The organism is Pseudomonas sp. TWP3-1, assembly GCF_049896625.1.
Lineage (GTDB): Bacteria > Pseudomonadota > Gammaproteobacteria > Pseudomonadales > Pseudomonadaceae > Aquipseudomonas.
Genome location: NZ_JAFCUQ010000015.1, coordinates 1 through 113903, shown reverse-complemented (window position 1 = coordinate 113903; position 113903 = coordinate 1). Strand labels below are relative to the sequence as shown.

Annotated in this window: 105 protein-coding genes, 2 tRNA genes, 1 other RNA gene, 3 pseudogenes and 1 riboswitch (1 of these 112 running past the window's edge); of the genes and pseudogenes, 51 read left to right on the top strand and 60 right to left on the bottom strand. The window is 59.7% G+C overall.

Going from position 1 to position 113903, the window contains the following annotated elements; translation table 11 throughout:
* From murC to rsmI, 13 genes are all read right to left on the bottom strand, one after another.
* Positions 1–948: the 5' portion of a UDP-N-acetylmuramate--L-alanine ligase gene (gene murC / locus ACP7BN_RS20140; protein WP_426205815.1), read on the bottom strand. Its footprint begins 492 nt before the window's first position; the window shows 948 of its 1440 coding nt (coding positions 1–948); the start codon lies at positions 946–948; the stop codon falls past the left edge of the window.
* A gap of 13 nt (positions 949–961) precedes the next feature.
* Positions 962–2032 (bottom strand): undecaprenyldiphospho-muramoylpentapeptide beta-N-acetylglucosaminyltransferase, encoded by a 1071-nt coding sequence (murG, locus tag ACP7BN_RS20135; RefSeq protein WP_426205777.1) that lies wholly within the window; start codon positions 2030–2032, stop codon positions 962–964.
* Positions 2022–3239, bottom strand: a complete 1218-nt coding sequence (gene ftsW / locus ACP7BN_RS20130; protein ID WP_426205776.1) for a putative lipid II flippase FtsW — start codon at positions 3237–3239, stop codon at positions 2022–2024. Before ftsW ends, murG begins: the two co-directional genes overlap by 11 nt.
* A complete protein-coding gene (gene murD, locus ACP7BN_RS20125) occupies positions 3236–4582 on the bottom strand; it encodes a UDP-N-acetylmuramoyl-L-alanine--D-glutamate ligase (RefSeq protein ID WP_426205775.1) in 1347 nt (448 codons plus the stop codon). The genes ftsW and murD overlap by 4 nt, the downstream gene beginning before the upstream one ends.
* Before the next feature lie 5 nt (positions 4583–4587).
* On the bottom strand, positions 4588–5670 hold the full coding sequence (gene mraY / locus ACP7BN_RS20120) for a phospho-N-acetylmuramoyl-pentapeptide-transferase (RefSeq protein WP_420650849.1): 1083 nt from the start codon (positions 5668–5670) through the stop codon (positions 4588–4590).
* Positions 5670–7037: a UDP-N-acetylmuramoyl-tripeptide--D-alanyl-D-alanine ligase gene (locus ACP7BN_RS20115; protein ID WP_426205774.1), complete on the bottom strand. Its 1368-nt coding sequence runs from the start codon at positions 7035–7037 to the stop codon at positions 5670–5672. Before ACP7BN_RS20115 ends, mraY begins: the two co-directional genes overlap by 1 nt.
* A complete protein-coding gene (locus ACP7BN_RS20110) occupies positions 7030–8493 on the bottom strand; it encodes a UDP-N-acetylmuramoyl-L-alanyl-D-glutamate--2,6-diaminopimelate ligase (RefSeq protein WP_426205773.1) in 1464 nt (487 codons plus the stop codon). The genes ACP7BN_RS20115 and ACP7BN_RS20110 overlap by 8 nt, the downstream gene beginning before the upstream one ends.
* Positions 8493–10232: a peptidoglycan D,D-transpeptidase FtsI family protein gene (locus tag ACP7BN_RS20105; protein ID WP_426205814.1), complete on the bottom strand. Its 1740-nt coding sequence runs from the start codon at positions 10230–10232 to the stop codon at positions 8493–8495. The genes ACP7BN_RS20110 and ACP7BN_RS20105 overlap by 1 nt, the downstream gene beginning before the upstream one ends.
* Positions 10232–10525 (bottom strand): cell division protein FtsL, encoded by a 294-nt coding sequence (ftsL, locus tag ACP7BN_RS20100; protein ID WP_420650846.1) that lies wholly within the window; start codon positions 10523–10525, stop codon positions 10232–10234. The genes ACP7BN_RS20105 and ftsL overlap by 1 nt, the downstream gene beginning before the upstream one ends.
* Entirely contained in the window at positions 10522–11469 is a 948-nt protein-coding gene (gene rsmH, locus ACP7BN_RS20095; RefSeq protein ID WP_426205772.1) for a 16S rRNA (cytosine(1402)-N(4))-methyltransferase RsmH, read from the bottom strand. The genes ftsL and rsmH overlap by 4 nt, the downstream gene beginning before the upstream one ends.
* Complete coding sequence (mraZ, locus tag ACP7BN_RS20090) at positions 11466–11921, bottom strand: division/cell wall cluster transcriptional repressor MraZ (protein WP_426205771.1); 456 nt, start codon at positions 11919–11921, stop codon at positions 11466–11468. Before mraZ ends, rsmH begins: the two co-directional genes overlap by 4 nt.
* Before the next feature lie 404 nt (positions 11922–12325).
* An RNA gene (rnpB, locus tag ACP7BN_RS20085) (RNase P RNA component class A) lies at positions 12326–12679 on the bottom strand.
* Positions 12680–12752: 73 nt separating this feature from the next.
* Positions 12753–13658, bottom strand: coding sequence for a 16S rRNA (cytidine(1402)-2'-O)-methyltransferase (gene rsmI / locus ACP7BN_RS20080; RefSeq protein WP_426205770.1), 906 nt, complete (start codon positions 13656–13658; stop codon positions 12753–12755).
* Positions 13659–13835: 177 nt separating this feature from the next.
* On the opposite strand from rsmI, the gene ACP7BN_RS20075 reads away from it, so the two are divergent.
* The 4 genes from ACP7BN_RS20075 (at position 13836) to ACP7BN_RS20060 (ending at position 17280) form a co-directional block, all read left to right on the top strand.
* Positions 13836–15647, top strand: coding sequence for a penicillin-binding protein activator (locus tag ACP7BN_RS20075; protein ID WP_426205769.1), 1812 nt, complete (start codon positions 13836–13838; stop codon positions 15645–15647).
* Positions 15647–16009: a YraN family protein gene (locus ACP7BN_RS20070; protein WP_420650842.1), complete on the top strand. Its 363-nt coding sequence runs from the start codon at positions 15647–15649 to the stop codon at positions 16007–16009. Before ACP7BN_RS20075 ends, ACP7BN_RS20070 begins: the two co-directional genes overlap by 1 nt.
* Before the next feature lie 102 nt (positions 16010–16111).
* Complete coding sequence (locus tag ACP7BN_RS20065; RefSeq protein WP_007928463.1) at positions 16112–16705, top strand: phosphoheptose isomerase; 594 nt, start codon at positions 16112–16114, stop codon at positions 16703–16705.
* Positions 16702–17280: a BON domain-containing protein gene (locus ACP7BN_RS20060; protein ID WP_420650841.1), complete on the top strand. Its 579-nt coding sequence runs from the start codon at positions 16702–16704 to the stop codon at positions 17278–17280. Before ACP7BN_RS20065 ends, ACP7BN_RS20060 begins: the two co-directional genes overlap by 4 nt.
* Before the next feature lie 51 nt (positions 17281–17331).
* On the opposite strand, the gene ACP7BN_RS20055 is transcribed toward ACP7BN_RS20060, so the two are convergent.
* From ACP7BN_RS20055 to rplM, 7 genes are all read right to left on the bottom strand, one after another.
* The gene (locus tag ACP7BN_RS20055; RefSeq protein ID WP_420650840.1) at positions 17332–17745 is read right to left on the bottom strand and encodes a ClpXP protease specificity-enhancing factor; all 414 of its coding nucleotides are present in this window, start codon (positions 17743–17745) and stop codon (positions 17332–17334) included.
* Between the two features lie 16 nt (positions 17746–17761).
* Positions 17762–18379 (bottom strand): glutathione S-transferase N-terminal domain-containing protein, encoded by a 618-nt coding sequence (locus tag ACP7BN_RS20050; RefSeq protein WP_007905304.1) that lies wholly within the window; start codon positions 18377–18379, stop codon positions 17762–17764.
* Positions 18380–18526: 147 nt separating this feature from the next.
* Positions 18527–19309 carry a cytochrome c1 gene (locus tag ACP7BN_RS20045; protein WP_420650839.1) on the bottom strand — a complete coding sequence of 261 codons (783 nt, stop codon included), beginning with the start codon at positions 19307–19309 and terminating at the stop codon, positions 18527–18529.
* Positions 19309–20520: a cytochrome b gene (locus ACP7BN_RS20040; protein ID WP_420650838.1), complete on the bottom strand. Its 1212-nt coding sequence runs from the start codon at positions 20518–20520 to the stop codon at positions 19309–19311. Before ACP7BN_RS20040 ends, ACP7BN_RS20045 begins: the two co-directional genes overlap by 1 nt.
* Positions 20520–21113, bottom strand: coding sequence for a ubiquinol-cytochrome c reductase iron-sulfur subunit (petA, locus tag ACP7BN_RS20035; RefSeq protein WP_420650837.1), 594 nt, complete (start codon positions 21111–21113; stop codon positions 20520–20522). The genes ACP7BN_RS20040 and petA overlap by 1 nt, the downstream gene beginning before the upstream one ends.
* Before the next feature lie 269 nt (positions 21114–21382).
* Positions 21383–21775, bottom strand: coding sequence for a 30S ribosomal protein S9 (gene rpsI, locus ACP7BN_RS20030; protein ID WP_420650836.1), 393 nt, complete (start codon positions 21773–21775; stop codon positions 21383–21385).
* 14 nt (positions 21776–21789) lie between these two features.
* Positions 21790–22218 (bottom strand): 50S ribosomal protein L13, encoded by a 429-nt coding sequence (rplM, locus tag ACP7BN_RS20025; protein WP_420650835.1) that lies wholly within the window; start codon positions 22216–22218, stop codon positions 21790–21792.
* Positions 22219–22463: 245 nt separating this feature from the next.
* Between rplM and ACP7BN_RS20020 the strand changes: the two genes are divergently transcribed.
* Positions 22464–23504, top strand: a complete 1041-nt coding sequence (locus tag ACP7BN_RS20020; protein WP_426205768.1) for an NADP(H)-dependent aldo-keto reductase — start codon at positions 22464–22466, stop codon at positions 23502–23504.
* 103 nt (positions 23505–23607) lie between these two features.
* Here ACP7BN_RS20020 and ACP7BN_RS20015 read toward each other — a convergent pair whose 3' ends face one another.
* Positions 23608–24744, bottom strand: coding sequence for an acyl-CoA dehydrogenase family protein (locus ACP7BN_RS20015; protein WP_426205767.1), 1137 nt, complete (start codon positions 24742–24744; stop codon positions 23608–23610).
* 250 nt (positions 24745–24994) lie between these two features.
* On the opposite strand from ACP7BN_RS20015, the gene ACP7BN_RS20010 reads away from it, so the two are divergent.
* Complete coding sequence (locus tag ACP7BN_RS20010; RefSeq protein ID WP_420650890.1) at positions 24995–25891, top strand: GlxA family transcriptional regulator; 897 nt, start codon at positions 24995–24997, stop codon at positions 25889–25891.
* A 179-nt stretch (positions 25892–26070) separates the two neighbouring features.
* Here the strand turns inward: ACP7BN_RS20010 and zapE are convergent, their stop codons facing one another.
* The 3 genes from zapE to ACP7BN_RS19995 all read right to left on the bottom strand — a co-directional run bounded on the left by zapE (position 26071) and on the right by ACP7BN_RS19995 (position 29265).
* On the bottom strand, positions 26071–27165 hold the full coding sequence (gene zapE / locus ACP7BN_RS20005) for a cell division protein ZapE (RefSeq protein ID WP_426205766.1): 1095 nt from the start codon (positions 27163–27165) through the stop codon (positions 26071–26073).
* A gap of 90 nt (positions 27166–27255) precedes the next feature.
* Complete coding sequence (locus ACP7BN_RS20000; protein WP_426205765.1) at positions 27256–28611, bottom strand: tryptophan--tRNA ligase; 1356 nt, start codon at positions 28609–28611, stop codon at positions 27256–27258.
* Between the two features lie 24 nt (positions 28612–28635).
* The gene (locus ACP7BN_RS19995) at positions 28636–29265 is read right to left on the bottom strand and encodes an alpha/beta hydrolase (protein WP_426205813.1); all 630 of its coding nucleotides are present in this window, start codon (positions 29263–29265) and stop codon (positions 28636–28638) included.
* Between the two features lie 144 nt (positions 29266–29409).
* Between ACP7BN_RS19995 and ACP7BN_RS19990 the strand changes: the two genes are divergently transcribed.
* Positions 29410–29844 (top strand): YhcB family protein, encoded by a 435-nt coding sequence (locus ACP7BN_RS19990; protein ID WP_420650830.1) that lies wholly within the window; start codon positions 29410–29412, stop codon positions 29842–29844.
* A 246-nt stretch (positions 29845–30090) separates the two neighbouring features.
* On the opposite strand, the gene ACP7BN_RS19985 is transcribed toward ACP7BN_RS19990, so the two are convergent.
* Positions 30091–30825 (bottom strand): OmpA family protein, encoded by a 735-nt coding sequence (locus ACP7BN_RS19985; protein ID WP_420650829.1) that lies wholly within the window; start codon positions 30823–30825, stop codon positions 30091–30093.
* Between the two features lie 111 nt (positions 30826–30936).
* Positions 30937–31581, bottom strand: a complete 645-nt coding sequence (locus ACP7BN_RS19980; protein ID WP_426205764.1) for an MBL fold metallo-hydrolase — start codon at positions 31579–31581, stop codon at positions 30937–30939.
* A 200-nt stretch (positions 31582–31781) separates the two neighbouring features.
* Here ACP7BN_RS19980 and ACP7BN_RS19975 point away from each other — a divergent pair, with 200 nt between their 5' ends.
* Complete coding sequence (locus ACP7BN_RS19975; protein WP_426205763.1) at positions 31782–37127, top strand: matrixin family metalloprotease; 5346 nt, start codon at positions 31782–31784, stop codon at positions 37125–37127.
* Between the two features lie 86 nt (positions 37128–37213).
* Here ACP7BN_RS19975 and ACP7BN_RS19970 read toward each other — a convergent pair whose 3' ends face one another.
* From ACP7BN_RS19970 to ACP7BN_RS19950, 5 genes are all read right to left on the bottom strand, one after another.
* On the bottom strand, positions 37214–39946 hold the full coding sequence (locus ACP7BN_RS19970) for a LuxR C-terminal-related transcriptional regulator (RefSeq protein WP_426205762.1): 2733 nt from the start codon (positions 39944–39946) through the stop codon (positions 37214–37216).
* A 186-nt stretch (positions 39947–40132) separates the two neighbouring features.
* Entirely contained in the window at positions 40133–41497 is a 1365-nt protein-coding gene (locus ACP7BN_RS19965; protein ID WP_420650760.1) for a DUF1329 domain-containing protein, read from the bottom strand.
* Between the two features lie 28 nt (positions 41498–41525).
* Entirely contained in the window at positions 41526–43415 is a 1890-nt protein-coding gene (locus ACP7BN_RS19960) for a DUF1302 domain-containing protein (RefSeq protein ID WP_420650761.1), read from the bottom strand.
* A 336-nt stretch (positions 43416–43751) separates the two neighbouring features.
* Positions 43752–45434 carry a fatty acid--CoA ligase gene (locus tag ACP7BN_RS19955; protein WP_426205761.1) on the bottom strand — a complete coding sequence of 561 codons (1683 nt, stop codon included), beginning with the start codon at positions 45432–45434 and terminating at the stop codon, positions 43752–43754.
* Between the two features lie 155 nt (positions 45435–45589).
* A complete protein-coding gene (locus ACP7BN_RS19950) occupies positions 45590–46219 on the bottom strand; it encodes a LysE family translocator (RefSeq protein WP_420650764.1) in 630 nt (209 codons plus the stop codon).
* Positions 46220–46310: 91 nt separating this feature from the next.
* On the opposite strand from ACP7BN_RS19950, the gene ACP7BN_RS19945 reads away from it, so the two are divergent.
* The 3 genes from ACP7BN_RS19945 to ACP7BN_RS19935 all read left to right on the top strand — a co-directional run bounded on the left by ACP7BN_RS19945 (position 46311) and on the right by ACP7BN_RS19935 (position 49146).
* Positions 46311–47276, top strand: coding sequence for a 2-hydroxyacid dehydrogenase (locus tag ACP7BN_RS19945; RefSeq protein ID WP_426205760.1), 966 nt, complete (start codon positions 46311–46313; stop codon positions 47274–47276).
* Between the two features lie 33 nt (positions 47277–47309).
* A complete protein-coding gene (locus ACP7BN_RS19940; protein ID WP_426205759.1) occupies positions 47310–48308 on the top strand; it encodes a methyltransferase in 999 nt (332 codons plus the stop codon).
* Positions 48309–48347: 39 nt separating this feature from the next.
* A riboswitch (yybP-ykoY riboswitch) is annotated at positions 48348–48472 on the top strand.
* A gap of 89 nt (positions 48473–48561) precedes the next feature.
* A complete protein-coding gene (locus ACP7BN_RS19935; RefSeq protein WP_420650767.1) occupies positions 48562–49146 on the top strand; it encodes a TMEM165/GDT1 family protein in 585 nt (194 codons plus the stop codon).
* A gap of 71 nt (positions 49147–49217) precedes the next feature.
* On the opposite strand, the gene ACP7BN_RS19930 is transcribed toward ACP7BN_RS19935, so the two are convergent.
* Positions 49218–50036, bottom strand: a complete 819-nt coding sequence (locus ACP7BN_RS19930) for a M48 family metallopeptidase (protein ID WP_420650768.1) — start codon at positions 50034–50036, stop codon at positions 49218–49220.
* A 191-nt stretch (positions 50037–50227) separates the two neighbouring features.
* On the opposite strand from ACP7BN_RS19930, the pseudogene ACP7BN_RS19925 reads away from it, so the two are divergent.
* Positions 50228–51574 (top strand): annotated as a pseudogene (locus ACP7BN_RS19925) (HAMP domain-containing protein); the annotation flags it as partial.
* 12 nt (positions 51575–51586) lie between these two features.
* Positions 51587–52429: a methyl-accepting chemotaxis protein gene (locus ACP7BN_RS19920; protein WP_426205812.1), complete on the top strand. Its 843-nt coding sequence runs from the start codon at positions 51587–51589 to the stop codon at positions 52427–52429.
* A 218-nt stretch (positions 52430–52647) separates the two neighbouring features.
* On the opposite strand, the gene ACP7BN_RS19915 is transcribed toward ACP7BN_RS19920, so the two are convergent.
* Genes ACP7BN_RS19915 through ACP7BN_RS19905 form a run of 3 tightly spaced genes read right to left on the bottom strand, consistent with a single transcriptional unit; the run spans position 52648 to position 53760 of the window.
* Positions 52648–53271 (bottom strand): SOS response-associated peptidase, encoded by a 624-nt coding sequence (locus ACP7BN_RS19915; protein ID WP_426205758.1) that lies wholly within the window; start codon positions 53269–53271, stop codon positions 52648–52650.
* Between the two features lie 36 nt (positions 53272–53307).
* Entirely contained in the window at positions 53308–53568 is a 261-nt protein-coding gene (locus tag ACP7BN_RS19910) for a putative signal transducing protein (protein ID WP_114885463.1), read from the bottom strand.
* 9 nt (positions 53569–53577) lie between these two features.
* Positions 53578–53760: a CPXCG motif-containing cysteine-rich protein gene (locus ACP7BN_RS19905; protein ID WP_420650770.1), complete on the bottom strand. Its 183-nt coding sequence runs from the start codon at positions 53758–53760 to the stop codon at positions 53578–53580.
* 142 nt (positions 53761–53902) lie between these two features.
* On the opposite strand from ACP7BN_RS19905, the gene ACP7BN_RS19900 reads away from it, so the two are divergent.
* Entirely contained in the window at positions 53903–55066 is a 1164-nt protein-coding gene (locus ACP7BN_RS19900) for a 1-acyl-sn-glycerol-3-phosphate acyltransferase (protein WP_426205757.1), read from the top strand.
* Between the two features lie 59 nt (positions 55067–55125).
* Here ACP7BN_RS19900 and ACP7BN_RS19895 read toward each other — a convergent pair whose 3' ends face one another.
* A complete protein-coding gene (locus ACP7BN_RS19895) occupies positions 55126–55404 on the bottom strand; it encodes a hypothetical protein (protein WP_426205756.1) in 279 nt (92 codons plus the stop codon).
* Between the two features lie 192 nt (positions 55405–55596).
* Between ACP7BN_RS19895 and ACP7BN_RS19890 the strand changes: the two genes are divergently transcribed.
* On the top strand, positions 55597–55803 hold the full coding sequence (locus ACP7BN_RS19890) for a hypothetical protein (protein WP_039766399.1): 207 nt from the start codon (positions 55597–55599) through the stop codon (positions 55801–55803).
* A 277-nt stretch (positions 55804–56080) separates the two neighbouring features.
* Here ACP7BN_RS19890 and ACP7BN_RS19885 read toward each other — a convergent pair whose 3' ends face one another.
* Positions 56081–56665, bottom strand: coding sequence for a YajG family lipoprotein (locus ACP7BN_RS19885; protein WP_420650773.1), 585 nt, complete (start codon positions 56663–56665; stop codon positions 56081–56083).
* 205 nt (positions 56666–56870) lie between these two features.
* Between ACP7BN_RS19885 and ACP7BN_RS19880 the strand changes: the two genes are divergently transcribed.
* Both ACP7BN_RS19880 and mqo read left to right on the top strand, forming a co-directional pair.
* Positions 56871–57104, top strand: a complete 234-nt coding sequence (locus tag ACP7BN_RS19880; RefSeq protein WP_420650774.1) for a hypothetical protein — start codon at positions 56871–56873, stop codon at positions 57102–57104.
* A gap of 705 nt (positions 57105–57809) precedes the next feature.
* Positions 57810–59318: a malate dehydrogenase (quinone) gene (gene mqo, locus ACP7BN_RS19875; protein ID WP_426205755.1), complete on the top strand. Its 1509-nt coding sequence runs from the start codon at positions 57810–57812 to the stop codon at positions 59316–59318.
* 225 nt (positions 59319–59543) lie between these two features.
* Here the strand turns inward: mqo and ACP7BN_RS19870 are convergent, their stop codons facing one another.
* Positions 59544–59831 carry a PA4642 family protein gene (locus tag ACP7BN_RS19870; RefSeq protein ID WP_426205754.1) on the bottom strand — a complete coding sequence of 96 codons (288 nt, stop codon included), beginning with the start codon at positions 59829–59831 and terminating at the stop codon, positions 59544–59546.
* Between the two features lie 113 nt (positions 59832–59944).
* Complete coding sequence (locus tag ACP7BN_RS19865) at positions 59945–60502, bottom strand: hypoxanthine-guanine phosphoribosyltransferase (protein ID WP_426205753.1); 558 nt, start codon at positions 60500–60502, stop codon at positions 59945–59947.
* Between the two features lie 177 nt (positions 60503–60679).
* Here ACP7BN_RS19865 and upp point away from each other — a divergent pair, with 177 nt between their 5' ends.
* Together upp and ACP7BN_RS19855 are read left to right on the top strand one after the other, a co-directional pair.
* Positions 60680–61318, top strand: coding sequence for a uracil phosphoribosyltransferase (upp, locus tag ACP7BN_RS19860; protein ID WP_420650778.1), 639 nt, complete (start codon positions 60680–60682; stop codon positions 61316–61318).
* A gap of 2 nt (positions 61319–61320) precedes the next feature.
* Positions 61321–62595, top strand: coding sequence for a uracil-xanthine permease family protein (locus tag ACP7BN_RS19855; RefSeq protein ID WP_426205752.1), 1275 nt, complete (start codon positions 61321–61323; stop codon positions 62593–62595).
* A 180-nt stretch (positions 62596–62775) separates the two neighbouring features.
* Here ACP7BN_RS19855 and hemH read toward each other — a convergent pair whose 3' ends face one another.
* Complete coding sequence (gene hemH, locus ACP7BN_RS19850; protein ID WP_426205751.1) at positions 62776–63801, bottom strand: ferrochelatase; 1026 nt, start codon at positions 63799–63801, stop codon at positions 62776–62778.
* Positions 63802–63814: 13 nt separating this feature from the next.
* Positions 63815–64717, bottom strand: a complete 903-nt coding sequence (locus ACP7BN_RS19845; RefSeq protein WP_426205750.1) for a TIGR01777 family oxidoreductase — start codon at positions 64715–64717, stop codon at positions 63815–63817.
* Positions 64718–64916: 199 nt separating this feature from the next.
* Between ACP7BN_RS19845 and ACP7BN_RS19840 the strand changes: the two genes are divergently transcribed.
* The 12 genes from ACP7BN_RS19840 (at position 64917) to ACP7BN_RS19785 (ending at position 74957) form a co-directional block, all read left to right on the top strand.
* A complete protein-coding gene (locus ACP7BN_RS19840; protein WP_426205749.1) occupies positions 64917–65903 on the top strand; it encodes an NAD(P)/FAD-dependent oxidoreductase in 987 nt (328 codons plus the stop codon).
* Positions 65900–66115 (top strand): TIGR02450 family Trp-rich protein, encoded by a 216-nt coding sequence (locus ACP7BN_RS19835; protein ID WP_426205748.1) that lies wholly within the window; start codon positions 65900–65902, stop codon positions 66113–66115. Before ACP7BN_RS19840 ends, ACP7BN_RS19835 begins: the two co-directional genes overlap by 4 nt.
* Positions 66116–66227: 112 nt before the next feature.
* Entirely contained in the window at positions 66228–67187 is a 960-nt protein-coding gene (locus tag ACP7BN_RS19830; RefSeq protein WP_426205747.1) for a YbgA family protein, read from the top strand.
* Positions 67187–68128 carry a MerR family transcriptional regulator gene (locus ACP7BN_RS19825; protein ID WP_426205746.1) on the top strand — a complete coding sequence of 314 codons (942 nt, stop codon included), beginning with the start codon at positions 67187–67189 and terminating at the stop codon, positions 68126–68128. The genes ACP7BN_RS19830 and ACP7BN_RS19825 overlap by 1 nt, the downstream gene beginning before the upstream one ends.
* Before the next feature lie 20 nt (positions 68129–68148).
* Positions 68149–69594: a deoxyribodipyrimidine photo-lyase gene (gene phrB / locus ACP7BN_RS19820; protein WP_426205745.1), complete on the top strand. Its 1446-nt coding sequence runs from the start codon at positions 68149–68151 to the stop codon at positions 69592–69594.
* Complete coding sequence (locus tag ACP7BN_RS19815) at positions 69587–70009, top strand: nuclear transport factor 2 family protein (protein ID WP_426205744.1); 423 nt, start codon at positions 69587–69589, stop codon at positions 70007–70009. The genes phrB and ACP7BN_RS19815 overlap by 8 nt, the downstream gene beginning before the upstream one ends.
* Complete coding sequence (locus ACP7BN_RS19810; protein WP_426205743.1) at positions 70006–70788, top strand: SDR family NAD(P)-dependent oxidoreductase; 783 nt, start codon at positions 70006–70008, stop codon at positions 70786–70788. Before ACP7BN_RS19815 ends, ACP7BN_RS19810 begins: the two co-directional genes overlap by 4 nt.
* A complete protein-coding gene (locus tag ACP7BN_RS19805) occupies positions 70785–72032 on the top strand; it encodes an NAD(P)/FAD-dependent oxidoreductase (protein WP_426205742.1) in 1248 nt (415 codons plus the stop codon). Before ACP7BN_RS19810 ends, ACP7BN_RS19805 begins: the two co-directional genes overlap by 4 nt.
* Complete coding sequence (locus tag ACP7BN_RS19800) at positions 72029–72844, top strand: DUF1365 domain-containing protein (protein ID WP_426205741.1); 816 nt, start codon at positions 72029–72031, stop codon at positions 72842–72844. The genes ACP7BN_RS19805 and ACP7BN_RS19800 overlap by 4 nt, the downstream gene beginning before the upstream one ends.
* Positions 72831–74102, top strand: a complete 1272-nt coding sequence (locus ACP7BN_RS19795; RefSeq protein WP_426205740.1) for a class I SAM-dependent methyltransferase — start codon at positions 72831–72833, stop codon at positions 74100–74102. The genes ACP7BN_RS19800 and ACP7BN_RS19795 overlap by 14 nt, the downstream gene beginning before the upstream one ends.
* On the top strand, positions 74095–74598 hold the full coding sequence (locus ACP7BN_RS19790) for a DUF2878 domain-containing protein (RefSeq protein ID WP_426205739.1): 504 nt from the start codon (positions 74095–74097) through the stop codon (positions 74596–74598). Before ACP7BN_RS19795 ends, ACP7BN_RS19790 begins: the two co-directional genes overlap by 8 nt.
* Positions 74599–74651: 53 nt before the next feature.
* Positions 74652–74957 carry a YkgJ family cysteine cluster protein gene (locus tag ACP7BN_RS19785; protein WP_420650793.1) on the top strand — a complete coding sequence of 102 codons (306 nt, stop codon included), beginning with the start codon at positions 74652–74654 and terminating at the stop codon, positions 74955–74957.
* A 134-nt stretch (positions 74958–75091) separates the two neighbouring features.
* Here ACP7BN_RS19785 and ACP7BN_RS19780 read toward each other — a convergent pair whose 3' ends face one another.
* The 6 genes from ACP7BN_RS19780 to hemA all read right to left on the bottom strand — a co-directional run bounded on the left by ACP7BN_RS19780 (position 75092) and on the right by hemA (position 80449).
* On the bottom strand, positions 75092–75610 hold the full coding sequence (locus ACP7BN_RS19780; protein ID WP_426205738.1) for an acyloxyacyl hydrolase: 519 nt from the start codon (positions 75608–75610) through the stop codon (positions 75092–75094).
* Between the two features lie 109 nt (positions 75611–75719).
* A complete protein-coding gene (murI, locus tag ACP7BN_RS19775; protein WP_426205737.1) occupies positions 75720–76511 on the bottom strand; it encodes a glutamate racemase in 792 nt (263 codons plus the stop codon).
* Positions 76504–77259: a molybdopterin-synthase adenylyltransferase MoeB gene (locus ACP7BN_RS19770; protein WP_426205736.1), complete on the bottom strand. Its 756-nt coding sequence runs from the start codon at positions 77257–77259 to the stop codon at positions 76504–76506. The genes murI and ACP7BN_RS19770 overlap by 8 nt, the downstream gene beginning before the upstream one ends.
* Positions 77253–78083 (bottom strand): peptide chain release factor N(5)-glutamine methyltransferase, encoded by an 831-nt coding sequence (prmC, locus tag ACP7BN_RS19765; RefSeq protein ID WP_426205735.1) that lies wholly within the window; start codon positions 78081–78083, stop codon positions 77253–77255. Before prmC ends, ACP7BN_RS19770 begins: the two co-directional genes overlap by 7 nt.
* Entirely contained in the window at positions 78084–79166 is a 1083-nt protein-coding gene (prfA, locus tag ACP7BN_RS19760; RefSeq protein WP_426205734.1) for a peptide chain release factor 1, read from the bottom strand. It lies immediately after the preceding gene.
* Positions 79163–80449, bottom strand: coding sequence for a glutamyl-tRNA reductase (hemA, locus tag ACP7BN_RS19755; protein WP_420650799.1), 1287 nt, complete (start codon positions 80447–80449; stop codon positions 79163–79165). Before hemA ends, prfA begins: the two co-directional genes overlap by 4 nt.
* Before the next feature lie 182 nt (positions 80450–80631).
* Between hemA and ACP7BN_RS19750 the strand changes: the two genes are divergently transcribed.
* The 8 genes from ACP7BN_RS19750 (at position 80632) to ychF (ending at position 87548) form a co-directional block, all read left to right on the top strand.
* Positions 80632–82356 carry a tetratricopeptide repeat protein gene (locus tag ACP7BN_RS19750; protein WP_420650800.1) on the top strand — a complete coding sequence of 575 codons (1725 nt, stop codon included), beginning with the start codon at positions 80632–80634 and terminating at the stop codon, positions 82354–82356.
* A gap of 3 nt (positions 82357–82359) precedes the next feature.
* Positions 82360–82977, top strand: a complete 618-nt coding sequence (gene lolB, locus ACP7BN_RS19745) for a lipoprotein insertase outer membrane protein LolB (protein WP_420650801.1) — start codon at positions 82360–82362, stop codon at positions 82975–82977.
* A 3-nt stretch (positions 82978–82980) separates the two neighbouring features.
* Entirely contained in the window at positions 82981–83832 is an 852-nt protein-coding gene (ispE, locus tag ACP7BN_RS19740; RefSeq protein ID WP_426205733.1) for a 4-(cytidine 5'-diphospho)-2-C-methyl-D-erythritol kinase, read from the top strand.
* Positions 83833–83869: 37 nt separating this feature from the next.
* A tRNA-Gln gene (locus tag ACP7BN_RS19735) sits at positions 83870–83944 on the top strand.
* A gap of 45 nt (positions 83945–83989) precedes the next feature.
* On the top strand, positions 83990–84931 hold the full coding sequence (locus ACP7BN_RS19730; protein ID WP_003171603.1) for a ribose-phosphate pyrophosphokinase: 942 nt from the start codon (positions 83990–83992) through the stop codon (positions 84929–84931).
* Between the two features lie 142 nt (positions 84932–85073).
* Positions 85074–85673: a 50S ribosomal protein L25/general stress protein Ctc gene (locus ACP7BN_RS19725; RefSeq protein WP_426205732.1), complete on the top strand. Its 600-nt coding sequence runs from the start codon at positions 85074–85076 to the stop codon at positions 85671–85673.
* A 166-nt stretch (positions 85674–85839) separates the two neighbouring features.
* Entirely contained in the window at positions 85840–86424 is a 585-nt protein-coding gene (pth, locus tag ACP7BN_RS19720; protein WP_420650804.1) for an aminoacyl-tRNA hydrolase, read from the top strand.
* Positions 86425–86447: 23 nt separating this feature from the next.
* Complete coding sequence (gene ychF / locus ACP7BN_RS19715; RefSeq protein ID WP_420650805.1) at positions 86448–87548, top strand: redox-regulated ATPase YchF; 1101 nt, start codon at positions 86448–86450, stop codon at positions 87546–87548.
* Positions 87549–87611: 63 nt separating this feature from the next.
* Here ychF and ACP7BN_RS19710 read toward each other — a convergent pair whose 3' ends face one another.
* The gene (locus tag ACP7BN_RS19710) at positions 87612–88829 is read right to left on the bottom strand and encodes an MFS transporter (protein WP_426205731.1); all 1218 of its coding nucleotides are present in this window, start codon (positions 88827–88829) and stop codon (positions 87612–87614) included.
* A 333-nt stretch (positions 88830–89162) separates the two neighbouring features.
* On the opposite strand from ACP7BN_RS19710, the gene ACP7BN_RS19705 reads away from it, so the two are divergent.
* The 5 genes from ACP7BN_RS19705 to ACP7BN_RS19685 all read left to right on the top strand — a co-directional run bounded on the left by ACP7BN_RS19705 (position 89163) and on the right by ACP7BN_RS19685 (position 94325).
* Positions 89163–91220, top strand: a complete 2058-nt coding sequence (locus ACP7BN_RS19705) for a methyl-accepting chemotaxis protein (protein WP_426205730.1) — start codon at positions 89163–89165, stop codon at positions 91218–91220.
* Positions 91221–91335: 115 nt separating this feature from the next.
* Positions 91336–91412: transfer RNA gene (locus ACP7BN_RS19700), tRNA-Met, on the top strand.
* Positions 91413–91557: 145 nt separating this feature from the next.
* A complete protein-coding gene (ggt, locus tag ACP7BN_RS19695) occupies positions 91558–93390 on the top strand; it encodes a gamma-glutamyltransferase (RefSeq protein WP_426205729.1) in 1833 nt (610 codons plus the stop codon).
* 257 nt (positions 93391–93647) lie between these two features.
* Positions 93648–93950 carry a type II toxin-antitoxin system HigB family toxin gene (locus ACP7BN_RS19690; protein WP_426205728.1) on the top strand — a complete coding sequence of 101 codons (303 nt, stop codon included), beginning with the start codon at positions 93648–93650 and terminating at the stop codon, positions 93948–93950.
* 3 nt (positions 93951–93953) lie between these two features.
* Positions 93954–94325 carry a helix-turn-helix domain-containing protein gene (locus tag ACP7BN_RS19685; RefSeq protein WP_426205727.1) on the top strand — a complete coding sequence of 124 codons (372 nt, stop codon included), beginning with the start codon at positions 93954–93956 and terminating at the stop codon, positions 94323–94325.
* 85 nt (positions 94326–94410) lie between these two features.
* Here ACP7BN_RS19685 and ACP7BN_RS19680 read toward each other — a convergent pair whose 3' ends face one another.
* The 6 genes and pseudogenes from ACP7BN_RS19680 to ACP7BN_RS19655 all read right to left on the bottom strand — a co-directional run bounded on the left by ACP7BN_RS19680 (position 94411) and on the right by ACP7BN_RS19655 (position 98728).
* Positions 94411–94632 carry a helix-turn-helix domain-containing protein gene (locus ACP7BN_RS19680; protein ID WP_426205726.1) on the bottom strand — a complete coding sequence of 74 codons (222 nt, stop codon included), beginning with the start codon at positions 94630–94632 and terminating at the stop codon, positions 94411–94413.
* Positions 94633–94639: 7 nt separating this feature from the next.
* Positions 94640–95200 carry a DUF2975 domain-containing protein gene (locus ACP7BN_RS19675; RefSeq protein WP_426205725.1) on the bottom strand — a complete coding sequence of 187 codons (561 nt, stop codon included), beginning with the start codon at positions 95198–95200 and terminating at the stop codon, positions 94640–94642.
* 92 nt (positions 95201–95292) lie between these two features.
* Positions 95293–95892: a flavin reductase family protein gene (locus ACP7BN_RS19670; RefSeq protein ID WP_426205724.1), complete on the bottom strand. Its 600-nt coding sequence runs from the start codon at positions 95890–95892 to the stop codon at positions 95293–95295.
* Between the two features lie 87 nt (positions 95893–95979).
* Positions 95980–96411: pseudogene (locus ACP7BN_RS19665) on the bottom strand (methyl-accepting chemotaxis protein); the annotation flags it as partial.
* A gap of 156 nt (positions 96412–96567) precedes the next feature.
* Positions 96568–97206: pseudogene (locus ACP7BN_RS19660) on the bottom strand (PAS domain-containing protein); the annotation flags it as partial.
* A gap of 208 nt (positions 97207–97414) precedes the next feature.
* Positions 97415–98728 (bottom strand): MFS transporter, encoded by a 1314-nt coding sequence (locus ACP7BN_RS19655; protein WP_426205723.1) that lies wholly within the window; start codon positions 98726–98728, stop codon positions 97415–97417.
* Between the two features lie 201 nt (positions 98729–98929).
* On the opposite strand from ACP7BN_RS19655, the gene ACP7BN_RS19650 reads away from it, so the two are divergent.
* The 3 genes from ACP7BN_RS19650 (at position 98930) to ACP7BN_RS19640 (ending at position 102370) form a co-directional block, all read left to right on the top strand.
* Positions 98930–100348 (top strand): short-chain fatty acid transporter, encoded by a 1419-nt coding sequence (locus ACP7BN_RS19650; protein WP_420650813.1) that lies wholly within the window; start codon positions 98930–98932, stop codon positions 100346–100348.
* 143 nt (positions 100349–100491) lie between these two features.
* Positions 100492–101664, top strand: a complete 1173-nt coding sequence (locus ACP7BN_RS19645) for a hypothetical protein (RefSeq protein WP_426205722.1) — start codon at positions 100492–100494, stop codon at positions 101662–101664.
* 181 nt (positions 101665–101845) lie between these two features.
* Complete coding sequence (locus ACP7BN_RS19640) at positions 101846–102370, top strand: lysine methyltransferase (RefSeq protein ID WP_426205721.1); 525 nt, start codon at positions 101846–101848, stop codon at positions 102368–102370.
* 9 nt (positions 102371–102379) lie between these two features.
* Here the strand turns inward: ACP7BN_RS19640 and can are convergent, their stop codons facing one another.
* The gene (can, locus tag ACP7BN_RS19635; RefSeq protein ID WP_420650816.1) at positions 102380–103024 is read right to left on the bottom strand and encodes a carbonate dehydratase; all 645 of its coding nucleotides are present in this window, start codon (positions 103022–103024) and stop codon (positions 102380–102382) included.
* Between the two features lie 141 nt (positions 103025–103165).
* Here can and ACP7BN_RS19630 point away from each other — a divergent pair, with 141 nt between their 5' ends.
* Positions 103166–103573 carry a serine kinase/phosphatase gene (locus ACP7BN_RS19630; RefSeq protein WP_426205720.1) on the top strand — a complete coding sequence of 136 codons (408 nt, stop codon included), beginning with the start codon at positions 103166–103168 and terminating at the stop codon, positions 103571–103573.
* Positions 103574–103695: 122 nt separating this feature from the next.
* Here ACP7BN_RS19630 and rimI read toward each other — a convergent pair whose 3' ends face one another.
* Entirely contained in the window at positions 103696–104148 is a 453-nt protein-coding gene (gene rimI, locus ACP7BN_RS19625) for a ribosomal protein S18-alanine N-acetyltransferase (protein WP_150592603.1), read from the bottom strand.
* Positions 104141–104884 carry an energy transducer TonB gene (locus ACP7BN_RS19620; RefSeq protein WP_426205811.1) on the bottom strand — a complete coding sequence of 248 codons (744 nt, stop codon included), beginning with the start codon at positions 104882–104884 and terminating at the stop codon, positions 104141–104143. Before ACP7BN_RS19620 ends, rimI begins: the two co-directional genes overlap by 8 nt.
* A 219-nt stretch (positions 104885–105103) precedes the next feature.
* On the opposite strand from ACP7BN_RS19620, the gene mksB reads away from it, so the two are divergent.
* From mksB to mksF, 3 genes are read left to right on the top strand one after another with little or no spacing between them, the layout of a single operon-like run.
* Positions 105104–106381: an Mks condensin complex protein MksB gene (gene mksB / locus ACP7BN_RS19615; protein WP_420650818.1), complete on the top strand. Its 1278-nt coding sequence runs from the start codon at positions 105104–105106 to the stop codon at positions 106379–106381.
* Positions 106371–107072: an Mks condensin complex protein MksE gene (gene mksE, locus ACP7BN_RS19610; protein WP_426205719.1), complete on the top strand. Its 702-nt coding sequence runs from the start codon at positions 106371–106373 to the stop codon at positions 107070–107072. The genes mksB and mksE overlap by 11 nt, the downstream gene beginning before the upstream one ends.
* Positions 107069–109909, top strand: a complete 2841-nt coding sequence (gene mksF, locus ACP7BN_RS19605; protein WP_426205718.1) for an Mks condensin complex protein MksF — start codon at positions 107069–107071, stop codon at positions 109907–109909. Before mksE ends, mksF begins: the two co-directional genes overlap by 4 nt.
* Before the next feature lie 208 nt (positions 109910–110117).
* Here the strand turns inward: mksF and ACP7BN_RS19600 are convergent, their stop codons facing one another.
* From ACP7BN_RS19600 to ACP7BN_RS19590, 3 genes are read right to left on the bottom strand one after another with little or no spacing between them, the layout of a single operon-like run.
* On the bottom strand, positions 110118–112421 hold the full coding sequence (locus ACP7BN_RS19600) for an intermembrane transport protein PqiB (RefSeq protein ID WP_426205717.1): 2304 nt from the start codon (positions 112419–112421) through the stop codon (positions 110118–110120).
* Positions 112414–113037, bottom strand: a complete 624-nt coding sequence (locus ACP7BN_RS19595) for a paraquat-inducible protein A (RefSeq protein WP_420650822.1) — start codon at positions 113035–113037, stop codon at positions 112414–112416. The genes ACP7BN_RS19600 and ACP7BN_RS19595 overlap by 8 nt, the downstream gene beginning before the upstream one ends.
* Positions 113024–113683 carry a paraquat-inducible protein A gene (locus ACP7BN_RS19590; protein ID WP_420650823.1) on the bottom strand — a complete coding sequence of 220 codons (660 nt, stop codon included), beginning with the start codon at positions 113681–113683 and terminating at the stop codon, positions 113024–113026. The genes ACP7BN_RS19595 and ACP7BN_RS19590 overlap by 14 nt, the downstream gene beginning before the upstream one ends.
* Positions 113684–113903: the final 220 nt, after the last annotated feature.

Below are 113903 nucleotides of genomic sequence, written 5' to 3'. Positions count from 1 at the left end.
TCGGCCAACACCCTGGAAACCGGACAGGCCTTGCACGATGGCTTCGTCGCTGACGCCCTCATCGGTGGCGATGCAGATGGTCGCCAGCGAGTTGAGTACGTTGTGGTTGCCCGGCATGTTCACCGAAACATCCAGCGGCTCGCGGTCAGGACGCAGCACGGTGAAAAAAGTCTGCATGCCCTGCTGGCGCACATTGATTGCGCGCACGTCGGCGTCTTCGCTGAAACCGTAAGTCACGGTCGGACGTTTGACCAACGGCAGGATTTCCCGCACCACAGGATCGTCCAGGCACACCACCGCCAGACCGTAGAACGGCAGGTTGTGCAGGAACTCGACGAAGGTTTTCTTCAGTTTGTTGAAGTCGCCGTCGTAGGTCGCCATGTGGTCGGCGTCGATGTTGGTGACCACGGCCACCAGCGGTTGCAGATGCAGGAAACTCGCATCGCTTTCGTCGGCTTCGGCGATCAGGTAACGGCTGGTGCCGAGCTGGGCATTGGTGCCCGCTGCATTCAGGCGACCACCGATCACGAACGTCGGATCCAGACCACCGGCAGCGAACACCGAAGCGATCAGGCTGGTGGTGGTGGTTTTGCCATGCGTACCGGCGACGGCGATGCCGTGGCGGTAGCGCATCAGTTCAGCCAGCATTTCGGCACGCGGCACCACCGGGATACGGCGTTCCAGCGCGTTCGCCACTTCCGGGTTGGACGTGTTGACGGCGCTCGACACCACCAGCACGTCAGCGGTCGCAGCGTTCTCGGCGCGGTGGCCGATGAAGATCTGTGCGCCGAAAGATTCCAGACGCTCGGTGACTGGCGACGCCTTCAGGTCCGAACCAGAGACCTGGTAGCCCAGGTTCAACAGCACTTCGGCGATGCCGCACATGCCCACGCCGCCGATGCCGACGAAGTGGATGCGACGGATGCGGCGCATTTCCGGTTGCGGCATGGCTTTCTGATTCTCAACCACGGGCCACCTCCAGACAGGTATCGACCACACTGCGGGTGGCTTCGGGTTTCGCCAGACGGCGGGCCGCTTGGGCCATTTCTTCAAGTCGTTGCGGTTGCATCAAGACCTCTGTCAGGCGCGCGGCAAGATCCGCTGCACCAGTCGTTCTTTGCGGCATCAGGAAGGCTGCGCCTTCACGGGCCAAATAATCGGCGTTGCGGGTCTGGTGATCGTCGATCGCGTGGGGCAAAGGCACCAGCATCGAGGGCAGACCGGCGGCGGCCAGTTCACTGATGGTCAATGCGCCTGCACGGCACACCACCAGGTCAGCCCAGCCATACGCCTGGGCCATGTCTTTGATGAACGGCTGCACCTGCGCTTCAACGCCGGCGGCGCGGTAGCGCTCTGCAGTCACTTCATCGTGGTTTCTGCCAGCCTGATGGAAAACTTCCGGACGCAAATCGGCAGCGACTTGCGCCAGCGCTTCAGGCAGCAATTTGTTCAACGGCTCTGCGCCCAGGCTTCCGCCGAGGATCAGCAAACGCGCTTTGCGCCCGGCGAGGGCCGGACGCGGTGTGTCGAGGAACAGCTCGCTGCGCACCGGATTCCCGGTGGTACGGCGGCTGTCCGACAGGGTAAAGGTGTCGGGGAACGCTTCACACACTCGGGCGGCGAACGGCACCAGCAACCGATTGGCGGTGCCGGCCACAGCGTTCTGCTCGTGCACGATCACCGGCACGCCGGCCAGTTTCGCGGCGAGGCCACCGGGGCCGGTCACATAACCGCCGAAGCCGACCACACACACCGGACGCAGACGGCGAATGATCGCCCGCGCCTGCCACACTGATTTCAGAAGCATCAACGGCGCCTTGAGCAGCGACAGCTTGCCCTTGCCGCGCAGACCGCTGGCGTTGATCCGGTGCAACTCAAGCCCTGCGGCCGGCACCAGATCGTTTTCGATGCCGCGCGGCGTGCCGAGCCAGTGCACGGTGTAACCGCGCGCCTGAAACTCGCGGGCACAGGCCAGCGCCGGGAACACGTGGCCGCCGGTTCCGCCGGCCATGATCAATACGTTAGCGCCCATGATTCGGCTCCTCTGCGAAGTCGCTCTCATGGAATTCCATTTCTTCACTGCCCAGGTGGGTTCGACTCTCCCACTCGATGCGCAGCAACAAGCCGAGGCAGGCACAGCAAATCACCAACGAGCTGCCGCCGTAACTGAGGAACGGCAGGGTCAGGCCCTTGGTCGGCAGCAGGCCGACGTTCACACCGATATTGATCAGGAACTGGCCGATCCACAGGAACGACAGGCCGTAGGCAACATAAGCGGCGAAGAATTGCTTGGCCTTCTCGGCCCACAAGCCGATGTACATGCCGCGAATACACACGAACACGAACAGCGCGACGGTGCACAGCGAACCAACGGCGCCGAGTTCTTCGGCAAGTACCGAGAACACGAAGTCAGTGTGCGCTTCCGGCAGATAAAACTGTTTTTGCACGCTGTTGCCCAGACCTACGCCGAGCCATTCGCCGCGACCGAATGCGATCAGGGCTTGCGACAACTGATAGCCGGCGCCGAACTGGTCAGCCCACGGGTCGGCGAAGTTGGTCAGACGCGCCATTCGATAGGGCTGCATCTGAATCAGCAACACCACAGCACCGACGGCCAGCACCACCATCAGCGAGAAGCGGAACAGTCCGACCCCGCCAAGAAACAGCATCGCCGCCGCAGCACCCATCATTACAACGGTGGCACCGAAGTCCGGCTCCATCAGCAACAGGCCGGCCATCGGCAGCAGCACGATGAATGGCTTGAAGAAGCCCATCCAACTCTCGCGCACTTCTTTCTGACGGCGTACCAGATAACCGGCGAGGTAGATCACCACGAATACTTTCGCGATCTCCGACGGCTGCACGTTGAAGAAGCTGAAACCGATCCAGCGCATCGAGCCGTTAACCTCACGGCCGATCCCCGGGATGATCACCATGATCAGCAGACCGAACGCGCCGAGCAGCATCAACCAGCCGAGGCGCTGCCAGGTCGCGATCGGAATCATCATGGTGACGATGCACGCGCCCAGGCCCAGCACCACATAAATAAGGTGGCGAATCATGTAATACAGCGGACTGCCCGACTGCGCGGCGGCCACTTCAGTGGATGCCGAGGCGATCATGATCAAGCCGAGGCCGAGCAGTGCCAGGCAACCGGCAAGCATCGGAAAATCGAGGTCGATGCCGCGTCCGGTAATCAGCGGCGACGGGTACGGCTTGATGATGTTTCTCAGGTTCATGCCAATTCCTCCACGGCGCGGACGAACTGGTGACCACGGTCTTCATAATTCTTGAACATGTCGAAACTGGCGCAGGCCGGCGACAGCAGCACTACATCACCCGGTTGGGCAGCAGCGCGGCATTGCTCGACAGCTTCGACCAGCGAGCCGACACGAATCAGTTGCACGTCATCACCGATGGCTGCGCCGATCTTGTCGGAGTCGCGGCCCATCAGGATCACGGCGCGGCAGTTGGCCGTCACCGGATCGCGCAGATCGTTGAATTCGGCACCCTTGCCGTCGCCACCGGCGATCAGCACGACTTTGCCGTCGATGTCCGCGCCGAGGCCTTCGATGGCCGCCAGTGCGGCGCCAACGTTGGTGGCTTTGGAGTCGTTGTAGTAGCCAACGCCGTCCAGATCACGCACCCACTGGCAACGGTGTTCGAGTCCGGCAAAACTGCGCAGCGCGCTGAGCATCGCATCGAACGGCAGACCGACCGCATGACCAAGCGCCAGCGCCGCGAGGGCGTTGGACTGGTTGTGCGCGCCGCGCACTTTCAGTTCACGCACCGGCATCAGGTTCTGGAATTCGAAGGCCAGATATTTCTCGCCGTCTTCTTCACGAATACCAAATGCCTTGAAATCAGGTTTGCTCAGGCCGAAGGTCCAGCATGGCTGGCCCTCGCCAATCAGTGGACGGCTGAGTGCGTCCTGACGGTTGACCACAAACTGCTTCGCCCCACGGAAGATCCGGTGCTTGGCCAGGTGATAAGCCGGCAGACCGCTGTAGCGATCCATATGGTCTTCACTGATGTTCAGCACGGTCGCCACTTCGGCGTTGAGCTGATCGGTGGTTTCCAGTTGGAAACTCGACAGTTCCATCACATACAACTCAACGTCGTCGCTGAGCAGATCCAGCGCCGGCGTCCCGAGATTGCCACCGACCGCCACGCGCTTGCCGGCCGCAGCCGCCATCTCGCCGACCAGTGTGGTGACGGTGCTTTTCGCATTGGAACCGGTGATCGCGATAATCGGCGCTTTCGCGTTACGCGCGAACAACTCGATGTCGCCGGACATTTTCACGCCACGCGCCGCAGCGGCTTGCAGGGCCGGGGTCGCCAGCGCCAGTCCGGGGCTCACGTAGAGCTCGTCGGCCCGGCACAGAAACTCAACGTCCAGCTCGCCACAACGCACTTCCACGTGCGGATAGTCACGCTTGAGCGTGGCCAGTTCCGGTGGATTGTCCCGCGTGTCTGCCACGGCAAACGACGTGCCCCGGTTCGCCAGGAAGCGAACCAGGGACATGCCGCTCTTGCCGAGGCCGACAACGATGCGGAAGTGGTCAGAAGCGATCAGAGACACTCGTTCTACCTCAGCTTCAGGGTGGCAAGGCCAACCAGCACGAGAATCACGGTGATGATCCAGAAACGGACAATCACGCGCGGCTCGGGCCAGCCCTTGAGTTCAAAGTGGTGGTGAATCGGCGCCATGCGGAATACGCGGCGACCGGTCAGCTTGAAGGATGCAACCTGGATGACCACCGAAAGGGTTTCCATCACGAACACGCCGCCCATGATGAACAGGACGATTTCCTGCCGCACGATCACGGCGATGGTGCCCAGCGCTGCGCCGAGTGCCAGCGCGCCGACGTCACCCATGAATACTTGTGCCGGATAGGTGTTGAACCACAGGAAGCCGAGCCCGGCACCGATCAGCGCACCGCAGAACACGATCAGCTCGCCCGCGCCCGGTACGTACGGGATCAACAGGTATTCAGCGAATTTCACGTTACCCGACAGGTAGCAGAAAATGCCCAGACCACCGCCGACCATCACGGTTGGCATGATCGCCAGGCCGTCGAGGCCGTCAGTCAGGTTGACTGCGTTGCTCGAGCCAACAATCACAAAGTAGGTCAGCACGATGAAGCCGAAGCCCAGCGGAATGCTGTAGTCCTTGAGCATCGGCAGAATCAGGGTGGTCTCCACCGGCGTGGAAGCGGTCATATACAGGAAGATCGCTGCGCCGAGGCCGAACACCGATTGCCAGAAATACTTCCAGCGGCTCGGCAGGCCACGCGAGTTCTTCTCGATGACTTTGCGGTAATCGTCGACCCAACCGATGGCGCCGAACAGCAAGGTCACCAGCAGCACGGTCCACACATAGCGGTTGCTCAGGTCAGCCCACAGCAGCGTGCTGACGCCGATCGAAGACAGAATCAGCGCGCCGCCCATGGTCGGGGTGCCCGACTTGGACAGGTGCGATTGCGGACCGTCGTTACGCACCGATTGACCGATCTGACGGTTCTGCAGGGTGCGGATCATCCACGGGCCGTAGCACAGCGACAAAACCAGCGCGGTCAGCACACCGAGAATCCCGCGCAGGGTCAGGTACTGAAAGACCGCGAAGCCTTTGTAGAACTGTTGCAGATACTCCGCTAGCAGCAGCAGCATTAATGTTTCTCCAGACTTGACCCGCACAGAGCCGCAACGATGTTTTCCATCGCTGCACTGCGCGAACCCTTGATCAAAATGGTGGTGTTTGTGTCCTGCTCGACGGCGAGGGCCTGAATCAGTTCGGCTTGTGTGCCGAAATGCTGCGCCTGCTCACCGAACGCGTTGACGGCGTGAAGCATGTTTGGCCCGACCGCGTACAGCGCGGATACCTTGCCCCGGGCGTATTCGCCCACGTCGCGGTGCCCCTGCTCCGCCCAGTCGCCCAACTCGCCGATATCTCCGAGCACCAGGACGGTGCGGCCGGAAAAGCCGGCGAGTATATCAACGGCCGCGCACATGGAGGTGGGGTTTGCGTTGTAAGTGTCATCAATTACGCGCATGCCGTTTTTGGCCAGTTGCGCGACGGTGCGACCCTTGACCGGTTGTACCGCGCCAAGCCCGGTGGCAATGCCGAACAGTGACACGCCCAAAGCGTGGGCCGCAGCAGCGGCAGCCAAGGCATTGGCAACGTTATGCGTGCCGAGCAGGTTCAGTTGCACCCGTTCCACACCTTCAGGACTGTGCAGATTGAACGCCGGGCAACCGCGTGCATCGGTGGCCAGATCGCTGGCGTAGAAGTCTGCTTGAGTGTTGCTCAAGGCGAAGGTCAGCACTTTGCGACCCGCGGCGCGGGTCTTCCAGATGCCGAACGCCTTGTCATCAAGATTGAGCACGGCGACGCCATCAGCGGCCAGGCCTTCGATGATTTCGCCTTTGGCTTCGACGATTTTCTCCGGCCCGCCGAACTCGCCGACATGGGCGGTCCCTGCGTTGTTGAGGATCGCCACGTGCGGCTGGGTCAGCCCTACGGTGTAAGCAATTTCGCCCAAGCGCGAAGCGCCCAGTTCGATGACTGCCGCGCTGTGTTCAGCGGCAAGTTCGAGCAAGGTCAGCGGTACGCCGAGGTCGTTATTCAGATTGCCGCGGGTCGCATGCACCGAGCCACGGGTGCGCAGAATGCTCGCGAGCATTTCCTTGACCGTGGTTTTGCCGCTGGAACCGGTAACTGCCGCCACTGGCTGAGCAAATGCCGAGCGGTTCAGGGCACCCAACTGGCCGAGGGCCTGACGGGTATCCTTGACCAACAATTGCGGCAAAGTGCTGTCGGCGACTTCACGCTCGACCAGTGCTGCAACCGCGCCTTTAGCGGCGACGTCATTCAAATAGTCGTGACCGTCGAAGCGCGGGCCGGTCAGGGCGATAAACAGTTGGCCAGGCTTGATCGCCCGGCTGTCGATGCTCACGCCGTCGAAACTTGCGTCGCCAGCGATCAGGCGTGCGTCGAGGGCGTTGGTCAGCTCGCTGAGCTTGAGTGCTTTAAGCATGGCTCACCTCCCACGCGGTCAGGGCGTGATCCGCCTCGACCAGATCAGAGAAGGCATGACGCTCGCCGTTGATTTCCTGATAGTCCTCGTGACCTTTACCGGCCAGAACAATCACGTCATCGGCGGTTGCGCCAGCAATCAGTTGTGCAATCGCCTGGCCACGGCCGGCGACGAAGGTGACTTTATCCACAGCGGTGAAACCGGCGCGGATGTCATCGAAAATCACTGCCGGATCTTCAGTGCGCGGGTTGTCATCGGTGACCAGCACACGGTCAGCCAGACGCTCGACCACTTCGGCCATCAGCGGACGCTTGCCGCGATCACGGTCGCCGCCGCAGCCGAACAGGCACAGCAACTGGCCTTTGACGTGCGGGCGCAGCGCGGTCAGCACTTTTTCCAGCGCATCCGGGGTATGCGCGTAATCGACCACCACCAGCGGCTGAGTACCACCGCCGAGACGCTGCATGCGTCCGGCCGGGCCTTCGAGCTTGGGCAGCACTTTGAGAATTTCGTCCAGCGCGTAATCCAGACCGAGCAAAGCGCCGACCGCAGCCAGTACGTTGCTCAGGTTGAAACGGCCAAGCAGCGTGCTGCGCAGGTGATGTTCGCCCTGCGGCGTGACCAGCGTGGCGCGCACGCCGTGGTCATCGAACTGCGCTTCGCGGCAATACAGGTAAGCGCTCTTGTCGAGCAGGCTGTAAGTAATCAGGCGCGACTCGCGTTTTTCGGCAGCCAGTTGCTGGCCGAAGTCGTCGTCGAGGTTGACCACGCGGCACTTCAGGTCATTCCAGGCGAACAGCTTGGCCTTGGCCTCGCCGTAAACCTGCATGCTGCCGTGGTAATCCAGATGATCACGCGACAGGTTGGTCATCACCGCCACGTCGAATGCCAGCGCAGTAACACGCCCCTGATCCAGACCGTGGGAGGAAACTTCCATGGCCACGGCTTTGGCGCCGGCCTTTTTCAGGTCGCCGAGCGTCGCTTGCACGGCAATCGGATTCGGTGTGGTATGCAGGCCGCTTTGCAGCGCGCCGTAGAAACCGGTGCCGAGGGTGCCGACAATCCCGCAATGCTGACCGAGCAGATCCAGCGCCTGCGCGACGAGTTGGGTGACGCTGGTCTTGCCGTTGGTGCCGGTCACGCCGACCAGATTCAGATGATGGCTTGGCTCACCGTAGAAGCGTCCGGCGATGTCCGACAGCTGCGCCGCCAGACCTTTGACCGGAATCAGAGGCACGTCGGTGATTGGCAGTACGGTGGCGCCTTCGACTTCATAAGCCACGGCTGCGGCGCCGCGTTGCAAGGCATCGGCGATGTGCGCACGGCCATCAAATTTGCCGCCGGGCACCGCGAGGAACAAATCACCCGCGCGTACGTTACGGCTGTCCAGCGCCAGTTCACGGATCAACAGATCGTGGCCGGCGTGGGGGAAAATCTTGTTCAGACTAAGAGACATCAGCCGCGCCCTCCATTGGCTTTCAGCGGAACGACCGGGTTGGCATTGGCCTGTTGTGTGGTCGGCAGGTTGTCCGGGGTGACGTTCATCAGGCGCAGGGTGCCGGACATCACACGGCTGAACACCGGCGCGGAAACCAGACCACCGAAGTAACCGGCCTTGCTCGGTTCATCGATCACTACAACGATTGCATAGCGCGGATCGCTCATCGGACCGAAACCGGCGAACAGCGAACGGTACGAGTTTTCGGCGTAACCCTTGGTGCCGACCGAGGTTTTACGTGCAGTACCGGACTTGCCGGCCACGTGATACGCCGGCACCTGCGCACGGAACACGCCGCGCGGCGCCTCGATCACTTGGGTCAGCATGCCTTGCATGGTTTTCGCCACGGTTTCGGGGAGCACTTGCGTGGTCTGCGGCATTTTGTCGGTTTTGATCAGGGTCAGCGGCGCGAGGCGACCGTTGTTGGCCAGCGCCGAGAACGCATGCACCAACTGGATCGCGGTCACGGAAATACCGTAGCCGTAAGACAGCGTCGCCGTTTCAGCTTTACGCCACTCGCGGTAGTTCGGCAGGTTGCCCACACGCTCGCCCGGGAAACCGAGACCGGTGTCCTGGCCAAGACCGACTTTCTGCGCGAGACGGAAAATCGTTTCGCCGCCGATATCGAACGCGACCTTGCTCATGCCGACGTTACTGGAATTGATCAGGATGCCGGTCAGATCAAGCACCGGGCCTTCGGATTTGGAAACGTCTTTGATGGTGTATTTGCCGATCTGCAAAGTCCCCGGATACACCTCGACGGTGTCACTCGGTTTCCAGCGGCCGGTTTCGATGGCGGCGCTCATCGAGATGGCTTTCATGGTCGAGCCAGGCTCGAACACGTCGATCATCGCGCGGTTACGCATCATCGCCGGCTGCAGGTTGCGGCGGTTGTTCGGGTTATAAGTCGGCTGATTGACCATGGCCAGAATCTCGCCGGTCTTCACGTCCATGATCACCAGGCTGCCAGCCTTGGCGCCGTTCTCGATGATCGCGTTACGCAGCTCGCGGTTGGCCAGATATTGCAGACGCAGGTCAATCGACAACGCCAAGGGCTTGCCGGCCTTGGCGTTTTTGGTGACCTGGACATCCTTGATCAGGCGTCCGCGCCGATCCTTGATGACTTGGCGTTTGCCGGGAACACCGGCCAGCCATTCGTCGTAGGCCAGTTCGACCCCTTCGCGACCGTGATCATCAATGTCGGTAAAGCCGACCATGTGCGCGGTGACTTCACCGGCCGGGTAGAAGCGGCGGAACTCTTCGATGCCGTACACGCCCGGCACTTTCAGATCGAGCACCGACTGGCCCTGCTCGGGGGTCAGCCCGCGCACCAGATAAATGAATTCTTTGTTGGCCTGAGCTTCGAGGCGTTCGGTCAGGGCTTTCGGATCCTGACCGAGGGCGGCAGCCAGTGCTGGCCACTTTTCCTTGGCGGTCTGCATTTCCTTGGCGTTGGCCCACAGGGTGGTCACCGGAGTACTGACGGCCAAAGGCTCGCCATTACGGTCGGTGATCAGGCCACGGTGTGCCGGAATCGGAATGTGCCGCAGACTGCGCGCGTCGCCCTGACCTTTGAGGAAGTCACGGTCGACCACTTGCAGGTCGATGATGCGCCAGCAAATTGCAGCCACCATCACGCCGAGCAGCGCGACCATCAACCGGAACCGCCACGGAAAGAGCGCGCCTTCGAGTTTCATCATGGCGCCACCATCTTCACGTCAGCCGCGCCAGGGATGTGCATTTTCAGCTGTTCGCTGGCCAGCACTTCGATCCGGCTGTGGGCGGTCCAGGTGCTCTGCTCGAGAATCAGCCGGCCCCACTCGGCCTGCGCCTTGTCGCGCACGCTGAGTTCGTTGTACAGATTGTTCAGCAACTGGCGGTTCCAGTGCGCGCTGTAAGACACGGCGATGGCCGATACGAGCACGCCGACAAACAGCAGCAGCATGAAAAAGCTGCCGCCCGGCAGGGGCTTGGCGAAAAGCTTGCTCACCGCAACTTCTCCGCCACGCGCATGACGGCGCTACGCGAACGTGGGTTGGCTTTGAGTTCGGCGTCGGAGGCCGTCTGCGCTTTGCCATGGACTTTGATTTTCGGTTCGAACGCTACGTGGCGAACCGGCAGGTTGCGCGGCAGGTTATCGGCTTCGCCTTTCACCAGTTTGCGCATGAACAGTTTGACGATGCGGTCTTCCAGCGAGTGGAAGCTGATCACGACCAGACGACCGCCGACTTCCAGCGCTTCCAGAGCGGCTTCGAGACCGGCCTCCAGATCGCCCAATTCGTTGTTGACGTGAATGCGCAGCCCCTGGAATGCACGGGTGGCCGGGTTCTTGCCCTTTTCCCACGCCGGGTTGGCGACTTTCAGCACTTCAGCCAGATCGGCGGTGCGCTCGAACGGCTTGATGTCGCGGCGCTCGGCAACGGCGCGCGCCATGCGACCGGAGAAACGTTCTTCGCCGTATTCCTTGAACACTCGAGCGATTTCTTCGGCCGGCGCGGTGTTGACGAACTCGGCCGCGCTGATGCCGCGCGACGGGTCCATGCGCATGTCCAGCGGGCCGTCGTTGAGGAAACTGAAGCCGCGTTCGGCATCATCGAGCTGCGGCGAAGACACGCCGAGGTCGAGCAGAATGCCGCTGACCTTGCCGTCCATACCGCGCTCGGCGACTTCCGAACCGAGCTCGGCAAAGCTGCGCTGCACAACGACAAAGCGGCCGTCTTCGGCCGCTAGCGTTTGCCCGGTGGCAATCGCTTGTGGATCTTTATCAAATCCAAGAAGCCGACCGTCAGGACCGAGCTTGCTGAGGATCAACCGACTGTGCCCGCCGCGCCCGAACGTACCGTCCAGATAGCATCCATCAGGACGTACGACGAGAGCCTCGACGGCTTCGTCAAGCAGTACGGTGATGTGGTTAAAGCCGCTATCAATAGTCACAGGATCAAATCACGCAGTTCGTCAGGCATGGCGCCCGGTTGTTGAATAGCAGCCAGGTCAGCGGCAGAAACCGCATTCCAGGCATCCTCGTCCCACAATTGGAACTTGTTCAGTTGGCCCACCAGCATCGCGCGCTTATCAAGCCTGGCGTATTCGCGCAGACGCGGCGGAACCAGAAAACGACCACTGCCATCGAGTTCGAGGTCGACGGCATTACCAATCAGCAAACGTTGCAGGCGACGGTTCTCTTCGCGAAGCGAAGGAAGCGCGCGCAGCTTGGTTTCAATAATTTCCCACTCATCGAGCGGGTAGACACTCAGGCATGGATCAACGGCATCAATGGTCACGATCAACTGGCCGGAACTACGCGAAACGAGCTCGTCACGGTACCGGCTCGGCATAGCGAGACGGCCCTTTGCATCGAGACTGATAGCGTTAGCTCCGCGAAACACGTCAGCGTTTCTCCAATTTTTATCGTTTTGAGCTCAAAAAACCCACTTCATGCCACTTTCCGCCACTTGCGCACACTATAGGAATGCGCCCACCACACCGTCAAGGCGCGCATTAAAGGAAAACCCTTACAGAACGGAGATTTAGCAGCATAAAAGGAGGTGTAACGGGAATCTGACGTCGACTTGAGGGCAATAACTTGATGCAGCACGGAAGGCTGCGCTCGAAAGTTAATGTAATTTGTTAAGAGTAAGATTTTTTCGGTATTACAAACGCGCTTCTGCTGTTGATTGAAGCGCAGTGGGAAATGGCTATTACTGCGGGGTGCCGCTGCCGAACTTTCCGAGCAGGGCTGCTGATAATTAACAGCCCTGTCACTTCAATTTCAAGCAGGGAAAAGAAAAAGGTGGAGAGTCGATCTGTAAGCCGGGTTCTGTCTTGAACAGTCATTCGTCTACGATGGCCATCACTGGACATCTTTAGCAACCTACCCGGTCCCAGCGCGGGCCACGCCTTGGGACCCTATTTGGTCTTGCTCCAAGTGGGGTTTACCTAGCCACGAACTGTTGCCAGACGTGCGGTGCGCTCTTACCGCACCTTTTCACCCTTACCGGCGCCGAAGCGCTTAGGCGGTTATTTTCTGTGGCACTTTCCGTAGGCTCACGCCTCCCAGGCATTACCTGGCACTTCGCCCTATGGAGCCCGGACTTTCCTCCCCCCCCTAATTTTCATAGAGGGCAGCGACTGTCCGATCGACTCTCCGCCGCAAAGGTTAACGGCAGAGCGGCCGAAGAACAAGCGCTAAAAGCCCCAAGAGCGTTATGGGCGACGGCTTACACGCCTTTTTGCTGATCCAGCGCCACTTGATACAGAACGTTTTTGCGCTCACCGGTGATTTGCGCTGCCAAAGCCGCTGCGCGCTTGAGCGGCATCTCTTCGAGCAGAAGATTGAGCACACGCATCGCCTCGCTGCTGACCGCGTCTTCCGATTCCGGCGCTGTCCAGCCCGCAACCACGACTACGCACTCGCCGCGCTGCTGATTGCTGTCCGATTCGACGAATGCGCGCAACTCAGCCATCGGCAAACCCTTGAGGGTTTCGAAGGTTTTGGTGATTTCCCGCGCGAGCAATGCCGGGCGATCAGGACCGAATACTGTCTCCATGTCCTGCAGACATTCGAGGATGCGGTGCGGCGCTTCGTAGAAAATCAACGTGCGCGGCTCTTCCTTGATCGCTTCCAGACGCGCCTTTCGGCCGACAGCCTTGGCTGGCAAAAAACCTTCAAAGATAAAACGATCCGACGGCAGACCGGCAGCCGACAACGCGGCGATCAACGCACAGGCACCGGGCACCGGCACCACATTGACGCCGGCGGCGCGCGCCTGACGCACCAGGTGATAACCCGGATCGGAAATCAGCGGCGTGCCCGCATCGGAGATCAAGGCTATGTTGTCGCCAGCGAGCAGTCGCGTGATAAACCGGCTGCCTTCATCGCGCTCGTTGTGCTCATGACAAGCCGCCAACGGCGTGGAAATACCGAAATGCTGCATCAGCCGCTGGGAGTGACGCGTGTCCTCGGCGGCAATCAGCGCCACTTCACGGAGGATTTTCAACGCGCGGGCGCTGATGTCGTCCAGGTTGCCGATGGGCGTCGCCACCACAAATAGCGAGCCAGCAGCGGAATTCAAAGCACCTGGAGCAGTCAAAGCGCACACCTCATGATCGGTAAAAGCCGCCATTGTAGCGTGTCACGCGACTGGCGACGCACTCGGTGCAGACACGGTTTGTCGCACTGTTATGCCGGGCGATTGTGGTTTCACCAGCTAAATTGACTGATTCACGCCAGCAACGTCGCGCCCCGGCCAGTGCTTGGGTACAATTCCACGCTAATTTGATCGAGTATCAGGAACACTTACATGATCGCTTGCCTGCGGCTGTTTACTGCCCTCTGCCTCGCTGCCTTGCTGGCGGCTTGCGCCAGCAATTCTTCTTCCAGCCTTGGCGAACTTCCACGGACCCCGGATGCCAGCATCGAGCAACTGCTCGAGCAGGCCGCTCAAAGCAAAACCCCGGAAAAAGCTGCGTTGCTGCGCCTGAGCGCTGCTGACCTGGCCTATCGTCAGGGCAACGCCGGCCAGTCCGCGCAGATCCTGCAACAAGTGCCGATGGAGCAACTCAAGCCCGGCCAGCAGGTCTTCGCTGCCACCTTGTCTGCTGAGCTGGCGATGACCCGCAACCAGCCGAAAGCGGCGCTGACGGCTTTGAGCCATCCAAGCCTGCAACGTCTCGGCGAGCTGTCCGAAGAGCAACAAGTGCGCACCGGCACCGTTCACGCCCGCGCCCTTGAAGCAGACGGCCAGACTCTGGCTGCCGCCCGCGAGCGCATCTTCATCGCGCCGATGCTGCAGGGTGAAGCCGCCAGCAAAAACCACGAAGCGATCTGGACCCTGATCGCCTCTCTGCCGACCGAGCAACTGCAACCGACTACCACCGACGACCTCGGCGGCTGGATGAGCCTGGCTCTGGCAGTGAAAACCGCCGGCACTCTGGAACAGCAGCAAGCCGCGATCGACACCTGGCGCGCGCAGAACCCGAAACACCCGGCCGCGATCAACCTGCCGCTGCCGCTGACCAAACTCAAGGAACTGGCGAGCCAGCCACTGAGCAAGATCGCCCTGCTGCTGCCGCAAGACGGCCCGCTCGCTGCGGTCGGCAAAGCGTTGCGCGAAGGCTTCATGGCTGCTCACTATCAAGCGCAACAGGCCGGTCAAAACCCGCCAGCCATCCAGTTCTATGACAGCTCGAAACTGAGCAACCTCGACGAGTTCTATCGCAAGGCTCAGGCCGATGGCGTGCAACTGGTTGTCGGCCCGCTGGAAAAACCACTGGTCAAACAACTGAGCACTCGTCCGCAACTGCCGATCACCACCCTCGCGCTGAACTACAGCGAAGGCGAACAAGGTCCAGCGCAGTTGTTCCAGTTCGGTCTGGCCGCTGAAGACGAAGCTCGTGAAGTATCCCGCCGCGCCCGCGCCGACGGCCTGCATCGCGCCGCAATCATGGTGCCGAAAGGCGAATGGGGCGACCGCGTGTTGCGTGCGTTCAGCCAGGACTGGCAAGCCAACGGCGGCAGCATCGTCGCCACCGAGCGCGTCGATCAGCCGGTACAACTGGCCCAGCAGATCGCTGACATGTTCCAGCTGCGTCAGAGCGAAGGTCGCGCCAAGAGCCTGCAGAATGCTGCTGGCACCAACGTAGCCGCACAGCCCTCGCGCCGTCAGGACATCGAGTTCATCTTCCTCGCCGCCACCCCGCAACAGGCGCAGCAGATCAAGCCGACCCTGAACTTCCAGTACGCTGGTGACGTTCCGGTTTACGCGACTTCGCACGTGTTCAGCGCCAGCGGTGACGTCAACCAGTACAACGACATGAACGGCGTGCGCTTCTGCGAAACGCCTTGGTTGCTGGATGCCAACGATCCGTTGCGCAAACAAGTGGCCGCGCAATGGCCGCAAGCCTCAGGCAGCCTCGGTCGTCTGTACGCGATGGGTGTTGATGCCTATCGTCTGGCGCCGCGCCTCGGTCAACTCAAGGCCTTGCCGGACAGCCGTATCGAAGGTCAATCGGGCAGCCTCGGCATGACCCAGACCCAGCGCGTGGTTCGCCAGTTGCCATGGGCGCAGTTCGTCAGCGGTCAGATTCAGCGCCTGCCGGACACCCCGCGCTGATGCCCGACGCGGCACACCTGCAAAGCGGCAAGGATGCCGAGCGCCTAGCGCTCGAGCATCTGCAACAGCACGGTCTGCGCCTGTTGGCGCAGAACTGGTTATGCAAACGCGGCGAGCTTGATCTGGTCATGCTTGATGGCGATACAGTAGTATTCGTCGAAGTCCGTTACCGAAAGAACACTCAATGGGGTGGCGCGCTCGACAGCATCGATGGGCGCAAGCGGCAGAAAGTGATTTTCGCCGCGCAGTTTTTTCTTCAGCGTGAGTCGCGCTGGGCCAATTCCCCCTGCCGTTTCGACGTGGTGGCCATCGACAGCCATCATGATCAACTGAACTGGTTGCAGAATGCGTTCGACAGTTGAGCGCCTGCGCCGACCCGGACATTGTCACCCAACAATTTTGCTCTTTGCTTTGCGGGCTGCACATTCACGTGCCGGACAGCCGCGCTAATTAAGGTCACACAGATGGACATGCAATCCCGAATTCGCCAGCTTTTTCAGGCCAGTATCGACACCAAGCAACAGGCGATGGACGTACTTGCACCGCACATCGAGCAAGCCAGCCAGGTGATGGTCAACGCGTTGCTCAACGAGGGCAAAATGCTTTCGTGCGGCAACGGCGGCTCGGCCGGCGATGCACAGCACTTTTCTTCGGAACTGCTCAACCGCTTCGAGCGCGAGCGCCCGAGCCTGCCGGCCATCGCACTGACCACCGATAGCTCGACGATCACCTCGATCGCCAACGACTACAGCTACAACGAAGTGTTCTCCAAGCAGATCCGCGCCCTCGGCCAGCCAGGCGACGTTTTGCTGGCGATTTCGACCAGCGGCAATTCGGCGAACATTATTCAAGCGATCCAGGCCGCACATGATCGCGAAATGATTGTCGTAGCATTGACCGGCCGCGATGGCGGAGGCATGGCATCACTGCTGCTGCCCGAGGACGTCGAGATTCGCGTACCGGCCAACGTCACCGCACGTATTCAGGAAGTCCACTTGCTGGCGATCCATTGCCTTTGTGATCTGATCGACAGCCAACTGTTCGGGAGTGAAGAATGACCCCTAATCGCCTAGGCCTACTGGCCCTGACCCTGTGCCTCGGCATCAGCGGCTGCACCTCGGTGGTCAACGCCAGCCGTGAAGCGCCGATTGAAGATGACCGTGGCACGCGCACCTTCGGCAGCAAGATCGATGACTCGCTGATCGAAACCAAAGTCGGCGTCAACATCGCCAAGGCCGATCCGGCACTGGACAACGATTCGCACGTTGTCGTCACCAGCTTCAACGGCGTGGTGCTGCTGGCCGGCCAAACCCCGCGCGCAGACCTCAAGGCCAAAGCCGAACAGGCAGCCGCCAGCGTGCAGCGCGTGAAGAAAGTACACAACGAACTGCAAGTCATCGCGCCTTCCGGGTTCGTCGCCCGCCAGAACGATTCGTGGCTGACCACCAAGATCAAAACCCAGATGCTCACCGACGCCAGCATCCCTGGCTCGCGAATCAAGGTCATCACCGAGAACGGCATCGTTTACCTGCTGGGCCTGCTGACCAAACAGGAAGCCGCTCAGGCGACCAACCTGGTGCAAGGCGTGAGCGGCGTACAGAAGATCGTGAAGCTGTTCGAATACATCGACTGATCACGTTTTCTGCGCAATAAAAAAGGCGACCCTCTCGGGTCGCCTTTTTTATTACTTCACCACTTTCAGACTTGGCCGGCCGCTAGGTCGCGGCGGCTCGCTGCCCGGTGGTGGAACATCGTCATCCGGCTCGATCTCTTCCTCGTCATCCATCGGCGATTCCAGATCAAACACCATGCCCTGACCATTCTCCCGGGCATAGATACCCAGAATAGCGGCTATAGGCACGTACAGGCTGTGCGGGACACCACCGAAGCGACCTTCGAAGGTCACCACGTCGTTGTCCATGTGCAAATGCCGTACAGCGCTTGGCGAGACGTTCAGGACAATCTGCCCGTCACTGGCGAAACCCTGCGGAACCTGCACCGCCGGGTATTCGGAATTGACCAGCATGTGCGGGGTGCAATCGTTATCCACAATCCACTCGTAGAGCGCGCGGACCAGATAGGGTCGACTGGAGTTCATAGCGGCTCCTTAAGCCTTAGCGCATGTCGCGTTCGACACCAGACAGACTCGCCTGGAATGCCTCACGCGCAAACGAGCGCTCCATGTAATCAAGCAACGGCTTGGCCGGCCGTGGCAGTTCAATACCCAGAATCGGCAAACGCCAGAGTATTGGCAATAGGCAGCAATCCACCAGACTTTGTTCCTCACTGAGGAAAAACGGCTTGTCGGCGAACAACGGCGACACGCCAGTCAGGCTTTCACGCAATTCCTTGCGCGCCACGACGCGCGCGGCTTCCTTGGTGCGTGAATCCAGAATCAGATCCACCAGACCACACCAGTCACGCTGAATACGATGAATCAGCAGACGACTGTTGGCCCGCGCCACCGGATACACCGGGAGCAATGGCGGATGCGGGTAACGCTCATCCAGATATTCCATCACCACGGTCGACTCCCACAACGCCAGGTCACGATCGACCAGCGTGGGCAGACTGCCGTAAGGGTTCACCTCAATCAGTTTAGGCGGCTGACGACCAGCCTCCACGTAAATGATCTCGGCGCTGACACCCTTCTCTGCAAGTACGATGCGCACTCGGTGGGAATAGTGGTCGGCGGGGTCGGAGTAACAGGCCAACCGATTGGTCACGCCCATGGCGATCCTCCTCGCTTGTTGAAATTATCGGAGCCGGAAAAACGCGCGCGCCCAGAGGGCGTCTCCCGCAACATCTGGCAGACCAGACGTTGCGTTTACAGAGACGCCCTTGGGCGCGCGCGATTAACAGCAATTGCTTGAAGCGTATCAGTGCACGTCTTTCCAGTATTCACGCTTGAGCAGGTAGGCGAACACAAAGAAGAACGCCAGGTACAACAAGACGTAAGTGCCGATGCGCTGATGTTGCAGCTTAACCGGGTTAGCCGAGTAAGCCAGGAAGGTTACCAGATTCTTGACCTTCTCATCGAACTGCTCTTCGTTAAGAGCACCGGACTTCGGCACGATGGTCAACTGATCGCACGCTTCATGAGTCAGCGGCGTACCGGTCAGCGGATCATATTGCTTCTTGCCGTCCTCGACGATCTGCACCTGCTTGCAGCCAACCACCTGACGACCTTGCAGGCCGACCAGCACGTTAGGCATGCCGACGTTCGGGAAGACCTTGTTGTTCACGCCCCACGGGCGCGCAGGATCTTCGTAGAACGACTTCAGGTAACCGTAGAGCCAATCCGTGCCACGCACGCGAGCCACTAGCGTCAGATCTGGCGGCGCGGCGCCGAACCAGGTCTTGGCATCGGCTGGCTGCATGCCGATGTTCATGTGGTCGCCAATCTTGGCACCGGTGAATACCAGTTTCTCCAGCATCAACTCGTGCGGAACGCCGAGGTCATCGGCTACACGCTCATAGCGCTGGAATTTGGCGCTGTGGCACCCCATGCAATAGTTTGCAAAGGTACGCGCGCCATCCTGCAGAGCAGCTTTATCGGAGACGTCGATGTCGACTTTTTCCAGTTCCGGTCCACCGTGTTCAGCGGCGAACGACAGCGCAGGCAAAGCAGCAAGAATCAGTGCAAAAAATAACTTTTTCATCAGCCAGTCACCCTTTCCGGAACCTTTTTGGTCTTCTCGAGCCTGGTGTAGAACGGCATCAGAATGAAGTAGGCGAAGTACAGGAAGGTGCAGACCTGCGACAGCAAAGTACGACCTGGCGTTGGCGCCAGAACACCCAACACCCCGAGAATCACGAACGATACGCAGAACACCAGCAGCCAGACTTTGCTCATCCAGCCTTTGTAGCGCATCGACTTGACCGGACTACGGTCGAGCCAAGGCAGGACGAACAGCACCGCAATTGCCGCACCCATGGCAATAACGCCCATGAGCTTGTCAGGGATCGCCCGCAGAATTGCGTAGTACGGCGTGAAGTACCAGACCGGCGCAATGTGCTCCGGTGTCTTGAACGGGTTGGCTGGCTCGAAGTTCGGTTTTTCGAGGAAGTAACCGCCCATTTCCGGGAAGAAGAACACGATGAAGCAGAAGATGAACAGGAACACTACAACGCCGACGATATCTTTCACCGTGTAGTACGGGTGGAAGGCAATGCCGTCCAGCGGGATACCGTTTTCGTCTTTGTGTTTCTTGATGTCGACGCCGTCCGGGTTGTTCGAGCCGACTTCGTGCAGCGCCAGAATGTGCAGCACCACCAGACCGAGAATCACGATCGGCAGCGCCACAACGTGCAAGGCGAAGAAGCGATTCAGGGTGATCCCGGAAATCAGGTAGTCACCACGAATCCACTGAGTCAGGTCGTTGCCGATCACCGGAATCGCGCCGAACAGCGAGATGATCACCTGCGCGCCCCAGTAGGACATCTGGCCCCACGGCAGCAGATAACCCATGAAAGCCTCGGCCATCAACGCCAGGTAGATCAGCATGCCGAACACCCAAACCAGCTCACGCGGCTTCTGGTATGAACCGTAGAGCAAGCCACGGAACATGTGCAGATAGACCACGATGAAGAACGCCGAAGCGCCAGTGGAGTGCAGCAGACGCAGGATCGAGCCGTACTCGACGTCGCGCATGATGTATTCGACAGAAGCAAATGCCTCTTCCGCCGAAGGGGTGTAGCTCATCGTCAGCCAGACACCGGTAACGATCTGGTTGACCAGAACCAGCAGCGCGAGCGAACCGAAGAAATAGAAGAAGTTGAAGTTTTTCGGAGCGTAATATTTGCTGAGATGGTCTTCCCACATTTTGGTCGCAGGGAAGCGCGCATCAACCCAATCCATGAACTTGCTCATCACGCTTTCTCCGTATCGACGCCAATGACAATGATGTCGTCGGTCTCATAGGAATGCGGGGGTACTGGCAGGTTCAAAGGCGCAGGTTGCGACTTGTAGACGCGGCCAGCCAGATCGTAGTGGGAACCGTGGCAAGGGCAGAAATAGCCGCCGACCCAGTCCTTGCCCAGATCCGCGGGTGCCACTTCGGGACGGAAGGTTGGTGAGCAACCCAAGTGGGTGCAGATACCGATCAGCAGGAGGATCTCCGGCTTGATCGAACGCACTTCCGGATCGACATAAGTAGGTTGCGCGGAGTTTTTGGAGGTCGGATCGGAGAGCTGGCCCTCGATCTTTTTCAGATTCCCCAGGATTTCCTCGGTACGGCGGACAATGAACACCGGCTGGCCACGCCATTCAGCAATCATCTGCTGTCCTGGCTCGACTTTGCTGACATTCACTTTCACCGGTGCACCGGCGGCTTTCGCCTTGGCACTGGGAAACCATGACCCCACGAACGGGACCGCAGCCCCCACCGCTCCTGCAGCACCCACCACGGATGTGGCTGCTACCAAGAAGCGACGCCGGCCTGCATTCACGCCGTCATTGCTCATTCAGTCCTCTCCCATCAGCTTTGTGGCCTGTTAAATCAGGCATCTACTAAATATGAATCTATGTACTTATAAAAATTTTGCCGAATGGTAATGAAAAGCCCCAATTCTGACAAGGGAATTACCCGGAGGCTTGGGCCTCAGGCCTTGCAGTATAGGGGGTCTACGAATGAGGCAAGTTGTCACAGCGCAATTGTTTGATAAATCGCAGGCATAAAAAAACGCCCGGATCCGTGAGGATGCCGGGCGTTCTTTTTGAACGCGGAAGCGAATTAACGCTTCGAGTACTGCGGACGCTTACGCGCTTTACGCAGACCAACTTTCTTACGTTCAACTTCACGGGCGTCGCGAGTAACGAAGCCAGCTTTGCGCAGAGCGCCACGCAGGGTTTCGTCGTAGTCCATCAGTGCGCGAGTGATACCGTGGCGGATTGCGCCAGCTTGACCACTTACACCACCACCGAGCACGGTGACGTAGATGTCGAACTTCTCGACAGTCTCAGTCAGTTCCAGCGGCTGACGAACTACCATGCGGGCAGTTTCGCGGCCGAAGAAGTTTTCCAGGGTGCGGTTGTTGATGGAAATGTTACCAGTACCCGGACGCAGGAAAACGCGTGCGGTTGCGGTCTTGCGACGGCCAGTGCCGTAATTTTGAGTCGCCGACATAATGTACTATTCCGTTAAAACTTCAGTTCTTGGGGCTGCTGAGCAGTATGTGGGTGTACAGCGCCCGCATAGACTTTCAGCTTACGGTACATGTCGCGACCCAGTGGGTTTTTAGGCAGCATGCCTTTAACCGCGGTCTCGATCACGCGCTCAGGGGCCTTGGCGATCAGTTTTTCGAAGTTGATCGACTTGATACCGCCCGGGAAACCGGAGTGGGAGTAGTAGATTTTGTCAGTGGTTTTAGCACCGGTAACACGAATCTGCTCAGCATTGATTACGACGATGTAGTCGCCGGTGTCAACGTGAGGAGTGTACTCGACCTTGTGCTTGCCACGCAGACGGCTGGCGATTTCAGTGGCCAGACGACCCAGGGTCTGACCAGCAGCGTCGACGACAAACCAGTCGCGCTGTACTGTTTCCGGTTTAGCAGTAAAAGTTTTCATTCTTTATAGCCTCAGGGGCCGCCCTGTAAATTAGACGGCGGATCTTACTGAATAGTGCGTACTTTGACAAGTCAAAGGCAGCCGGATACAGACGCTTTCGGGGGCTCGGGTCGGCGCGTCCGTTCAACGGCAAGATTCTTCGGCGGCGGCGCATCACTTCCACTGCAGAAAGAGGTCGGCAATTATGCAGATTGCGAAAAATATTTCAACCTGCTTTTATGATTGTTTTGCCCAAGGAGCACCCGATGGACTATCGCCAGCTAGGCCGTACCGACCTGAACGTGAGTGCAATCTGCCTCGGCACCATGACCTGGGGCGAGCAAAACACTGAAGCTGAAGCCTTCGCCCAGATCGAACGAGCCAAGGAAGCCGGGATCAATTTCATCGACACCGCCGAGATGTACCCGGTGCCGCCGAAAGCCGAAACCTATGCCACCACCGAGCGCTACATCGGCAATTACTTCAAGAGTCGCGGCGACCGCGCGGACTGGATTCTGGCGAGCAAGATCGCCGGCCCGGGCAACACCATCGACTACATCCGCGACAAGAATTTGCGCCACAACCGCCAGCACATCACCCAGGCAGTGGACGCCAGCCTCGCGCGCCTGCAGACCGACTACATCGACCTGTATCAGCTGCATTGGCCGGAACGCAGCACCAACTTCTTCGGCCAGCTCGGCTATAAGCACCAGACCGAAGCCAACCTGACGCCGCTCGAAGACACCCTCGAAGCACTCGACGAGCAAGTGCGCGCCGGCAAGATTCGCCATATCGGCCTGTCGAACGAAACACCGTGGGGCACCATGCGGTTTCTTGCGTTGGCCGAAGCCCGTGGCTGGCCGCGCGCGGTGTCGATCCAGAACCCGTACAACCTGCTCAACCGCAGTTTCGAGATAGGTCTGGCGGAAATCGCCATCCGTGAACAGTGCGGTCTGCTCGCCTATTCGCCACTGGCGTTCGGGTTCCTGTCGGGCAAGTACGAGGGTGGCGCACGCCCACCGAAGGGCCGCCTGAGTCTCTACAGCCGCTTCAGCCGCTACTTCAATGCGCAATCGGAGGCGGCGTGCAGCCGTTATGTGGCATTGGCACGCGAACACGATCTGGATCCGGCGCAGATGGCCTTGGCCTTTGTAAATCAGCAGCCGTTCGTCACCAGCAACATCATTGGTGCGACGACGCTGGAACAACTGGATAGCAACATCGCCAGCTATGAGCTGAAACTTTCCGACGAAGTGCTGGCGGGGATTGAGGCGATTCACAAGGATCATCCGAATCCGGCCCCTTGATTGATCGTCAAAACCAATCGCGGGCAAGCCACGCTCCCACAGGTTCAGCGATACCTGTGGGAGCGTGGCTTGCCCGCGATGCCGCCACTTCAGTCACTGCAAGTCACAACGACCTGGCAATAATTTCCTTCATGATTTCATTGGTGCCGGCATAGATCCGCTGCACTCGCGCATCCGCCCACGCCCGGGCCACCGGGTATTCCCACATGAATCCGTAACCGCCATGCAACTGCACGCATTCGTCGAGCACCTTGCATTGCAGGTCGGTGCCCCAGTATTTGGCCATCGCCGCCGTCGGTACGTCGAGTTTGCCTTGCAGATGCAATTCCAGGCAGCGGTCGACGAATACCCGGCCGATCTGAATCTCGGTAGCCATTTCCGCCAGTTTGAAACGAGTGTTCTGGAAGTCGGCAATCGCCTTGCCGAACGCCTTGCGATCACGCGTGTAATCCAGCGTCCACTGCAACGCGGCTTCCGCCGAAGCCAGCCCCCCGATCGCCACTGTAAGACGCTCCTGAGGCAATTCCTGCATCAGATAAGCGAACCCTGCCCCGGCCTGACCCAGCAGGTTTTCTTTCGGCACGCGCACGTCCTGGAAGAACAATTCCGACGTGTCCTGGGCCTTCATTCCGACCTTCTCCAGGCGCTTGCCCTTGTCGAAGCCCGGCGTATTCGCCTCGACCAGAAACAGGCTGGTGCCCTTGGCCCCGGCCTTCGGATCGGTCTTGGCCACGACGATTACCAGATCCGCCAGAAAACCATTGGTGATGAAGGTCTTCGAGCCGTTGATCACGTACTCGTCACCGTCCAGCACCGCCGTAGTCTTCACGCCCTGCAGGTCCGAACCGGCGCCCGGCTCGGTCATGGCAATGGCGGTGACCATCTCGCCAGAGACCAGTTTCGGCAGGTATTTATGCTTCAGCGCTTCACTGCCGTAATGCAGGATGTATGGCGCGACGATGTCCGAGTGCAGCGAGAAACCGATACCGGTCAGACCCAGTCGCCCGACCTCTTCGATCACCACGGTGCTGTAGAGAAAATCCGCCCCCAGCCCGCCGTATTCTTCCGGCAGGTGCGAGCAAAGCATCCCCGCCTCCCCCGCCTTGTTCCACAGTTGGCGGTCGATGTAGCCCTGTTTTTCCCACTGTGCATGAAACGGCACGGCCTCTTTTTCGAGGAATGTTCGTACGCTGTCGCGGAACAATTCGTGCTCGGAGCTGAACAGGGTTCTGGGAATCATGCGTCACCTTTAGTTCTTGTTGGAGGGATCAGACCTTCAGAGACTATGCCTCGCATCCGATACAGGACACTGGACACATCCGACAAAAAATAAGACGATCCAGCCGTCTGATGACCACTTTCCCTTATAAAAACAAAACAAAAGTTGAATTATGTCTAAGCAAGTCTCCACGCCCTTGCGGCGCGTCAGCATCCTGGCGATCGACCGGGTTTTCGCTTCCACCCTCATGCAAGCCAAGGACTTCTTCCATCTGGCCAGCCTGCGCTACGGCAAACAACTGGGCCTGGGCCTGAATCCGGCGTTCGAAACGCGCCTGGTCAGTCCCGATGGCAAACCGGTGAACAGCTTCAGTAACGTGGTCATGCCGGTGGACGGCGGTCTGGAAAATGCCGATATCATCATCCTCCCGGCGTTCTGGGACGATTTCGACACGCTGTGCCAGCGCTACCCACAGATCCTGCCGTGGCTGCGCGAGCAACACGCGCGCGGTGCAGTGCTTTGCGCCGAGGCCACCGGGGTGTTCTGGCTGGCCGAGGCCGGGTTGCTCAACGGCAAGGAAGCAACCACCTACTGGCGCTTCTTCACCGCCTTCGCCGAGCGGTTCCCGCAGGTTTATCTCAATCAGGACAAGCACCTGACCGATGCCGACAACCTGTATTGCGCCGGCGGCACCACCTCGTCCTGCGATCTTTATATCTATCTGATCGAGCGCTTCTGCGGCGCTAACATCGCGCAAGCCGTGGCCCGCGACATCCTCTACGAGGTGCAGCGCAACTACGCGCCGGGGCGCATTGGTTTCGGCGGGCAGAAGCTGCATCAGGACGTGATCATCCTGCAGATTCAGCATTGGCTCGAAGAGCATTTCGCCGACAAATTCCGCTTCGAAGACGTCGCCCGCGAGCACGGCATGAGCATCCGCAACTTCATGCGCCGCTTCCAGACCGCGACGGGCGACAAGCCGCTGCACTACCTGCAACGGCTGCGCATCGAGACCGCCAAGGGCCTGCTGTCCGGCAGCCGCAAGAGCATCAAGACCATCAGTTACGAAGTCGGTTACGACGACGCGAGTTTCTTTGCACGGCTGTTCCGTCAGCACACTGAACTGTCGCCGAATCAGTATCGGCAGCAGTTTCAGCAAGCAGCCTAATCCCAAGCAACACACCAGCCCCTGTGGGAGCTGGCTTGCCAGCGATAGCGATGTTTCAGAGAAATGCATTCTGTCTGACACGACGCCATCGCGGGCAAGCCCGCTCCCACAGGGTTCGAGGTGAATTCGAAAATAAAAAAGGGCCTGCAATTGCAGGCCCTTTTTGTTTTCCGATGTGCTTAAGGCTTGTGCGCCCGCGACAGGAATTCGTGCGATTGCATCTCGAGCAGTCGACTAAGCGTGCGCTGGAACTCGAAGTTCAAACGCCCGCCGGTGTACAGATCCTTCAGCTCGACTTCAGCAGAAATGATCAGTTTGACGTTGCGGTCGTAGAACTCGTCGACCATGTTGATGAAGCGTCGCGCGATGTCGTCGGTGGTGACGCTCATCTGCTCGACGCCGCTGAGCAACACGGCGTGGAAGATCTTGCCCAGTTCGATGTAATCGTTCTGGCTGCGCGGGCCGTCGCACAGTTCGCGGAAGTCGAACCAGGCCACGTCATCACAAGTACGCAATGCACGGATTTCGCGGTTTTCGATCATCAGCACATCGTTCTCGACCGCTGCCGTGCATTCCGGTGTCAGCGCACGGAAGCTCTTGCGCAGACTTTCGTGCGCAGCTTCGTCGAGCGGGAAGTGGAACAGCTCCGCTTGCTCGAGGTGACGCAGACGGTAATCGACGCCGCTGTCGACATTGACGATCTCGGTGTTCTGCTTGATCAGCGCGATGGCCGGCAGGAAGCGCGCACGTTGCAGGCCGTCCTTGTACAAGCCGTCCGGCACGATGTTCGAGGTCGCGACCAGGGTCACGCCGTTCTTGAACAACTCTTCCATCAGCGTGCCGAGGATCATCGCGTCGGTGATGTCGGAGACGAAGAATTCATCGAAGCAGATCACCCGCGACTCGTCGGAGAAGCGCTTGGCGATGATGGTCAGCGGGTTCTTTTCGCCGCCGAGGGTCTTCATCTCTTCGTGCACGCGCTTCATGAAGCGGTGGAAGTGCGTGCGGGTCTTCTCCTTGAACGGCAGCGCTTCGAAGAAGGTGTCGACCAGGTAAGTCTTGCCACGGCCAACGCCGCCCCAGAAGTACAGACCCTTGACCGGCGCCTGGTTCTTTTTGCCAAACAGCTTGCCCAGCAAGCCCGGCTTGTTCTGGTCGGCCGCGACCAGATCGTCGTACAGGCGCTGCAAATGACGCACGGCAGTTTCCTGCGCCGCGTCATGGAAGAAGTCCGGGCGTTTCAGATCAGCTTGATATCGTTCTAGGGGCGTCATAATTCGTTAGCAAGGCAACAAAAACGGGCCGTCACTGTAGCGACGGCCCGTGGGAATGGCAATCGGCCCTTGGTCGGGCCGCGCCGCTGATTATTCCTGAACCGGTGTCAGAGCGATCCGCAAGGCCTCGACGGCCGCATCCCGCGCAGCAGCGTCGACGAACGTCGGGCTGTCGCCGACACACGCGCCTTCGAGCCAGACGCTGAAGCTCAGGTCTTCGCTGCGCACATCCAGCGCTTGGCCGGATTGCAGTTGCTTGGTCACCTGGCCGGCAGTCTTGCCGTCAGCGAAGTTGCGCGACAACAGCAATTGCTCGCCATCCGCCGCCAGCAGACGGAAACGGAAGCTGCCGTCGTCCTCACGGAAACTGACGAAGCGTGCGGCTTTCGCGGCTTTCTTCTTGGTGGTCGCGGCGACCTGCACCTGATTGACGAACGAACGCAGACCAACCGCTTCGCGCAGTTCGTTGAGGAACGGCGTTGCCACCGCACGGGCCTTCTTGGCGCCGATCTGCAGCATGTCCTCCAGATCTGCCGGGCGCTCGATCAGTTGGTGGTAACGCTCGCGCGCCTCACCCAGATCGTTGTCGAGCAGCTGGAACAATCGACTCTTGGCCTCGCCCCAACCCAGACCACCGAGCAATTCGCTGCGGAATTCGTCGGCCTGCGCTGGCGTAGCGAATGCCTGGAACAGCGTGAACAAGTGCGAGTTGTCCGGGTCCTTGGCTTCGCCCGGCGCGCGCGAGTCGGTGACGATCCGCGAGATCGCGTCCTTCATCTCTTTGGCGCTGGAGAACAACGGGATGGTGTTGTCGTAGCTCTTGGACATCTTGCGCCCGTCCAGACCCGGCAGCGTGGCGACGCTTTCCTCGATCAGCGCTTCAGGCATGGTGAAGAATTCTTTGCCTTGGCCGAACAGGTGGTTGAAACGTTGACCAATGTCACGGGCCATTTCCACGTGCTGAATCTGATCGCGACCGACCGGCACCTTGTGCGCGTTGAACATCAGAATGTCCGCCGCCATCAGCACCGGGTAGCTGTAGAGGCCCATGGTGATGCCGGCATCCGGGTCTTCACCGGTCTCGACGTTTTTGTCCACCGAAGCCTTGTAAGCGTGGGCGCGGTTGAGCAGGCCTTTGGCGGCAACACAGGTCAGCAGCCAGGTCAGCTCGGGGATTTCCGGGATGTCCGACTGGCGATAGAAGGTCACACGATCGACGTCGAGACCACCGGCCAGCCAGGTCGCGGCGATTTCCAGACGCGAGCGCTGAATGCGCAGCGGGTCATCGCATTTGATCAGGGCGTGATAGTCGGCCAGGAAATAGAACGAGTCGGCGTTGCTGTCGCGGCTGGCGAGGATCGCCGGGCGGATGGCGCCGGCGTAGTTGCCCAAGTGCGGCGTGCCGGTGGTGGTGATGCCGGTGAGGATGCGGGTACGGTTCGTCATGGGTAATCGCTTGTCAGACTGCAATCAATTCGAGAGACGCGGCAGGATCAGATCCTTGAGATCAGTCAACTTGCCATGAAAAAAGTGTCCGCATTCTGCCACTTTCAGCAGCTCATGGGGGCGCTGGAGTTGCTCGGACCAGTCGTAGACCAGTTGCGGATCGATCACTTCGTCGGTTTCCGGCTGGATCACGGTCAACTCGCCGATCTGTGGCAGTTGATCCTGATCGCCCAGACGCATGACCGCTGGCGCAACCATGAACAGATGCTGGATCTGCTCGCCCTGAGCTTCAAGACGGCCGCCGAGACTTGCTGCAACAAATCCGCCGAAGGAGAATCCGAACAGCGTCAGCGGCAGATACGGGTGTTTTTCCCGCAGCCACACAGCTGCAGCTTGAGCGTCGTCGACTTCACCGGTGCCCATATCGTGGGAGCCTGCGCTGGCGCCGACGCCACGGTAATTGAAGCGCAGGGTGATCAGGCCGGCGTCGCGCGCGGTGCGCTGCAGGGTCGAGACGACTTTATTAAGCATGGTGCCGCCCTGCACCGGGTTCGGGTGGCAGATCAGCGCAATGCCGCGCGGCTGCTCGTTGTCCAGATACAAAGCTTCCAGTTGGCCGACTGGGCCATCAATCACTACAGGGGTTTCACGCATCAGCAAGGAAGGAACTCCGTGACCTCGAATCGGGTCGACTCGTCTAGCAAATTGTCTGTGCCAATCTATTGCGAGTGAATCGCGGTATACAGCGCAGGTTCGAGCCGTTAACGTAAAGCAAAGCCGTTTATAGAGGAAGGACTCGTGGAACACTCGCTCTTAGTTTGGTTGTTACCGACTCTTGCCCTGGTTGTGGGTGTCGCCATTGGTTTCCTGATCGCACGCGTTGCGCCGAACGCCGCGCCCAGCCGCACACAGCGGCAACTGGACGATATTCAGGAACGTTTCGACAATTATCAGAATGAGGTGGTGACCCACTTCAACAGCACCGCGACACTGGTCAAGAAACTGACCCAGAGCTATCAGGAAGTGCAGGACCATCTCGCCGAGGGCGCCAATCGTCTGGCCCTCGACGAGCAGACCCGCCAGCGCCTGCTCGCTTCGCTGCACTCCGATGCCGTACAGGCACCGCGTGAACGCCTGACGCCCCCCCGCGATCAGGAGCCGCCACGCGATTACGCGCCAAAGACGCCGAACGCGCCGGGCATGCTCGATGAGCATTACGGCCTGAAGAAGTAATCCAGCGCCAACAAAAAGCCCCCGGACAATCACTTGTCCGGGGGCTTTTTTGTATCTGATGATTTGTATCACCAGTGATGGCGTCATCGCTGGCAAGCCAGCTCCCACAGGTATCAGTGGTGTACACAAAATCAGTGTTCCACAAATCACCCTCTGGGAGCTGGCTTGCCAGCAATGAGGCCATACCAAGCCACACAAAAAAATGCCCGATCACAGGACCGGGCATCTCTTCATTCAGGCAATCGCTTACGGATACTGCTGAACCGTGCCCGGCTGTTGCTGCTGGCCACCGTACTGCTGGCCCGGGATCGCTTTCAGATTGACCTCAACGCGGCGGTTCTGCGCGCGGCCATTGACGTCGCCGTTGCTGGCGATCGGATTATCCGGGCCGGCGCCACGGGCGCTCAGGTTGGCACCGCTGACACCTTGCGAAGTCAGGTAAGTGGCCACGCTCTGCGCACGACGCTGGGACAGGTCCATGTTGTGCTGACGGCTGCCGGTGCTGTCGGTGTAGCCGACGATCTCGATCTGGTTCTGGCTGAATTCCTTCAGCGAACCGGCGAGGTTGTTCAGCGGCTGGTAGAAGCTCGAAGCGATGTTCGCCGAATCGGTGGCGAAGGTGATGTTACCCGGCATGATCAGTTTGATCTGATCGCCCTGGCGCTGCACTTCAACCCCGGTGTTGGCCATGCTGGCGCGCAGTTTCTTTTCTTGCTGGTCAGCGTAATAACCGTAACCGGCCGCCGAAGCACCTACGACCGCAGCGCCGATCAAGGCGCCCTTGCCACGATTGTCGTGACCGATAGCGGCGCCGGCGAGCGCACCGGCCAGAGCACCGAGGCCACCGTACTTGGCAGTTTTGCTCATGCCTTGCGAGCCGCCGTCAGCCTGGCCCTGATTGTCATATGGGTTAGGCGAGGCGCAGCCGGACAGTACGGCCACGGCAGTAGCGACAATAATCAAACGACGCGTGGTGAACATGGAGAGCTCCTACATTGCATTCTTGGGTGCAACGGCCATTGGCAAAGACCTGTGCGGGCGTTGGATCATTCCCGCGCGTAATAATTCCGCCGCACGCGCATGACAAAATATTCAGGCTCGTACAAACGGGTTCTCGCGCATCTCATCGCCCAGACGCGTATCCGGACCGTGCCCGGTAACCACTGTCGCGTCTTCGTCCAGCGTATACAGCCGTTGCTTGATCGAGCGCACGATGGTCGCCTGATCGCCACCCCACAAATCCGTGCGCCCTACTCCGCGCCGGAACAGCGTGTCACCGGCAATCAACAGCTTAGCTTCGGAAAACCAAAAGCTCATGGAACCTGGTGTATGACCGGGCGTGTGCAGCGCAACGCCGCAACCACAGGCCAGCTCTTCATCATCGGACAGCCAGCGATCCGGTGGCGGCACCGGCACGTAGGGCACGCCGAACATCTGGCATTGCATCTCGAGGTTGTCCCACAGGAATTGATCTTCCTTGTGCAGATGCAGGGTCGCGCCAGTTTTTTCTTTCATCTGCCCGGAGGCGAGGAAATGATCGAGATGCGCGTGGGTGTGGATGATGCTGACGACTTTCAGGCCCAGCGCATCGAGGCGGGCCATGATCAGGTCGGGATTGCCGCCCGGATCGACGACGATGGCTTTCTTCGTGACGGGGTCGCCGATGATGGTGCAGTTGCACTGCAAAGGGCCGACGGGGAAGGTTTCGCGGATGAGCGCGGGAATGGGAGCAGTCATGATTGATCCTGGAAGATCGGTTTGGTGATGGCTTCAGGATTGTACTGCACACGCCGATATAGAACGCCAGGTCAGTTAATTGACGCCATTAATCAGAAAATAGTGGCCTAATGATGTCAAACATATAAGTTCTGGTGCAAAATCATACTTTTGTAGCGGTCGCATCAGGAAAGGCCGCAGCGCACTCAGGAAAAATCAGCATGCCGACGCCAAGTACCTATTCACCCAGCCTTCCATCCTCAATGACAGGTGTTGCCATTGTCGACAGCCTGCTTTCCGGCACCTATTGGCTGGGATCTGACTGGAATCCGCTGGGGCCGACCAACCTCAGCTATAGCTTCATGGCGCCGGTCACTTCGTATTTCGTAACCAAGTACAGCCCCGACAATGAGTACAACGCACTCTATGAGCTGACTGCCGGGCAAAAGCTCGCGGTGACCAGTGCACTGAGCGCCTGGAGTGCTGTCGCCAACCTCAATTTCACGCTGACCAGCGACACCATGGCCAATGTGGGGGATATGCGTTTTGGCGCCTATCGATTGATGGACAACCAAACGGCTGCCTGGGCCTACTTCCCCGCCAATAATCCCTCTGGCGGTGATGTGTGGATTGGTCCGCAAACCAATGACCCGAGCCCGGCCAAGGGCACCTATGACTACATGACATTCGTGCATGAAATCGGTCATGCCTTGGGTCTCAAGCACCCCTTCGACACCAGTTCGACCAACAAGACCCTGTTGACTCCGACGCTGGACGATGTCCACTACACCGTGATGAGTTACAACAGCAATTATTCCTATCAGCCGACTACCCCGATGGTACTCGACATCCTTGCGATTCAGAGTCTGTATGGCGCCAATACGCTGTGGCAGGCAGGTGACACCGTTTACAAATGGGCCACCGACCAGTCGATCTTCGAGACTATCTGGGATGCGGGCGGCAACGACACCATTGACGGCAGCAATCAGCTTGCCGCCGTCGGCATCAATTTGAATGAAGGTGCTTACAGTCAGATCGGCAAGACGTTCGTCGACCTCACTAATCAGACTGCCATCAATGACGGGCTGGCGATCGCATACGGCGCCAAGATTGAAAATGCCACCGGCTCTGCCTTCAATGACACGCTGGTCGGCAACGCGCTGAATAACACCCTCAATGGCATGGCCGGTGCCGACACCATGATCGGTGGCGACGGTGTCGACACTTACTACGTCGACAACGTCGGCGACGTAGTGATCGAAACCGATGCCTCGCTGACTGCACTCGACCGAGTGTTCTCGTCCATCGATTACACCCTCGGCGCCAACGTCGAGAACCTGATTCTCACCGGTTCCGCCAACCTCAACGGCACTGGCAGCGCGGTGAATAACCGGATGACCGGTAACGATGGCGCCAACATCCTGGATGGCGGCCTCGGCGCGGACACCCTGATCGGTGGCTTGGGCAACGACACCTATGTCGTTGACAACCTTGGCGACACCACCACCGAAACCAGCACCTTGGCGAGCGAAATCGACACCGTACGCTCCTCGGTGGACTGGACGCTGGGCGCCAACCTGGAAAATCTGGTATTGACCGCCAGCGCAATCAACGGCACCGGCAACGCCTTGGCCAACACCCTGACCGGCAACGCGGCGGCCAATACCCTGGATGGCGGTCTGGGTGCCGACACCATGATCGGTGGCGACGGCGTCGACACCTACTACGTCGACAACGTCGGTGACGTGGTGATCGAAACCGACGCCTCGCTGACTGCGCTCGACCGGGTGTTCTCGTCCATCGATTACACCCTCGGCGCCAACGTCGAGAACCTGATTCTCACCGGTAGCGCCAACCTCAATGGCACCGGCAGCGCCGTCAACAATCGGATGACCGGTAACAGCGGCGCCAACACTCTGGACGGCGGCCTTGGTGCCGACACCATGATCGGTGGCGACGGTGTCGACACTTACTACGTCGACAACGTCGGCGACGTAGTGATCGAAACCGATGCCTCGCTGACTGCACTCGACCGAGTGTTCTCGTCCATCGACTACACCCTCGGCGCCAACGTCGAGAACCTGATTCTCACCGGTTCCGCCAACCTCAACGGCACTGGCAGCGCGGTGAATAACCGGATGACCGGTAACGACGGCGCCAACATCCTGGATGGCGGCCTCGGCACGGACACCCTGATCGGTGGCCTGGGCAACGACACCTACATCGTCGACAACATTGGCGATACCACCACCGAAACCAGCACCTTGGCGAGCGAAATCGACACCGTACGCTCCTCGGTGGACTGGACGCTGGGCGCCAATCTGGAAAATCTGGTATTGACCGGCAGCGCAATCAACGGCACCGGCAACGCCTTGGCCAACACCCTGACCGGCAACGCGGCGGCCAACACCCTGGATGGCGGTCTGGGTGCCGACACCATGATCGGTGGCGACGGCGTCGACACCTACTACGTCGACAACGTCGGCGACGTGGTGATCGAAACCGACGCCTCGCTGACTGCGCTCGACCGGGTGTTCTCGTCCATCGATTACACCCTCGGCGCCAACGTCGAGAACCTGATCCTCACCGGTACCGCCAACCTCAACGGCACTGGCAGCGCGGTGAGTAACCGGATGACCGGTAACGATGGAGCCAACATACTTGATGGCGGCCTTGGTGCGGACACCCTGATCGGCGGCTTGGGCAACGACACCTATGTCGTTGACAACCTTGGCGACACCATCACCGAAGCCAGCACGCTGGCGAGCGAGATTGACACAGTACGTTCATCCGTAAACTGGACGTTGGGCGCCAATCTGGAAAACCTGTTTCTCACCGGCAGCGACAACCTGGATGCCGTTGGCAACACCCTGAACAACACGCTGGTCGGCAACAGCGGCAACAATGTCCTGAACGGTGGTGCCGGCGACGACACCATGGACGGCGGACTCGGTACCGACACCATGATCGGTGGCGACGGTGTCGACACTTACTACGTCGACAACGTCGGCGACGTCGTGATCGAAACCGATGCCTCGCTGACTGCACTCGACCGAGTGTTCTCGTCCATCGACTACACCCTTGTCGCCAACGTCGAGAACTTGATCCTCACCGGTTCCGCCAACCTCAACGGCACTGGCAGCGCGGTGAATAACCGGATGACCGGTAACGACGGCGCCAACATCCTGGATGGCGGCCTCGGCGCGGACACCCTGATCGGTGGCTTGGGCAACGACACCTATGTCGTTGACAACCTTGGCGACACCACCACCGAAACCAGCACCTTGGCGAGCGAAATCGACACCGTACGCTCCTCGGTGGACTGGACGCTGGGCGCCAACCTGGAAAATCTGGTATTGACCGGCAGCGCAATCAACGGCAACGGCAACGCCTTGGCCAACACCCTGACCGGCAACGCGGCGGCCAACACCCTGGATGGCGGTCTGGGTGCCGACACCATGATCGGTGGCGACGGCGTCGACACCTACTACGTCGACAACGTCGGTGACGTGGTGATCGAAACCGACGCCTCGCTGACTGCGCTCGACCGGGTGTTCTCGTCCATCGATTACACCCTCGGCGCCAACGTCGAGAACCTGATTCTCACCGGTAGCGCCAACCTCAATGGCACCGGCAGCGCCGTCAACAATCGGATGACCGGTAACAGTGGCGCCAACACTCTGGACGGCGGCCTTGGTGCCGACACCATGATCGGTGGCGACGGTGTCGACACTTACTACGTCGACAACGTCGGTGATGTGGTGATCGAAACCGATGCCTCGCTGACCGCACTCGACCGGGTGTTCTCGTCCATCGACTACACCCTCGGCGCCAACGTCGAGAACCTGATTCTCACCGGTTCCGCCAACCTCAACGGCACTGGCAGCGCGGTGAATAACCGTATGACCGGTAACGACGGCGCCAACATCCTGGATGGCGGCCTCGGCACGGACACCCTGATCGGTGGCCTGGGCAACGACACCTACATCGTCGACAACCTTGGCGATACCACCACCGAAACCAGCACCTTGGCGAGCGAAATCGACACCGTACGCTCCTCGGTGGACTGGACGCTGGGCGCCAATCTGGAAAATCTGGTATTGACCGCCAGCGCAATCAACGGCACCGGCAACGCCTTGGCCAACACCCTGACCGGCAACGCGGCGGCCAATACCCTGGATGGCGGTCTGGGTGCCGACACCATGATCGGTGGCGACGGCGTCGACACCTACTACGTCGACAACGTCGGTGACGTGGTGATCGAAACCGACGCCTCGCTGACTGCGCTCGACCGGGTGTTCTCGTCCATCGATTACACCCTCGGCGCCAACGTCGAGAACCTGATTCTCACCGGTAGCGCCAACCTCAACGGCACTGGCAGCGCGGTGAGTAACCGGATGACCGGTAACAGTGGCAACAATATTCTTGATGGTGGCCTTGGCATCGACACCATGATCGGTGGTGCCGGTGATGACATCTACGTTGTGGATAACTATCAGGATGTGGTGACCGAACAGCTCGGTGAAGGCCATGACCTGGTCCGAACCAGCGTCAGTTACACGCTCTCGGCCAATGTCGAGGACCTGACGATGCTCGGCACCGACTATGGAACCTTGACCGGCAATGCCTTGGACAACGTGATCAGGGGCAACTCCGGCACCAACTACATTGATGGCGGGCTAGGTGCCGATACCATGATCGGCGGCGATAGCTCCGACATTTACTACGTCGAAAACGTTGGCGATGTGGTCATCGAACTCGCCAACGAAGGCGTGGACACCGTCAATATCAGCATCGACTACACACTGACGGACAACGTCGAAGACGGCCAGATGATGGGCAATGCCAACCTGAATCTGACCGGTAACGACCTGAATAACAACTTGCACGGCAATAACGGAAACAACATCCTGTCGGGTGGACTCGGCGCCGATATCATGATCGGTGAGGGCGGCGACGATATCTTCATCGTGGATAACGTTAATGACTCCGTGTTTGAATCGCCTTTCGATGGTGGCCACGATCTCATCCGGACCACGGTGGATTACAGGCTCGCGGAGAACGTCGAAGACGGTACGATGCTCGGTAATGCCGACCTGACGCTGTGGGGCAATAACCTCGATAACGTCCTGACGGGGAACTCCGGCAATAACATTCTCTGGGGCTATGACGGTACCGACAAACTATACGGCGGTGAAGGTAACGACACACTGTACGGCGGGTTGGGCAATACCACGCTGAACGGTGGTACAGGCGCCGACGCCTTTGCCTTCAGCAATCTGTTCGTGGCCAATGCTGCAATGGGTGGAGCACCCTCCCATAACGTCATTGCCGATTTCAACGCACTGGAAGGGGACAAGATCGATTTCTCCGGTTTCGACATTGATCCCATGGCCCTGGGCATCCAACACATGACGTTCATTGGCGCAAATGCGTTCACCGGAACCGGGCAACTGCGCTTCGCGGATCATGTGCTGTCGGGCAACTTGAGCGAAAGCTTAGGGGGTTACTTCGAAGTGCAACTGGTAGGTGTCAGCGCTCTCAGCACTAACGACGTATTGGTTTGAACCTTCGCTCTTCAAGCGCGATTGGAATAGGCAAATGAAAAACACCCCGTCACTGCGGGGTGTTTTTTTGTTAGCGCTTTTTCATCCTAGGCTAACAACCCCAACTCTTTGGCCCGTGCCACTGCCTGCGTCCGCCGCTCGACCGCCAGTTTGCTGTTGATATGGCTGGCGTGGGTTTTCACGGTGTGCAGTGAGATGAACAGCTGGGTGCTGATCTCCTGATTCGAGCAACCTTTGGCGATCAGACGCAGAACCGCCAGTTCACGGCTGCTGAGCTGCTCAGCGGCACCTGACTCCACGACTGGAGGGACCGGTGCATGCGGAAAATGCTCGAGCAACTGTTTCCCAGCCAACGTCGGCGACATCATCAGTTGCCCGCGAAGCCAACCCGCATGGTCCCTCAGCAGACTGTCGAACGGCTGCAGCACACCCCCGGCAGCCGCATCCAATGCCTGACTCAAGACCTTGCGTGCTTCCGACTCACGTCCACCACCCAGCAACAATGCAACTTTTTGCGTCAGCGCCATGACGCTGAGCAATTGCCGTCCGGTCTGGTGACCGTTTTCCAGCAACACGTTCAAACGCCCTTCGGCACGCATCGGTTGTCCCTGAATCACATCCAGCAGTGCTTGTTGCAACTCCACGTGCAAAGGCAATTGGGGATGAAACTCCGGCGGTGCCGCTGCGCGTTCGCCGGTATAGGTCTGGCCCAGTCGGGTCAGCCACGCCTCGGCCAGGTCGAGCCGGCGCTGAGCCAGCCAGAGTTCGCATTTGACCAGAGTGATCATCGCCAGATAGTAGATCGGGGGCACGTCCCAGATGTGCATAAGGCGTTCGGCTTCGGCAAGCTCAGCAAATGCCTTGGCGAATTCTCCTGCGCTGCCTTCCAGTCGGGCGATGACGCAGTGGCCGATCAAAACGCTAATGTCGCGACAAGCCCGCGCTTCAATGAGCCCTGCCTGCAATTTTGTACGCGCGGCCTGCGACTGCAAGCGCATCGCCAGCAGAAAGCCTTCGTATAACGTCAGACGGGCGCGCACCGCGTACAGCCGCTGCGTCGACAGTCCGCGCAGACGAGCCAGACCTTCATGCACTTCGTCGAGCGCTCGCAGAATTTCTCCACGCGCCTGCAACACGCGGGCACGATCGTAATGGGCCAACGCTTCGAACAACGGATTGCCGACCCGCTGCGCCAGCTCCAATGATTCGCGGTTCAAACCGCGCGCGCGCCACAGGTCACCGTCGGCGATCGCCAGATTGGACAAGGTCGAAAGGCACATCAGCCGTTGCCCGTAACGCTTGGCCGGCAGGCTTTCCAGCGCTTCGTTGCAATAAGCCAGAGTCAATTCACGCTGCCCACGGCCACGGGCGATGATCCCGCTCAGCGCCAGCCATTGCGCGAGCATCGACTTCTGCGCAGTGGCCGACGGTGCCGGCAGGAAGCGACTCAGATGACTGGCCAGCTCTTCGGCGGCGTCAAGCTGGCAAGCCAGCCCCAAAGCCCAGCTGTACAGCACGATCAGCCGTGGCGTGCTGATCAGCAGGCTGTCGGGCAAGTCCATTTTCCAGCGCAGTAGCATGCCGACGTTTTGCTCTGCCAGCAGTTGTTCTTCAGAAAGGTTCTGCACCAGATTCGCCGCCACATCGAGATGGCCGGCGCGTAACGCCTGTTCCACTGCCTCATCCAGCAGACCCTGTGCGTTGAACCAGCGACAGGCGCGCAGGTGCAGGGTCGCGGTCGGCACCATCGCTTGCGCCACGGGCCGACTGCGCAACAGATCGGAAAACAGGTGGTGATAGCGATACCAGTGGCCATGCTCGTCCAGCGGCACCAGGAACACCTGATGCGCCAAGAGAAATCTGAGGATTTCGGCACTGTCATGGGCTTCGCGAACGGCGTCGCATAGCTCGCTGCAAAAGCGATCCTGGGGAGCCGTCTCGAACAGAAATGCTTGAACTTCGGGAGGCAGGCAATCGATGACTTCTTCCAGCAGATAGTCGCGGATCAGCCCTTCTCCACCGTTCAAGGCTTGCGGTAAAGGCGCCTGATTGCCGGCCTCGGACACCGCCAGCAGCCAGAACCGCAACCCGGCCACCCAGCCTTCGCTGCGTTGAATCAGGTTTTCCAGCGCTTCGCCGCGCAGGGAACTGCTATGGCGATCAAGCAGGGTCATGGCTTCGTCGTGGGTAAGACGCAGGTCCTGCTCGTGCAGTTCGAGTAATTGTCGCGAGAGGCGCAGGCGCGCCAGATGCCAGTCGGGCCGCTGGCGGCTGGTGACCATGACCAGCAAGCCGTCAGGCAGATGATTGAGGAAAAATTGCAGGCAGCGGTCGAGCACCGGCCCTTGTGCAAGGTGGTAATCATCCAGAACAAGAAGTATCGGCGTCTTGGGATCGAGGTGCTGAGCGAGTTCATCAAGCAAGCCATCGAGCCATTCTTCGAAAGCGAACGGCTGATGCCGCTGACGCATCTTGAGCAGCCCCAGCGCCCGGCTGCCGATCGGCGGAAAATAGTCCTGCAAGCCTTCGAGCAGACGCTCAAGAAAGCGCCCCGGATCATTGTCGCGAACACTCAGGCCGAGCCACAGACTTTGCCAGTGCGCTGGCAGGCTCTGACAGAACTCCACCGCCAGCGAACTCTTGCCGAATCCGGCCGGGGCGCTGACCAATAGCAGACGACCACCGAGACCAGCACTCAGGCGTTCGCACAGACGCGGGCGCAACACGTGACCATCAGGTAACGGCGGGCGAAAAAAACGCCCGTCGAGTGCCGCGACGGCAACGCTTGCAGGACCCGCAAGTGGGGACAGATCAGTCATGGCCGGCTCTTGTTGTAGGGCGGTTGGCGGCGTAGCAGATGTCCGCAGACTAGCCTTAAACGAAGCGGTTATGAAGGTGGTTGCTACAAATGGCTACAAAAAGGCTACAGGAAAAGTGACAGGCAAAAAAACGCCCCGAACCAGTCGGGGCGTTTTCACGAGGATGCGGCCTCGCGTTGCTACAGCTTAGCGAACACCATCCTGACGCAGCGCGGCCGGCGTGAAGTCGCTGGTGGTGGCGGTGAAACCGAAGTCATACGCCTGCTTCTCTTCGTTCTTCATGCCCAGCGCCAGGTAGCGGCCGGACTGCAGGTCGTAGAGGGTTTCCAGGGCATACCACGGCACTTGCTTGTCGTAGTAGTTCTCGGCATGTGCCTCGGCCACACGCCACAGTTGGCCACGACCATCGTAGTGGTCGATCACCGCAGCCTGCCAGGTATCTTCATCGATGAAGAAGTCACGCTTGGCGTAGATGTGCCGCTGACCTTCCTTCAAGGTTGCAGTCACGTGCCAGACACGACGCAGTTCATAACGCGCCAGATCCTGGTTGATGTGACCGGCCTTGATGATGTCGGCGTACTTGAGCTTCGGATCGTCGAGTTTGTAGCTGTCGGAGGCGATGTACATCTCCTGTTTGCCAATGAGCTTCCAGTCGTAACGATCCGGTGCACCGTTGAACATGTCGAGGTTGTCGGAAGTGCGCAGACCGTCCGCCGCAGTACCCGGCCCGTCATAGGACACTTGTGGTGCGCGACGCACACGACGCTGACCGGCGTTGTAGACCCACGCCGAACGCGGTTCTTTCACCTGATCGAGGGTTTCGTGTACCAGCAACACACCACCGGCCAGACGTGCCGGCGCGGTCACTTTCTGCTTGAAGTAGAACAGGATGTTGCCCGGATTCGCCGGATCGTAGTCCTTCATCTTGTCGCGGAACACGAACTGATCCTGGAAATACACCAGACTGTACGAGCCATTCGGTTGCGGCGTGGCCTGAGTTACCAGACGGGTTACGCTGCCGCCGCGATAGCGGGTGATGTGGTTCCAGATGACTTCGACGCCGGTTTTCGGAATCGGGAACGGCACCGCGGTCTCGAAGTTTTCCAGGCCGTTGCCGCCTTGCACCAGGTTCGTGGTGGTGGCGTTTTTCTTGATGGACGCAAACACTTCATCTGGAACCGTCGCGCCGCGATGAGACGGGTAGACCGGCATCTTGAAGGTTTCCGGATAACGCTTGAACATCGCGTACTGACCCGGTGCGAGCTTGTCCTTGTACTTGTCTACATCCTTTGCAGTGATGGTAAACAGTGGTTGTTCGCTGGCGTACGGGTTCGACAGGAAGCCCTTGCTGTCGACGCTACCGGCATTCTTCGGCAGCGGCTTCCAGGCCGGGATCGAGTTGTCGGCGTTGCCGGCCATCTCGGCGCCCATCGGGGTCAGGCTCTTGCCCAGCTTGTCCGCTTCAGCGGCAGGCACTGCTGCCATGACACTTGTTGCCAGCAGCGAAAGGCCCAGAACACCGGCGTGGAACAGACTCTTTGTTATTTTCATAAGTTCGTTCGTCCTGAAAATGCAGTGCTTAGAAGTTCACGCCGAAGCTGAGCGCAACGAAGTCGCGGTCGTCCACGGTGGTGTACTTGCCGTCAAAGAAGTTGGTGTAGGCCAGGCTCGCGGTGTAGGTGTTCTGGTATTCGGCATCGACACCCAGGCTGACCGCTTTGCGACCTTCCTCGAAGTTGCCGCCAGGGCCCGGCGAGTAGCCGCTTACGTCATGGGACCAGGCCACGTTCGGCTTGAGGTTGACGCCGGCGAACACGTCGTTGTATTCCCAGATCGCACGACCGCGATAGCCCCACGAGGTCGCCGTGGTGAAACCTTCATCATCGCAATTGCGGCTGCGGTTGTTCTGCGGCGAACCTGCGCCTGCCCCGTTGATGGTGCTGGCGTTGAGGATGTTGGCGCAGGTGTTGGCACCACCGGTAGCCGGCAATTCGCCCGGGCCGTAGACCGGATCACGGCCGTAGCGGATGTTGGAGCTGCTTTCCAGACCGCCGACGTGAGTCACGCCCACTTCACCGACCAGGGTCAGACGGCTGGCGCCCATGACTTGATCGAAGAAGTGCGTCAGGGTGGTCTGGAACTGGGTGATTTCCTTGCGACGATAGCCGTGCAGGTCCTGACCCGGAACACCGGTCAACAGCGAAGCATTGGTCAACGCGCCACCCAGCGGACGCACACCTGCGAACAGGATGTCGGTGGAATTCAACTGCACCGGGGCGTTCGGCCGGTAGCTGAGTTCACCGCTCCATGCCGTACCGGTAGGCAGGGTAGTGGAGAAGCTCAGGCCATAGAGGCGGATGTCTTCAGGGTATTCGACGAAGTACTTCGAGTTACCGGCGACCAGCAACGGTGCAAGGGCAGCGAACGGCCCGGGCAGGCTGGCTGCGGTGTTGTAGACCGACTGTGGCGCACCGGTGGCACTGAAGATCGGCGCACGGCTGTGGTAGTTCATGAAGTACGCACCGAACTCGGTATCAAGCGGTTCGAACATGTACTTGAGGGACGCACCCCACTGGCCGCCGTCGCGGGCATCACGGTCGGCGCCGCGCTGGACCAGAACACCTTCCTCGTTGACGTTGACGCCGTTGGCTGCCAATGGTCCCAGGGCCACAGCGGGAATGGTCGAACGCTTGTTCAGCACGCGCAGGTTGTTTTCGCAGCCGTCGGCAATGATGTCCGGCTGGGAGAAGAACGTGCCGCAGTTGTCGACAACGGTCTGATCCCATTCGAGCTGGTAAAAAGCTTCGGCCGAGAGATTTTCGGTCAGGCTCTGCGACACATAGAACATGTTGACCGGGATCAGGCCTTCCTTGATCTCGGCGCCCGGACGACGGAATGCGGAGACATCGATCGGGTTGATCGAGTTGATGCCGCCGCCGATGAAGGTACTTTCACCCCAGCTCACTACTTGCTTGCCCAGACGCACGGAACCGGGCTGATCGGCAATCGAGTAGTTGTGGTAGACGAATGCATCGAGGATCTGCCCGCCGGAAGACTTGGCGCCTTCCTTGCGGTTGTTGTCGCTGATGTCCTTGAACTGGCGGCTCTCGTCCTTGAGTTCGAAGTCATACCAGTATTTGCCACGGACGAATACACCGGTGTCGCCGTATTTCAATTCAAGGTCATGGATACCCTTGAAGATCTTCGAGAAGGTTTCGCCGCTCTTGAAGTTGGCGTGACCGTCGTCGGAGGTCTGCGACAGGCCATGGCCGCCGTTGTTGACGCCGATGAGGTTCTTGTTCGGACTCTGGGTAGACCAACTGGCACCGATCGACAGGGAGGAGTCGAACTGGCCTTCGATTTCACCGACGTTGAAACTGACGCCGAATGCGGGCCCGGCGAGCGAAGAAGCAAGACTGACCGCCAGAGGCAGTTTCGCCCGGCGCCAGAACTGGTTTACTGAGGTCATCGACGCTACTCCATGTGCATTATTGTTATGGCAGTTAGTACTTTTAAAAACGCTTGAAGGACCGAAAGCCAAGGGCTGCCCGAAATCACTCCAATGTTGCATCGCCCCGTGTTGTGCGTTTGCCCCGTTCTTAAAAATCCTTGAGCGGACTATAGCCAGCAGGTTGTACTGCTTGATCCCTCTAAAGTGTGATTTGCAGCTGCCGGCCACTCTGGAACAGTCCTTTCGCCAGTCCGACACATGTCGGCACGGCAAGGATGGCTGAAAATTCGGATTTCACAAGCCAAGCGCTTGCTAGGGAGGTCTGGCGCGCCGTTTTCGGCGCGCCAGGGACGCTCAAAGCGTCGAAAGGAAGGTGCTGTTATTGCTCTGCCATTCAGTGATGTCGAGGCGGATGCGCTTCTTGTCGAGTTTGCCGACGCTGGTCTTGGGAATTTCCGTAACAACGGCAATCTGACTCGGGATCGCCCACTTGCTAAGGTGTCCTAATTCGACGAATGGCTTGAGGTGTTCCTTGAGCTCACGCGCCCCGATTTCGTGGCCTTCGCGGATCACCAGCAGGGCAAACGGGCGCTCGCCCCACTGCGGATCAGCGATGCCCACCACTGCTACTTCGCGTACCGCGACGTGCCGGCTGATCAAATCTTCGAGGTCCAGCGAGGAGATCCACTCGCCGCCGGTCTTGATCACGTCCTTGATGCGGTCGCGTATATCAATCACGCCCATGCCGTCCAGTGTGGCGACGTCACCGGTGTGCAGCCAGCCGCCCGCCCACAGCTCGGCACCCTTCTGCGGCTCGTTGAAATAGCCTTCGGTCAACCATGGCGCACGCAGCACCAGCTCGCCCTGGGTTTCGCCGTCGGCGGGGAGGAAGTTGCCCTCGCTGTCGACAATCGCCGCTTCCACCAACGGTCCAGGCACGCCGGCCTTGATCCGATAAGTGGTGCGCTCGTCCTCGGTGCCGGCCATCAGTTCATCGTTCAAATGTGCGCAGGACACCAGCGGACCGGTTTCCGACATGCCATAGGCTGCCGTCAGTTGAATGCCTTTGCTCTTGGCGGCTTCATAAAGCGAGCGGTTCAGCGCACTGCCGCCGATGACGATTTTCCAGCCGCCGAAATCGGTAGTTTGCGCGCCCTTGGCGTTGAGCAGCATTTGCAGAATGGTCGGCACACAATGCGAGAACGTGACCTTCTCCTTGCGCCACAACTCGACGAGAAATTCCGGATCGTAACGCCCTGGATAGACCTGTTTGAGCCCGAGCATCGTCGCTACATACGGCAAGCCCCACGCGTGCACATGGAACATCGGCGTGATCGGCATGTACACATCGTTGGTGCCGAGCAGGCGCACGCTGTCGATGGAGCCCATGATCGTCGACACGCCCATGGTGTGCAGCACCAGCTGCCGATGGGTGAAGTACACGCCTTTCGGGTTGCCGGTGGTGCCAGTGGTGTAGAACGTGGTCGCGACCGAGTTTTCGTCGAAATCCGCGAAATCATAGTGCGGGCTCGCTGCGGCCAGCAGTTGCTCGTACTCACCGACCAGATTCGGCAGATCGGCGGTTTTTTCCGGTAGATCGGTAAGTAGCAGGGTTTTTTCGACCGAAGTCAGGTGCGGAGCGATGGCCTGATACAGCCCGACGAACTCGCTGTTGACCAGCACGAAGCGGTCTTCGGCGTGGTTCATGGTGTAGAGAATCTGTTCCGGCGACAGGCGCACGTTGATGGTGTGGATCACCGCGCCAATCATCGGAATCGCGAACATGCATTCCAGGTAGCGATGGCTGTCCCAGTCCATCACCGCCACGGTATCGCCAGCCTTGACCCCGGCCGCCGTCAGTACATTGGCCAGCCGCGCCACACGCTCGATCAGCGTCGGATAGCTGTAGCGCAACTGGTCGCGGTAGATGATCTCGCGGGTTTTCTCATAACGGGCGCCGGACATCAGCAGCCGTTTGATCAGCAATGGATACTGGTACGCCCCTTCAGCGGGCGGAATGACGCGAGTCTGCAACATAAGAATCCCTTTTCTGACTGCACGGTGTTGGCGTAAAGATTTGTAATGTAAAACCCTTACGCCACAACCAAATCAGCCAAAGGAATGATTTGCACAGCCGCACGAGTGCTAGCTTTGCGCCAGCATTTGCCCGGTTTCGTTACGCCTGAGTCAGATCAATGCATCTCGGTGAACGCCAGTTTCACGCCAATCGCAATCAGCACCACGCCCATGGTCCGGTCGAACCAATGGCCCATGCGCGCGAAACCGGCACGCACGCGTTGTTGGCTGAACAACATTGCCACCAGGCAGAACCAGATCGCAGTGGCGACTGCCAAGTAGATGCCGTAACCGGCCTGCACGCTCAGCGGCGTGTGCGGGTTGATGACGACGGTGAACAGCGACAGGAAGAACAACGTGGCCTTCGGGTTCAAGCCATTGGTGACGAAGCCTGAAGTAAACGCGCCGCGCGCGGTGCGTTCGCCGGCCTCTTTGTGCAGATCGTCGGTCACGGCTTTCGCCGGTTGCGCGCGCAGAGCCTTGTAGCCGATGTACAGCAGGTACGCGGCAGCGGCCCATTTCAAGGCGTTGAACAGCACAATCGACTGCGACACGATCAGGCCGATGCCGAGCAGCGAATAACCGACGTGCAGGAAAATCGCCGTGCCCACACCGAGCGCGGTCCAGGTGCCGGCGCGGCGACCGTGGGTCACGCTTTCGCGCACCACCACGGCAAAGTCCGGGCCCGGACTGGCGACGGCCAACAGGTGGATCAGTGCAACGGTCAAGAACTCGGTCCAGTACATGGGGGCTCCTTTCGGCCAAGCGTATCAATTTGTTTCATCTGGTAGGCTCGGCAGATTACGCCTTCCCTTCCCGGCACAACAGGTACAGTTGATGACGAACGCCCACCGCGCAGTATTCCTTGATCACCCGTCTCTGGACCTTGGCGACCTCGACCTGAGTCCGCTGCGCGAGTGTTTCAGCGAGCTGCAACTGTTCGCCCGGACTCTGCCCGAACAAGTCGCCGAACGCCTGCAGGGCGCCAGCGTGGCGATCACCAACAAAATCCAGATCGACGCTGCCGCGATGGCTGCCAACCCCGATCTGAAACTGATCCTGATCACCGCCACCGGCACCAATAACGTCGACCTCGCCGCCGCTCGCGCCCAAGGCATCACTGTGTGTAACTGCCAGGGTTACGGCACGCCGTCGGTGGCGCAACACACGATCATGCTGCTGCTCAACCTCGCCACGCGTCTGACTGACTATCAAAAAGCCGTTGGCGAGGGTCGCTGGCAGCAGGCGCAACAGTTCTGCCTGCTCGACTATCCAATCGTCGAACTGGAGGGCAAAACCCTCGGCATGCTCGGCCACGGTGAGCTCGGCGGTGCGGTCGCGCGGCTGGCTGAGGCATTCGGCATGCGCGTTTTGCTCGGGCAGATTCCGGGACGCCCGGCACGCCCGGATCGTTTGCCACTGGATGAACTGCTGCCGCAGATCGACGCGCTGACCCTGCACTGCCCGCTCAACGAACACACCCGCAACTTCATCGGCGCCCGCGAGCTGGCCGCGATGAAACCCGGCGCGTTCGTGGTCAATACCGCCCGTGGCGGCTTGATCGACGAACAGGCGCTGGCCGATGCGCTGCGCAATGGCCACCTCGGCGGCGCGGCCACCGATGTGCTGAGTGTCGAACCGCCAACCCAGGGCAATCCGCTGCTGGCCGCCGACATTCCGCGCCTGATCGTCACCCCGCACAATGCCTGGGGCAGCCGCGAAGCGCGCCAGCGCATTGTTGGCCAATTGGTGGAAAACACTCAGGCATTTTTCAGCGGTAAGGCGCTGCGGGTCGTCAGTTGATAGACTGCGGCACTTTTTTTTACAGGAGCAGTTATGGATCCGCGCAGTGAAGTACTGCTTCGTCAGCCCGAATTATTCCAGGGATCGTTATTGCTGGCCGGTTTGCCCGCCGATGATTTGCTTGGGCGCCTGCCGAATGCTTTCGGCTGGTGCTGGCACGCTGGCGATCAGGCCGCGCTCGACGCACGTTTCGAAAGTCGCAGCCATTTCGGTGTGAATGTCCCGGAGCGCGAGTTCGACAGCGTCGTGGTGTTTCTGCCCAAATCCAAGGATCTGACCGATTACATCCTCAATGCCGTGGCGGCTCGTCTGCCGGGTCGCGAAGTGTTTCTGGTAGGTGAAAAACGCAGCGGCATCGAAGGCGCGTCGAAACAGCTGAATCCGTTCGGCAAGCCACGCAAACTCGACAGCGCGCGGCACTGCCAGTTGTGGCTGGTTACTGTGGCCAATGCGCCTGAAGCCAAATCGCTGGAAAGCCTCGCGCAGACTTACGAATTGCCGCTGGCCGAAGGCCCGTTGAAAGTCATCAGCCTGCCGGGCGTGTTCAGCCACGGCCGACTGGATCGCGGCAGCGCCCTGCTGCTTGAGCATCTGGACAAACTGCCGAGCGGCCATCTGCTGGACTTTGGGTGCGGCGCAGGCGTGTTGGGCGCTGCGGTGAAACGTCGCTATCCGCACAATCAGGTGACTTTGCTCGATGTCGATGCATTTGCCGCCGCCAGCAGTCGTCTGACTCTGGCTGCCAACGGTCTGGACGCCGAAGTGCTGACCGGTGACGGCATTGACGCCGCACCGATGGGTTTGAGCGCGATTCTGAGCAATCCGCCGTTCCATGTCGGCGTGCATACCGATTATTTCGCGACCGAGAACTTGTTGCGAAAAGCGGCCAAACATCTGAAAAACGGTGGCGAACTGCGCTTGGTTGCGAACAGTTTCCTCAAGTATCAGCCGTTGATCGAAGAGCATCTCGGCATCTGCGCAATCAAGGCCGAGGGCAACGGTTTTCGGATTTACCGGGCCAAGCGTGGCTGAAAATTAGCGCTTGCCGAATGGATTTTGCCTAGGCAGAATCCGCTCCGTCCTAGGGGAGTAGTCTCCCACGAGCGCCATGCTCGTCCGGCATACGTCAACATACTTGGTCCTCAGATCATGGCGTATGCGACCCAAGCGTCCGCACCAGACGGATCGCAGGGTTTGACAAGACCTATGACACGCACACCTTACCCGGGGCGGGAAGGCTGTACGTGTCATAGCCGTGTCGACCCGCCCCCTTAGGAAAATCCTGATGCTGGACTCGTTACTCGTTCCCACCGCAATCGTTGCCTTGGCCGAAATCGGCGACAAGACGCAACTGCTCGCGCTGATTCTCGCCGCTCGCTTTCGCAAACCCTGGCCGATCATCGCCGGCATCGTCGCCGCGACCCTGGCCAACCACGCAGCAGCCGGTGCGGTAGGCGCCTGGTTCGGCAGTTTCTTCTCGAATGCGACGCTGCACTGGATCCTTGCCGCAAGCTTCGCCGCGACCGCACTGTGGACCCTGGTGCCGGACAAGATGGACGACGACGAAGCGAGCACCGCGCGCAAATTCGGGCCGTTCCTGACCACGTTGATCGCGTTTTTCCTCGCCGAGATGGGCGACAAAACCCAGGTCGCGACAGTAATGCTCGCCGCGCAATACCCGGATCTGTGGCTGGTAATCATCGGCACCACCGCCGGTATGTTGATTGCCAACGTTCCGGTGGTGCTGGCCGGTAACTTCGCTGCAGACAAACTGCCGCTGACCCTGATCCGTCGACTGGCTGCTTCGGCGTTCCTGATTCTGGCGATTGTTGCGGTGTACAAGGCGATGCAGAGCAGTGGTTGGGTTTAACCCCTCTGCCTGATCTGCCATAGCACTGTGGAGAGGGAGCTTGCTCCCTCTCCACAAGGGTCCTGTCTACTTCAGGATTTAGGCGCTTTCTCGTACAGCGGCATGACCTTCGGAATCGCTGCCTGCAACGAGGCGATCCGGCTGGTCGAGGCCGGGTGAGTGCTCATGAATTCCGGTGGCGAACCTTCCGAAGCCTTGCTCATCTTGTTCCACAGGGTGATCGCGGCATTCGGGTTGTAACCGGCACGAGCGGCCAGTTCGAGGCCGATCAGGTCGGCTTCGTTTTCGTTGGCGCGGCTGTTCGGCAAGGTCATGCCGTAGTTGGCGACGGTGTCGGCCAGCGCGAGGCTGTCCTGACCCAGACCGAACAATGCGCCAGCACCCTGCTTGGCCATTTCCATTCCATAGGCCTTGGACATCGCTTCCCGACCATGCTCGCGCAGGGCGTGGGCGATTTCATGGCCCATGACCGCGGCAATTTCATCATCGGTGAGTTTCAGACTGTCGATCAGCCCGGTGTAGAAAATGATCTTGCCGCCGGGACCGCAGTTGGCGTTAAGTTCATCGCTCTTGATCAGGTTGACTTCCCACTTCCACTGCGCCGCATCCGGACGGAAGTTCGGTGCCTGAGCGATCAAACGGTTGGCAATCGCCTGCACCCGCTTGGCTTCGGCACTGGTCTTGTCCAGCACACCCTTGCTCGACGCCTCGCCCACGGTCTTCTGATAGGACTGGGCATACATCTGGTCGACCTCTTGCGAGGACAGCATGCTGAACATGTACTGCTTGCGCTCTACACCGACGGCTCCGCCGCTGGTGGTGTTGACCGACTGACAACCGGCCAGCAACAGCGCTGCGCTCAGTGCACTTACAACCAAAGTCTTGTTCATCAAAAAGCTCCCTGAAAACCTGTGGCGTATCGTAGGCGGGTAATTGTATCGGCGCCAGATACAACGGACGTGTTGCACAAACTTTCAGAAGACGCCCGCTGCCCTGTAGGAAAAAATTCATATCCAACCCAGACCGCGCGGCAACTGCGTCGCGTACGGATCCATTTGCGACATCCCCCGCCAATCCACTCATGGCCCAATCCGCGCGGCCGATACAACAGCGCAGACGTCCTCTTGCGTGCGGAGCTTCCATGAAATTCAAATCGATCCAGTTTTCCGTGGCCGCTCTGGCCGGCGCCATCGTACTTAGCGTAGTCGCCGCGCTGGTGTTGTATGCGCTGTTTTCCGGCGCGCGTACGCAAGACATGGTGCAGCAACGCACCCAGGCGCAGTTCGAGCAAGTCATCGAACAACGGTTGACCTCGCTGGCGCAGACTCAGGTCAGCCAGATCCAGCGCGAACTCGAAGCGCCGCTGCTGATTGCCGGCGGGCTGGTGCGGGTCAACGCGCTGCTCGGCACATCCGGCGCCGACGGCAAACCGGCGTTGAGCCTGAGCCGCGAGCAACTGATCGAGTTGATCAAGGAAAACGTCGCGAAGAATCCGAAGATTCTCGGCACCTACATTGGCTGGGAAAAAAACGCACTCGACCGCAATGATGCATCCTACGTCGGCACCAGCGTGGCCGGGATCGATTCGGCCACCGGGCGCCTCCTGCCGTGGTGGTTTCGCAATGACGACGGCACCCTTGGCCTGGATAAACTGGCCGACGTCGATGACCAGAAAGTCCTGTCCACCGGCGTACGCGCCAGCGAGTACTACCTGTGCTCGAAAGAAAGTAAAAAATCCTGTGTGATCGATCCGGCGCCCTACAAGGTCGGCGACAAAATCGTCATGCTCGCCTCGTTTATCGAACCGATCATGCTCAACGGCGCCTTCCAGGGCATCGTCGGCGCCGACCTGTCGGTGAACTTCATCCAGGACATGCTGCTCGGCGCCAACCAGAAACTCTACAGCGGTGCCGGGCAAATGGCCCTGGTCGGCGGCAATGGCCGGATCGTCGCGTACACCAAGGATTCGAGCAAATTCGGCGAAAAGGTCAGCGATATTCTCGACGCGCAGCAGATCGCCCACATGGCCAATCTCAAGCGCGGCGAGGTTACCTACAGCGTCGATAAACAGCAGAACCGCATCGAGCTGTACCTGCCTTTCGGCATCGGCCAGACCGACGCGCGCTGGACGCTGATGCTGCAATTGCCGCTGGACGCGGTAATGGCTGATCTGCAAAAACTTCAGGCCGACCTCGACGCCCAGCGCAAGTCCGACACCTTCGGCATGGCCATGGTCGGCCTGCTCATCGCCGGCCTCGGTTTGCTGGTGATCTGGCTGGTGGGTCACGGCATCGCGCGGCCGCTCAAGCAGATGGTCAGCATGCTCGATGACATCGCGCAGGGCGAAGGCGATCTGACACGCCGCCTGAGCAGTGATCGCAGCGACGAACTCGGCTCGATCGCCAAAGGCTTCAATACTTTCCTCGCCAAGTTGCAGGCGATGATCACCCAAGTGGTCACCTCGGTGCAGAGCGTCAGCGACTCGTCGGAACACACCGCCGACATCGCCATCCGCACCAACATCGGCGTGCAGAAGCAACTGGCCGAGATTGATCAGGTGGCCACCGCCGTACAGGAAATGACCGCCACCGCGCAGGACGTGGCACGCAACGCGACTCAAGCCGCGCAAGCCGCCAGCCATGCGGATCAGGCTGCAAGCCAGGGCATGCAGATTGTCCGCGACACGTCGAATTCGATTGGCGTACTGGCGATTGAAATCAGCAAGGCTGTCGGCGTGGTGCAAACGCTGGCCAAGGACAGCGAGAACATCAACGCGATCCTCACGGCGATTCGCGGGATTGCCGAACAGACCAATTTGCTGGCGCTCAACGCCGCCATCGAAGCGGCACGCGCCGGTGAACAGGGCCGCGGTTTTGCAGTAGTCGCCGACGAAGTGCGCAATCTGGCGCAGAAAACGCAGAAGGCCACTGAAGAAATTCAAAGCATGATCCAGCAACTGCAACAAGGCACCCGCGACGTGGTGCGGGTCATGGAAGACAGTCAGAACCGTACCGACGAAAGCGTGCAGCACGCGGCGAAAGCGGCCGAGGCGCTGGAGACGATTACGCAGGCGGTGTCGGTGATCAATGACATGAACACGCAGATTGCCAGTGCGGCCGAGGAACAAAGTGCGGTGGCGGATGACATCAATCGAAACGTGATCAATATCGGTCAGGTGGCGAATGAAGTGGCGGGCGGGGCGGATGAATCGAGTTCGGCGAGTGCCGATCTGACCAAGTTGGCGGAGCAGCAGCGGCGATTGATCAATCAGTTCAAGGTCTGACGTGAAAAGCTAAAAGTCAAAAGCCCCCTCACCCTAGCCCTCTCCCGGGGGAGAGGGGACTGATTGGGGGATCTTTGAGGAATACGCCGACCTGACCGCTCGGCAGTGAATCCATAATCGACTGGTTATTTCAGGTCGATGTATGACGCAAGACACATCGGTCAGTCCCCTCTCCCTCTGGGAGAGGGCTAGGGTGAGGGGCTCTTGATCCAAGGCTCTCAGCCCGGAGTCAAACACTCCGGCCCATTGAGCTTCGGATCATTCACCAGATTCGCCAACGCCCGCTCGCGCAGCACAGCCGGCTCACTCGCCAACAACCCCTGCAACACGTGCAGCGGCGTCGCCGGATCGAGCCACGCCGCCTGCCCCGCCTCATCCAGAATCAACGGCCGGCGCTGGCTCGCCGCTGGCTGGGTGATCACCGCGGTGCTCAGCCAGACCTGCTCCTGCACCGGATAAGCCTCCCAGATCGCCGCAAAAAACAGCGAAGCGCCCTCGCCCGGCGTCAGCCAGTACGGGCGCTTGCGCGTAGTCCCGCGCCATTCGTAAAAACCGTTGGCCGGCAGCAGACAACGGCGCAAGCGCAGCGCTTCACGGAACATCGGTTGTTCAGCAACGGTTTCCGCCCGGGCATGCGCCGGGGTACGCGACAGATCGGTCAGCCACGGCGGCGTCAGCCCCCAACGCGCGCAGGCCAGCGAGCGCTGGCCATCCGGCTCGGCCCGCAGCATCAACACCGAATCGTTGGGGGAAATGTTCCACTGCGCCAGTTGATCGGCGGGAAAACCTGGCAGGGCCGCGAAGTCGCGGTTCCAGCGAAACAGGGCATAACGTCCACACATGGGGCAACACGACTCAGAAGTAAAACGAACGCCAGCCTAACAGACCAGCGTGCCGGGGAAGCTTTCCGGTTCATCGCCGGGCAGCGGCAGCGCGGCATTGTACGCGCTGATCAGCTCGCGGGCGTATTCAGCCTGGTCGTTGTCGACCGACAGCCCGAGCAGGCCGAAGATCGGCAGCTCACCAGTGCCGCCAAGCAGGTCGCGCCCGACCAGATGCGCCTCGATGCCTTCGCTGGCGAGCATGCCCTTGAGCATTTCGCCTTCCATCAGGTTTTCCGGCTCGTAGATTCGCTGCATCGGCGCACCTCACTCGTTCTCGCTGAAGACTTCCAGATGCCACTCGTCTTCGTGAACCTGCAATACGAATTTGATCGGCCGGCAACACACCTGACAGTCTTCGATATAGGTCTGATCGCCCCCGGACCGGTCCACCGTCGTCTCGACCTCTTCCCCACAATAAGGACATTCATATTCTGCGGTTTCCAGCATCGCGGTCTCCCAAGTGACTTGTGCGTATAATCGCCGGTCTATTTGCAGGGCTATTTTTGTCTGGCTGTTTTTTCAGACCGTGCCCCGTTGGTTTTCGAACAAAACCTTTACTTACCCTAGCCGTTTCCAACAAGAGAGCATGATGGGCGAATTCGATGCCATCCGACCTTACGACGACAGCGAAGTACCTGTGGTACTGGCAAGACTGCTCGGCGACAAGGCGTTTCTAGATATCCTCACCCACTTCCGCTTCCCGCGTTTTGCCGGTGCTTTCGGCTGGATGCTCAAACCACTTATAGCCCATCGGCTGCGTCGTGAGTTCGCCGACGTGACCTCGGTGGCGTCTTTACAGGACAAGGTCGAGGCTTACGTCGACCATACCATCGAGCGTGCCACCGACGGCGTGACCTACACCGGGGTCGAGCAATTCAAGTCCGGCAGCGCCTATCTGTTCATCGCCAACCACCGCGACATCGTGATGGACCCGGCCTTCGTCAACTACGCGGTGTACCACGCCGGCCTGCCGACGCCGCGCATCGCAATTGGCGACAACCTGCTGCAAAAGCCGTTCGTCAGCGATCTGATGCGTTTGAACAAGAGCTTCATCGTGCATCGCTCGATCACCGGCCGCCGCGAGAAAATGGCCGCTTATCAGCTGCTGTCCGCCTACATCAACCACTCGATCCGCAACGATTGCGCGTCGATCTGGATCGCGCAGGCCGAAGGTCGGGCCAAGGACGGCGACGACCGCACCGAGTCGGCGATTCTCAAGATGTTCCACATGAGCCGCAAGGACGAGCCGTTCGGCGAGGTCATCAAGTCGCTCAACGTGACTCCCGTGTCGATCAGCTACGAATACGACCCGTGCGACCAGGCCAAGGCCCGCGAGTTGTACATCCGCGCCACCACCGGCACCTACGCGAAAGCACCGGGCGAGGATGACGCGAGCATCGCCAAGGGCATCACCGGCTACAAGGGCCGGGTGCACGTGAACTTCGCCGCGCCGATCAGCGAGTTGTTCGAAGACACCAAGCAACTGGCGGTCGAGATGGACAAGCAGATTCTGGGTGGCTACCGCTTGTTCCCGGTGCATTACCTGGCGTACGCGCAGTGGGCTGATGCCGATCCGCAGTTGAAAGTGCCGGAGGCGGCCGAGGTCTTCGGCGTCGATGAGTTGGCCCAGGCCGAGGAAGAATGGCAAGACCGCTTGAACGCCTGCCCTGAGGAGCATCGTCCGTATCTGGTGCTGCAATATGCGACGCCGGTGCGGAATCAGTACCGGGTCAAGGCTGGGTTACCGCTGTAAGCGCGCTATCCGCATATAAAAACGGCGCCTTCGGACGCCGTTTTTATTGCCTGAAAATATCAGAAGCGCGTGCTGACCCACGAAATGACCAGCGCCAGGCCGAGGCAGGCAAAGCCGAAACGGTAGAAAAAGCGGTTCATGCGCAGGGTCGCCCAATCGAGGATCGGCTCCTGATTCGGCGAACTCTGACGCTGGGCCGCAATGTTGGCCTGCGCGCGTTGCTCGCGGCGACGGGTTGCGTGCAGCAGCCAACTGCCGGGGAACGCCAGCAGCAGCGCCAGCAGGTTGATCAATTTGGCGGGATGGGCGGTAAACAGCGTCATCAAATGCAGCGACATCACAGACCTCAAACTAAACCGGTACGGCGAACGCCAGAGGACGACCGCGCGCCGGAGTCTACCGGAACCCTCCCCGCCAGCCCCAGCCTTTGCGACAAATTACCTGCCAATCGACCGATGGCTGTCCTGTGTCACGCCAGCGTCATGTGGCTAGTCCACCCTGCGCGCCTCGAAACATAAACGGATTGCCACATGTTGCACGCGGAAAACCAGGATCGGCTGTACCTCATCTCCCCCTCCGACGAACAGCAGACGCTAGTCGGCAGTCTGGCCTTCAATGTTCAGGATCGGCATTGGCTGGTGTATTGCGCGCTGGGCGGGCATCAGCATGCGGATTTGCCGGAGACGGATTTGCTGACCGGCGTCAGCGTTCTCGATTTCTATTCACAAGCAGCCTGAATGAAAAAGCTTTGAATCAAAAGCACACCCTCACCCTAACCCTCTCCCGGAGGGAGAGGGGACTGACCGAAGTGTCTTTCGAGGTACATCGACCTGAAAGTTCTAGGGTGAGTGAAGATCGCCAGAGCGACACAGGTCGGCTCCCTTTCCCCCTCTACCCCTTGGGGGAGAGGGTTGGGGTGAGGGGGTAAGATCTCCCAGACAAAACAAATCTACCGCCCACAAAAAAACCCGGGGCCATTGCTGGCACCGGGCTTTTTTGTGTCTGGTGAAAGTCTTACTCGCCAAGCACCTGACCCACAGTCGGATCCTTGAACAACCGCGTCAGCGCATCGCTCAACACATCACTCACCAACTTGGTGTTGGTTTCCTGATTCGGCGCCATGCCGAAGCGCTGATCCAGCGACGCACCGTAACGGCCGCTGTAGCGACGGTTGGCGTTCTGCACGTCGGAGCGGAAGGTCGCGCCGATGGTCGCTTCAGTCACGTACATGCCTTCTTTCGGCGACTGGTACTTCAGTTCGGTCAGGGTCACGGTCAACTGCGGCGCGTTCAGCGCGTTGTTGCTCGGGGTGAAGCCGAGCAGACGCACGGCGGCTTCAGCCTGGGCCTGCAATTTCGGCAGGATCTGGTCTTTCTGCACGGTGATGGCGCTGGTCTCAGGGTACAGACCGCCACGGGTGCCGAGGGTTGGCGACGGACGACCATCGACCACGCGTACGACAACCGGCTGGCCACGGCCAACGGCGGCGAGCTGAGTGGTCAGCTTCGGTTCCGGGCTCAGTTGTTGCGGGCTGTGGGCGCAGCCAACCAGGGTCAAACTGGTCACAGTGATCAAACCGAACAACAGGCGTTGCAACATGCTTTTTTCTCCAGAATCAGGCACAAACAGGCCGGCAGTATAGCGGTGGGCCACTGCGGGTAACCAGCGCCGCACAGTGAATACTCAAATGTCTGACAAACCCTTGAGAAAGCGGTTCCTGTCACGCATTCGTCACGGCCCATACATGTTGACGTCACGGCTCGCGGGCAACCTTGTCCTCAGTCCCCCAACAAGGAACTCAGCCATGCGTTATCTGATCTCGTTGTTCGCCCCGCGTCCGTTGCACCGCAGCTTCGCCCTGCTCGACCACAACGGCCACTGCAAGGCTTTCAAGCAGTGCAGCCTGCAGCCAATGGGCGATGGTTGGGTCGAAATCGATGAAATCCGCCTCAACTGGCTGCACCAGCCACTGCCCGCCAGTGCCCGCGTCGCACAGCACCGACCACGCGCACGCGCCCAGGCAATGTTGAGCATCTGACCAGATACCTAATAAAAGTCATTAAACCCGACCAACTCCGCGCATTTCTTCGATACAATCTCCCCCCGATTATAAGGACGTCTCCTGATCGGGCCCCGCAACAGCGTCAATGCGCATGCATTGGCATCCAAATCGCCCACAGAGAGCCGCCCACACAGATCGAGTGAAGCTGGCGTGCTTGCTGTTTATCCGGCAAAAAACCCGCTTTTCGCGAATCTGCAGAGCTGTCATGACGCTCGGCCACTGAGTTGTTTTGCCCCCACGGGCACGGTGCCAGGCCTGGACAGCCCTTTTTTGAGGTTCACGTCTTCAAAAGAGCGTGAAAAAAACGGGTTTTCACAACTTCACAAGAGTGTGGCGAGCAAATGAATAGTTTTGCGTCTGAACATGCACCATTAGCGTCTGAAACAGCCCAACGACACAGGAACGGGTACGCCTCGAATACCGGAGCCTGAAGCCTGTCCGCTACGGATTTGGTTGCACAAACGGATGTCTCGACCATAAGTCGAATTGCCAGCCGCGTGCTGAAATGAGTTCATGCAACTCTTGAAGCCCGGCCGCATGCATCCGCTGAAGTTGCAAAAAATTGCGAAGATTCGGACATGGCAATCCTGACCAAGCATTCCTGGGGCGCAACTGACCTGCCCCGGAACGCCTGGCAGCCATGCCGACAATTTGGTGCTGCAGATTTTGGAGACGCGTTAAATGGCGCATAACGAAGCAGTCGACGTAGTTCTGGTTGGGGCCGGCATCATGAGTGCCACCCTGGCAGTGCTGCTCAAAGAGCTCGACCCGGCGATCAAGCTGGAAGTTGTCGAGTTGATGGATTCCGGTGCGGCGGAGAGTTCCAACCCGTGGAACAACGCCGGTACCGGCCACGCCGGCCTGTGCGAGCTGAATTACACGCCGCAGGCTGCCGACGGCAGTGTCGACATCAAGAAAGCCGTGCACATCAACACCCAGTTCGAGGTGTCGAAGCAGTTCTGGTCGTACCTGACCAAGAAAGGCACCTTCGGCTCGTGCAAATCGTTCATCAGCCCGGTGCCACACTTGAGCTTCGTGCAGGGCGACAGCGGCGTGTCCTTCCTCAAATCGCGCTTCGATGTGCTGAGCAAGCACCACGCGTTCTCCGACATGGAGTACACCGAAGACAAGGCGAAAATGGCCGAGTGGATGCCGCTGATGATGCCGGGCCGTGCGAGTGATGAAGTGCTCGCCGCAACCCGCGTGATGAACGGCACCGACGTCAACTTCGGCGCGCTGACCAATCAGTTGCTCAAGCACTTGAGCAGCGCTCCCGATACCCAAATCAAATACTGCAAGCGCGTGACCGGCCTCAAGCGTAACGGCAGCGGCTGGACCGTCAGCATCAAAGACGTCAACAGCGGCAACAGCCGTGAAGTCGACGCCAAATTCGTGTTCCTCGGCGCGGGTGGCGCGGCTTTGCCGTTGCTGCAAGCCTCAGGCATCGAAGAGAGCAAAGGCTTCGGCGGCTTCCCGATCAGCGGCCAGTGGCTGCGTTGCGACAACCCGGAAGTGGTCAAACACCATCAGGCCAAGGTTTACAGCCAGGCCGCCGTGGGTTCGCCACCGATGTCGGTGCCGCACTTGGACACCCGTGTGGTCGATGGCAAGAAATCCCTGCTGTTCGGGCCATACGCCGGTTTCACCACCAAGTTCCTCAAGCACGGATCCTTCATGGACCTGCCGCTGTCGGTTCGCGCCGGCAACATCGGCCCGATGCTCGCCGTGGCAAAAAACAACATGGACCTGACCAAATACCTGGTCAGCGAAGTGATGCAGTCGATGGAACAGCGTCTGGATTCCCTGCGCCGTTTCTACCCGGAAGCGAAAGCCGAAGACTGGCGCCTGGAAGTGGCCGGCCAACGGGTGCAGATCATCAAGAAAGACCCGAAAAAGGGCGGCATCCTGCAATTCGGCACCGAACTGGTCGCGGCCAAGGACGGTTCCCTCGCCGCCCTGCTCGGCGCTTCGCCGGGTGCGTCGGTAACCGTTTCGATCATGCTTGAACTGATCGAGAAGTGCTTCCCGGCCAAGGCGTCCGGTGTGTGGGCAGCCAAACTGGCGGAAATCTTCCCGGCGCGGGAAAAGGTTCTGGAAACCGATGCGGCGCTGTATCGCAAGATCAATGCGCACAACAACGTCGCCCTGGAACTGGTTGAAGCCAGCAACGAGACCGAAAGCTACGCTTGATTCGGCCGCACAAAAAACGCCCCGTACTCAGTGAGTGCGGGGCGTTTTTTTTGTGCCTGACGACTAAACACCAACCACTGTGGCGAGGGGATTTATCCCCGCTGGGCTGCGAAGCGGCCCCAAAACCTGCTGGCGCAGTGTGTCAGGCAAACCGCATTCAATGTGTTTACGACTGCTGCGCAGCCGGACGGGGATAAATCCCCTCGCCACAGGTATGGGGTGATCTTAACCGCGAGCCTTGTCGATCAGTTCGATGTATTCCGCGGCATTACGCTGATCGCGGATCTGATCGACGAAGGTCTGACCCTGCTCGTCCTTGCCGTCGACGTCGTAACCCGCCGCAACGAAGAACGTCAGAAAGCGCTCGAAGTCGTCGATACGCAGGCCGCGGTAGGCCTTGACCAGTTTGTGCAGCGACGGCGAAGTGGCGTCGACCGGTTCAAAATCGAGGAACAGCTTGATCTGCTCATCGCCGATCTCGTCACCAATCACTTGCTTCTTATCTTTACGCATTGCCGACTCCAGCTCGCAGACATTTCACGGGGCAGGCAGTTTACCCCCGTGCGCCTGCATCGCTCAACGCAGGCGTCACCGGGGCGATCTCGCAGTCAGTCGCGATGGCGAGATTACATGCCTTTGACGGCAAAAATCCCGTTGGCATTGCGCCAGTAGCCTTTGTAGTCCATGCCGTAACCGAAGATGTAACGGTCGATGCATGGCAGGCCAACGAAGTCGGCTTTCAGGTCAGGACGCGCCTTGCGGTCGTGGTCCTTGTCGATCAGCACGGCGGTGTGCACTTTGCGCGCGCCGGCGTGTTTGCAGTAGTCGATGATCGCGCCCAGGGTGTGACCTTCGTCGAGGATGTCGTCGATGATCAGCACGTCGCGGTCGAGGAACGAGACTTCAGGTTTGGCTTTCCAGAACAGGTCGCCGCCGCTGGTTTCGTTGCGATAACGGGTCGCGTGCAGGTAGGACGCTTCCAACGGGAAGTGCAGATGAGTCAGCAGCTTGCCGGAGAAAATCAGCCCGCCGTTCATCACGCAGAACACTACCGGGTTGGTCTCGGCCAGTGTTTCGTTGATTTGCGCACCGACGCGGGCAATGGCAGCCTCGACTTCAGACTCGGTGTACAGGCAGTCAGCCTCTCGCATGATTTGACGGATATGCTCGAGATCAGCGGACATGGCGCTCTCCGGGGGGTGGTTGGCAGGGGGTATAGTCGCGAAAAGCGGGCAAAGGTACGCACCTCGCACGGCTGAATCAAGCCTTTATGGACTAACGTACTGTATGTCCTATAGGACATCACCCTCGGATAGATTAATCTAGGCCGGTTTTTTTGCCCGCCGCCGGAGCCTTTCCCCATGTCCATCCAAGAGATCCGCCATCCGCTGATCCGTCACAAACTTGGCCTTATGCGCCGTGCAGACATCAGCACCAAGAATTTCCGTGAGCTTGCTCAGGAAGTCGGTGCGCTGTTGACCTATGAAGCTACCAAAGATTTGCCGCTGGAAACCTACGATATCGAAGGTTGGTGCGGCACCGTGTCGGTCGAGAAAATCGCCGGCAAGAAGATCACCGTCGTGCCGATCCTGCGTGCCGGTATCGGCATGCTCGAAGGCGTGCTCAGCTTGATCCCGGGCGCCAAAGTCAGCGCCGTGGGCGTGGCCCGCAACGAGGAAACTCTGCAGGCCCACACCTATCTGGAAAAACTGGTTCCAGAGATCGACGAGCGTCTGGCAATGATCATCGACCCGATGCTCGCCACCGGCAGCTCGATGGTTGCGACCATCGACCTGCTGAAAAAGGCCGGCTGCAAGGAAATCCGCGCGATGGTGCTGGTTGCCGCGCCGGAAGGCATTGCTGCTGTCGAGAAGGCGCACCCGGACGTGAAAATCTACACCGCGTCCATCGACGAGAAGTTGAACGAGCACGGTTACATCATCCCTGGGCTTGGCGATGCCGGTGACAAGATTTTCGGCACCAAGCAGAAGGACGCGTAAGCATGCGACAAGAGTTCAACGATCCGCTCTGGCGTACGGTGCTGTCCGGCGCGCAGATGCTGTTCGTGGCGTTCGGCGCTTTGGTGCTGATGCCGCTGATCACGGGCCTGGACCCGAACGTGGCACTGTTTACCGCAGGTCTGGGCACGATTCTGTTCCAGATCGTCACCGGGCGTCAGGTGCCGGTGTTCCTTGCGTCGAGTTTCGCCTTCATCACGCCGATCATTCTCGCCAAGGGCCAGTTCGGCCTCGCCGCGACCATGGGCGGCGTGATGGCAGCGGGTTTCGTCTACACCTTCCTTGGCCTTGCCGTGAAGATCAAAGGCACCGGGTTCATCGACCGTCTGCTGCCACCGGTCGTTATCGGCCCAGTGATCATCTCCATCGGTCTGGCCATGGCGCCAATTGCCGCGAACATGGCGATGGGCAAGGCTGGCGACGGTTCCGAGCTGATTCACTACCAGACCGCAATGCTGATCTCGATGCCGGCGCTGCTGACCACGCTGATTGTGGCGGTGTTCGGCAAAGGCATTTTCCGTCTGGTGCCGATCATCTCCGGCGTGCTGGTCGGGTTTGGCATGGCGTTCTATTTCGGCGTGGTCGACACCGCGAAGATTGCCGCTGCACCGTGGTTTGCGATTCCGCACTTCACTGCGCCGGAATTCAACTGGCAGGCAATTCTGTTCATCGTCCCGGTAGCGCTGGCTCCGGCCATCGAACACATCGGCGGTGTGATTGCTGTCGGTAGCGTGACTGGTCGTGACTATCTGAAGAAGCCTGGGCTGCACCGCACTTTGCTGGGCGACGGTATTGCTACAACGGCAGCCGGTCTGTTCGGCGGCCCACCCAACACGACCTACGCGGAAGTGACGGGCGCAGTGATGCTGACCAAAAACTACAACCCGAAAATCATGACCTGGGCGGCGATCTTCGCCATCAGCCTGGCGTTCGTCGGCAAGTTCGGCGCATTGCTGCAAAGCATTCCGGTGCCGGTGATGGGCGGGATTCTGTGCTTGTTGTTCGGTTCGATTGCGGCGGTGGGCATGAACACCCTGATCCGCCACAAGATCGATCTGGGCGAAGCACGCAATCTGGTGATCGTTTCGGTGACGCTGGTGTTTGGGATTGGCGGTGTGCTGGTCGGCACCGGCACGGGTCCGGATGACTTCGGCCTCAAAGGCATCGCGCTGTGCGCGGTGGTGGCGATTGCGCTGAATCTGCTGCTGCCGGGCAATGATAGCTGGAAGCACAAGAAGGCGGATGAGCCGCTGCTCTAGAGATCGGCTCATACCCTGTGGCGAGGGAGCTTGCTCCCGCTCGGCTGCGCAGCAGTCGTAAATCCGGTAGATGCGATTTTCCTGTGATAACGCATTAGCAGATTTTGGGGCCGCTTCGCAGCCCAGCGGGAGCAAGCTCCCTCGCCACAATTTGTTTTACGCTGAAGTTTCCAGATTGTTTTAGAGGGCCAGCGGCGCTCGTTCGCACAGGGTCGCCAACGCCTTCGCCCATTGCGGGTCGTCGTTCAAGCACGGCACCAGCAGCAACTCCTCGCCCCCGGCTTCGCGGAACTGCTCTTTACCGCGATCACCAATCTCCTCCAGCGTCTCGATGCAATCGGCAACGAACGCCGGGCACATCACCAGAATTTTCTTCACGCCGCTTTTGGCCAATTCATCCAGCCGCGCTTCGGTGTACGGTTCGATCCACTTCGCCCGACCCAGTCGCGATTGAAATGACACCGACCATTTGCCGTCCGCCAGCCCCATGCGCTCGGCGAACAACGCGGCCGTGCGCAGACACTGCGCGCGATAACAGGTGGCCAACACCGCAGGCGAAGCATTTTTGCAGCAGTCTTCATTCTTGAAGCAATGCTGCCCGGTCGGATCAAGCTTGGTCAGATGCCGCTCCGGCAAGCCGTGAAAGCTCAGTAACAGGTGATCGTAATCCTGCTGCAAATGCGGCTTGGCGCTGGCGACCAATGCGTCGAGGTATTCCGGCTGATCGTAGAACGGCTGCAGGATCGACAGTTGCACATCGAGCTTTTTCTCGCGCAGTACGCGTTTGGCCTCTTCGATCACCGTGGTTGTGGTGCTGTCGGCGAACTGTGGATAAAGCGGTGCAAGGGTAATCTTCTTGTGCCCCGCCGCGACCAGTTGCAGCAGGCGCGTTTCAATCGACGGCTCGCCGTAACGCATCGCCAGCTCCACCGGGCCGTGCTTCCACTGCGCCTTCACTTGCTCTTGCAAGCGGCGGCTGAGCACCACCAGTGGCGACCCCTCCTCCCACCAGATCGAGGCGTAGGCATGCGCCGACTGCTCGGGGCGCTTGATCAGAATCAGCGATACCAGCAACCGTCGCACCGGCCATGGCAGGTCGATGACATACGGGTCCATCAGAAACTGATTGAGGTAGCTGCGCACATCGGCCACCGAGGTGGAGGCCGGCGAACCCAGGTTGACCAGTAGCAAGGCGTGATCGGTCATGCAACGTCCTATTTCAGAGGCGGCTGGAGAGGTCGTCCAGAGCCGCGCGTAATTCCGTGAAGCGGAAGCGGAATCCGGCTTCCAGCAAACGTGCCGGCAAGGCCTTTTGACCGCCGAGCAACAACAAAGACATTTCACCGAGGCCGACCTTCAGGGCCAGAGCCGGCATCGGCATGAACGCCGGGCGGTGCAGCACGCTACCCAGCGTCTTGGCAAATTCGCGATTGCGCACAGGTGTCGGCGCGCACGCATTATAAGGACCGCTCGCCTGATCGCGGTGCAGAAGAAAATCAATCAAGGCGATTTGATCATCGATATGAATCCACGGCATCCATTGCCGCCCATTACCCAAAGGCCCGCCCAGCGCCAGTTTGAATGGCAGCAACAACCGCGACAAAAAGCCGCCCTCGGCCGATAGCACCAGCCCGGTTCGCACCAGCACCACGCGCATGCCCAAGGCTTCGGCACGCTGGGCGGTCTCCTCCCAGGCGATGCACAACTGACTGGCGAAGTCGTCGATCACTGGCGGCGATTCTTCGGTCAACTCGCGCTCGCCGCCGTCGCCGTACCAGCCGATCGCCGAACCGGAGATCAGCAGCGCGGGTTTCTGCGCGCGTGTTTCCAGCCACGCCAGAAGGGTTTCAGTGAGCTTGATGCGGCTGCTCCACAACAACGCCTTGCGCCGATGCGTCCACGGCCGGTCGGCAATCGGTGCGCCGGCGAGATTGACGATCGCATCCAGCGGCTCTTCGCCGAGGTCTTGCAGACGCGCAATTCCACGTACCTGCGTGCCGCACATTTTTGCGACTTTTTCCGGACGCCGACTCCACACCGTCAGGCGATGGCCCTGCTCCAGCCAGTGTCGGCAGAGCTGACGTCCGATCAATCCAGTACCGCCGGTCAGCAATATGTGCATGACTTCTTCCTCGCGTGGCGTTTTACCCTGATCCCTAGTCTATTTTCATAAGCAGGGATCTTTTCTGTCGGGCAGGCTCTATTGTTTAACCATAGGCCAAGCTGTCAGAACGAGAATGCTGGAAGTTATACCAAAAAACAAAATTGTACAGGTTTCATCCACGGCGTAGTCTGTACAGAGAAAGGTAAACGAGGCCCCTATGACTGTACCTATCGCAATCATCGGCACCGGCATCGCCGGACTCTCCGCCGCCCAGGCGCTGACTGACGCCGGGCACATCGTGCAGCTGTTCGACAAAAGTCGTGGCAGCGGCGGACGCATGGCGAGCAAGCGCAGTGACGCCGGCTCGCTGGACATGGGCGCGCAGTACTTCACCGCGCGCGACCGGCGCTTCGTCACCGAGGTGCAGCGCTGGCAAAGTCAGGGCTGGGTCGCCGAGTGGACACCGCAGCTCTATACCTGCCAGGGCGGGCAACTGAATTTGTCGCCGGACGAGCAGACGCGCTGGGTCGGTTCGCCGCGCATGAGTGCCATCACCCGTGGCTTGCTCGAGGGCCTGGAAGTGCACTTCGCTTGCCGGATCACCGAAGTCTATCGCGGCGAACAACACTGGCATCTGCAAGACGCCGAAGGGTTCACCCATGGCCCGTTCAGCCACGTTGTGATCGCCACACCAGCGCCGCAAGCCACCGCTTTGCTGGCCGCCGCGCCGAAACTCGCCGGGGCCGCCGCCGGGGTGAAAATGGAGCCGACCTGGGCGGTCGCCCTCGCCTTCGATACTCCGCTGGATACGCCGATTGAAGGCTGCTTCGTGCAGGACAGCCCGCTCGACTGGCTAGCGCGCAACCGCAGTAAACCCGGGCGCGACCACACGCTCGACACTTGGGTGCTGCACGCTACCAGCGCCTGGAGTCGGCAACACATCGACCTGTCCAAGGAAGCGGTGATCGAGCAATTGCACGGCGCATTCGCCGAACTGCTGCACAGCGCCATGCCCGCGCCGAGTTTCAGCCTCGCCCATCGCTGGCTCTACGCCCGCCCGGCGATCAGCCATGAATGGGGCACCCTGGCCGATGCCGATCTGGGCTTGTACGCCTGCGGCGACTGGTGCTTGTCTGGTCGCGTCGAAGGTGCGTGGCTGAGTGGCCAGGAAGCCGCGCGACGCTTGCATGAGCATTTGCAGTGAATCAGATCAATCCGCGTAAATTGCTGCTGTCGAAATGGACAGCAGCCCTCCCGCAAAACCGCGAAAAACATTTTCTGGTGACCGAGTTGTTCCGGGATGAGGAAGGCACGGTACTGGAGATTGAGTTGCAGGCGGTGCTGACCAAGCGCAGTGAGCGCTTCGAATGGCAAGTGCTGCAGGATATTTCCCGGTGGAAAATGGGTTGGCTGTAAAATCCTCCGCAAAACTTGTACAAATGATTTGACTTGTACAGCCTTGAATCTATGCTGAAGGAATGTTGTACAGCGCGCACGCTCTGTACAGGTTCAGATTCGAGGTGCCCCGATGTCCGAGCAAACAGCCAAACCGAAAATCGCCATCAGCGCCTGCCTGATGGGCGCCGAAGTGCGCTTCAACGGCGGGCACAAGGAATCGCGGCTGTGCTCACGCACGCTGACTGAATATTTCGATTTCGCCCCCGTGTGCCCGGAAGTCGCCATTGGCTTGGGCACGCCCCGTGAGCCAATCCGGCTGATTGGTGACCCGCAGAATCCGCAGGCGGTTGGCACTGTCGATCGAGAAATCAACGTCACCCAACCGCTCGCCGACTACGGCCAGAAGATGGCTGCCGAGTTGAACGACATCTGCGGCTACATCTTCATGCAGCAATCGCCCTCGTGCGGGCTGGAGCGGGTCAAGGTCTACCACACCAACGGTGCGCCGGTGAATGGCGGCGGACGCGGCATCTACGCTCAGGCGTTCTGCGCGCAGCATCCCGACCTGCCGGTGGAAGAAGCCGGGCGCCTCAACGATCCAGTGCTGCGCGAAAACTTCATCACCCGCGTCCTCGCCTACAGCGACTGGCAGCAGGTGCTGACGCAGGGCCTGACGCGCCGCGCGCTGATCGAATTCCACTCGCGCTACAAATACCTGCTGATGGCCAACAACCCGCTGCAATACAAGGCGCTGGGCAAATTGCTCGGCAACATGGCGCTGAGCGATCCGCAAGAACTCGGCCCGCGCTACTTCAGCGAACTGATGGCGGCATTGAAAAAATGCGCCACGCGCGGCACTCACAGCAATGTGTTGCAGCACATCAGCGGCTACCTGAAACAGGCGATCAGCGCCGAAGACAAAGAAGAAGTGCAGCACGTGATTGGCCAGTATCGCCTCGGCATCGTGCCGCTGGTGGTGCCGCTGACGCTGCTCAAACATCACTTTCGCCAACACCCGGATCCGTACATCGCGCAACAGGTTTACCTGCAACCGCACCCGGAAAACCTCAGCCTGCGAAACGCCATTTAATGAACGTGAAACCCGACACCAGCGCCAGCGAAGACCTCGGCGCCGACTTCAAGAAAGCCCTCGACGAGGGCTGGCTGCCGATCCGTGAAGTCGCGCGGCAGACCGGCGTCAACGCCGTGACCCTGCGCGCCTGGGAGCGCCGTTATGGCCTGATCGTGCCGCAGCGCACGCCCAAGGGCCACCGCTTGTATTCGGCCGAACATGTGCAGCGCATTCAGGCGATTCTCACCTGGCTCAACCGTGGCGTGGCGGTGAGTCTGGTCAAGCCATTGCTCGACACTCCGCAAGCCGTCAGCGAACCGCTGGAAAACGACTGGCAGCCGCTGCGCCAGACTGCACTGGTCGCGGTCACCCAGCTCAATGAACGCGGCCTCGATGACAGCATCAATCAGGCGATGGCGCTGTATCCACCGCGCACTTTGTGCGAGCAGCTTCTGCTGCCATTGCTCGCCGAGCTCGAACAGCGCTGGCAAGGCCAGTTCGGCGGGCGCATGGAGCAAGTGTTTTTTTATTCCTGGCTGCGCAGCAAGTTCGGCGCACGCATCTACCATAACAACCGTCAGTTGCGTTCCGCGCCGCTGCTGTTAATCAATCATTCCGACCTGCCGCTGGAGCCGCAACTGTGGCTGACGGCGTGGCTGATCAGCAGCGCCGACTGCCCGGTGCAAGTGTTTGACTGGCCGCTGCCGGCCGGCGAACTGGCGTTGGCCACCGATCACCTGCAAGCCCGTGGCGTACTGCTGTATTCCAGCAAAGCCATGAACCTGGCGCAATTGCCGAAACTATTCAACGGCGTCAGTTGCCCAAAAATCATTGCCGGACCAACGGTGTGCATCCACCACGCCGAGTTGTCCGCCAGAACTTCCGAGATTGCTGATTTGTACCTGGCCGAAGATCCATTGTCGGCGCATCAGGTGCTGGTTCAACGTGGGCTGATTTGATGAATCGTGCAGAGAACACCATGCAATTGATCTGGCTGCGCAGCGACCTACGCCAACATGACAACACTGCCCTCGCGGCCGCCGCCGAGCGTGGCCCGAGCGTGGCTGTGTATCTGTTGAGCCCGAAGCAATGGCAAGAACATGACGACGCCCCATGCAAAGTCGACTTCTGGCTGCGCAACTTGACTGAGCTGAGCAAAAGCCTCGGCGAGCTGAATATTCCGCTGCTGATCCGCAGCGCTCCGCACTGGGATCAGGCGCCAGCGGTGCTGCTCGAACTCTGTCAGCAGTTGAAGATCGAGGCCGTGCACGTCAACGAGGAATACGGTATCCACGAAAGCCGTCGTGACGCTGCGGTGGCCGAAGCGCTGCAAGCCGAGGGCATCGCGTTCTACAGCTACCTCGATCAATTGCTGTTCAAACCCGGCAGCGTCCTGACCAAAACTGGCACCTACTTTCAGGTCTTCAGCCAGTTTCGCAAGGTCTGCTACGAGCGCTTGCATCGCTCGATGCCGTCGCTGATCAAAGCACCCGTGAAGCAATCGGTGCTGAACATCGAGAGCGATCCGGTCCCCGCCTCCATTGACGGGTTCCCGACGCCAAGCGAATCGCTGCAAGCGCTATGGCCTGCTGGCGAAGCCGAAGCGCGGCGCCGGCTCGATACGTTCGCCGACGTGCAAATCGACTATTACAAAAACGAGCGCGACTTCCCCGCCAAACCGGGCACCAGTCAGCTCTCGGCGTATCTGGCGGCCGGTGTGGTATCGCCGCGCCAATGCCTGCACACCGCGTTGCAAAGCAACCAGGGCGAGTTCGAAAGCGGCAAGGTCGGCGCCGTCACCTGGATCAACGAACTGCTGTGGCGCGAGTTCTACAAACACATTCTGGTGGGCTATCCACGGGTCTCGCGTCACCGAGCGTTTCGCCCGGAAACCGAAGCCCTCGCCTGGCGTGATGCGCCGAAAGAACTGGCGGCGTGGCAAGAGGCCCGCACCGGCCTACCGATCATCGACGCCGCGATGCGCCAACTGCTGGAAACCGGCTGGATGCATAATCGCCTGCGCATGGTGGTGGCGATGTTCCTGACAAAGAATCTGCTGATCGACTGGCGTGAAGGCGAGCGCTTTTTCATGCGTCACCTGATCGATGGTGATCTCGCGGCGAACAATGGCGGCTGGCAGTGGAGCTCTTCGACCGGCACCGATTCGGCGCCGTACTTCCGCATTTTCAATCCGCTGAGCCAGTCGGAAAAATTCGACAGCGAAGGCGTGTTCATCAAGCACTGGCTGCCGCAACTCGCCGGGCTGAACAAAAAGGATGTGCACAACCCTGCAAGCCTCGGCGGTCTGTTCGGCGTTGCGGATTATCCCAAGCCAATCGTCGATCTGAGCAGTTCGCGGCAGCGGGCGCTGACCGCGTTCAAGAACCTGCCAAGTCGTCAGCCGGCCGGAGGTCATGATGAGTGAATTCCTGCAGCGCTTCGCCCGACAGTTTGCCGAGTTGAACAAAGATAACCTGCATCGGCTGGGCGAGCTGTACAGCGAAGATATTCATTTCACCGATCCACTGCATGAAGTGCAGGGACTGGCACATTTGCGCAATTACTTCGCAGAGTTGTACGCCAACGTCAGCGAGCTGCGCTTCGATTTTCACGGTTTCGACCAGCTCAAAGAGGGCGAAGGCTACCTGCGCTGGATCATGAGTTATCGCCACCCGCGACTCGCGGGAGGCCACCTGATCCAGGTCAGTGGCTGCTCGCACTTGCTCTGGCGCGACAAGGTTTACCGCCACCGGGATTACTTTGATGCCGGGGCACTGCTCTATGAACATCTACCAGTATTGGGCCGGGTGATCGCTTGGCTGAAAAGGAGAATGGGATGAGTCGTACACCTCCACGGCGGTATTGGCTGACCGGTGCCAGCAGTGGCATCGGCGCGGCACTGGCTGAAGAAATCCTCAAGAGCGGCGCGCACCTGGCGGTGAGTTCGCGTCAGGTCGCACCACTCAAAGTGTTGTCGCAACGCTATCCGGGGCAAGTGCTGGTGGTGGCGGGCGATCTGACCAACAGTCAGACGGTGCGCGAAATCGGCCAGCAGATCGCCGAAGACTGGGGCTCGCTGGACAGCGTGATCCTCAACGCCGGCACTTGCGAATATGTCGACGCCAAGCAGTTTGACGCTTCGATCATCGAACACGTGGTGCGCACCAATCTGCTCGCCAGCAGTTACTGCATCGAAGCCGCTCTGCCCTTATTGCGCAAGGGTACTGCGCCGCATCTGGTGGGCATGGCCAGCTCCGTGACTTACGTGCCGTTGCCGAGGGCTGAAGCCTACGGCGCGTCGAAAGCCGGGCTGCGTTATTTGTTTGAATCGCTGCGCATCGATCTGGCAGACGAGGGCATCGAAGTCACGGTGATCAGCCCGGGTTTCGTCGATACGCCGCTGACCGCCAAGAACGATTTTCCGATGCCGCTCAGTTGGCCTGTGGATAAAGCCGCGCGGCACATCTACGCCAGACTCAAGGATCGACCGCTGGAAATCGCCTTCCCCGCGATGTTCATGGCAATGCTCTGGCCGCTGTCGAAAATGCCGTCGCGCGTGCAACTGGCGATCGGCAAGCGCATGGTGCGCAAAAATCCGCCGATGAGGGATCCAGCGTGAAAATCGCCATCGTCGGCAGCGGGATCGCCGGGTTGACCAGCGCCTACCTGCTCAATCGCCGACATGAAGTCACGGTGTTCGAGGCTGGCGACTGGGTCGGCGGCCACACCCACACGGTCGACGTGACGGTCGCAGGTCGCCAGTATGCGGTGGACACCGGTTTCATCGTGTTCAACGACTGGACGTACCCGAATTTCATTCGCTTGCTCGAGCAATTGGGCGTGCCGTTCAAAGCCACCGAAATGAGTTTTTCGGTGAACGATCCGGACAGCGGTCTGGAGTACAACGGCAACAACCTCAACAGCCTGTTCGCCCAGCGCAGCAATGTGTTTTCGCCAGGTTTCTGGGGCATGTTGCGCGACATTCTGCGCTTCAACAAAGAGGCCAAACGTGACCTCGCCGAACAGCGTATTGCCGCCGACACCACGCTGGATGATTACTTGAAGGCCGGGCGCTACGGCGAACGTTTCATCCTGCATTACATCGTGCCGATGGGCGCGGCGATCTGGTCGATGCCGATGGCCGAGATGCTCAATTTCCCGCTGCAGTTCTTCGTGCGTTTCTTCGAAAACCACGGCTTGCTCTCGGTGAATAACCGTCCGCAGTGGCGCGTGGTCGAAGGCGGCTCCAGCGCCTACATCGCTCCGCTGACTGCCTCCTTCAGTGAACGAATTCGCCTGAATTGTCCGGTCAGCCGCGTCGATCGCGACGAGCATGGCGTGGTTATCCACAGCCCGGCCGGCATCGAGCGTTTTGACAAAGTGGTATTCGCCTGCCACAGCGACCAAGCCTTGAAACTGCTCGGCGTGCCAAGTGATGCCGAGCGCGAAGTGCTCGGCGCCCTGCCCTACGCCGACAACGAAGTGGTGCTGCACACCGACACCAACCTGCTGCCTACACGCAAACTAGCCTGGGCCAGCTGGAATTACCGCCTCAACGGCGCCGGCCACACCCACGCCGCTGTCACTTATGACATGAACATTTTGCAGGGCATTCAGAGCGACACTACGTTCTGCGTCAGCCTCAACCAGAGTGCCGGCATCGAGTCGTCGAAAGTCCTCGCGCGCTTCACGTACGCGCATCCGCAGTTCAGCTTGCGTGCCGTCGTGGCGCAAAACCGCTGGGCCGAAATCGACGGTGCGCAGCACACGCATTATTGCGGCGCTTATTGGGCCAACGGCTTTCATGAGGATGGCGTGGCCAGCGCGTTGCGCGTCGCCGCTGCGTTCGGGGAGAGCCTTTGAACAGCGCCCTCTACAGTGGCTGGATCGCCCATCGGCGCTTCGCCCCGCGTCGACATGAGTTCCGCTACCGGATTGGTCTGCTGTATCTGGATCTGGCCGAGCAGGACGCCGTGTTCGGTTTGTCGCCGCTGGCCGGACACAGCCGTTTCGCACCGTTCTCGTTTCGCGAAAGCGACTACCTGAAAAGCTTCACCGGCCAGGGCGTGCGCCTGATCGATGCGGTGCGCCAGCAAGTTGCATCAGCCATCGGCCATGAGCCGCAAGGCTCGATCTGCCTGCTGACCCAGGCGCGCAGTTGGGGCCTGGCATTCAACCCGGTGAGCTTCTTTTACTGCCACGAGGCCGACGGGCAACTGGCGGCGATCCTCTGCGAAGTCAGCAACACGCCGTGGCGCGAGCGTTATCACTACGTGCTGCCGGCGCGTCAGGCGACTGAGCTCGGAGATCTGCATCAGCATTTCGCGGTGGCCAAGGCGTTTCATGTGTCGCCATTCCTGCCACGCGATCTGGAATACCGCATGAGCTTCAGCCCCGCCGCGCAAAACCTCGGCGTACACATGGCCGACTGGCAGGGCGAATTCAAACTGTTCGACGCCACGCTGAAGCTGCAACGCGAACCGCTGGATCGAGCGCATCTGCACCGCTACATCCGGCGCTTTCCGTGGATGACCGCGAAGACTGCGCTGGCGATCTATTGGCAGGCGCTGCGCCTGCTGCTCAAACGCACACCGATTTTTTCTCATCAGGCTGCCGACGGCACCTTTCAAACTGCAACCGTGCTTCCCAAGGAACGCCACCATGAAAACTCCTAGCGTTTCGGTCAAAGCCAGCCTGTTCAGTGCCAACGGCCTGAGCGGATCGCTATTGCGCCGCGGCGTGTTACGCCAACTGGAGCAACTCAAACATGGACAACTGGTATTGATCGAAGACGGCGAACGGCAAGTCTTCGGTGCAGCGGGCAGCGCGTTGGTTGGCGAAATTCAGGTACACGATGCCGCCGTCTGGGGCATGGTCGCCGCCAGCGGTTCGATCGGCGCCGGCGAGGCGTTTATCCACGGTTACTGGAGCTCGCCGGACCTGACCGCCGTGGTGCGCGTGTTCGTGAGTAATCTGGATGTGCTCGACGGCATGGAGGGCGGACTGGCAAAAATCGGTCGGCCACTGGTGCGCAGCCTGCACTGGCTGAATCGCAATACACGCAAGGGCTCGCAGAAAAACATCGCCGCGCATTACGACCTCGGCAACGATCTGTTCGAGCAGTTTCTCGACCCGACCATGATGTATTCCGCCGCGCAGTTCCTCAGCCCGGAAGACACTCTGGAACAGGCGCAACTGAACAAACTCGAACGAATCTGCCAGAAACTCGCACTCAAGCCCGGCGATCACTTGCTGGAAATCGGCACCGGCTGGGGCAGCATGGCGCTGTATGCCGCGCAGAATTACGGCTGCAAAGTCACCACTACCACGCTATCGAAAGAGCAGTTCGCCTTCACTGCCGAACGCATCCAACGCCTGGGCTTGCAGGATCAAGTGACGTTGCTGCTGACCGACTATCGCGACCTCACCGGCCAGTACGACAAACTGGTGTCGATCGAAATGATCGAAGCAGTCGGCCACCGCTTCCTGCCGACCTACTTCAAACAGTGCGCGCACCTGCTCAAAAGCAACGGCTTGATGCTGCTGCAAGCGATCACCATCCGTGATCAGCGCTACGAGCAGGCGCGGCGCGGCGTTGATTTCATCCAGCGCTACATCTTCCCCGGCGGCGCCCTGCCCTGCGTGCAGAAGATGCTCGAAATCGTCAGCCGCGACACCGACATGAACCTGCTGCACATGGAAGATTTCGGCCTGCATTACGCCAAGACCCTGCGCTTGTGGCGCGAAAACTTTCGGCAAGCACATGGGCGTTTGAGCGAATTGGGTTACGACGATTATTTCCTGCGGCTGTGGGAGTTTTACCTGTGCTATTGCGAGGGTGGATTCCTCGAACGCACGATCGGCACTGCGCAACTGCTGTTGGCGAAACCGGCGGCGATGCCGGCGCCGCTGCTCGGACGCTTCGATGCTTGAGCGGCTAGCGAATGCTGCACTGTTCCAGGTTGGCTGGTTCGCCTGCGTGCTCGGCGGCAACAGCCTGTGGCTACTGGTAGCGTTGGCGGTGCTGGTGATTCATCTGCGCTGGATTGGCAGTTGGGCGGCGGAAGGTCGGCTGATTCTCAGCGTGGTGATTATCGGTACCGCAGTCGATAGCGTATTGCGCGGTGTCGGGGTATTTGAATTCAAGGATCTGTCGCCACTGATTCCGCTGTGGCTGATGTTGCTCTGGGCCTTGCTGGCGACAACGCTGCGCCATTGTCTGCAATGGAGCGCGCGGCCATGGTGGCTGGCGAGTTTGCTTGGTGCGCTGGGTGGCGCTTTGTCGTATTACGCTGGCGGGCGCTTGGCGGGAGTGCAATTTCCCTACGGCGAAGTGCCGACGCTGATCGGCATCGGTTTGCTGTGGGCGTTGCTGTTTCCGTTGTTGCACAGCCTGGCTCGGCGCCTGAATGACGACAGCGCAAGCTGAACGCCTGTCAGGCCTTTCACACAGTTATCGACGACTGCCTTACACTGCCGCCCATGAAGACCATTCCCCTCCGGCAAATCGCCGAACCGGCAGTCACCTGCTCGACCTGCGCAGCCTGCTGCTGTCAGCTTGAAGTGATGTTGATCACCGACACCGGCGTGCCCGAGCGTTTTATCGACACCGACGACTGGGGTGGTGAGGTGATGTTGCGGCTGGACGACGGCTGGTGCGCGGCGCTGGATCGCGACACGATGATGTGCACGATCTACGAGAAACGCCCGCTGATCTGTCGCGAGTTCGAGATGGGCGCACCGGAATGCATCGAAGAGCGCCAGGGCATCGCCACTGCGTATCGCTAATCTTCCAGACCAGCACCAAAACAACTGTGGGAGCTAGCCTGCTAGCGATAGCGGAGTATCAGTCAACATCGCTGTTGAATGTGATACCGGTATCGCCAGCAGGCTGGCTCCCACAGGTTTTGTGTGAGGCAGCTTTACAGCGGCATCGTGTAATGCAGCGCGTAACTTTCAACGCCATCATTACTGCTGCTCAGACCGGCGTTGGAATAGTGCGTCGCACGAATCCCGACTTCATGCCCGCCAGCGAAGCGCAGGCCGAAACCCAGGCGATCTTCAAACTGGAAAGACCCACCGATGTTGTTGCTCTCGTATTGGGTGTTGGAAAAGAACGCCGCGCCGATACCCGCCTCGACGTACGGTTTGACCGACTCACCGGCGAACTCGTAAACAAACACCGGGGAGAACGACAGGCTGTTGTTGCTGGAAGTCTTGTCACCTTCCCAATAGGTGTAAGCGCCGCTCCAGTAACCGGTCACACGGCCGACGTCGCTCTGCAGCCAGCTCTTGTCCCAATCGAATTGCATGCCCAGGCGATAGGTCATGGTCGAATCGCTGGTCGCGCCAACTCCGAATTCAACGCCTGCAGCTTGTGCGGTATAGCTATGCCCCAATAATGCGGCCGCAATCGCGGCCAAGCAAAATAGTCGCTTCACTTCAAAACTTCCTTTTCCGGAACGATCGTTTGGTTTTCTGGATAACTGCGCTATAGAAGCCCGCGCCTGTTTAGAAGTTCAGATGAATTTTCAGTTTTTCACATTTTTTTTACAAATCGAAGCGTTGCACTTCGTTTGCGGTTTGGCCCAGCAACGGCAGGACATTTCTCAAGTACTGAGGATCGGCACTGGTCCAGAATCTGACCGATCGGCTCGGTCCTTCAGCCAGCAGATTTCGTTCCGCCAGAAGACGCTGAAGTTGCCGCGCTACAGCGGCGCCGGTGTCGATCAGACTGATGTCATCGGCGATCATGCTTCTGAGCATCGGCTTGAGAAACGGATAGTGCGTGCAGCCGAGAATGATCGTGTCGCAACCGGCAGCCAGCAGCGGTGCGACGTAACCGTGCAGCAACTGGCGCAACTCGGCGCTGTGCAGATCGCCGCTTTCGATCAGTTCGACCAGCCCCGGGCACGGCTGGGTGATTACCCGCACGTCGGTAGCAAAGCGATCGAGTAGCGCTGCAAATTTGGCGCTCTGCAAGGTGCCGGTGGTGGCGAGCACGCCGACCACACCGCTGCGCGTGGCAGCCGCCGCCGGTTTGACCGCTGGCTCCATGCCGACAATCGGCCATTCCGGATAATCACGCCGCAAGTCGGCAACGCCTGCGACAGTCGCGGTGTTGCAGGCCAGCACCAACGCCTTGGCGCCCTGCTCGCGGAAAAACCCGGCCATCACGCTGCAACGCTGGCGGATGAACTCCGGGGTTTTCTCGCCGTAAGGAATGTGCCCGCAATCGGCGACGTACAGCAGCGATTCGTTGGGCAGCAAACGCTGGATTTCGGCCAATACCGACAAGCCGCCGACGCCGGAGTCGAACACGCCGATAGGCGCTTCATGCATGGCGCGAACCACACACCGCGCAGCCAGGATCACGCTTGACCCGCAGCTCGCGGAAACGCGAACCCAGCGCATCGATCAGCAGTAAGCGACCGACCAATGGCTCACCGAAACCCACCAGCATTTTCAACGCTTCCAGCGCCTGAAGGCTGCCGACCAGACCCACCAGCGGACCTACCACGCCGGCTTCGCTGCAGGTCAGTTCGGCTTCGCTGCCATGCCCGTACAGACAGTGGTAGCACGGGCTTTCGGCGCGACGCGGATCGAACACCGACAACTGGCCTTCGAGGCGAATCGCCGCGCCGCTGACCAAAGGTTTCAGCGCAGCCACGCAAGCCGCATTGACCGCTTCGCGGGTGGAGAAATTGTCCGAACAGTCGAGCACCAGATCCACCGCCGCCACAGCCGCCGCGAGCGAATCCTCGTCCAGCGCCTGACGATGTGGCACCAGCAGAATCTCCGGATTGATCGCGCTCAGCCGTTTAAGCGCCGAGTCGACTTTGCTCATGCCGACGCTGTCGGTGTCGTGGATGATCTGGCGTTGCAGGTTGGTCAGATCGACCGTGTCGAAATCCGCCAGATGCAATTCACCGACACCCGCCGCCGCTAGATACAGCGCGACTGGCGCGCCGAGCCCGCCGAGGCCGACGATCAATACTCGGCTGGCCTTGAGCTGCAACTGGCCGTCGATGTCGACGTGTTGCAGCAGAATCTGCCGGCTATAGCGCAATAATTCCTGATCACTCAGCACGGCAGGCGCCCCAGGCTGATCCGTTGATGGCCGCCCAGATCGGTGCGGCTGTGGATATCTGCGAAACCGTGGGCCTGCAACAAATCGCGCACGGCCTCGGCTTGATCATAGCCGTGCTCGAGCATCAGCCAGCCGCCGGCCTCAAGATGCGCCGGCGCCTGGGCGACGATCAGACGCAGATCGTCGAGCCCGTCGATGCCGGCGACCAGCGCACTTTCGGGTTCGAAACGCACATCGCCTTCGACCAGATGCGGATCGCTGGAACGAATGTATGGCGGGTTGCTGATGATCAGTTGAAAACGCTGGCCTTCGACGGCGCTGAACCAGTGACTGCTCAACACTTTGACGTTGTTCAAGTGCAGACGCTGACGATTACGTTCGGCGAGGGCCACGGCTTCGAGCACGCGATCCACCGCTGTCACTTGCCAGGCCGGACGCTCGCTGGCCAAAGCCAGAGCAATCGCGCCGCTGCCGGTGCCCAGATCGAGCACTTTGGCCGGGGTTGCCGGGAGCAATTCCAGCGCAGCTTCCACCAGTAATTCGGTGTCCGGACGCGGGATCAAGGTGTGCGGCGCGACTTCCAGATCCAGCTTCCAGAAACCTTGCTGACCGAGAATGTAAGCCACCGGCTCGCCAGCGCGACGGCGTTGCAGGTACTGAGCAAAGATCAGCGCGGCCTCGGACGGCACGATGCGCTCGGGCCAGGTGTGCAGAAAACTGCGTGACTTGCCCAGCGCCGCCGCGAGGAGCAATTCGGCGTCCAAACGCGCGGTCGGCGAATCCGGCAGTTCGGCGGCGCGCAACAGGCTGGCGATGATGGTCATTTACTCACCTATCGCTGCGAGTTGATCGGCCTGGTATTCGGCGAGCAACGGCTCGATCACTGCATCTATGCCACCGGCAAGGATTTCGTCGAGGGAGTACAGGGTCAGATTGACGCGGTGGTCAGTGACTCGGCCCTGAGCAAAGTTGTAGGTGCGGATGCGCTCGGAGCGGTCACCGGAACCCACCAGCAACTTACGCTCGCTGGCGATGGCGTTGGCCGCGGCTGCGGTCTGTTGATCGTTGAGCTTGGCCGACAGCCACGCCATCGCCCGTGCACGGTTCTTGTGCTGGGAACGTTCTTCCTGACACTCGACGACGGTGCCGGTCGGCAAATGCGTGATGCGGATCGCCGAATCGGTCGTGTTGACGTGCTGACCACCAGACCCGGAGGAGCGGTAAGTGTCGACGCGCAAATCTGCCGGGTTGATCTCGATGGTTTCCCGCTCGTCCGGCTCGGGCAACACCGCCACCGTGCAAGCAGAGGTGTGGATACGGCCCTGAGATTCGGTGGCAGGTACGCGCTGCACGCGATGCGCGCCGGATTCGAACTTCAGCTTGCCGTAAACGTTGTCGCCTTCAACGCGGGCGATGACTTCTTTGTAACCGCCGTGTTCGCCTTCGTTTGCCGACAGGATCTCGACGCGCCAGCCACGCCGCTCGGCGTAACGCGAGTACATGCGGAACAAATCGCCGGAGAAGATCGCCGCCTCGTCGCCACCGGTGCCGGCGCGGATTTCGAGGAACACGTTGCGCCCGTCGTTGGGGTCCTTGGGCAGCAGCATGCGTTGCAGACTGGCTTCGATTTCGATCAGTTGTTCTTTGGTCTCGCGGACTTCTTCCACGGCCATTTCACGCATGTCCGCGTCGCCGTCCTTGAGCAGCGCCTGGGCTCCTTCAAGATCGGCCTGGACCCGGAGCAGCTGTTTATAGGCTGCGACGACCGGCTCGAGTTCGGCGTATTCCTTGGAATAGGCGCGGAATCTGGTCTGATCGGAAATGACTTCGCCGTCGCCAAGCAGCGCGGTCAGTTCCTCGAAACGGTCCTGGAGGATGTCCAGCTTATTGAGCAGTGACGCTTTCATTGCGGTTTTTTATCCGAAAAGCTATCCGGTGAGCCCTCGAGGGCAAAGAGTTCCTGGGCCATGGCCAGCGCATCGAGGCGGCCTTCGGCAGAAAGCTTTTTCAACTGCACGCTCGGGGCGTGCAGGAGTTTATTGGTCAGGCCACGCGCCAGTTGCACCAGCACGTCTTCGGCGTTGCCGCCATTGGCCAGCAGGCGCAAGGCTTTTTGCAGTTCTTCGTCACGCAGGCGTTCGCTTTGCTGACGATAAGCCTTGAGCACATCGACCGCCGCCAGCTCGCGCAGGCGCACCATGAAATCATCGGCGCCGGTGGCGACCATTTCCTCGGCAGCCTGGGCGGCACCCTGACGGCTCTTGAGGTTTTCGGCGACCACTTCGTGCAGATCGTCGACGCTATAGAGGTAAACGTCGTCGAGTTCGCCGACTTCCGGCTCGATATCCCGAGGCACGGCGATGTCGACCATGAAGATCGGCTTGTGCTTGCGCAGCTTCAGCGCACTCTCCACCGCGCCCTTGCCGAGAATCGGCAACTGGCTGGCGGTGGAGCTGATGACGATGTCGCTGCGCACCAGCTCAGCGGGGATATCCGAGAGCAACACGGCGTGCGCGCCGAACTGTTCGGCGAGCAGGCTGGCGCGCTCCAGCGTGCGGTTGGCGACGACGATGCGTTTGACGCCCAGCTCATGCAGATGGCGGGCGACCAGAGTGATGGTCTCGCCAGCGCCGATCAACAAGGCCTGACTGCGTTGCAGGTCGCTGAAAATCTGCTTGGCCAGGCTGACAGCGGCAAACGCCACCGATACCGGGTTTTCGCCGATGGCGGTGTCGGTGCGCACTTGCTTGGCGGCGTTGAACGTCGCTTGAAACAGGCGCCCGAGCAACGGGCCGATGGTGCCGGCCTCGCGTGCTACGGCGTAGGCGGATTTCATCTGGCCGAGGATCTGCGGTTCGCCGAGCACCAGGGAGTCGAGCCCGGAGGCGACGCGCATCATGTGACGAACTGCCGCATCCTCTTCATGCACATAAGCACTCGCGCGCAGCTCTTCGAGGCTTAAATGATGGTAATCGGCGAGCCAGCGCAGCACCACGTCCGAGGACAGGTGATCCTGTTCTATATAAAGCTCGCTGCGATTGCAGGTGGAAAGGATCGCAGCTTCGCGGCTGTCGGTGAGTCGGCAGAGTTGCTGCAACGCCTCCACCAGCTGCTCAGGGGTAAACGCCACGCGCTCGCGGACGTCTACAGAAGCAGTCTTGTGGTTGATACCGAGTGCGAGGAAGGCCATTCAAGGTCGCTGATGGTGACGTGAAGCCGGCAATTGTCCTACTTCGCCAGATTCAGAACAACCACCGCTGACTATTGTCCCAATTGCTTACCCCTATAAAGGGCACAATCGAGTCTCGGTTATGTTTGGCCGAAGGCTTGTGTCATGATGATCCGACCGCAGGTTAGTCGTCCTCTTCCTATATGAATAGATCCTCCGCGTTGCTCCTTGCTTTTGTCTTCCTCAGCGGCTGCCAGGCCTTGGCTCCCGTGTCGCAGGACAGTGCCTCACCGGCCGAAGACACTACGCCAGCCCCTGAAAAGCCCAAGGTTTACAGCTCGTTCAGCGAGGAAACAGTCTTTAGCCTGTTGAGCGCTGAACTGGCCGGCCAGCGCAATCGTTTCGACATTGCCCTGGATAACTACGTGACCCAGGCCATCAATACCCAGGATCCGGGCGTCTCCGAGCGCGCGTTCCGCATTGCCGAGTACCTCGGCGCGGATCAGCCAGCGCTGGATACCGCATTGATCTGGGCGAGAAATGCGCCGGACGACCTCGAAGCGCAACGCGCCGCCGCCGTGCAACTGGCCCGCGCCGGGCGTTACGACGACTCGATGGTCTACATGGAGAAAGTCCTGCAGGGCAAGGGCGACACGCATTTCGATTTCCTTGCGCTGTCGGCTGCCGACACCGATCAGGAAACCCGCGACGGTCTGATGAAAAGTTTTGACCGTTTGTTGCAGCGCCACCCGAACAATAATCAGCTGATTTTCGGTAAAGCCTTGCTGTTGCAACAGAACGGCGACACCAAAGGTGCGCTGTCTCTGCTTGAAGACAACCCGCCGGAAGACGGCGAAATCGCCCCGATCCTGCTGCGCGCGCGTCTGCTGCAAGGTCTGAACCGAGGCGACGAAGCGCTGCCGCTGTTGCAGAAAAGCATCAAAAAATACCCGGACGACAAACGTCTGCGCCTGACTTACGCGCGGATGCTGGTCGAACAGGACCGCATGGACGACGCCAAAGTCGAGTTCTCCACGCTGGTTCAGCAATACCCGGAAGACGACGAACTGCGTTATTCGCTGGCGCTGGTGTGCCTGGAAGGCAAGGCCTGGGACGAGGCCAAGGGTTATCTGGAAGATCTGATCGCCCGCGAAAGCCACGTCGATTCGGCGCACCTGAACCTCGGTCGCATCGCCGAAGAACGCAACGACCCGCAAGGCGCACTGATCGAGTACGCCCAGGTCGGCCCCGGCAACGACTATCTGCCGGCGCAATTGCGTCAGGCGGACATTCTGATGAGCAACGGCAAAGCCGCCGAAGCCCAAAGCAAACTGGCTGCCGAACGCGACGAGCAGCCGGATTACGCGATTCAGTTGTATCTGATCGAAGCCGAAAGCCTGTCCGCCAACAATCAAGGCGACAAGGCCTGGAAAGTCCTGCAACAAGCGTTGCTGCAATATCCGGACGATCTGAACCTGCTTTACACCCGCGCAATGCTGGCGGAAAAACGCAATGACCTGGCGCAGATGGAAAAAGATCTGCGCCTGATCATCAAGCGTGACCCGGACAACGCTATGGCGCTCAACGCTTTGGGCTACACCCTGTCCGACCGCACCACGCGCTACGCTGAAGCCAAGGCGCTGATCGAACAGGCGCACCAGATCAATCCGGAAGACCCGGCGGTGCTCGACAGCCTTGGCTGGGTGAATTACCGCTTGGGCAATCTGGAAGACGCCGAGAAATACCTGCGCCAGGCACTCGAGCGTTTCCCTGACCACGAAGTCGCCGCTCACCTCGGTGAAGTGCTGTGGACCAAGGGTAAGCAGCGCGAAGCCAAGCAAATCTGGGGCAAGTTCCTCAAGGACCAGCCCGACAGCACCATTCTGCGCAGCACCATCAAGCGCCTGACCGGATCCGAGACTCTATAACTCATGTTTTTGCGCCACGTTATTGTTTTCAGCTTCATCGCCCTGCTTGCCGGTTGCGCAGGCTTCGGCGCACGCGAATCGGTCGAGGGCCACGGCAACCCGGCGCAGTGGAACGTGCACAAACAGCAACTGAGCAGCCTTGATGGCTGGCAGATCGACGGCAAGATCGGCATTCGCGCACCGAAAGATTCCGGCAGCGGCACGCTGTTCTGGCTGCAACGTCAGGACTATTACGACATCCGCCTGTCCGGCCCGCTGGGTCGTGGCGCGGCACGTTTGACCGGGCGCCCGGGCGCGGTATCGCTGGAAGTGGCCAATCAGGGCCGCTACGAAGCGCCGACCCCGGAAGTCCTGCTCGAAGAACAGCTCGGCTGGAAACTGCCGGTGTCGCACCTGGCCTGGTGGGTGCGCGGCTTGCCAGCACCCGAGAGCAAAAGCCGTCTGACCCTGGATGCTGACAGCCGTCTGGCCAACCTGGATCAGGATGGCTGGCAGGTTGAATACCTCAGCTATGCCGAGCAGAACGGTTACTGGTTGCCCGAGCGGATCAAACTGCACGGCTCGGATCTGGACGTGACGCTGGTGATCAAGAACTGGCAACCGCGCAAACTGGGGCAATAACGCATGACCGCTCCACGCCTGACGCTGCCCTCGCCAGCCAAACTCAACCTGATGCTGCATATTCTCGGACGCCGTGAAGACGGTTATCACGAGTTGCAGACAATTTTTCAGTTCCTCGATTACGGCGATGAAATCACCTTCGCCGTGCGCGATGACGGCGTAATTCGGCTGCACACCGAATTTGCCGGCGTGCCGCACGACAGCAACCTGATCGTGCGTGCAGCGAAAAAACTTCAGGAACAATCCGGCTGTTCACTCGGGATTGATATCTGGATCGACAAGATCCTGCCAATGGGCGGCGGCATTGGTGGCGGCAGTTCGAACGCGGCGACCACGCTGCTCGGCCTCAACCATTTGTGGCAGTTGGGTTGGGATGAAGATCGGCTGGCGACACTGGGCCTTTCGCTCGGCGCAGACGTCCCGGTGTTCGTGCGTGGCCACGCGGCATTTGCCGAAGGCGTGGGCGAAAAACTCACCCCGGTCGAGCCCGCAGAACCGTGGTATGTCGTGCTCGTTCCGCAAGTCTCTGTAAGTACGGCAGAAATTTTTTCAGATCCATTGTTGACACGTAACACGCCGCCCATTAAAGTGCGCCCCGTTCCCGAGGGAAACAGTCGTAATGACTGCTTGCCGGTGGTATCGAGGCGTTACCCAGAAGTACGTAACGCGTTGAATTTGCTAGGGAATTTTACCGAAGCGAAACTCACCGGAACTGGAAGTTGTGTGTTTGGGGGCTTCCCAAGCAAAGCTGAAGCTGATAAAGTCTCGGCCCTTCTGACAGAGACCCTTACAGGGTTTGTAGCAAAGGGAAGCAACATTTCGATGTTGCATCGCAAGCTGCAAAGTCTGCTCTAAAGGAACCAAGTGCTCGGCACTTGCAAGCAACAGATACAGGGGCGTCGCCAAGCGGTAAGGCAGCAGGTTTTGATCCTGCCATGCGTTGGTTCGAATCCAGCCGCCCCTGCCATTTTCCATACTCATCCAGGTTACCCTCAGCCTCTAGGTACTGCGCGTGTCCAAGATGATGGTCTTTACGGGGAACGCTAACCCCGATCTGGCTCGACGTGTCGTACGTCAGCTGCATATCCCTCTCGGTGACATCTCTGTCGGCAAGTTTTCCGACGGCGAAATTACTGCCGAGATCAATGAAAACGTTCGCGGTAAAGACGTTTTCATTATTCAGCCGACTTGCGCTCCGACCAACGATAACCTGATGGAACTGGTAGTGATGGCTGATGCCTTCCGCCGCTCCTCGGCTACTCGTATTACTGCTGTTATTCCTTATTTTGGTTATGCCCGTCAGGATCGCCGTCCGCGTTCCGCACGTGTGGCTATCAGCGCGAAAGTCGTTGCTGACATGCTTACCGTAGTCGGCATCGACCGTGTTCTCACGGTTGATCTGCATGCTGACCAGATTCAGGGTTTCTTCGATATTCCGGTAGATAACATCTACGGCTCCCCGGTTCTGGTGGATGACATTGAAGATCAGCGCTTCGAAAACCTGATGATCGTGTCCCCGGACATTGGTGGCGTCGTGCGTGCACGTGCTGTTGCCAAGTCCCTGGGTGTGGATCTCGGGATCATCGACAAACGCCGTGAGAAAGCCAATCACTCTGAAGTGATGCATATCATTGGTGATGTCGAAGGGCGTACCTGCATTCTGGTTGATGACATGGTCGATACCGCCGGCACTCTGTGCCACGCGGCGAAGGCCTTGAAAGAGCATGGCGCAGCCAAGGTCTTTGCCTACTGCACACACCCTGTGCTGTCGGGTCGGGCCATCGAGAATATCGAAAATTCCGTGCTGGACGAGCTGGTGGTGACCAACACCATCCCGCTGTCCGCTGCAGCACAAGCCTGTGCGCGTATCCGTCAACTGGATATCGCACCGGTAGTTGCCGAAGCGGTTCGCCGCATCAGCAACGAAGAATCGATCAGTGCGATGTTCCGTTAAGGGCCCTGCCCTTCTCGAAATGTCTCGTTGACGAAAAGCGCCCCGCCCCGGCATTCCTGCCGGGGCGGGGCTTTTTTGCCCATACCGTGTTTGGCGCTGGTCGCAAACGTCAACCCGGTCATGGCTATTTTGGAGATACACAATGAACGATTTTACTCTGAATGCTGAAGTGCGTTCCGACCTGGGGAAAGGTGCGAGCCGCCGCCTGCGTCGTCTCGCAAGCCTGGTTCCAGCTGTAGTTTACGGTGGCGACAAAGCCCCTGAATCCATCAGCATGCTGGCTAAAGAAGTTGCCAAACTGCTCGAAAACGATGCTGCTTACAGCCACGTTATCGAACTGAACGTTGGCGGCACCAAGCAGAACGTCATCATCAAAGCTCTGCAACGTCACCCAGCTAAAGGCCACGTGCTGCACGCTGACTTCGTACGCGTTGTAGCTGGTCAGAAACTGACCGCTATCGTGCCGGTTCACTTTGTTGGTGAAGAAGCTCCGATCAAGAAAGGCGGCGAGATCTCGCACGTTCTGAACGAAATCGAAGTGACCTGCCTGCCGAAAGATCTGCCTGAGTTCATCGAAGTCGACCTGTCGGCTCTGGAAATCGGCGCAATCGTTCACCTGTCCGACCTCAAAGCCCCTAAAGGCGTTGAGTTCGTTGCACTGGCTCACGGTGACGACAAAGCTGTTGCAAACGTACACGCTCCACGCGTTGCTCCAGAAGCTGAAGAAGGCGCTGCAGAGTAAATCACTCTGTATTGCCGGAGCTTGAGGAAACATCGCGGACCGAAACGTAGCGAGAAAGCGGGCGATAACGCGGCGTTTACTCTTGAGTAAATGAAGTTTTTCGTCCACTTTCGCCGCACTCGCTGACGGCGATGTTATCCACAACTCCAAAGGAAGGGCCCCTATCGTGACTGCCATCAAACTGATCGTTGGCCTGGGAAATCCAGGCGCTGAATACGAACAGACCCGGCATAACGCAGGGGCCCTTTTTGTTGAGCGCATCGCCCACGCGCAAGGTGTGAACCTTGTGGCCGATCGCAAATATTTCGGCCTGACCGGACGCTATTCGCATCAGGGTCAGGATGTTCGCCTGCTGATTCCCACCACGTACATGAACCGCAGCGGCCAGGCCGTGGCGGCACTCGCCGGATTCTTCCGCATTACGCCTGAAGAAATCCTCGTGGCGCACGACGAACTCGATCTGCCTCCGGGCGTTGCCAAGCTCAAGCAGGGCGGCGGCCATGGCGGTCACAACGGGTTGCGCGACATCATTGCGCAACTGGGCAATCAGAATACGTTTTACCGCCTGCGGCTTGGCATTGGCCACCCGGGCGTCGCCAGTATGGTTTCAAATTTCGTCCTGGGTCGTGCGCCACGCGCCGAACAGGAAAAACTCGATGCCAGCATCGACTTTGCCCTCGGCGTGCTGCCGGATATCCTCGCCGGTGAATGGAACCGTGCGATGAAAAACCTGCACAGCCAGAAGGCCTGACTTTTACCCGAAGGGGAAACACCATGGGATTCAATTGCGGCATCGTCGGCCTGCCTAACGTCGGCAAGTCCACCCTGTTCAACGCCCTGACCAAATCCGGCATCGCGGCCGAGAACTTCCCCTTCTGCACCATCGAGCCGAACAGCGGCATCGTGCCGATGCCGGATTCGCGCCTGGAAGCCTTGGCAGCCATTGTCAATCCGAAGCGCATCCTGCCGACCACCATGGAATTCGTCGACATCGCGGGCCTGGTTGCCGGCGCCTCGAAAGGTGAAGGCCTGGGCAACAAATTCCTCGCCAACATCCGCGAAACCGACGCTATCGCTCACGTCGTGCGCTGCTTCGAAGACGAGAACGTGATCCACGTTTCGAACAGCGTCGACCCGAAACGCGACATCGAAATCATCGACCTGGAACTGATCTTCGCCGACCTCGACAGCTGCGAGAAGCAACTGCAGAAAGTCGCGCGCAACGCCAAGGGTGGTGACAAGGACGCCGTAGTTCAGAAAGCGCTGCTCGAACAACTGATCGCGCATTTCACCGAAGGCAAGCCAGCACGCAGCCTGATGAAGAACATGAGCACCGACGAAAAAGCGGTGATCAAGGGCTTCCACCTGCTGACCACCAAACCGGTCATGTACATCGCCAACGTTGCTGAAGACGGCTTCGAGAACAACCCGCTGCTCGACGTGGTCAAGGCCATCGCCGAAGAAGAAGGCGCGATCGTTGTACCGGTCTGCAACAAGATCGAAGCGGAAATCGCCGAGCTGGATGACGGCGAAGAGAAAGACATGTTCCTCGAGGCCCTGGGCCTGGAAGAGCCTGGCCTGAACCGCGTGATCCGCGCCGGCTACGAAATGCTGCACCTGCAGACCTACTTCACCGCCGGTGTCGAAGAAGTCCGCGCCTGGACCGTCAAAGTCGGTGCCACCGCACCTCAGGCTGCCGGCGTGATCCACACCGACTTCGAGAAAGGCTTCATCCGTGCTGAAGTCATCGCTTACGACGACTTCATCCAGTACAAGGGCGAAGCCGGCACCAAAGAAGCCGGTAAATGGCGTCTGGAAGGTAAGGATTACATCGTCAAAGACGGCGACGTGATGCACTTCCGTTTCAACGTGTAAAAGCTGCACCCATGAAAAAGCCGCGTTTGATACGCGGCTTTTTTGTGCCTGAGTTTTAGCGCATCAGGCTTTCTTCGTCTTCGGCAAAAAGATCGCCAACACCCCGAACAACGGCAAGAACGAGCACAGGAAGTACACGTACTCAATCCCGTGCACATCCGCCAAATGCCCGAGCAGCGCTGCGCCAATCCCGCCAAAACCGAACATCAGACCGAAGAAAATGCCGGCAATCATTCCGACATTGCCCGGCACCAGCTCTTGCGCGTAAACCACGATTGCCGAGAACGCCGAGGCGAGGATGAAGCCAATGACCACGCTGAGCACGCTGGTCCAGAACAGATCAACATGCGGCATCAGCAAGGTGAACGGCGCCACGCCGAGGATCGAGAACCAGATCACCGCTTTACGCCCGACCTTGTCGCCAATCGGCCCACCAAAGAACGTGCCCGCCGCCACCGCGCCGAGGAACAGGAACAGGTGCAACTGCGAACTCGCTACCGACAGGTCGAACTTCTCGATCAGGTAGAAGGTGAAGTAGCTGGTGAGGCTGGCCATGTAGAAATACTTGGAAAACACCAACAGCCCGAGCACCACCAGCGCGCTGGTTACCCTGCCCTTCGACAATCCGTGGGTGGCAGCCTGGCCGGCCTTGAGCTTGAACAGGTTGAGGTGATGCGCATACCAGCGACTGATGCGGTACAGCACGAACAGCGCAAACACCGCGAACAGACCGAACCACGCCACATGGTCCTGGCCGTAAGGAATGATGATCGCCGCCGCCAGCAACGGACCGAGTGCCGAACCCGCGTTGCCGCCCACCTGAAAGGTCGATTGCGCCAGCCCGAAACGCCCGCCCGAGGCCAGTCGCGCAATTCGCGAAGCTTCCGGGTGGAAAGTCGACGAGCCGATACCGATCAACCCCGCTGCCAGCAGGATCAGCGGGAAGCTGCCGACCACCGACATCATCAGAATGCCGATCAAGGTGCACACCGTGCCCGCCGGCAACAGCCACGGCTTGGGATGACGGTCAGTGTGATAACCCACCCATGGCTGCAACAACGATGCAGTCAATTGAAAGGTCAGGGTGATCAGGCCGATCTGGGTGAAAGTCAGGCCATAACTGGCCTTGAGCATTGGATAGATCGACGGCAACACCGACTGGATCAGATCGTTGATCAAATGCGCCAGCGCCACCGCGCCGATGATGCGCATCACCAATGGACTGCTTTGTGAGGAAGCGGGCGCCGCCGCAGCGGCGGACTGAACGTTGCTGATAGCCATGGGAATTTCCGGACAACGGATGGGTGCACGCAGGCAGGTGCGTCAATGTGCCATTTTTCGGTGCGGGGGCGCCATCCCCTTAGCCAGCTAACGAACGATTCACTCATCGGCGCGAAGGTGATAGCGCAACGCCATGGTCTGAATCTTGCGTTGCTTATCCGCTTGAACGCGGCCTCCTTACAAAGGGGATCGAGAATGGGAAGTTCCGCTACAGAGCCGGCCTACAGAGCGGGCGAGAGTGGGCTTTCGAAGCCTTTTAGCAGGGCACAGATCGCGCACTCAACCAGCGCGGCGCACGCCGATGGTGCGTGGTGTCCAGAGGAGTCATGAGGCATGCAGGCTTTTTTATCGCCGGGGATCCGGTTACTGGGGCGTTTTGGTTTCGCGCGTAAATTCCAGCTGTTGTTTCTGCTGTTTATCCTGCCGTTGGCCGGTAGCCTGCTGATGATCGGTCAGGACTATCGCAACAAACTCGAGCTGATTTCCGGCGAGCGTGCCGGTGTGCGTCAGTTGCTTGCACTGGATGCGCTGGACAATCTGCTCGCCGCGCAACGCGACCGCGCCGCCCGCTGGCGCGCCACGGAAACCAACCGCCAACCGACGCCCGCTACCCTCGCCGCGATGGCTGCGTTCGACGCAGTGCAACCGGCGGTCGCACAAGCCACGCTGGAGCTGGGCAATGCGTTGCAGGCCGAAGGTGCCGAGGGCGCAACCCTCAGCCGCTATCAGGCGCTGCAAACCGCGTTGAATGGTCTGGATTCGAAAAGCCTGGCTGGCGTCGGTTGGTGGCCGGACGGTTATGACCGATTCACCAATGCGCTCAGCGCGCTGCAAGCGTTGCGCGAGCAGATCGCCATGGACACTCGGCTGATCCTCGCGCCGTGGCTGGAAACCTATTTGCTGACGCAGATTTCCACCCAGCATGCGCCGGACTTGATTGAACGGGTCGGCCGCCTAGCCGCAGTTGGTCAGGCCTCGGTGGTGTCCGGCCAATTCACCCTGCAAAGCCGTTTGCAGTTGCGCGACCTGCGCAGTCGGATCGGCGATGCGCGTGAGCAACTGGTGAAAACCGCCGGCCTGCTCGAAGCGCGACTCCCGCCAGCACTGCAAGGTTGGGCCGGGCAATATCACGACAGCCTCAAACAACTGGATGCGGGCCTGAAAGTGCTGGATGACGGCGTGTTCGGTGGCAGCATCAATCTCAAGCCGGAAGACTTCGAGCGCAGCCTTGATGGCTTGCTCGGTAACCTCGCAGCGCTGCGCCAGCAATCGCTGACCTCGCTCGATCAACGGCTGGATGATTACCACGCTTCGGCGATTCGTCAGTTCGTCGTCGCGGCCGCAGTCTTCGGTTGTCTGCTGCTGGCGGCGCTGTATCTGTTCGTCTGCCTGCAAGCCTCGATCCGCCGCAGCGCCAGCGGCATCACGCTGCTCGCCGAAGCGCTGCGTGACGGCAATCTGAGTCTGCAAGTGCCGGTGCAGGGCCGCGATGAACTGGCGGCGATCAGCACTTCGCTCAACGTTGCCGTGGTGCAATTGCGCACCAGTTTGCTCGGGGTCGATCACGAGACCTCGCAACTGAGCAACGCGGTGCGCAGCCTCAACGATCACTCCAGCGGCGCGCTCAACGAGGTAGAAGCGCAGCAGTTGCAGATCAGCCAGATCGCCGCTGCGGCCACGCAACTGGCCGCCACGTCGCAAGGTGTGGCCCAGAGTTGCGAACAGGCCTCCGGCAGCGCCCAACATACTCAACGTATCGCCGCCGACAGCAGCCGTGACAGCCAGCGCACTACAGCGAGCATTCAGCAACTCAATCTACGCCTGAACGAAACTGCTGCAGCGCTGGGTCGGGTCAGCGAGCAAGGGCAACAGATTCAACTGGTGGTCGACACCATTCGCGGCGTCGCCGAACAGACCAATCTGCTGGCGCTCAACGCGGCCATCGAGGCTGCCCGCGCCGGCGAACAGGGGCGTGGTTTTGCGGTAGTGGCCGACGAAGTACGCAGCCTCTCGCAACGCACGCAATCGTCCACCGCGCAGATCGCCGGCACCGTCGACAGCCTACGCAGCACGGTCAACGAAGCGGTGAGCCTGATGGAAGCGGCCTGCGGCCAGGCACAAACTGATGCCGACGCGGTGACCGGGCTGGGCGAACGTCTGGGAGAAATCGCCAGCGCCGTGCAGAGCGTCACCGACACCCTGGCGCAGATCGCCACCGCCGTCGAAGAACAGGCGAGCACCGCCGATGAGGTCAGCAGCAATATCCAGCGGGTCGATCAGGCGGCGGTGCGTTTGCTCGAAGGCGCGCGAGCAGTGAACCTCGCGGCGGATTCTTTGAGTCAGGGCAGCCAGGCTTTAAGCGCCAATACCGGGAGATTCCAACTGCGCTGACAGCCTCCGCGCGGTGGTTTTTCGGTGCTGGAGGTTAAGCGGTTGAAAATAAGAAGAAATATTTTAGATTTACGCTTGACGCTTTTCCATTTCAGGGGAATAATGCGCGCCACTTGGCTACATAGCTCAGTTGGTTAGAGCATAGCATTCATAATGCTGGGGTCCGGGGTTCAAGTCCCTGTGTAGCCACCAAGTACTAAAAACGGCTTACCGAAAGGTAGGCCGTTTTTTTATGCCTGGAGAAAAGTATCGTCTCTCACACCTCGGGCGGTTTGCGTCCTACACGGTCGATCGATACAGTCCGTCAGATCTTTCACCCCACGGACGGAGAGCCCGCGTGTTTTCAGCCCTGTCGCTGCAACGTTTTCGCCTGCCAGCCCTGACCCTGATTGTCAGCGCCATCACTCTCACTGCCTGCAACGCCCCGCCCTCCTCCAGCCTGCCGCTAGCCCCGGAAATTGCTTCTGGTTATCGCTCCGACCTGCAGGCACAGCACGCCAGCAAACACATGGCCGCCGCTGCCAATCCTCTGGCTGCCGAAGCTGGGCGCGAGATGTTGCGTCAGGGTGGTTCGGCAATTGATGCGGCGATTGCGATGCAGGCGGTGCTGACGCTGGTCGAGCCGCAATCCTCCGGGATCGGCGGTGGCGCGATGATCGTGTTGTGGGATGGCAAGCAGGTGCGCACTTACGACGGTCGCGAAACCGCGCCGGCCGGGGCCACCGAGAAGCTGTTTCTGCAAGCAGACGGTAAACCGATGTCGTTCCAGCAAGCGCAGATCGGTGGCCGCTCGGTCGGTACGCCAGGAGCAATGCGCGCACTGGAACTGGCGCACAGAGAGCACGGGCGTTTGCCGTGGGCCAAGCTGTTCGAGCCGGCGATCAAACTCGCCGAGCAAGGCTTCGAAATCTCCCCGCGCTTGTATCAGTCACTGGCCTCCGACCCAAATGTGCAGCGCTCGCCGGACATGGCCGCTTACTTTCTCAATAGCGATGGCAGCGTGAAAGCGGTCGGCACTCGCTTGAAGAATCCGGCCTTGGCTGCCGTGCTCAAACGCATCGCCAAGGAAGGGCCGGACGCGCTGTACAAAGGCCCGATTGCCGAGGAAATCGTCGCCAAGGTTCAGCGCCACGCCAACCCAGGCAGTCTGTCGCTGAATGATCTTCAGCATTATCAGGCCAAGGAACGCGCGCCGCTGTGCACCGACTACAAGCGCTGGCAGGTCTGCGGCATGCCGCCGCCGTCGTCCGGTGGTATCGCAGTGGCGCAGATTCTCGGCACCTTGCAGGCGCTGGAAACCCGCGACCCGCGTCTGGCGCTGGCGCCGCTCAAACCTGTGAAGACCGATAAACCGGCCGGTATCGAACCCACGCACGAAGCCGTGCACCTGATCGCCGAAGCCGAACGCCTGGCCTACGCCGACCGCGCGCAATACGTGGCCGATACTGACTTCGTGCCAGTGCCAGTCAAAGGCCTGGTCGATCCGGGCTATCTGGCCAGCCGCGCCAGCCTGATCGGCGAACGCAGCATGGGCACGGCCAAACCGGGAACACCGCCCGGCGTGCAAGTCGCTTACGCGCCGGATCGCTCGCCGTTGCGCATCTCTACTTCGCAAGTTGTGGCTGTGGATGACTTGGGCGGCGCCGTGTCGATGACCACCACCATCGAAGCTGCGTTCGGCTCACACCTGATGGTTCAGGGCTTCTTGCTCAACAATCAGATGACCGACTTCTCGTTCATACCCGAGGAGAACGGCCAGAAAGTCGCCAACCGCGTCGAACCCGGCAAGCGCCCGCGCTCGTCGATGGCGCCGACGCTGATCTTTGATCGCCACAGCGGTGAATTCTTCGCCACGGTCGGCTCTCCCGGCGGCTCGCAGATCATCGAATACGTGGCCAAATCCACCGTCGGCCTGCTGGACTGGAACCTTGACCCGCAACAAGCCATCAACCTGCCCAACTTCGGCAGCCGCAACGGCCCGACTGAACTTGAACAAGGCCAGTTCAGCCCGGCGCTGATTCAGGCGCTCAAGGACAAAGGGCACACGGTGAATGAGATCGACATGACCAGCGGCACCCAGGCCATCGTGCGGGTCAAGGATGCGCAGGGGAAGGTCTCGCTGGAAGGTGGGGCGGATCCACGGCGTGAAGGGGTTGCGTTGGGGGATTGAGGTACTACGCAAATGGAAAAGGCTTACCGCGAGGTAGGCCTTTTTTATTGACGATGAATACGCTTCCGATGTTTCACGTCGCCTTTTCCCACGCCGGAGCAATTTGATCCGGGATAAAGTCTTCGCACTGTTATTTCCAAGGCAACTCCTTCTCTGGATGCAGTGATCATCTACAGCATTCATCGATGCCGGTAACCACACATCCAGTATTCATCTATAGACTTGCAGCAGTCCCACAGCGGGACTAGGATCATCCCATGAGAATCATCGCCATCAGTCAGCTAAAGAGTTTTTGGGAGCGATATCCGGAATCAGAACAGTCTTTGCTGGCGTGGGTAGACGAAGCAAGGAAAGCGAACTGGGCGGCGCCTGCGGATATCAAGGCTCATTTTACTGGTGCGAGCATTCTGAAAAGCCGAAGAGTCGTATTCAACATCAAGGGCAATTCATATCGCCTGATCGTCGCCGTGGCATATCGCTTCGGTGCGGTGTACATCAAATTTATTGGCACGCACAAGCAGTACGATGCCATCGACGCTGACAGTGTCGAAATGGAGTAACCCATGAACATTCGTCCAATTCATAGCGAAGAAGACTACCGTGCAGCGCTCAAAGATGTGTCTGCACTTTTCGAGAACGAACCAGAACCTGGCACTCCTGAGGGTGATTACTTCGACATCATGATCACTCTGATCGAAGCGTATGAGACCAAACAGTTTCCGCTCGATTTGCCGAACCCGATTGATGCAATCAGGTTTCGCATGGAGCAGTCGGGCCTCTCGGCCGCAGACCTCGCTCCGGCTATCGGCCGTACGAATCGCGTTTATGAAGTCTTGAATGGCAAACGTGCATTAACGCTTCCAATGATCTGGAAGCTGCATGAGCTGTTCGGAATTCCTGCGGAGAGCTTGATCAAACCCATGAAGTTGATTTGATCCGTTTGAAGTAAAAGAAGGAGGCTGGCGTGCCAGCCTCCGGTTCGCTCAATAGTGAGGCATGCGCTGGGAAATCACTTGTGCATCAGGGTTCCATATTCCCCTCCGCCACACGAACCAGAAGATCCCCCGGCTGACAGTCGAGGTACTGGCAAATGGCGTCCAGTGTCGCCAGGCGCAGGCCTTTGACCTTGCCCTGCTTCAACAGCGACAGGTTGGCCTCGGTGATGCCGATGGCGGCGGCAAGGTCTTTGGATTTGACCTTGCGTCGCGCCAGCATCACGTCCAGTTGAATAACGATTGGCATCAATACCTCAAATAAACGTACGGTTTTCGCGGTCCACTTCGCTGGCCTGCGAGAGTATCCGCGCAATCACCGCTATACAGGCCGCGAGGAACAGCGCGACGAAGGATGGCGCGGTGACGCTCAAGGTGATCAGCCGTTCACCGACCGGCGCATTTTGCGTGACCCACAGGCTGAGCAACGGCTCACAGAGAAAATCCAGCAACACCCAGATCGCCACAGCGCGCCCGACTTTACCCAGATGAACCGCCGTCTCACGGGCGAAATATTCTCCTCGCGCGTAGCTCTGAAACAGCCGACGTAAATGATTCAAACCGGATGCCAGCGCCAGCAGCGGAATACTCGACAGCACGATGCCACCGAGTTTCTGCCACCACGGGAACAGCGCTGCGCTGTCAGCGATTTGCGAAAGCTGACGTTCAGTCAGCGCAAAACCCAGTCCCCAACCGTCTTTCCCGGCCAAGGTCGGGTAGAGCCACAACACAGCATTGAGCAGCAGCATCACGACGATCAGCAGCAGCGTCACTGTTGCCATACGCCGACTGAAGCAGGCGAGTCCGTTATTGGTCATGGGAAAGCCTCACAGGAAAGAAAGTGACGGCCACCTTAACCCATTAAATTATCGAATAACAATAATTAATTACTGCAATACATTAACAAATGTCATTCACTCAGCGTCTTGCCGTCCACCGGATCACCAATCTTCAGAAAGTGCCCGCCCGCTACATGGTGCAAGGTGCGCAACTCATCATGCCCCTCGAAATGCCAACGTCCCTCGCTGAAAACCCGCTCATCAGCGTGCGCCGCAATCACCTCGGCGAGGAACAGGTCGTACTGTTCATGATTGCGCGGCTCCGGCAGCAAACGGCATTCCAGCCACGCGACACAACCGTCGAGCAGCGGCGCTTCTACCAGATCGCCGGCGAAGGTTTCCAAGCCATAGGCCTGAAATTTGTCCTTATTCTGATCGCGATTGATCTCAAGACCAGAGGTCGAGCCAACGGTCTGCACGATGTCGGCCTGACTCACGCACGGCACGTTGAGCACGAAGGTGCCGGAGGCTTCGAGCAACTGGCGCGTCCAGGTGGATTTGTCGAGCACCACGGCGACTTTTGGCGGTTCGAAATCCAGCGGCATCGCCCAGGCAGCGGCCATGATGTTGCGCTGGCCGTCGTGGGCCGCACTCACGAGCACCGTCGGGCCGTGGTTGAGCAGGCGATAGGCTTTGTTCAGGGGAACCGGGCGGCGGTGGGAATCGCTCATGGGGATCTGCTCCGGGGAAAAGAGCCGATTGTAACGGGATCAAAACGAAGAAAGGATCGTCATTGACGATCCTTTCCTTCAGCGCAATCAGTTGGACAATTGGTTGGCGAACTGCCCTACCGCGTTCACCACTTTCTGCGCGCCGTCCTGAATCTCGACGATCACCGTGCCCGCCTCTGCCGCCAGCGCCAACCCTTGCTCGGCCTGGAGCTTGCCGTCGGTCATCAGGGCCACGGCGTTACGCGCCATGTCCTGATTCTGCCGCACTACGCTGACGATCTCTTCAGTGGCCTGGCTGGTGCGCGAAGCCAGTTGCCGTACTTCGTCGGCCACTACCGCAAAACCGCGGCCCTGCTCACCGGCACGCGCTGCTTCAATCGCGGCGTTGAGCGCCAGCAGATTGGTCTGTTCGGCAATTCCGCTGATGGTTTTGACGATGGAACCGATCACCTGCGATTGCTCGTTCAATGCTTCGATACCGTCGCCGGCAGTCTGCATATGGCGCGACAGGTCGCGCATCACTTTGACTGCTTCGGTCACCACGGTGGTCCCGCGCTGGGCGGTGCTGTCGGTCTGCAGCGAGGTGCTGTAGGCGATATTGGCGGCTTCGGCGACGGCTTGTTCCTGATTGACCTGATCGGTGATGACCGTGGCGAACTTGACCACTTTGTAGAGCTTTTCGTTGGCATCCAGCACCGGGTTGTAGGAAGCCTCCAACCACACCGTACGACCATGGCTGTCGACCCGTTTGAAGCGGCCGGCAACAAACTCACCGTTGTTCAGACGACGCCAGAAATTCTGGTATTCAGCGCTGTTGAATTCCTGCGGTTCGCAGAACTGGCGGTGATGCTTGCCCTTGATCTGCGCCAGACTGTAACCCATGCCCTGCAGGAAGCGGTCGTTGGCGGTCAGAACGTTACCGTTGAGGTCGAACTCGATCACCGCGGTCGAACGCACCAGCGCGCCGATCAGGTTTTCATGTTCGCGCGAAGCTTCGATGGTGCGGGTCAGGTCGCTGGAGAAAATCGAGAAATGCTTGATCCGACCATCCGAGGAACGCACTGGCTGCACAATCGAACGCAGCCACGCTTCTTCGCCATTGCCGCGCGACAGGCGCACTGCACCGGCAAAGTGCTCGCCTCGGGTCAGGGCAGCCTTGAAGCGATGGTGGAATTCGTCGGACTTCACATGCGCCGGCACGATGTCGTCGATGGCGCGGCCGATCAAGTCATGGCCCTTGTAGAGCATCTCGCTGAGAAAATTCTGATTGGCCGACTGAATCCGCCCGTCAGGCTCGAGAGTCAGCACCAGCATCTCGCTTTCCAGGCTTTCCTTCACTTGCACAAGGCTGGAGAGTTCTTCACGAAGAGCCGCCAGCTCTTGCTTCAGGCGTTTGTTGAACATGGGAAAGCACCGATTGACCAGGTAGAAAGCGGGTATGCAACCTAGCCATCGGCCTTGCAGGGGTTTTCTGAAGAGCGCTTTTGCGCTTGTCCTACAAAAATACTTGTGTTTCGCCGGATCAGACAGTTCCGGCCACTTGGCATTGGCCGGTGCGCGGCATGCGCGCGCCGAAATACGCTGCGCTGGCGAAACCGACCACGCCCATCACCGCGCAGAACATCACACAGATCCAAGGGCTCCACGGCATCAGACCAATCAGCAGTAGCGGTGAGACGCTCGCCCATGCCGCGTAGGCAATGTTGTAGGTGAAGGAAATGCCCGACACGCGAATACGTGCGGGGAACAGACCGACCATCACCGAAGGCACCGCGCCGACCACCCCGCAGCAAAGACCGGCCAAGGCATAAGCCAGACCGACCCAATCGCCGCCACTGATCAGGCAGCTGTAAAGCACGCCGATGCCCAATGGCAGCAGCAGGCTATAAAGCATCACCGTGCGCCAGGCACCGATGCGGTCGACCAGCCACCCGGCGATCACGCAGCCAATGTTCAGGAACACGATGCCCAATGCGCTCAGCGCGAAGGTGTGGCTGGCAGTCATGCCGAAGGATTTCTGCATCATGGTCGGGGTGATTACAACAAACACCACCACCGCCGAGGTCAGCACGCAGGTCAGCAGCATGGCCGGCAACATCGCCAGACGATGTTCGCGCAGCACCGTGCGCAGCGGCAGTTCGACCCGCACCTCGCGCTGCGCCTCCATGGCGATGAACACCGGCGTTTCGCTTAGCCAGCGACGCAGCCAGACGCCAATCACGCCGAACACGCCGCCGAGCAGGAATGGATAGCGCCAGGCGTAATCGAGGATCTCCGCAGGCGTGAACATCTGCGCGAGGAAGGTCGCAGTCAGCGCGCCGATCAAGTAACCGAAGGTCAGCCCGGCCTGCAAAAAGCCCAGCGCATAACCGCGATGCCCGGTCGGTGCATGTTCGGCGACGAACACCCAGGCGCTCGGCACTTCACCGCCCACCGCCGCGCCTTGCAGAATCCGCAGGGCCAGCAGCAACAGCGGCGCGAAGTAACCGATCTGGGCATAAGTCGGCATGATCCCGATCAGCAGGCACGGCAGCGCCATCATCAGGATGCTCAGGCTGAAGACCTTCTTGCGCCCGAGGCGATCGGCGAAATGCGCCATCAGAATCCCGCCCAGCGGCCGCGCCAGATAACCGGTGACAAAGATCCCGAAGCTTTGCAGCAAGCGCAACCATTCGGGCATTTCCGGCGGGAAGAACAGCTGGCTCAGGGTCAGGGCGAAGAACACGAAAATGATGAAATCGTAGATCTCCAGCGCACCGCCAAGGGCCGCAAGGCCGAGGGTCTTGTAGTCGGAACGGCTGAACGGCGCCGGTCGGGCAGAGGGTTGGGCAGTCATGGCAAAGAACTCTGGCACAGGCAAAAAACCAAGGCGCACATGGTCTACGCAAATGCGCCGGTGGACAACCCGTTAGACCATAGTCACGAATCGGCAAAACGCAGTCACAAAAAAACCTCGGTTGATTTACTGTTGGCGCCTGTCTGACGGGCCTGTTGCGCCCTCAAGACCACAATAAACATAAAAATCCGAGGTACTCCCGTGGCCGTTGATATCGAAGATAGCCGCTCTGCGCGCTTTGCCTTGCGCTGTTCAAGTTTTGCCGAACGCTGGTTTCCCGATTCGTGGGTATTCGCCGCGCTGGCGGTGATCATCGTGGCGCTGGCCACCTTGGCCATGGGCGCCAAACCGACCGCTGCCGCGATGGCCTTCGGTGACGGCTTCTGGAGCCTGATCCCGTTCACCATGCAAATGGCCTTCGTGGTGATCGGCGGTTACGTGGTCGCCAGCTCGCCACCGGCCGTGAAACTCATCGACCGCCTGGCGCGCATCCCGAAAAACGGCCGCTCCGCCGTGGCTTGGGTCGCGTTGATTTCGATGGTCGCGTCGCTGTTGAACTGGGGCTTGTCGCTGGTATTCGGCGGCTTGCTGGTGCGCGCCCTTGCCCGCCGCACCGATCTGAAAATGGATTACCGCGCCGCCGGTGCCGCTGCCTATCTGGGGCTTGGCGCGGTGTGGGCGCTGGGTTTGTCGTCCTCCGCCGCGCAGTTGCAGGCCAACCCGGCCAGTCTGCCGCCATCGATTCTGTCGATCACCGGGGTGATTCCATTCACCCAGACGATTTTCCTTTGGCAGTCCGGGGTGATGCTGCTGGCGCTGGTGGTCGTGTCGATCATCATCGCCTACGCCACCGCGCCCGGCCCGAACTCGGCGCGTGACGCCAAGGCCTGCGGCATCGACCCGGCGTTCAACCTGCCGCCGCTGCAACCGCGCACGCGTCCGGGTGAGTGGCTGGAACACAGTCCGCTGCTGATCATTCTGCTGGTGCTGCTGGCAGCGGGATGGCTGTTTCATGAGTTCTCGACCAAACCGGCGATTTCAGCGATTTCCGGACTCAACACTTACAACTTCCTGTTCATCATGCTCGGCGCACTGCTGCACTGGCGCCCGCGCAGCTTCCTCGATGCGGTGTCGCGCGCGGTGCCGACCACCACGGGCGTTCTGATCCAGTTCCCGCTGTACGGCTCGATTGCCGCGCTGATGACCACGGTCAAAGGCACTGACGCGCAGACGCTGGCGCATCACATCTCGACCTTCTTCGTCAGCATCGCGTCGCACGACACCTATGCGCTGCTGATGGGTGTTTACTCGGCGATTCTCGGCTTTTTCATTCCGTCCGGCGGCGGCAAGTGGATCATCGAAGCGCCGTACGTGATGCAGGTTGCCAACGACCTCAACTATCACCTCGGCTGGGCGGTGCAGATATATAACGCCGCCGAAGCGTTGCCGAACCTGATCAACCCGTTCTACATGCTGCCGCTGCTTGGCGTGCTGGGGTTGAAGGCGCGGGATCTGATCGGCTTCTCATTCGTGCAGTTGCTGGTGCACACGCCGCTGGTGCTGCTGCTGTTGTGGGCGCTGGGCACGACATTGGCGTATACGCCGCCGGTGATGCCGTAAGCAAAGGAATGGAGCCTGTTCAGCAACAGGCGCCAGCCATGGCTGACGATTCTTTTCGACTCTGCCCACTAGACCGCTGCGCATCCCTGGTTTCAGTATGTACCCGCCCCGCAACCGGGACTCACGCTGAAAAGGATCTGAGCATGTTCAAACTCGCAGGACTCTCCTTGGCCGCGCTCACACTGAGCGCCGCCGCCCACGCCGATGTCGACCTGAAACTGGGCAGCACCGAGCGCGTTACCCGCCTCTTCGCGTATCCAAACAATTGCAGCGTGATCTGCTTCCGTAACTGGACGCTGGAGCAGACTGTCACGCATTACTTGAGTCAGAGCGTGCAGCGCGACGGTTACCCCGACGCGAAAGTGCTGGTGAAAACCGATAACGACCAGCTCTATGCCGAAATCACCGGCGTGCCCAAGGGCTACGAAAAACCCTTGGCGGCGCTGCTGGACGCCGGGGATCTGGCCTACACCGGCGCCAGCAAACTGAATGCCGATGGCAAGTGGGCCTTCAACTGGTATCTGTTCCTTCCGCTGGGCATGGCGCTGGAAAACCGCAAGAGTGTCGAACTGTTGCACTTCCCACCGGATTACTCGCTGACTCAAGCACAGGATTATCTGCGCTCGAATACCACCGACCGCTGGGCCGATCTGCTGACCGACAACGGCATCCCGGCCGACCAGACTCCGGCCTATCAGACCATCATCGACATCGCGCCGATTGCTGCGCCTGCCAACGCGGGCAAGGATCTGGAAGGCACCTACGACTACTTCAAGGACTATCAGACCACGATGGTCAAGCAGGTCAGCCAGAACGCCCGCGGTACCGTGCTGCCGATGGTTGCGTTTGGTGCGCCGGTGCGCAACTGGATCAAGCAACAATACGGGCCGACCGTGAGCGTGCTCGGTCTGGCGACCATCAGCCCGAGCGCGGGGGTGAAAGTGCCGGTGCTCGGTTCGAACCACCCGAGTTACATCTGGTACGTCGCTGATCCTGAGAGCTACACCGGCGACGATGCCCAGGCCAAGGCTGACGCAGCCGGTTTGAAAGTGATGGGCCAGGATCTGAGCGCTGCCTGCTGGCAAGCGGGGATGGGCAGTAAACCGGGGAGCGATCCGAAAACCCTGCTGAACAGCTGCACGCAGACCTGGCAAGTGACGCAAAAGGTCAAAACCTGCGAGCTGTTCTACACCTCGATACGGCATTCGACGGACGTACAGGCGGCGGCTACGTGCGCGACCCCGCCAATTAAGGCCCAACTGCAACAACTCACATCGCCACTGCCGGAGTCGGCAGTTCCGGCACCGCATATCTGATACGTGACGCTGCCTTCCCGTGTCAGCTCAGGCTGACGCGGGAAGTCGTCTTTCACGCCTGTCAGATCTGACAGTAGACCGTTGATTCCGTATAGGGGATTCTTGGATCCAATAACTGTGTTGCAGGACTGACAGGACGTCAGCCTACGGAAGTCGCAACACTCCCAGGACAGGGATCGTTATGAATACTGTCGCGCTACAAGGTCGTCCGCCCCCGGCTTCGGAAGGGATCTACCCATCTGCCAGGCTCTCGGTTCGCTTGGGATTTCCCTCCAGCGAAGATTTCAGCATCGTGCGCGATGGCCAAGGCAAAGCCATGAACGTCGTTGCGTGCCGAGAGTTTTTGCGCATCAGCCGCATGTGCAGGGTTTCGGGACAGTTGGTGCCGTACCGTTGCCGACTTTCCCGACAAATGGCGCCGGGCATCCATATTTACGATCCGCGCTTTTTTGGACTGTTCAGACATTCCTGCTATCCAAACGTGTTTCTCGACCTTAGCGAATTGTGGCTGTGGGCGCTGATCGACATTCACCCAGGCGACTCGCTGACCATGGACTACGCCGCTACCGAGGACAAACTGCTGCACCAGTTTGCCTGCGATTGCGGCTCGTCACACTGTCGCGGGTGGATCTGCGGCTTCGATGAAACACCCAACGCCGAGGGTCAGCGCTTTTTGCAGGATTGGCGGCGGCAAGGTTTTCGCTAAACCGCGGACTTACGGCGCGCCAACCGGACGCAAACGATACTGCGGCGGCAGTTGCTCAGGACCACTGATCGTCGCGTTGAGGCTTTTCCAGCGCCCGTCCTTGATCCCGTAGATGCAGCCGTGGATCGACAGGCTCTGTCCGCGATGCCAGGCGTTCTGCACAATGCTGGTGTGGCCAACGTTGGCCACTTGCTGGATCACGTTGAGTTCGCACAGGCGATCAACTTGCTCCTCTTCGGTAGGCAGCTTGGCCAGCTCTTCGCGCTTCTCGTAGTACAGATCGCGGATCGAACGCAGCCAGCCGTCGATCAGGCCGAGCTGACGATCCTGCATCGATGCACGCACGCCGCCGCAGCCGTAGTGGCCGGTGACCAGGATGTGTTTGACCTTGAGCACGTCGACTGCGTACTGAATCACCGACAGGCAATTGAGGTCGGTGTGCAGCACTACGTTGGCCACGTTACGGTGCACGAACAGATCGCCCGGCAGCATGCCGACGATTTCGTTGGCCGGCACCCGTGCATCGGAGCAGCCGATCCACAGATACTCAGGGGTCTGTTGGCGAGCCAGCTTGGAGAAAAAGTCCGGATCTTCCTGCTTGATCGCCTCGGCCCAACGTTCGTTGTTATCAATCAGGTCTTGTAATTCGTTCATGCTGTGAGCCCTCAAGAAAGATGCGCAGGTATGACAGACGACCACCCTTTGGGGTCACGCAAGGATTGTCGGTGATTTCGTTGGAATTTCTCGTGAGCCCGGTGAGTCCACCTAGTAAGGCCCACAGTGTGAGGAATTACCATGACTGATTCACGACGTCCGTACGATGCGGTGCAACCCGAGCCGATCGATGATAACGAAGACCGCATGGGCTCAGTGCGGGAGCTGGATTTTGATGACGGCGATGAGCCGGGTGCGAAGATTGGCGATGAGTTGCCAGAGGGGGAGCGTGAGCGCTTGATGCCGGCCGAACGTGTACGCGAAGCGGGACTCACTGGCGCATCCACTTCTGACCATGAAAACACCGACGATGATCTGAGTCCGGAAACGCTGATTCGCGAGGATGGCGCCAGGGATGCGGACGAATCCGGGGAAGATAATCCGGCAGATTGGGATTTGAGCGTGGTCGATGAAGATGACATCGGCGGCGGCAATGGCCTGGATGAAGCAGAGCTGGCGCGGCGTGAACCGTTGGATGGCAATCGCTGATCTCCAGCGCCTGATTGGACGCCATCGCGGGCAAGCCCGCTCCCACAGGGTTTTGAGTCGTTCACAGAAGGTGCGTGCAACTCGACATCTGTGGGAGCGGGCTTGCCCGCGATGTTTTTAGGTCAATCGACGAGGGTGCAGGCCATGACCACGGCATCTTCGCGCCCACCGACCGCCGGATAGTAATCCCGACGCCGGCCAATCTCGTTGAAGCCGTAACGCTCATACAAGCGAAACGCCGAGCGATTACTGTCACGCACTTCCAGAAAACACTCACGCGCCTCAGCCGCATAAGCGCGCGACATCAGATGTTCAAGCAACGTCAGTCCCAGCCCGCGCCCCTGATTTTCCGGTTTGACCGTGATGTTCAGCAGGTGCGCCTCATCCAGGATGATCTGCACCACGCCGTGGCCAACCTGCTGCTGGCCTTCGAACATCAGCCAGATCTGGTATTTGCCCAAGCCATCGAGAAAAATCCCCCGCGTCCAAGGATGGCTATAGGCCGCGAACTCGATTTTCAACACAGCGTCGAGATCGGCTTCGGTCATCGGGCGGAACGTTACAGCGTCACTCATTCGATTCTTTCCAGCGCGCCATCAGCCGACGCATGGCTTGCCACACGGCGGCTTTGCGCTGTGGCTCTTCCATCAATAATTCCAGCCCCGGAACGGCCCATGCCGTACCCAGACCTTCGATCTGCAATTCATTGTTGAACGCCTCGGCGTCTACCTCGCCAGCAAAACGTACTGCGGGCAGGCCGATCAACCACAGGCAGGCGCAAGGTGCGGTTTCCATTTGTACTGAAAGGAAGCCTTGCACGAAATCCCGCGCCGCTTCCGGACCTTGATCCATGTTGCCGCGCACCAGCAATGGCCAGCGCACTGGCTCGCCAACGATCTGCGGCGCATCCGGCAGACCGGCGGCACGCAGCATGTCCTTGAGCAACAGATAGGCAGGATCGCGAGTCTGGAAAGAATCGCCTGTGGGTAACTCCACCAGCAGCAGACATTTACCGGCGCGCAGCAACTGCAGGGCAAAACGTGGCGGCGGCACCGGCGCCGGTTTGGCGACCACGGGCGCGTCGTCCACAGACTCGACCGCTTTCGTCGGACGAGCGGTGGACGGCGTCGGACGCGGCACTTCGATCTTCGCCCGCTCCGCCGGGCGCGCGACCGGCTGCACCGGAGCTTCGGCCTGCGCAGCCGGAATCGGCGGCGCCACAACCTCAGGTTCGAGGATTTCCAGCAGCTCGGGCCGCGACGGTGCGGCGAAGGGCAATTCGGTGCGCGGCAGCCAGTTGACCACCTGCATGGCGTTCAAATAGGCGCGGCGGCGGGACTCGATAAGCAAGGGTCGGCCACTTGTGGATAACTGAAGTGCGCCGATTCTACCGCCCTTCGCTGAAGATCGCTTGCGGTTGATCGATACCTTTGACGCAAAGAAAAGCGACAGCCCGTCCCGAGAGTGAATCGCATCCTCCGTGATGCAGTACAATCGCGGCTTTTAATCGCCAACCAGCCGGCCATTCCGATGATCGAACCCAAGCGCGTCTTGCGCGCCCTCGCTGAACACTGGGCACTTCTGGAGCCACTGTGCGAGCACTTCGACCAAGGCACACTGAGCCTCAACGAACTGCGCACGCAACTGGCCGCCCAACAACTCGACAGCACGCCGCAGGACATCACCAGCCTGCTCGACGTGTGGATTCGTCTCGACATTCTGGTACCCGTGGCGAAAAGCCCGAACCGTTTCGAGCTGAACGCGCAGATTCACGACTTTCTCGCCTACCTGCGCCGCGAGCACCGTCTCGGTCTGTGCCTGGAGATTGAAGCCTACCTGCGCCATCTCGAACGTCTGGCCGGTTACATTCAGGACGCGTTCGACATCCGCGATGGCAACGATCTGGCGCGCCAGTTGCGCTTGCTCGACATGCGCGTGCGCGACGTATTGAAGAAACTCGACAACGACGAGCAGGCGCTGGTGGCCGTGGCTGAACGGGCCAAGACCAGCGACCGGCAGATCCCGCTGCGTCAGCGCTACGCTGAAGTGCTGGCGACCTGGGACGAATACGTCGAACCGATGATCGATCTGGTGAATGCCGACGGCGCCTTCGAGCAAGGCGTGCGCAAGGTCGAAAACGTGCTGCTGAAAATGCTCAGCGAACAGCAACGCCTCGGCCATCTGGTGGATGACGACATGCTGCTGCGCACCCACGCGCGCATCCTCGAAATGCAGACCAGCGCCCAGTTGACCCTGCGTCACGCCCGCGAATTGCTGCTGCCGTTGCGTGAAGAAGCGCGCCGGCACAACGCCGTGACCCGTGGCGCCGCACTGGCACTCGCGGCGATCCGCCGTAAAGGCATCGACGCCGTGCCGCAAGCTGCGATGCCGCTGTTCACCCGACCGCAAAGCACCTTCCTCGGCAGCGCCAGTCAGGTCGAAGCCTACGTCTACGCCCTTGCGCGTTTCGAGCCGAAACCGGCGCGTTTCCCCAAGGCGCACAAGACTCACAAAGGTGAAGCGCCACGCGCGCCGCGCACCGTGCGCGAGATGCTCGAGCGCTGCGAAGACGCCTTGCCGATGCCGGATTTGATGGTCTGGCTGCTGGAACAGGAACCGGACGGCGCCACCGACGAATTGCTTTATTGGTTCTCGCGCCTGTCGCGGGAAAAACGCTTCAAACGCGAGCGTCTGGAACGCCGCGATTACCACACTCATGAGCACCAGGTCAGCCTGCGCTCCTTCGCCCTGCTCTCGGCCCGCGACCCCGCCGCCGAGGATTCTGCGAGCATCCCCAATGCATCTTGATCTATCCGAACTGTCCCAACTCGCGCCGATCTTCCGCGAGCTGTTCAAGGGCTACCACGTCAGCCGCCGCGACCCGGAGCTGTACGCGCAATTGTCGAACTTCCAGGATCAGTACCGCACGCTGTTCAAGGCGCTGGGGTTTGAACTGGTCTGCGACACCCGTGGTTTCTACTACTTCGTGCCAGACCTGGCCGCTGCGGCGGTGAACAAGACTGCGCAGCGTCTGGCGCTGTTCACCTTTATCGTGGTCGAGCATCTGGCCGATCAGGGCCGCGACCCGATTGCCGTGCTCGACGGCGGCAGCCTCGGCCGCGATGAATTGCCATCGCTGCTGGAAAAATATCGCGACCTGTTCATTCAGGCCGAAGTGCAGACCGTTGAAGAGTTGGAAGAAAAAATCATGCGCCGCATGACCCAGCTCGGTTTCGCTGGTGAAGAGAACGGCGTGTACCGTTTCCTGCCGCCGATGCACCGTTTCCTCGACGTGTGCCTGTCGGTGCAACAAGACCGCGATCTGGCGGCCAGCGTGCACAGCGTTCTGCCGCTGCCGGTTCCGGTGCTGATCGACGATGAAGCTGATGCCCGATTGCTGGAAACTGACGATCCGCTCGATTTGAGCGAATTTTCCGAAGAGAGCGAAGAAGACGCACTGGCCCGCGCCATTGCCGAAGAACAGGAGACCGACGCATGAGCCAGGAACGCTACGGCATCCGCCGCTTCGCCCTTTTGAACACCGCCGGTTACAGCCTAGGCCTGTTCCCGCTGGAAGAACCGCTGTCGGTTTACGGCGCGAATAACCTCGGTAAATCCGCCTCGATCAACGCCTTGCAGTTCCCGATTCTGGCGCGCATGTCGGACATGAGTTTCGGCAAGTACAGCCTGGAACAATCGCGGCGCTTCTACTTTGCCTCGGATACCAGTTACATCCTGGTCGAGGTCAATCTACCGCACGGGCCGCACGTGATTGGCGTGGTCGGTCGTGGCCCGGGCGGCGGTTTCGGCCACCAGTTCTTCGCTTACGCCGGCAAACTGGATCTCGCGCATTACCAGAAAGATGACACCTGCCTGCGCCAGAAAGAGCTGTTCAACAACCTTGAGCGCGAAGGCCTGAAGGCTTACGAACTCAAGCCAGATGAACTGCGCCGTTTGCTGGTTGGCGGTCACACTTCGATTCCGCTCGACCTGACCCTGATCCCGCTGCGCTCCACCAGCGAGCAGAGCCTGAAGACCTTCCGCGCGCTGTTCATCAACCTGCTGCACATGCGTGAAATCACCGCGGCCAAACTCAAGCAATTGTTCCTCGACGCCTTCGAGCACAGCCTGCGTTCCGGTAGCGTTGATTATATTGCCGCGTGCGAAGAAGCCTTCCGCGACGTACGCCGCATGGAGCAGGACTACAACTCGCTGGTCGCCGCCGGCCCGTTGGTCGAAGCCTTGGCCAATGGCGTGAAACAGCGCGATCTGCTGCGCGGCAAATTGCATCGCCTTTCGCCGCTGCTCGACTCGCTGCTCGGTACCTGGTCGGATTACGCCGGTGCGCGCAAGGAAGAGCTGACGATTCAGGCCGAGCACTACCGTGGCGAGCAGGACAGTCTGCAAAACGATCAGCGTGGCGGTACCCAGGAACTGATGCGTCTGGAGCGGGAAATCTCCGGCATCCAGCGCTGGCTCGGCGAACTGTCGGTGCTGAAGAATCGTTTCGCGCTGGTCGATGACGTCAAAGTGCTGGAGCAGCAACTGTTGGCGGCCAAGGATGCTCACGATGAACTGGCCGGTGCGCTCGCGCAGTCCCGCCAGTTCAGCGCCGAGGATCTGGAAGAGCGCCTGCGCGATCTGGAAAAACGCCTGAAGTCGGTCAAGCAGCAACTCGATCACGCCGACAACAACAGCTACGCCCGTCTGCGTGAAGAGTTTTCGCAGCAGGACGTCGAGCGCCTGATGCGCCTGTTCAACAGCGCGCTGTTCAGCCTGCCGCTGGGCGAACACGGCATCACCCTCGACGAGAACGGCGAGTGGGTGAAATCCATGGAGCTGATTCTCGACGCGTTCAAAGGCGAGCGCTTCGAAGTGCCGGGGCTGTCGATCGACCTGTCGAATATCGAGCCGCCCGCTCTGCAAGCGCTGGCCGACCGTGCCGCACTGCGCGATCAGAAGGAGCGTCTGGACAAAGAACTCAAGCAACTGAAAACCCAACAAGCCGTGGCTGCCGACCGCGCCGCGAGCAAGACTCAGACCGAAGCGCTGTATCAGCAAGTGCTGGATGCGCAGAAAGCACTGGAAGACTTCCGCCGCGCGCAGACTCTGAGCGCCGAAGAAGGTGACAAACTCGAGCAACTGGCACAGATGGAAGCGGCGCAGGACGAGCTCAAGCGTTCCAGCGACGCGTTCACCGAGCGCGTCCAGCAACTGTCGGCCAAGCTGCAACTGGTCGGCCGCCAGATCGCCGACATGGAAGCCAAGCAACGGACCCTCGACGATGCACTGCGTCGTCGTCAGTTGTTGCCGGCGGATCTGCCGTTCGGTACGCCGTTCATGGATCCGGTTGACGACTCAATGGACAACCTGCTGCCGCTGCTCAACGACTATCAGGACAGTTGGCAGGGTTTGTTGCGCGCGGACGGTCAGATCGAAGCGTTGTATGCGCAGGTGCGTCTGAAAGGCGTGGCCAAGTTCGACAGCGAAGACGACATGGAGCGCCGTCTGTCGCTGCTGATCAACGCTTACGCGCACCGCACCGATGAGGCCCTGACCTTGGGCAAGGCGCGGCGTGCAGCGGTCACCGATATCGCGCGAACCCTGCGCAACATCCGCAGCGACTACGACAGCCTCGAGCATCAACTGGCGCTGTTCAACCGCGAGATCAACAAGCGTCAGGTCTCGAACCTGCAAAGCTTCCGCATTGTGCTGGCGCCGAACAAGGAAGCGCTCAAGCACATTGACCAGATCATCCACAGTGCCGGTCAGTACGAAGAAGGCGAGACCCTGTCGGTGTTCGACCTGAGCCAGAGCGCGGAGCAGGACAACAAGAACGAAGAGGCCAAGGAGTATCTGGCACGACTGGTTGCGGCTAACCACAACCAGCTCGGTCTCAAAGACTTGTTCGAGCTTGCGTTCGAGATCACCAAGGTCAATGGCCAGCCGGTTATCCACACCGACATCGATGGCGCGGCGTCCAACGGCACCACCATGACGATCAAGGCGCTGACCAACATGTACTTGTTGCTGCACTTGATGGATCGCGACCTCGCCGGCCGCGTGCGCCTGCCGTACTACCTCGACGAGGCGGCGGACATCGACGAGAAAAACCAGGCAGCCTTGCTGGAAACCAGCCTGCAACTGGGCTTCGTGCCGATTCTGGCGAGCGTGAAGCCGCAGGTCTGCGCCAGTGTTGCGATTGACCTTGAAGGTGGCAGCGGTCCGGCCGGGATCTACATCGATGAGTCGGACTGGAAGTACATCCGTCGGCATGATGTTGTGAAGGCCACTGTGAATGTTGCAGCGGATGAACCGGAGCTGGATGCGGTTTAACTGACACGCGCAAAAAAAGGGCCGCGATCGGATGGGATCGCGGCCCTTTTTTATGGCTTGGGATTTGTGCTGAGTTTCAGGCCCTCATCGCTGGCAAGCCAGCTCCCACAGGTTTTGTGTCGAGCACAGGGTTTGTGTACACCGCCAATCACTGTGGGAGCTGGCTTGCCAGCGATGGCGTCCTTCCAGACGCCGAATAACCTTGAGGTTACTTACCGAGGGAGATCTTCGGCGCCCAGGTCAGCCATTCATCTTCAAACTTGTCGAACAGCGGGAACGTCTGCTCTGCGCGAGCCGGATTCCCCATCCGCTCGCCGTCCGGTGTGGCAAATGCGATGCCGCCCTGAATCGCGGTTTCCAGAGACTCCGTACGGACCGTCAAGCCCTGGAACAGGCCGATATCGAAACCGACACCGCTGGTGTTCCAGAACCGCGTACCGCCGCGCACCAGTGGCGCGTATTTCGGCTCGATCAAAATGTGCACCAATACGCGGTCGGCAGTTTGCCCGAGTTCATAACCAGTGACTTTGCCCACAGTGATTTCGCGGTAAGTAACCGGCACGCCCGGCTTCAGCGAACCTCGACGCGCGGCGCTCAATACCAGACTCAAACCGGCTTCCTGTTTGATGACTTCCGGCGGACTGGCCAGTGCGACGAAGTTCTTCTGCGGCCCGAGGTTCTTCGCGGCTGGCTGCACTTCCAGATATTGCCCCGTGACCAGGGTTTCCAGATTCGAAGTCTTGATCAGACCCAGCTCCGGTTTGACCACCCAGAATTGACTGCCGACCCGGGCAATGCGCTCCGGCACTTCGGTAATTCGCGCGGTGAGGATCACCGATTGCAGATCATCGGTTAGATCAACGCTTTCGATCTTGCCTACGTCGAGCCCTTTGAAGCGCACCGGCGTGCCACTGCGCAGACCGTCGGCGCGGTCGACCTTGATCGTGACAACGGCACCCTTTTGATTGGCTTCGTCATGATTGGCGAACAGGCGGAAGCGCGGAATACGCTTCTGCAATGGCGCCTTGGCTTCCGGCGTCTCAAAGGCGATACCACCAGCCATCAGGCTTTGCAGGGATTCGCTTTTCACCTGGATGCCGCCGGTCAAGCCGCCGGTCAGCGTAATGCCGCTGGCATTCCAGAACCGCGTCGAGGCGTTGACCAGACCTTCGTATTCTTTCTCGATGTGAACGCCGATGACCAGCTGCTTTTTGGTCCGCGAGAACTGGTAGCTCTGCACCGAACCGACCTTGACCTGCTTGTAAAGAATCGGGCTGCCAACCTCCAGCGAGCCGAGATTTTCCGTGAACAGCACGAGGTGCAGACCGGGCGAGCGCAGATCCAGCGGCGGCGCTTTCGGCCGTGCCTCGAACTCACGCTTCGGGGCAGCACCTTTGTCGCCCGGGCGCACGGCGATGTAGTTGCCTTTCACCAGAGCTTCGAGACCGGTGATACCGGCTAGGGAAATCGACGGTTTGACCACCCAGAACTGAGTGCCGTCGACCAGATAATCTTCAGCCAATGGATCGAGGGTAAGCTCGGCAGTCGCGCTGTTCAGGTCCGGATCGACCTTCAGCGCTTTCAGATTGCCGACCTGGATGCCTTTGTACATGACCGGTGTGCGGCCAGCTTGCAGACCTTCGAAGTCGCTGAGTTTGACCTTGATGCGGATACCGGCGGCGGCAGCGTCGAAGTCTTCGTAGAGACGGAACGGCAGGCTCGGATCGGTCGGCGGACTGTCCTTGCGATTCTCCGGCGTGGCGAAAGCAATACCGCCGGCGACGATGCTGGCCAGCGATTCGCTACGGACTTTGACGCCGGACAGGTTGGCGTCGATGCTGATGCCGCTGGCGTTCCAGAAACGCGTGTGTTTGCGCACCAGTTTGGCGTAGGTCGGCTCGATGAAGACTTTGAGTTCGACAGTGCTCTGGTCTTCCGACAGCAGATAGCTTTTCACCTGGCCGACTTTGATCTGCTTGTAGAACACCGGGCTGCCACGGTTCAGCGAACCCAGGCGATCAGCCTTGATGGTCAGGTGCAGGCCGGGCTTGGAATCAGACAGCGGTGGCTCTTCGGCCAGCGCCTTGAACTTGCGGCTCGGCTCGCCTTCGCCGGGGCTGATCGCCACGTAGTTACCGGAGACAAGGGTTTCCAGACCGGTGATACCCGCGAGAGTCACGCTCGGTTTGACCAGCCAGAAACGCGTGCTGGTCTTCAGGTATTGCTCGACGTCCTTGTTCATCTCGACCGTGGCGATCACTCCTTTGGAGTTGCCTTCGTCATCGAGCTTGAGCGTTTTGACCTTGCCGACCGACATGCCTTTGTAGACCACTTCGGTCTTGTTGGCCTGGATGCCTTCACCGCTTTCGAACCGCACCTGAATCTCGATGCCGGTTTCGTTATAGGCACGCCAGCCGAGCCAGCCGCCGATGATCAGCGCAATCAGGGGCAGGACCCAAATGGCCGACCAGTTCGAGGCCGGTCGGGTTTTCGCTACAGGCAAATCAGTCATGGTCGGCATCCGACTCCGTGTTATCCCAAATCAGCCGGGGATCAAAAGTTACTGCGGCGAGCATCGTCAGAATCACCACACTGGCGAAGGCGATGGCGCCAAGATTGGCTTCGACGCTGGCAAGCCGGCCGAAGTTGACGACCGCCACCAGAATGGCGATCACAAAAATATCGAGCATCGACCAGCGGCCGATGAACTCGATGAAACGGTACATCCAGATGCGCTGGCGTGCTGACAATGGCTGACGGCGCTGCACCGAAAACAGCAGCAGCGCAATCCCCACCAGTTTGAAGGTCGGCACCACAATACTGGCGATGAATACCACGGCGGCGATCGGGATCATGCCGTGCTGCACCAACTGGATCACGCCGGACATGATGGTGCTTGGATCACCTTGCCCCAACGAGCTGACAGTCATGATCGGCAGCACGTTGGCCGGGATGTATAGAATCGCGGCGGTGATCAGCAGCGCCCAGGTGCGAACGAGACTGTTCGGGCGACGGGCGTGAACCAAAGCACCACAGCGGGTGCAGGTCTGCTCTTCGGTGCCGGCGTCCTGTTTGTTCAATTCGTGGCATTCGGTACAAATCAGAATGCCTGCATCAATCGCCCGCATGGGCATCTTCTCCTGATAACGCCTGCCAGATCTGATGCGGTGACATCACCACTTCGAGCCAGACCTGAACCAACAACAAGCCGATAAAACATGCCAGGCCGAGGCCGACAGTGATGGCTGCCATATCTGCCAGTTTGACGATCGCTACCAGCACGCCCATTAGGTAAACCTCAAGCATTCCCCAGTCTTTCATGTGGTGATAAATGCGGTAGAGCAGCAAACCGTAACTGCGGCCGACGTTGAAACGAATCGTCAGCAGGACCATCAATTGGCATAAAAGCTTGAGCAGCGGGATCGCCATGCTGCACAAGAACACGATTACTGACACACCTTGCATGCCGGTATTGAACAGCCCGACTACGCCGCTCCACACGGTGTCTTGCGACGATTGTCCGAGTAGATTGAGTTGCATGATGGGTAAAAAGTTCGCCGGCACGTACAGCAGCAGTGCCGCGATGACCAGTGCCAGACTGCGTTGCACCACGTTGTGGCGATGGGCGTATAGCTCATAGCCGCAGCGAGGGCAGAGGGCTTTCTCGCCGCGAGCAAGCTCGGGCTTGCGCATCAGCAAGTCGCACTCATGGCAGGCCACCAAGTCATCCAGCGGTAAATCTGACAGCCCGGGGGCGTCAACCGAATCTGACATAAGGGCTCAGGCTCCGAAAAAGATGGGGTCTATTCTAGTGTTCTGCTTCGAAAATAACTGTGCAATTTTGTTCGCTATTACCAGCAAAAACTTTCCCGCGCGCAAAACAAAACCCCAACTGCTTTCGCAATTGGGGTTTCGGAATTTAATCTTGACGATGACCTACTCTCACATGGGGAAACCCCACACTACCATCGGCGATGCATCGTTTCACTGCTGA

Bases quoted from the DNA above. Each gene is read 5' to 3' on its own strand.
- ACP7BN_RS19710 (WP_426205731.1), bottom strand. From the start codon at position 88,829: ATGGCTATCAGCAACGTTCAGTCCGCCGCTGCGGCGGCGCCCGCTTCC.
- rimI (WP_150592603.1), bottom strand. From the start codon at position 104,148: ATGAGTGACGCTGTAACGTTCCGCCCGATGACCGAAGCCGATCTCGAC.
- ACP7BN_RS19825 (WP_426205746.1), top strand. From the start codon at position 67,187: ATGAACGTGAAACCCGACACCAGCGCCAGCGAAGACCTCGGCGCCGAC.
- ACP7BN_RS19950 (WP_420650764.1), bottom strand. From the start codon at position 46,219: ATGTACTGGACCGAGTTCTTGACCGTTGCACTGATCCACCTGTTGGCC.
- ACP7BN_RS19630 (WP_426205720.1), top strand. From the start codon at position 103,166: ATGACTGATTCACGACGTCCGTACGATGCGGTGCAACCCGAGCCGATC.
- ACP7BN_RS20055 (WP_420650840.1), bottom strand. From the start codon at position 17,745: ATGAACTCCAGTCGACCCTATCTGGTCCGCGCGCTCTACGAGTGGATT.
- ACP7BN_RS19595 (WP_420650822.1), bottom strand. From the start codon at position 113,037: ATGCGGGCGATTGATGCAGGCATTCTGATTTGTACCGAATGCCACGAA.
- rpsI (WP_420650836.1), bottom strand. From the start codon at position 21,775: ATGTCGGCGACTCAAAATTACGGCACTGGCCGTCGCAAGACCGCAACC.
- ACP7BN_RS19880 (WP_420650774.1), top strand. From the start codon at position 56,871: ATGCGTTATCTGATCTCGTTGTTCGCCCCGCGTCCGTTGCACCGCAGC.
- ACP7BN_RS19885 (WP_420650773.1), bottom strand. From the start codon at position 56,665: ATGTTGCAACGCCTGTTGTTCGGTTTGATCACTGTGACCAGTTTGACC.
- ACP7BN_RS20060 (WP_420650841.1), top strand. From the start codon at position 16,702: ATGACCCCTAATCGCCTAGGCCTACTGGCCCTGACCCTGTGCCTCGGC.
- mqo (WP_426205755.1), top strand. From the start codon at position 57,810: ATGGCGCATAACGAAGCAGTCGACGTAGTTCTGGTTGGGGCCGGCATC.
- mksF (WP_426205718.1), top strand. From the start codon at position 107,069: ATGAGCCAGGAACGCTACGGCATCCGCCGCTTCGCCCTTTTGAACACC.
- ACP7BN_RS19915 (WP_426205758.1), bottom strand. From the start codon at position 53,271: ATGTGTGGACGTTATGCCCTGTTTCGCTGGAACCGCGACTTCGCGGCC.
- ACP7BN_RS20045 (WP_420650839.1), bottom strand. From the start codon at position 19,309: ATGAAAAAGTTATTTTTTGCACTGATTCTTGCTGCTTTGCCTGCGCTG.
- ACP7BN_RS20115 (WP_426205774.1), bottom strand. From the start codon at position 7,037: ATGCTTAAAGCACTCAAGCTCAGCGAGCTGACCAACGCCCTCGACGCA.
- petA (WP_420650837.1), bottom strand. From the start codon at position 21,113: ATGAGCAATGACGGCGTGAATGCAGGCCGGCGTCGCTTCTTGGTAGCA.
- ACP7BN_RS19905 (WP_420650770.1), bottom strand. From the start codon at position 53,760: ATGCTGGAAACCGCAGAATATGAATGTCCTTATTGTGGGGAAGAGGTC.
- ACP7BN_RS19810 (WP_426205743.1), top strand. From the start codon at position 70,006: ATGAGTCGTACACCTCCACGGCGGTATTGGCTGACCGGTGCCAGCAGT.
- ACP7BN_RS19645 (WP_426205722.1), top strand. From the start codon at position 100,492: ATGTTCAAACTCGCAGGACTCTCCTTGGCCGCGCTCACACTGAGCGCC.
- ACP7BN_RS19940 (WP_426205759.1), top strand. From the start codon at position 47,310: ATGGATCCGCGCAGTGAAGTACTGCTTCGTCAGCCCGAATTATTCCAG.
- ACP7BN_RS20075 (WP_426205769.1), top strand. From the start codon at position 13,836: ATGATCGCTTGCCTGCGGCTGTTTACTGCCCTCTGCCTCGCTGCCTTG.
- lolB (WP_420650801.1), top strand. From the start codon at position 82,360: ATGTTTTTGCGCCACGTTATTGTTTTCAGCTTCATCGCCCTGCTTGCC.
- prfA (WP_426205734.1), bottom strand. From the start codon at position 79,166: ATGAAAGCGTCACTGCTCAATAAGCTGGACATCCTCCAGGACCGTTTC.
- ACP7BN_RS19675 (WP_426205725.1), bottom strand. From the start codon at position 95,200: ATGACCAATAACGGACTCGCCTGCTTCAGTCGGCGTATGGCAACAGTG.
- ACP7BN_RS20015 (WP_426205767.1), bottom strand. From the start codon at position 24,744: ATGATTCCCAGAACCCTGTTCAGCTCCGAGCACGAATTGTTCCGCGAC.
- ACP7BN_RS19965 (WP_420650760.1), bottom strand. From the start codon at position 41,497: ATGAAAATAACAAAGAGTCTGTTCCACGCCGGTGTTCTGGGCCTTTCG.
- ACP7BN_RS19870 (WP_426205754.1), bottom strand. From the start codon at position 59,831: ATGCGTAAAGATAAGAAGCAAGTGATTGGTGACGAGATCGGCGATGAG.
- murG (WP_426205777.1), bottom strand. From the start codon at position 2,032: ATGGGCGCTAACGTATTGATCATGGCCGGCGGAACCGGCGGCCACGTG.
- ychF (WP_420650805.1), top strand. From the start codon at position 86,448: ATGGGATTCAATTGCGGCATCGTCGGCCTGCCTAACGTCGGCAAGTCC.
- ACP7BN_RS19960 (WP_420650761.1), bottom strand. From the start codon at position 43,415: ATGACCTCAGTAAACCAGTTCTGGCGCCGGGCGAAACTGCCTCTGGCG.
- ftsW (WP_426205776.1), bottom strand. From the start codon at position 3,239: ATGAACCTGAGAAACATCATCAAGCCGTACCCGTCGCCGCTGATTACC.
- hemH (WP_426205751.1), bottom strand. From the start codon at position 63,801: ATGACCGATCACGCCTTGCTACTGGTCAACCTGGGTTCGCCGGCCTCC.
- ACP7BN_RS19840 (WP_426205749.1), top strand. From the start codon at position 64,917: ATGACTGTACCTATCGCAATCATCGGCACCGGCATCGCCGGACTCTCC.
- ACP7BN_RS20040 (WP_420650838.1), bottom strand. From the start codon at position 20,520: ATGAGCAAGTTCATGGATTGGGTTGATGCGCGCTTCCCTGCGACCAAA.
- ACP7BN_RS20000 (WP_426205765.1), bottom strand. From the start codon at position 28,611: ATGACGAACCGTACCCGCATCCTCACCGGCATCACCACCACCGGCACG.
- ACP7BN_RS19790 (WP_426205739.1), top strand. From the start codon at position 74,095: ATGCTTGAGCGGCTAGCGAATGCTGCACTGTTCCAGGTTGGCTGGTTC.
- mksE (WP_426205719.1), top strand. From the start codon at position 106,371: ATGCATCTTGATCTATCCGAACTGTCCCAACTCGCGCCGATCTTCCGC.
- phrB (WP_426205745.1), top strand. From the start codon at position 68,149: ATGCAATTGATCTGGCTGCGCAGCGACCTACGCCAACATGACAACACT.
- ACP7BN_RS19890 (WP_039766399.1), top strand. From the start codon at position 55,597: ATGTTGCACGCGGAAAACCAGGATCGGCTGTACCTCATCTCCCCCTCC.
- ACP7BN_RS19900 (WP_426205757.1), top strand. From the start codon at position 53,903: ATGGGCGAATTCGATGCCATCCGACCTTACGACGACAGCGAAGTACCT.
- ACP7BN_RS19680 (WP_426205726.1), bottom strand. From the start codon at position 94,632: ATGCCAATCGTTATTCAACTGGACGTGATGCTGGCGCGACGCAAGGTC.
- ACP7BN_RS19995 (WP_426205813.1), bottom strand. From the start codon at position 29,265: ATGCGTGAAACCCCTGTAGTGATTGATGGCCCAGTCGGCCAACTGGAA.
- ACP7BN_RS19705 (WP_426205730.1), top strand. From the start codon at position 89,163: ATGCAGGCTTTTTTATCGCCGGGGATCCGGTTACTGGGGCGTTTTGGT.
- rsmI (WP_426205770.1), bottom strand. From the start codon at position 13,658: ATGGCGGCTTTTACCGATCATGAGGTGTGCGCTTTGACTGCTCCAGGT.
- ACP7BN_RS19690 (WP_426205728.1), top strand. From the start codon at position 93,648: ATGAGAATCATCGCCATCAGTCAGCTAAAGAGTTTTTGGGAGCGATAT.
- ACP7BN_RS19980 (WP_426205764.1), bottom strand. From the start codon at position 31,581: ATGACTGCTCCCATTCCCGCGCTCATCCGCGAAACCTTCCCCGTCGGC.
- prmC (WP_426205735.1), bottom strand. From the start codon at position 78,083: ATGACCATCATCGCCAGCCTGTTGCGCGCCGCCGAACTGCCGGATTCG.
- ACP7BN_RS19815 (WP_426205744.1), top strand. From the start codon at position 69,587: ATGAGTGAATTCCTGCAGCGCTTCGCCCGACAGTTTGCCGAGTTGAAC.
- zapE (WP_426205766.1), bottom strand. From the start codon at position 27,165: ATGACGCCCCTAGAACGATATCAAGCTGATCTGAAACGCCCGGACTTC.
- ACP7BN_RS19845 (WP_426205750.1), bottom strand. From the start codon at position 64,717: ATGCACATATTGCTGACCGGCGGTACTGGATTGATCGGACGTCAGCTC.
- ACP7BN_RS19620 (WP_426205811.1), bottom strand. From the start codon at position 104,884: ATGCAGGTGGTCAACTGGCTGCCGCGCACCGAATTGCCCTTCGCCGCA.
- ACP7BN_RS19970 (WP_426205762.1), bottom strand. From the start codon at position 39,946: ATGACTGATCTGTCCCCACTTGCGGGTCCTGCAAGCGTTGCCGTCGCG.
- ACP7BN_RS19975 (WP_426205763.1), top strand. From the start codon at position 31,782: ATGCCGACGCCAAGTACCTATTCACCCAGCCTTCCATCCTCAATGACA.
- ACP7BN_RS19920 (WP_426205812.1), top strand. From the start codon at position 51,587: ATGATCACCCAAGTGGTCACCTCGGTGCAGAGCGTCAGCGACTCGTCG.
- ACP7BN_RS19930 (WP_420650768.1), bottom strand. From the start codon at position 50,036: ATGAACAAGACTTTGGTTGTAAGTGCACTGAGCGCAGCGCTGTTGCTG.
- upp (WP_420650778.1), top strand. From the start codon at position 60,680: ATGTCCATCCAAGAGATCCGCCATCCGCTGATCCGTCACAAACTTGGC.
- rplM (WP_420650835.1), bottom strand. From the start codon at position 22,218: ATGAAAACTTTTACTGCTAAACCGGAAACAGTACAGCGCGACTGGTTT.
- ACP7BN_RS20105 (WP_426205814.1), bottom strand. From the start codon at position 10,232: ATGAAACTCGAAGGCGCGCTCTTTCCGTGGCGGTTCCGGTTGATGGTC.
- ACP7BN_RS19685 (WP_426205727.1), top strand. From the start codon at position 93,954: ATGAACATTCGTCCAATTCATAGCGAAGAAGACTACCGTGCAGCGCTC.
- ACP7BN_RS19670 (WP_426205724.1), bottom strand. From the start codon at position 95,892: ATGAGCGATTCCCACCGCCGCCCGGTTCCCCTGAACAAAGCCTATCGC.
- ACP7BN_RS20020 (WP_426205768.1), top strand. From the start codon at position 22,464: ATGGACTATCGCCAGCTAGGCCGTACCGACCTGAACGTGAGTGCAATC.
- ACP7BN_RS19895 (WP_426205756.1), bottom strand. From the start codon at position 55,404: ATGTCGCTGCATTTGATGACGCTGTTTACCGCCCATCCCGCCAAATTG.
- mksB (WP_420650818.1), top strand. From the start codon at position 105,104: ATGATCGAACCCAAGCGCGTCTTGCGCGCCCTCGCTGAACACTGGGCA.
- ACP7BN_RS19985 (WP_420650829.1), bottom strand. From the start codon at position 30,825: ATGTTCACCACGCGTCGTTTGATTATTGTCGCTACTGCCGTGGCCGTA.
- mraY (WP_420650849.1), bottom strand. From the start codon at position 5,670: ATGCTGCTGCTGCTAGCGGAGTATCTGCAACAGTTCTACAAAGGCTTC.
- murI (WP_426205737.1), bottom strand. From the start codon at position 76,511: ATGCATGAAGCGCCTATCGGCGTGTTCGACTCCGGCGTCGGCGGCTTG.
- ACP7BN_RS20050 (WP_007905304.1), bottom strand. From the start codon at position 18,379: ATGGGCGTGACCAATCGGTTGGCCTGTTACTCCGACCCCGCCGACCAC.
- ACP7BN_RS19655 (WP_426205723.1), bottom strand. From the start codon at position 98,728: ATGACTGCCCAACCCTCTGCCCGACCGGCGCCGTTCAGCCGTTCCGAC.
- ispE (WP_426205733.1), top strand. From the start codon at position 82,981: ATGACCGCTCCACGCCTGACGCTGCCCTCGCCAGCCAAACTCAACCTG.
- ACP7BN_RS19955 (WP_426205761.1), bottom strand. From the start codon at position 45,434: ATGTTGCAGACTCGCGTCATTCCGCCCGCTGAAGGGGCGTACCAGTAT.
- ACP7BN_RS19910 (WP_114885463.1), bottom strand. From the start codon at position 53,568: ATGCAGCGAATCTACGAGCCGGAAAACCTGATGGAAGGCGAAATGCTC.
- ACP7BN_RS19590 (WP_420650823.1), bottom strand. From the start codon at position 113,683: ATGTCAGATTCGGTTGACGCCCCCGGGCTGTCAGATTTACCGCTGGAT.
- ACP7BN_RS19855 (WP_426205752.1), top strand. From the start codon at position 61,321: ATGCGACAAGAGTTCAACGATCCGCTCTGGCGTACGGTGCTGTCCGGC.
- ACP7BN_RS19600 (WP_426205717.1), bottom strand. From the start codon at position 112,421: ATGACTGATTTGCCTGTAGCGAAAACCCGACCGGCCTCGAACTGGTCG.
- ACP7BN_RS20070 (WP_420650842.1), top strand. From the start codon at position 15,647: ATGCCCGACGCGGCACACCTGCAAAGCGGCAAGGATGCCGAGCGCCTA.
- ACP7BN_RS19640 (WP_426205721.1), top strand. From the start codon at position 101,846: ATGAATACTGTCGCGCTACAAGGTCGTCCGCCCCCGGCTTCGGAAGGG.
- ACP7BN_RS19830 (WP_426205747.1), top strand. From the start codon at position 66,228: ATGTCCGAGCAAACAGCCAAACCGAAAATCGCCATCAGCGCCTGCCTG.
- ACP7BN_RS20065 (WP_007928463.1), top strand. From the start codon at position 16,112: ATGGACATGCAATCCCGAATTCGCCAGCTTTTTCAGGCCAGTATCGAC.
- ACP7BN_RS19795 (WP_426205740.1), top strand. From the start codon at position 72,831: ATGAAAACTCCTAGCGTTTCGGTCAAAGCCAGCCTGTTCAGTGCCAAC.
- ACP7BN_RS20110 (WP_426205773.1), bottom strand. From the start codon at position 8,493: ATGTCTCTTAGTCTGAACAAGATTTTCCCCCACGCCGGCCACGATCTG.
- ACP7BN_RS19725 (WP_426205732.1), top strand. From the start codon at position 85,074: ATGAACGATTTTACTCTGAATGCTGAAGTGCGTTCCGACCTGGGGAAA.
- ACP7BN_RS19750 (WP_420650800.1), top strand. From the start codon at position 80,632: ATGAATAGATCCTCCGCGTTGCTCCTTGCTTTTGTCTTCCTCAGCGGC.
- hemA (WP_420650799.1), bottom strand. From the start codon at position 80,449: ATGGCCTTCCTCGCACTCGGTATCAACCACAAGACTGCTTCTGTAGAC.
- can (WP_420650816.1), bottom strand. From the start codon at position 103,024: ATGAACGAATTACAAGACCTGATTGATAACAACGAACGTTGGGCCGAG.
- ACP7BN_RS19785 (WP_420650793.1), top strand. From the start codon at position 74,652: ATGAAGACCATTCCCCTCCGGCAAATCGCCGAACCGGCAGTCACCTGC.
- ACP7BN_RS19945 (WP_426205760.1), top strand. From the start codon at position 46,311: ATGACGAACGCCCACCGCGCAGTATTCCTTGATCACCCGTCTCTGGAC.
- ACP7BN_RS19865 (WP_426205753.1), bottom strand. From the start codon at position 60,502: ATGTCCGCTGATCTCGAGCATATCCGTCAAATCATGCGAGAGGCTGAC.
- ACP7BN_RS19935 (WP_420650767.1), top strand. From the start codon at position 48,562: ATGCTGGACTCGTTACTCGTTCCCACCGCAATCGTTGCCTTGGCCGAA.